The 112,597-nt window shown below is 65.2% G+C and carries 110 protein-coding genes, 2 tRNA genes and 2 pseudogenes (1 of these 114 running past the window's edge); 64 read left to right on the plus strand and 50 right to left on the minus strand.

What is annotated here, in order from left to right:
* The 3 genes from C446_RS05185 to C446_RS05195 form a co-directional block, all read right to left on the minus strand.
* Nucleotides 1-216, minus strand: partial view of a hypothetical protein gene (locus tag C446_RS05185; protein WP_152419372.1) — the 5' portion only. The gene continues 1,887 nt to the left of window position 1, outside the view; the window shows 216 of its 2,103 coding nt (coding positions 1-216); the start codon lies at nt 214-216; its stop codon lies off the left edge, out of view.
* Nucleotides 217-319: 103 nt separating this feature from the next.
* Entirely contained in the window at nt 320-901 is a 582-nt protein-coding gene (locus C446_RS05190) for a DUF2150 family protein (RefSeq protein WP_006672020.1), read from the minus strand.
* A gap of 126 nt (nt 902-1,027) precedes the next feature.
* A complete protein-coding gene (locus tag C446_RS05195) occupies nt 1,028-1,870 on the minus strand; it encodes a TatD family hydrolase (protein ID WP_006672021.1) in 843 nt (280 codons plus the stop codon).
* 170 nt (nt 1,871-2,040) lie between these two features.
* Here C446_RS05195 and C446_RS05200 point away from each other — a divergent pair, with 170 nt between their 5' ends.
* Complete coding sequence (locus tag C446_RS05200) at nt 2,041-2,289, plus strand: DUF7127 family protein (RefSeq protein WP_006672022.1); 249 nt, start codon at nt 2,041-2,043, stop codon at nt 2,287-2,289.
* Nucleotides 2,286-4,553 carry a CDC48 family AAA ATPase gene (locus tag C446_RS05205; RefSeq protein ID WP_006672023.1) on the plus strand — a complete coding sequence of 756 codons (2,268 nt, stop codon included), beginning with the start codon at nt 2,286-2,288 and terminating at the stop codon, nt 4,551-4,553. The genes C446_RS05200 and C446_RS05205 overlap by 4 nt, the downstream gene beginning before the upstream one ends.
* A gap of 19 nt (nt 4,554-4,572) precedes the next feature.
* Here the strand turns inward: C446_RS05205 and C446_RS05210 are convergent, their stop codons facing one another.
* The 3 genes from C446_RS05210 to priS form a co-directional block, all read right to left on the minus strand.
* Nucleotides 4,573-5,097, minus strand: coding sequence for a peroxiredoxin (locus C446_RS05210; protein WP_275039904.1), 525 nt, complete (start codon nt 5,095-5,097; stop codon nt 4,573-4,575).
* A 95-nt stretch (nt 5,098-5,192) separates the two neighbouring features.
* The gene (locus C446_RS05215; protein WP_006672025.1) at nt 5,193-6,326 is read right to left on the minus strand and encodes a DNA replication complex subunit Gins51; all 1,134 of its coding nucleotides are present in this window, start codon (nt 6,324-6,326) and stop codon (nt 5,193-5,195) included.
* Nucleotides 6,323-7,498, minus strand: a complete 1,176-nt coding sequence (priS, locus tag C446_RS05220) for a DNA primase small subunit PriS (protein WP_006672026.1) — start codon at nt 7,496-7,498, stop codon at nt 6,323-6,325. Before priS ends, C446_RS05215 begins: the two co-directional genes overlap by 4 nt.
* A gap of 163 nt (nt 7,499-7,661) precedes the next feature.
* On the opposite strand from priS, the gene C446_RS05225 reads away from it, so the two are divergent.
* From C446_RS05225 to C446_RS20220, 5 genes are all read left to right on the plus strand, one after another.
* Nucleotides 7,662-8,897 (plus strand): carboxylate--amine ligase, encoded by a 1,236-nt coding sequence (locus C446_RS05225; RefSeq protein WP_006672027.1) that lies wholly within the window; start codon nt 7,662-7,664, stop codon nt 8,895-8,897.
* Between the two features lie 239 nt (nt 8,898-9,136).
* The gene (locus tag C446_RS05230; RefSeq protein WP_049920055.1) at nt 9,137-10,489 is read left to right on the plus strand and encodes an LLM class flavin-dependent oxidoreductase; all 1,353 of its coding nucleotides are present in this window, start codon (nt 9,137-9,139) and stop codon (nt 10,487-10,489) included.
* A 238-nt stretch (nt 10,490-10,727) separates the two neighbouring features.
* Nucleotides 10,728-11,099 (plus strand): DUF7501 family protein, encoded by a 372-nt coding sequence (locus C446_RS20440; protein WP_152419373.1) that lies wholly within the window; start codon nt 10,728-10,730, stop codon nt 11,097-11,099.
* Between the two features lie 28 nt (nt 11,100-11,127).
* Nucleotides 11,128-11,310, plus strand: coding sequence for a DUF7836 family putative zinc-binding protein (locus C446_RS05240; protein WP_006672030.1), 183 nt, complete (start codon nt 11,128-11,130; stop codon nt 11,308-11,310).
* Nucleotides 11,311-11,788: 478 nt separating this feature from the next.
* Nucleotides 11,789-11,917 (plus strand): hypothetical protein, encoded by a 129-nt coding sequence (locus tag C446_RS20220; protein ID WP_275039902.1) that lies wholly within the window; start codon nt 11,789-11,791, stop codon nt 11,915-11,917.
* Between the two features lie 108 nt (nt 11,918-12,025).
* On the opposite strand, the gene C446_RS05245 is transcribed toward C446_RS20220, so the two are convergent.
* The gene (locus tag C446_RS05245; RefSeq protein WP_006672031.1) at nt 12,026-13,972 is read right to left on the minus strand and encodes a heavy metal translocating P-type ATPase; all 1,947 of its coding nucleotides are present in this window, start codon (nt 13,970-13,972) and stop codon (nt 12,026-12,028) included.
* A 6-nt stretch (nt 13,973-13,978) separates the two neighbouring features.
* The gene (locus tag C446_RS05250; RefSeq protein WP_006672032.1) at nt 13,979-14,194 is read right to left on the minus strand and encodes a heavy-metal-associated domain-containing protein; all 216 of its coding nucleotides are present in this window, start codon (nt 14,192-14,194) and stop codon (nt 13,979-13,981) included.
* 155 nt (nt 14,195-14,349) lie between these two features.
* On the opposite strand from C446_RS05250, the gene C446_RS05255 reads away from it, so the two are divergent.
* Nucleotides 14,350-14,907 carry an ArsR/SmtB family transcription factor gene (locus C446_RS05255; RefSeq protein ID WP_006672033.1) on the plus strand — a complete coding sequence of 186 codons (558 nt, stop codon included), beginning with the start codon at nt 14,350-14,352 and terminating at the stop codon, nt 14,905-14,907.
* Between the two features lie 60 nt (nt 14,908-14,967).
* Here the strand turns inward: C446_RS05255 and C446_RS05260 are convergent, their stop codons facing one another.
* Nucleotides 14,968-15,444, minus strand: coding sequence for a GNAT family N-acetyltransferase (locus tag C446_RS05260; RefSeq protein ID WP_006672034.1), 477 nt, complete (start codon nt 15,442-15,444; stop codon nt 14,968-14,970).
* Nucleotides 15,445-15,681: 237 nt separating this feature from the next.
* On the opposite strand from C446_RS05260, the gene C446_RS05270 reads away from it, so the two are divergent.
* Entirely contained in the window at nt 15,682-16,113 is a 432-nt protein-coding gene (locus C446_RS05270; protein WP_006672036.1) for an archease, read from the plus strand.
* A gap of 42 nt (nt 16,114-16,155) precedes the next feature.
* Here the strand turns inward: C446_RS05270 and C446_RS19855 are convergent, their stop codons facing one another.
* Nucleotides 16,156-16,371 (minus strand): hypothetical protein, encoded by a 216-nt coding sequence (locus tag C446_RS19855; RefSeq protein ID WP_239639460.1) that lies wholly within the window; start codon nt 16,369-16,371, stop codon nt 16,156-16,158.
* 425 nt (nt 16,372-16,796) lie between these two features.
* Here C446_RS19855 and C446_RS05280 point away from each other — a divergent pair, with 425 nt between their 5' ends.
* On the plus strand, nt 16,797-18,308 hold the full coding sequence (locus C446_RS05280) for an RtcB family protein (RefSeq protein ID WP_006672039.1): 1,512 nt from the start codon (nt 16,797-16,799) through the stop codon (nt 18,306-18,308).
* A 54-nt stretch (nt 18,309-18,362) separates the two neighbouring features.
* Here the strand turns inward: C446_RS05280 and C446_RS05285 are convergent, their stop codons facing one another.
* Nucleotides 18,363-19,712: a Cdc6/Cdc18 family protein gene (locus tag C446_RS05285; RefSeq protein WP_006672040.1), complete on the minus strand. Its 1,350-nt coding sequence runs from the start codon at nt 19,710-19,712 to the stop codon at nt 18,363-18,365.
* Between the two features lie 663 nt (nt 19,713-20,375).
* Nucleotides 20,376-20,600: a hypothetical protein gene (locus C446_RS05290; protein ID WP_006672041.1), complete on the minus strand. Its 225-nt coding sequence runs from the start codon at nt 20,598-20,600 to the stop codon at nt 20,376-20,378.
* A 133-nt stretch (nt 20,601-20,733) separates the two neighbouring features.
* Here C446_RS05290 and moaA point away from each other — a divergent pair, with 133 nt between their 5' ends.
* Nucleotides 20,734-21,723 carry a GTP 3',8-cyclase MoaA gene (gene moaA, locus C446_RS05295; RefSeq protein ID WP_006672042.1) on the plus strand — a complete coding sequence of 330 codons (990 nt, stop codon included), beginning with the start codon at nt 20,734-20,736 and terminating at the stop codon, nt 21,721-21,723.
* Nucleotides 21,724-21,726: 3 nt separating this feature from the next.
* On the opposite strand, the gene C446_RS05300 is transcribed toward moaA, so the two are convergent.
* Genes C446_RS05300 through C446_RS05310 form a run of 3 tightly spaced genes read right to left on the minus strand, consistent with a single transcriptional unit; the run spans nt 21,727 to nt 25,495 of the window.
* On the minus strand, nt 21,727-22,479 hold the full coding sequence (locus C446_RS05300; RefSeq protein ID WP_006672043.1) for a DUF7519 family protein: 753 nt from the start codon (nt 22,477-22,479) through the stop codon (nt 21,727-21,729).
* Complete coding sequence (locus C446_RS05305) at nt 22,476-24,509, minus strand: DUF58 domain-containing protein (protein WP_006672044.1); 2,034 nt, start codon at nt 24,507-24,509, stop codon at nt 22,476-22,478. Before C446_RS05305 ends, C446_RS05300 begins: the two co-directional genes overlap by 4 nt.
* Nucleotides 24,506-25,495: a DUF4129 domain-containing protein gene (locus C446_RS05310; protein WP_006672045.1), complete on the minus strand. Its 990-nt coding sequence runs from the start codon at nt 25,493-25,495 to the stop codon at nt 24,506-24,508. Before C446_RS05310 ends, C446_RS05305 begins: the two co-directional genes overlap by 4 nt.
* Before the next feature lie 207 nt (nt 25,496-25,702).
* Between C446_RS05310 and C446_RS05315 the strand changes: the two genes are divergently transcribed.
* The 14 genes from C446_RS05315 to C446_RS20225 all read left to right on the plus strand — a co-directional run bounded on the left by C446_RS05315 (nt 25,703) and on the right by C446_RS20225 (nt 32,548).
* Nucleotides 25,703-25,785 (plus strand) — tRNA-Ser (locus C446_RS05315).
* 72 nt (nt 25,786-25,857) lie between these two features.
* Nucleotides 25,858-26,373: a 30S ribosomal protein S13 gene (locus C446_RS05320; RefSeq protein WP_006672046.1), complete on the plus strand. Its 516-nt coding sequence runs from the start codon at nt 25,858-25,860 to the stop codon at nt 26,371-26,373.
* A 2-nt stretch (nt 26,374-26,375) separates the two neighbouring features.
* Complete coding sequence (locus C446_RS05325; protein ID WP_006672047.1) at nt 26,376-26,897, plus strand: 30S ribosomal protein S4; 522 nt, start codon at nt 26,376-26,378, stop codon at nt 26,895-26,897.
* Between the two features lie 3 nt (nt 26,898-26,900).
* On the plus strand, nt 26,901-27,290 hold the full coding sequence (locus C446_RS05330) for a 30S ribosomal protein S11 (protein WP_005579703.1): 390 nt from the start codon (nt 26,901-26,903) through the stop codon (nt 27,288-27,290).
* A 3-nt stretch (nt 27,291-27,293) separates the two neighbouring features.
* Nucleotides 27,294-28,043, plus strand: a complete 750-nt coding sequence (locus tag C446_RS05335; RefSeq protein WP_006672048.1) for a DNA-directed RNA polymerase subunit D — start codon at nt 27,294-27,296, stop codon at nt 28,041-28,043.
* A gap of 203 nt (nt 28,044-28,246) precedes the next feature.
* A tRNA-Leu gene (locus C446_RS05340) sits at nt 28,247-28,331 on the plus strand.
* A 203-nt stretch (nt 28,332-28,534) separates the two neighbouring features.
* Nucleotides 28,535-28,888, plus strand: coding sequence for a 50S ribosomal protein L18e (locus C446_RS05345; protein ID WP_006672049.1), 354 nt, complete (start codon nt 28,535-28,537; stop codon nt 28,886-28,888).
* A complete protein-coding gene (locus C446_RS05350) occupies nt 28,885-29,334 on the plus strand; it encodes a 50S ribosomal protein L13 (protein WP_006672050.1) in 450 nt (149 codons plus the stop codon). The genes C446_RS05345 and C446_RS05350 overlap by 4 nt, the downstream gene beginning before the upstream one ends.
* Complete coding sequence (locus tag C446_RS05355; RefSeq protein ID WP_006672051.1) at nt 29,328-29,726, plus strand: 30S ribosomal protein S9; 399 nt, start codon at nt 29,328-29,330, stop codon at nt 29,724-29,726. The genes C446_RS05350 and C446_RS05355 overlap by 7 nt, the downstream gene beginning before the upstream one ends.
* A gap of 12 nt (nt 29,727-29,738) precedes the next feature.
* A complete protein-coding gene (locus C446_RS05360) occupies nt 29,739-29,933 on the plus strand; it encodes a DNA-directed RNA polymerase subunit N (protein ID WP_006672052.1) in 195 nt (64 codons plus the stop codon).
* Between the two features lies 1 nt (nt 29,934).
* Nucleotides 29,935-30,111 (plus strand): DNA-directed RNA polymerase subunit K, encoded by a 177-nt coding sequence (locus tag C446_RS05365; protein WP_006672053.1) that lies wholly within the window; start codon nt 29,935-29,937, stop codon nt 30,109-30,111.
* 3 nt (nt 30,112-30,114) lie between these two features.
* Nucleotides 30,115-31,320 (plus strand): phosphopyruvate hydratase, encoded by a 1,206-nt coding sequence (eno, locus tag C446_RS05370; RefSeq protein ID WP_006672054.1) that lies wholly within the window; start codon nt 30,115-30,117, stop codon nt 31,318-31,320.
* Nucleotides 31,317-32,183 (plus strand): 30S ribosomal protein S2, encoded by an 867-nt coding sequence (rpsB, locus tag C446_RS05375; RefSeq protein ID WP_006672055.1) that lies wholly within the window; start codon nt 31,317-31,319, stop codon nt 32,181-32,183. Before eno ends, rpsB begins: the two co-directional genes overlap by 4 nt.
* Nucleotides 32,184-32,422: 239 nt before the next feature.
* Entirely contained in the window at nt 32,423-32,548 is a 126-nt protein-coding gene (locus tag C446_RS20225; protein ID WP_006672056.1) for a hypothetical protein, read from the plus strand.
* 70 nt (nt 32,549-32,618) lie between these two features.
* Here the strand turns inward: C446_RS20225 and C446_RS05380 are convergent, their stop codons facing one another.
* The gene (locus tag C446_RS05380) at nt 32,619-33,554 is read right to left on the minus strand and encodes a thiamine-phosphate synthase family protein (RefSeq protein ID WP_006672057.1); all 936 of its coding nucleotides are present in this window, start codon (nt 33,552-33,554) and stop codon (nt 32,619-32,621) included.
* Nucleotides 33,555-33,699: 145 nt separating this feature from the next.
* On the opposite strand from C446_RS05380, the gene mvk reads away from it, so the two are divergent.
* Nucleotides 33,700-34,686 carry a mevalonate kinase gene (gene mvk / locus C446_RS05385; RefSeq protein ID WP_006672058.1) on the plus strand — a complete coding sequence of 329 codons (987 nt, stop codon included), beginning with the start codon at nt 33,700-33,702 and terminating at the stop codon, nt 34,684-34,686.
* Nucleotides 34,683-35,444: an isopentenyl phosphate kinase gene (locus C446_RS05390; protein WP_006672059.1), complete on the plus strand. Its 762-nt coding sequence runs from the start codon at nt 34,683-34,685 to the stop codon at nt 35,442-35,444. The genes mvk and C446_RS05390 overlap by 4 nt, the downstream gene beginning before the upstream one ends.
* 19 nt (nt 35,445-35,463) lie before the next feature.
* On the opposite strand, the gene C446_RS05395 is transcribed toward C446_RS05390, so the two are convergent.
* Nucleotides 35,464-36,144: a hypothetical protein gene (locus tag C446_RS05395; RefSeq protein WP_049920045.1), complete on the minus strand. Its 681-nt coding sequence runs from the start codon at nt 36,142-36,144 to the stop codon at nt 35,464-35,466.
* Nucleotides 36,145-36,255: 111 nt separating this feature from the next.
* Entirely contained in the window at nt 36,256-38,556 is a 2,301-nt protein-coding gene (locus tag C446_RS05400; RefSeq protein ID WP_006672061.1) for a universal stress protein, read from the minus strand.
* Nucleotides 38,557-38,962: 406 nt separating this feature from the next.
* On the opposite strand from C446_RS05400, the gene C446_RS05405 reads away from it, so the two are divergent.
* Both C446_RS05405 and idsA3 read left to right on the plus strand, forming a co-directional pair.
* The gene (locus tag C446_RS05405; protein WP_006672062.1) at nt 38,963-40,312 is read left to right on the plus strand and encodes a ribonuclease J; all 1,350 of its coding nucleotides are present in this window, start codon (nt 38,963-38,965) and stop codon (nt 40,310-40,312) included.
* Nucleotide 40,313: 1 nt separating this feature from the next.
* On the plus strand, nt 40,314-41,369 hold the full coding sequence (gene idsA3 / locus C446_RS05410) for a geranylfarnesyl diphosphate synthase (RefSeq protein ID WP_006672063.1): 1,056 nt from the start codon (nt 40,314-40,316) through the stop codon (nt 41,367-41,369).
* A 640-nt stretch (nt 41,370-42,009) separates the two neighbouring features.
* Here idsA3 and C446_RS05415 read toward each other — a convergent pair.
* Complete coding sequence (locus C446_RS05415; protein ID WP_006672064.1) at nt 42,010-42,537, minus strand: hypothetical protein; 528 nt, start codon at nt 42,535-42,537, stop codon at nt 42,010-42,012.
* Between the two features lie 223 nt (nt 42,538-42,760).
* Between C446_RS05415 and C446_RS05420 the strand changes: the two genes are divergently transcribed.
* On the plus strand, nt 42,761-44,476 hold the full coding sequence (locus C446_RS05420; RefSeq protein WP_006672065.1) for a glutamate--tRNA ligase: 1,716 nt from the start codon (nt 42,761-42,763) through the stop codon (nt 44,474-44,476).
* A gap of 43 nt (nt 44,477-44,519) precedes the next feature.
* On the opposite strand, the gene C446_RS19860 is transcribed toward C446_RS05420, so the two are convergent.
* From C446_RS19860 to C446_RS05430, 3 genes are all read right to left on the minus strand, one after another.
* On the minus strand, nt 44,520-44,678 hold the full coding sequence (locus tag C446_RS19860) for a plastocyanin/azurin family copper-binding protein (RefSeq protein ID WP_006672066.1): 159 nt from the start codon (nt 44,676-44,678) through the stop codon (nt 44,520-44,522).
* 222 nt (nt 44,679-44,900) lie between these two features.
* Entirely contained in the window at nt 44,901-45,386 is a 486-nt protein-coding gene (locus C446_RS05425; RefSeq protein ID WP_006672067.1) for a DUF456 domain-containing protein, read from the minus strand.
* Between the two features lie 80 nt (nt 45,387-45,466).
* Nucleotides 45,467-46,138: a hypothetical protein gene (locus tag C446_RS05430; RefSeq protein ID WP_006672068.1), complete on the minus strand. Its 672-nt coding sequence runs from the start codon at nt 46,136-46,138 to the stop codon at nt 45,467-45,469.
* 128 nt (nt 46,139-46,266) lie between these two features.
* Here C446_RS05430 and C446_RS05435 point away from each other — a divergent pair, with 128 nt between their 5' ends.
* Nucleotides 46,267-47,004 (plus strand): SDR family NAD(P)-dependent oxidoreductase, encoded by a 738-nt coding sequence (locus tag C446_RS05435; RefSeq protein ID WP_006672069.1) that lies wholly within the window; start codon nt 46,267-46,269, stop codon nt 47,002-47,004.
* 9 nt (nt 47,005-47,013) lie between these two features.
* Here C446_RS05435 and tmcA read toward each other — a convergent pair whose 3' ends face one another.
* Nucleotides 47,014-49,374: a tRNA(Met) cytidine acetyltransferase TmcA gene (tmcA, locus tag C446_RS05440; RefSeq protein ID WP_006672070.1), complete on the minus strand. Its 2,361-nt coding sequence runs from the start codon at nt 49,372-49,374 to the stop codon at nt 47,014-47,016.
* Nucleotides 49,375-49,718: 344 nt separating this feature from the next.
* Here tmcA and rpl7ae point away from each other — a divergent pair, with 344 nt between their 5' ends.
* The 6 genes and pseudogenes from rpl7ae to C446_RS05465 all read left to right on the plus strand — a co-directional run bounded on the left by rpl7ae (nt 49,719) and on the right by C446_RS05465 (nt 53,425).
* The gene (gene rpl7ae / locus C446_RS05445; RefSeq protein ID WP_006672071.1) at nt 49,719-50,081 is read left to right on the plus strand and encodes a 50S ribosomal protein L7Ae; all 363 of its coding nucleotides are present in this window, start codon (nt 49,719-49,721) and stop codon (nt 50,079-50,081) included.
* A gap of 10 nt (nt 50,082-50,091) precedes the next feature.
* Nucleotides 50,092-50,316, plus strand: coding sequence for a 30S ribosomal protein S28e (locus C446_RS05450; protein WP_006672072.1), 225 nt, complete (start codon nt 50,092-50,094; stop codon nt 50,314-50,316).
* A 3-nt stretch (nt 50,317-50,319) separates the two neighbouring features.
* On the plus strand, nt 50,320-50,652 hold the full coding sequence (locus tag C446_RS05455; RefSeq protein WP_006672073.1) for a 50S ribosomal protein L24e: 333 nt from the start codon (nt 50,320-50,322) through the stop codon (nt 50,650-50,652).
* The gene (gene ndk, locus C446_RS05460) at nt 50,649-51,116 is read left to right on the plus strand and encodes a nucleoside-diphosphate kinase (protein ID WP_006672074.1); all 468 of its coding nucleotides are present in this window, start codon (nt 50,649-50,651) and stop codon (nt 51,114-51,116) included. Before C446_RS05455 ends, ndk begins: the two co-directional genes overlap by 4 nt.
* Before the next feature lie 282 nt (nt 51,117-51,398).
* Nucleotides 51,399-52,125 (plus strand): annotated as a pseudogene (locus C446_RS17840) (IS6 family transposase).
* A 244-nt stretch (nt 52,126-52,369) separates the two neighbouring features.
* Nucleotides 52,370-53,425 (plus strand): M48 family metalloprotease, encoded by a 1,056-nt coding sequence (locus tag C446_RS05465; RefSeq protein ID WP_006672076.1) that lies wholly within the window; start codon nt 52,370-52,372, stop codon nt 53,423-53,425.
* Nucleotides 53,426-53,485: 60 nt separating this feature from the next.
* On the opposite strand, the gene C446_RS05470 is transcribed toward C446_RS05465, so the two are convergent.
* On the minus strand, nt 53,486-54,487 hold the full coding sequence (locus tag C446_RS05470) for an ABC transporter permease (RefSeq protein WP_006672077.1): 1,002 nt from the start codon (nt 54,485-54,487) through the stop codon (nt 53,486-53,488).
* 436 nt (nt 54,488-54,923) lie between these two features.
* On the opposite strand from C446_RS05470, the gene C446_RS05475 reads away from it, so the two are divergent.
* The 3 genes from C446_RS05475 to mfnA all read left to right on the plus strand — a co-directional run bounded on the left by C446_RS05475 (nt 54,924) and on the right by mfnA (nt 59,107).
* Nucleotides 54,924-55,118, plus strand: a complete 195-nt coding sequence (locus C446_RS05475) for a cold-shock protein (protein ID WP_006672078.1) — start codon at nt 54,924-54,926, stop codon at nt 55,116-55,118.
* A gap of 234 nt (nt 55,119-55,352) precedes the next feature.
* Nucleotides 55,353-57,698, plus strand: a complete 2,346-nt coding sequence (gene ppsA, locus C446_RS05480; RefSeq protein ID WP_006672079.1) for a phosphoenolpyruvate synthase — start codon at nt 55,353-55,355, stop codon at nt 57,696-57,698.
* Between the two features lie 248 nt (nt 57,699-57,946).
* Nucleotides 57,947-59,107, plus strand: coding sequence for a tyrosine decarboxylase MfnA (mfnA, locus tag C446_RS05485; protein WP_006672080.1), 1,161 nt, complete (start codon nt 57,947-57,949; stop codon nt 59,105-59,107).
* Nucleotides 59,108-59,140: 33 nt separating this feature from the next.
* Here the strand turns inward: mfnA and C446_RS05490 are convergent, their stop codons facing one another.
* Nucleotides 59,141-60,586 (minus strand): MATE family efflux transporter, encoded by a 1,446-nt coding sequence (locus C446_RS05490; RefSeq protein WP_049920057.1) that lies wholly within the window; start codon nt 60,584-60,586, stop codon nt 59,141-59,143.
* Between the two features lie 219 nt (nt 60,587-60,805).
* Here C446_RS05490 and C446_RS05495 point away from each other — a divergent pair, with 219 nt between their 5' ends.
* Nucleotides 60,806-61,126, plus strand: a complete 321-nt coding sequence (locus C446_RS05495) for a hypothetical protein (protein ID WP_006672082.1) — start codon at nt 60,806-60,808, stop codon at nt 61,124-61,126.
* A 109-nt stretch (nt 61,127-61,235) separates the two neighbouring features.
* Here the strand turns inward: C446_RS05495 and C446_RS05500 are convergent, their stop codons facing one another.
* Nucleotides 61,236-62,363 (minus strand): sodium-dependent transporter, encoded by a 1,128-nt coding sequence (locus C446_RS05500; RefSeq protein ID WP_049920046.1) that lies wholly within the window; start codon nt 62,361-62,363, stop codon nt 61,236-61,238.
* 70 nt (nt 62,364-62,433) lie between these two features.
* A pseudogene (locus C446_RS17845) lies at nt 62,434-62,808 on the minus strand (sodium-dependent transporter); the annotation flags it as partial.
* A 417-nt stretch (nt 62,809-63,225) separates the two neighbouring features.
* Between C446_RS17845 and metG the strand changes: the two are divergent.
* Nucleotides 63,226-65,358: a methionine--tRNA ligase gene (gene metG / locus C446_RS05505; protein WP_006672085.1), complete on the plus strand. Its 2,133-nt coding sequence runs from the start codon at nt 63,226-63,228 to the stop codon at nt 65,356-65,358.
* Nucleotides 65,359-65,387: 29 nt separating this feature from the next.
* Here metG and C446_RS05510 read toward each other — a convergent pair whose 3' ends face one another.
* Nucleotides 65,388-67,598 carry a serine hydrolase domain-containing protein gene (locus C446_RS05510; protein WP_006672086.1) on the minus strand — a complete coding sequence of 737 codons (2,211 nt, stop codon included), beginning with the start codon at nt 67,596-67,598 and terminating at the stop codon, nt 65,388-65,390.
* 73 nt (nt 67,599-67,671) lie between these two features.
* On the opposite strand from C446_RS05510, the gene C446_RS05515 reads away from it, so the two are divergent.
* On the plus strand, nt 67,672-68,589 hold the full coding sequence (locus C446_RS05515) for a winged helix-turn-helix domain-containing protein (protein ID WP_006672087.1): 918 nt from the start codon (nt 67,672-67,674) through the stop codon (nt 68,587-68,589).
* Between the two features lie 13 nt (nt 68,590-68,602).
* Here the strand turns inward: C446_RS05515 and C446_RS05520 are convergent, their stop codons facing one another.
* The gene (locus tag C446_RS05520; protein WP_006672088.1) at nt 68,603-70,327 is read right to left on the minus strand and encodes a formate--tetrahydrofolate ligase; all 1,725 of its coding nucleotides are present in this window, start codon (nt 70,325-70,327) and stop codon (nt 68,603-68,605) included.
* Nucleotides 70,328-70,542: 215 nt separating this feature from the next.
* On the opposite strand from C446_RS05520, the gene fdhF reads away from it, so the two are divergent.
* Complete coding sequence (gene fdhF, locus C446_RS05525) at nt 70,543-72,711, plus strand: formate dehydrogenase subunit alpha (RefSeq protein WP_006672089.1); 2,169 nt, start codon at nt 70,543-70,545, stop codon at nt 72,709-72,711.
* A gap of 106 nt (nt 72,712-72,817) precedes the next feature.
* On the opposite strand, the gene C446_RS05530 is transcribed toward fdhF, so the two are convergent.
* Nucleotides 72,818-73,105: a GYD domain-containing protein gene (locus C446_RS05530; protein WP_006672090.1), complete on the minus strand. Its 288-nt coding sequence runs from the start codon at nt 73,103-73,105 to the stop codon at nt 72,818-72,820.
* A 126-nt stretch (nt 73,106-73,231) separates the two neighbouring features.
* Between C446_RS05530 and pyk the strand changes: the two genes are divergently transcribed.
* The 3 genes from pyk to C446_RS05545 all read left to right on the plus strand — a co-directional run bounded on the left by pyk (nt 73,232) and on the right by C446_RS05545 (nt 76,409).
* Nucleotides 73,232-75,013: a pyruvate kinase gene (gene pyk / locus C446_RS05535; protein WP_006672091.1), complete on the plus strand. Its 1,782-nt coding sequence runs from the start codon at nt 73,232-73,234 to the stop codon at nt 75,011-75,013.
* A gap of 65 nt (nt 75,014-75,078) precedes the next feature.
* Nucleotides 75,079-75,504 carry a DUF7312 domain-containing protein gene (locus tag C446_RS05540; protein ID WP_006672092.1) on the plus strand — a complete coding sequence of 142 codons (426 nt, stop codon included), beginning with the start codon at nt 75,079-75,081 and terminating at the stop codon, nt 75,502-75,504.
* Nucleotides 75,505-75,602: 98 nt separating this feature from the next.
* Nucleotides 75,603-76,409, plus strand: coding sequence for a hypothetical protein (locus C446_RS05545; RefSeq protein WP_006672093.1), 807 nt, complete (start codon nt 75,603-75,605; stop codon nt 76,407-76,409).
* Between the two features lie 30 nt (nt 76,410-76,439).
* Here the strand turns inward: C446_RS05545 and C446_RS05550 are convergent, their stop codons facing one another.
* The 7 genes from C446_RS05550 to C446_RS05580 form a co-directional block, all read right to left on the minus strand.
* Entirely contained in the window at nt 76,440-76,910 is a 471-nt protein-coding gene (locus C446_RS05550) for a DUF892 family protein (protein WP_049920058.1), read from the minus strand.
* Between the two features lie 71 nt (nt 76,911-76,981).
* On the minus strand, nt 76,982-77,749 hold the full coding sequence (locus C446_RS05555) for a diphthine--ammonia ligase (RefSeq protein WP_006672095.1): 768 nt from the start codon (nt 77,747-77,749) through the stop codon (nt 76,982-76,984).
* A gap of 48 nt (nt 77,750-77,797) precedes the next feature.
* Nucleotides 77,798-79,249 carry a DUF373 family protein gene (locus tag C446_RS05560; protein ID WP_006672096.1) on the minus strand — a complete coding sequence of 484 codons (1,452 nt, stop codon included), beginning with the start codon at nt 79,247-79,249 and terminating at the stop codon, nt 77,798-77,800.
* Nucleotides 79,250-79,356: 107 nt separating this feature from the next.
* Nucleotides 79,357-80,352, minus strand: coding sequence for a signal peptide peptidase SppA (sppA, locus tag C446_RS05565; protein ID WP_006672097.1), 996 nt, complete (start codon nt 80,350-80,352; stop codon nt 79,357-79,359).
* A 398-nt stretch (nt 80,353-80,750) separates the two neighbouring features.
* Nucleotides 80,751-81,632: a coiled-coil protein gene (locus C446_RS05570; protein WP_006672098.1), complete on the minus strand. Its 882-nt coding sequence runs from the start codon at nt 81,630-81,632 to the stop codon at nt 80,751-80,753.
* 347 nt (nt 81,633-81,979) lie between these two features.
* Nucleotides 81,980-83,938 (minus strand): glycoside hydrolase family 2 protein, encoded by a 1,959-nt coding sequence (locus tag C446_RS05575; RefSeq protein ID WP_006672099.1) that lies wholly within the window; start codon nt 83,936-83,938, stop codon nt 81,980-81,982.
* A gap of 78 nt (nt 83,939-84,016) precedes the next feature.
* Nucleotides 84,017-85,099, minus strand: coding sequence for a tubulin/FtsZ family protein (locus C446_RS05580; protein ID WP_006672100.1), 1,083 nt, complete (start codon nt 85,097-85,099; stop codon nt 84,017-84,019).
* A 129-nt stretch (nt 85,100-85,228) separates the two neighbouring features.
* Here C446_RS05580 and C446_RS05585 point away from each other — a divergent pair, with 129 nt between their 5' ends.
* The gene (locus C446_RS05585) at nt 85,229-85,654 is read left to right on the plus strand and encodes a DUF5791 family protein (RefSeq protein ID WP_006672101.1); all 426 of its coding nucleotides are present in this window, start codon (nt 85,229-85,231) and stop codon (nt 85,652-85,654) included.
* A gap of 37 nt (nt 85,655-85,691) precedes the next feature.
* On the opposite strand, the gene C446_RS19275 is transcribed toward C446_RS05585, so the two are convergent.
* Nucleotides 85,692-85,841 carry a hypothetical protein gene (locus C446_RS19275; RefSeq protein WP_006672102.1) on the minus strand — a complete coding sequence of 50 codons (150 nt, stop codon included), beginning with the start codon at nt 85,839-85,841 and terminating at the stop codon, nt 85,692-85,694.
* Between the two features lie 130 nt (nt 85,842-85,971).
* On the opposite strand from C446_RS19275, the gene C446_RS05590 reads away from it, so the two are divergent.
* Nucleotides 85,972-86,868 (plus strand): SDR family oxidoreductase, encoded by an 897-nt coding sequence (locus tag C446_RS05590; protein WP_006672103.1) that lies wholly within the window; start codon nt 85,972-85,974, stop codon nt 86,866-86,868.
* An 80-nt stretch (nt 86,869-86,948) separates the two neighbouring features.
* The gene (locus tag C446_RS05595; RefSeq protein WP_006672104.1) at nt 86,949-88,133 is read left to right on the plus strand and encodes a DHH family phosphoesterase; all 1,185 of its coding nucleotides are present in this window, start codon (nt 86,949-86,951) and stop codon (nt 88,131-88,133) included.
* A 424-nt stretch (nt 88,134-88,557) separates the two neighbouring features.
* Here the strand turns inward: C446_RS05595 and C446_RS19280 are convergent, their stop codons facing one another.
* Together C446_RS19280 and folP are read right to left on the minus strand one after the other, a co-directional pair.
* Nucleotides 88,558-88,728, minus strand: coding sequence for an HVO_0758 family zinc finger protein (locus tag C446_RS19280; protein ID WP_006672105.1), 171 nt, complete (start codon nt 88,726-88,728; stop codon nt 88,558-88,560).
* Nucleotides 88,729-88,814: 86 nt separating this feature from the next.
* Complete coding sequence (gene folP / locus C446_RS05600; protein ID WP_006672106.1) at nt 88,815-89,981, minus strand: dihydropteroate synthase; 1,167 nt, start codon at nt 89,979-89,981, stop codon at nt 88,815-88,817.
* 133 nt (nt 89,982-90,114) lie between these two features.
* Between folP and C446_RS05605 the strand changes: the two genes are divergently transcribed.
* The 6 genes from C446_RS05605 to C446_RS05630 all read left to right on the plus strand — a co-directional run bounded on the left by C446_RS05605 (nt 90,115) and on the right by C446_RS05630 (nt 96,062).
* Nucleotides 90,115-91,752: an alpha,alpha-trehalose-phosphate synthase (UDP-forming) gene (locus tag C446_RS05605; RefSeq protein WP_006672107.1), complete on the plus strand. Its 1,638-nt coding sequence runs from the start codon at nt 90,115-90,117 to the stop codon at nt 91,750-91,752.
* A 30-nt stretch (nt 91,753-91,782) separates the two neighbouring features.
* The gene (locus tag C446_RS05610) at nt 91,783-92,310 is read left to right on the plus strand and encodes a DUF7109 family protein (RefSeq protein ID WP_006672108.1); all 528 of its coding nucleotides are present in this window, start codon (nt 91,783-91,785) and stop codon (nt 92,308-92,310) included.
* A gap of 3 nt (nt 92,311-92,313) precedes the next feature.
* Nucleotides 92,314-92,934, plus strand: a complete 621-nt coding sequence (locus C446_RS05615; protein WP_006672109.1) for an NUDIX hydrolase — start codon at nt 92,314-92,316, stop codon at nt 92,932-92,934.
* A 237-nt stretch (nt 92,935-93,171) separates the two neighbouring features.
* Entirely contained in the window at nt 93,172-93,969 is a 798-nt protein-coding gene (locus C446_RS05620) for a DUF7388 family protein (protein WP_006672110.1), read from the plus strand.
* 75 nt (nt 93,970-94,044) lie between these two features.
* The gene (locus C446_RS05625; RefSeq protein WP_006672111.1) at nt 94,045-94,830 is read left to right on the plus strand and encodes a creatininase family protein; all 786 of its coding nucleotides are present in this window, start codon (nt 94,045-94,047) and stop codon (nt 94,828-94,830) included.
* Nucleotides 94,827-96,062, plus strand: coding sequence for an NAD(P)/FAD-dependent oxidoreductase (locus C446_RS05630; RefSeq protein WP_006672112.1), 1,236 nt, complete (start codon nt 94,827-94,829; stop codon nt 96,060-96,062). The genes C446_RS05625 and C446_RS05630 overlap by 4 nt, the downstream gene beginning before the upstream one ends.
* 76 nt (nt 96,063-96,138) lie before the next feature.
* Here C446_RS05630 and C446_RS05635 read toward each other — a convergent pair whose 3' ends face one another.
* Both C446_RS05635 and C446_RS19285 read right to left on the minus strand, forming a co-directional pair.
* A complete protein-coding gene (locus C446_RS05635) occupies nt 96,139-96,678 on the minus strand; it encodes an Hsp20/alpha crystallin family protein (RefSeq protein WP_006672113.1) in 540 nt (179 codons plus the stop codon).
* A 401-nt stretch (nt 96,679-97,079) separates the two neighbouring features.
* On the minus strand, nt 97,080-97,238 hold the full coding sequence (locus C446_RS19285; RefSeq protein ID WP_006672114.1) for a DUF7559 family protein: 159 nt from the start codon (nt 97,236-97,238) through the stop codon (nt 97,080-97,082).
* A gap of 133 nt (nt 97,239-97,371) precedes the next feature.
* Between C446_RS19285 and C446_RS05640 the strand changes: the two genes are divergently transcribed.
* Complete coding sequence (locus C446_RS05640; RefSeq protein WP_006672115.1) at nt 97,372-97,719, plus strand: HalOD1 output domain-containing protein; 348 nt, start codon at nt 97,372-97,374, stop codon at nt 97,717-97,719.
* Nucleotides 97,720-97,846: 127 nt separating this feature from the next.
* Here C446_RS05640 and C446_RS05645 read toward each other — a convergent pair whose 3' ends face one another.
* Complete coding sequence (locus C446_RS05645) at nt 97,847-99,010, minus strand: winged helix-turn-helix transcriptional regulator (RefSeq protein ID WP_152419374.1); 1,164 nt, start codon at nt 99,008-99,010, stop codon at nt 97,847-97,849.
* 259 nt (nt 99,011-99,269) lie between these two features.
* Here C446_RS05645 and C446_RS05650 point away from each other — a divergent pair, with 259 nt between their 5' ends.
* Nucleotides 99,270-101,027, plus strand: coding sequence for a radical SAM protein (locus C446_RS05650; RefSeq protein WP_049920059.1), 1,758 nt, complete (start codon nt 99,270-99,272; stop codon nt 101,025-101,027).
* A 159-nt stretch (nt 101,028-101,186) separates the two neighbouring features.
* Nucleotides 101,187-101,597, plus strand: a complete 411-nt coding sequence (locus C446_RS05655) for a TRAM domain-containing protein (RefSeq protein ID WP_006672118.1) — start codon at nt 101,187-101,189, stop codon at nt 101,595-101,597.
* A 167-nt stretch (nt 101,598-101,764) separates the two neighbouring features.
* Here C446_RS05655 and C446_RS05660 read toward each other — a convergent pair whose 3' ends face one another.
* The 4 genes from C446_RS05660 to C446_RS05675 all read right to left on the minus strand — a co-directional run bounded on the left by C446_RS05660 (nt 101,765) and on the right by C446_RS05675 (nt 104,814).
* Complete coding sequence (locus tag C446_RS05660) at nt 101,765-102,532, minus strand: geranylgeranylglyceryl/heptaprenylglyceryl phosphate synthase (protein WP_006672119.1); 768 nt, start codon at nt 102,530-102,532, stop codon at nt 101,765-101,767.
* 70 nt (nt 102,533-102,602) lie between these two features.
* Nucleotides 102,603-103,367, minus strand: coding sequence for a YkgJ family cysteine cluster protein (locus C446_RS05665; RefSeq protein ID WP_006672120.1), 765 nt, complete (start codon nt 103,365-103,367; stop codon nt 102,603-102,605).
* Nucleotides 103,368-103,507: 140 nt separating this feature from the next.
* On the minus strand, nt 103,508-104,305 hold the full coding sequence (locus C446_RS05670) for an MBL fold metallo-hydrolase (RefSeq protein ID WP_006672121.1): 798 nt from the start codon (nt 104,303-104,305) through the stop codon (nt 103,508-103,510).
* Nucleotides 104,306-104,532: 227 nt separating this feature from the next.
* Nucleotides 104,533-104,814, minus strand: coding sequence for a MarR family transcriptional regulator (locus C446_RS05675; RefSeq protein WP_006672122.1), 282 nt, complete (start codon nt 104,812-104,814; stop codon nt 104,533-104,535).
* Between the two features lie 301 nt (nt 104,815-105,115).
* On the opposite strand from C446_RS05675, the gene C446_RS05680 reads away from it, so the two are divergent.
* The 3 genes from C446_RS05680 to C446_RS19290 all read left to right on the plus strand — a co-directional run bounded on the left by C446_RS05680 (nt 105,116) and on the right by C446_RS19290 (nt 107,148).
* Nucleotides 105,116-105,823 (plus strand): class I SAM-dependent methyltransferase, encoded by a 708-nt coding sequence (locus tag C446_RS05680; protein ID WP_006672123.1) that lies wholly within the window; start codon nt 105,116-105,118, stop codon nt 105,821-105,823.
* A 156-nt stretch (nt 105,824-105,979) separates the two neighbouring features.
* On the plus strand, nt 105,980-106,885 hold the full coding sequence (locus C446_RS05685) for a glycosyltransferase family 2 protein (protein WP_006672124.1): 906 nt from the start codon (nt 105,980-105,982) through the stop codon (nt 106,883-106,885).
* An 89-nt stretch (nt 106,886-106,974) separates the two neighbouring features.
* Nucleotides 106,975-107,148 (plus strand): hypothetical protein, encoded by a 174-nt coding sequence (locus C446_RS19290; RefSeq protein WP_169331358.1) that lies wholly within the window; start codon nt 106,975-106,977, stop codon nt 107,146-107,148.
* Nucleotides 107,149-107,280: 132 nt separating this feature from the next.
* Here the strand turns inward: C446_RS19290 and C446_RS05695 are convergent, their stop codons facing one another.
* Both C446_RS05695 and C446_RS05700 read right to left on the minus strand, forming a co-directional pair.
* Nucleotides 107,281-108,243, minus strand: a complete 963-nt coding sequence (locus tag C446_RS05695; protein ID WP_006672125.1) for a DUF368 domain-containing protein — start codon at nt 108,241-108,243, stop codon at nt 107,281-107,283.
* Nucleotides 108,244-108,457: 214 nt separating this feature from the next.
* The gene (locus tag C446_RS05700; protein WP_006672126.1) at nt 108,458-109,297 is read right to left on the minus strand and encodes an amidohydrolase family protein; all 840 of its coding nucleotides are present in this window, start codon (nt 109,295-109,297) and stop codon (nt 108,458-108,460) included.
* Nucleotides 109,298-109,520: 223 nt separating this feature from the next.
* Between C446_RS05700 and thsA the strand changes: the two genes are divergently transcribed.
* Together thsA and C446_RS05710 are read left to right on the plus strand one after the other, a co-directional pair.
* Nucleotides 109,521-111,065 carry a thermosome subunit alpha gene (thsA, locus tag C446_RS05705; protein ID WP_006672127.1) on the plus strand — a complete coding sequence of 515 codons (1,545 nt, stop codon included), beginning with the start codon at nt 109,521-109,523 and terminating at the stop codon, nt 111,063-111,065.
* Between the two features lie 105 nt (nt 111,066-111,170).
* Complete coding sequence (locus C446_RS05710; RefSeq protein WP_006672128.1) at nt 111,171-111,530, plus strand: HalOD1 output domain-containing protein; 360 nt, start codon at nt 111,171-111,173, stop codon at nt 111,528-111,530.
* Nucleotides 111,531-111,539: 9 nt separating this feature from the next.
* Here the strand turns inward: C446_RS05710 and C446_RS05715 are convergent, their stop codons facing one another.
* Entirely contained in the window at nt 111,540-112,421 is an 882-nt protein-coding gene (locus C446_RS05715) for an SAM hydrolase/SAM-dependent halogenase family protein (protein ID WP_006672129.1), read from the minus strand.
* Nucleotides 112,422-112,597 lie beyond the last annotated feature (176 nt).

Raw genomic sequence — 112,597 nt, forward strand, 5'->3', positions numbered from 1 at the left:
GACAGGACGTGGCGTGTTCGTCTCCCCACTCGTTGCGATCGCGGACCGGAGATCGATCAGGTCTCCGGTGACCCGTTCGTTGTGATTGTACTCGATCTGCTGGTTCTCCGCCGGGACGACGTTTAGCTGGTACATTACCAGCGCCGTCATGAGGATCGCGAGTAATAATACCGCTCCCACCTGGACGGTAACTCCCCGCTCGTCCCCCCAACGCATCATATAAGAAGGTAGTCGTAACTACGTAAACGCTTGTTGGCTCGAGTTCGACGGAACGGAGAATCGACCTCGACCGAAACCGCCGAATCCGCTGGAAAATCCGTTATTCGTCCTCTTCTTCGACGACTTCCGGATCGCTCATCGCACTCTGGAGCGAGTCCAGTCCGTTGATCCACTCAGTGACGAGCCCGTACTCGAGGTCTTCGGCGACTTCCATATCGAGGGCCTCGCCGTCGACGATCAGCGTCCCGGCCTGGGCCGCGAAGCCGAGCGCAGCGTCGAGGTCTTCTTCGGCCTCCGCATCCGCGGCGGCGCTCAGGTACTCGCCGACCGTGCCCTCCTCGGCGGGACCGTTCGCGACGTACTCTTCGGCCGCGAAGAACACGCAAACGAGACTCGTCTGGACGCCGTCGACGAGGATCAGCTTCTCTTCGTCTTCGACGTCGACTTCGTCGAGGACGATCTCGCGAACGTCGTCGATCTCCTCGAGCGCGTCCTCCTGGTCGAGTTCCCCGTCGTCGTAGGCGGCGACGATCTTCGCGATCGCGATCGCCGTGTCGTCCTGCAGGTTCAACAGCAGGCGGGCCGAGTCCTCGTCTTCGGGATCGATGTCTTCGTCTTTGATGCGGTCGATCCAGTTCTGCCAGCGTTCCTCCGAGTAGAACTCGGTCGGGGGATTGCTCATACAGACACCTACACCGGCCGCTTGAAATGCCTTTCTCTACAGGGGGGACGATCGCTCACGCCGCCATACATCTGTCTCCCAGTGCCGTTGTCCGGGATTTTCGCCGATCGATCGGCAGCAACACAACTACTCGAGCGTCGCTTCTGTGTCGATGCCGTAGACGTACTCGGGCGTCTCGACGTGAGCGTTCCGAACCGCCGCGTCGTACCCCTCCTCGAGCAGCCAGCGGACTCGGCGAGGGACCGTCTTCGGACCAAGTACCGCGCCCGGACGGTCGGGGTCGTCCACGTAGTCGGTCTCCATCAGGAACGGCTCGCCGCGTTCGGCCGCACGCTCGAGTCGCTCTTTGTCGCTCATCACGCTCGGCGTCGGGCCCTCGAGTCGGCCAGCGGCGTAGTGTTTGACTACCTGGTGGCGCTCCATCCCGGCCGTGTCGGCCCACTCGGCTACCTCGGTGAGGTCTTCGCTTGCCTCCGTGTGGAGCTGTACCGCACAGTCCAGGTCGGCACCCCGTTCGAACGCGTGGCGCATGACGGCGTTCGAAGCGTCCCAGACCGCGTCGTCGACGTCGTAGTGCGGGCGACCGGATTTCAGCGCCAACGCCTCGCCGTCGGCGACGTACTCCGCCGCGACGTCGATCCCGCCCTGCATGATCTCGCGGGCCTGCTCGGGACTGTAGCCGCGGTCGTCGACCAGCCGCGAGATCAGTCCCGGATGGACGCCCAGGACGGGCCAGGCACGCCCCTCGAGGACCTCGGAGGCGTCCTCGACGACCTCGATGGTACGTTCGAAGACCGGCCGGAAATCCTCGCCCTCCTCGGCCTCGACGCCCAGGTGCCAGGAAGGTTTGTTGACCACGAGCAGGTGTGTCCCGCCGACTCGAGCGAAGTCCTCGACGGCGTCGATCCCGCGGTGGTTGTCCGGGTCGAGGTGGAGATGGTCGTCCAACACCGGCGTCTCGTCGATCATACCCGTCAGTGGGTGATCGTGGCGTGAAAAGTCTCCGTTTCGCTGCCGTCGTTTCTCGAACCCGTGTGTGAACTACGAACAGCGGACTATTTCGATACCCCTTCGCCTTCTTTCGTTTCGTCGGAGAAAGATTTATATACTAGAGGTGCTTACGTAGAGTTAGTACCAACATGACTCTCGAGCAATTCACCGATAGCCAGGAACGGCCGGCCCGTCGGTACGAATACGACGACGGTGCGATCCTGGCCGTCGACTTCGGCCACGAGGTCGGAGACGCCGCGGTCGACCTCGTCGATGGAACCGTCATCGTCGTGATCGGAGACGAGCAGTACGAGCTCGAGCTCCCCGACGGTGCAGACGACGCGCATACGTTTATCAAAAACGGCGTTCTCACTGTCGAACTGGAGGGCGATCTATGAAACTTACCGTCAAACCGCTCAAACAGAAGGACGCGGGCCGTGGACTGGCCGCGATCGACCGCGTTTCCATGCGCGAGCTCGATCTCGAGAACGGCGACTACGTCGTCATCGACGGCGGCGGAGAGGGCCAAGCCGTGGCCCGCGTCTGGCCCGGATATCCCGAAGACGAGGGACGGGGGATCGTCCGCATCGACGGCCGCCTGCGACAGGAGGCCGGCGTCGGCATCGACGACAGCGTGACGATCGAGCCGGCAGACGTCAAGCCCGCCAAGTCGGTGACGGTCGCGCTTCCACAGAACCTCCGCATTCGCGGTGACATCGGCCCGCTCGTCCGCGACAAGCTTTCCGGACAGGCGGTCACGGAAGGGCAGACGGTACCGTTCTCGCTGTCGTTTGGCCCGATGGCCAGCTCCGGCCAGTCGGTGCCGCTGAAGATCGCGAGCACGTCGCCGTCCGGGACGGTCGTCATCACGGACTCGACGAGTATCGAAATCTCCGAGACGCCCGCCGAACAGGTGAGTTCGGGCGGCGCTGGTGCCTCCCCTGAAGGCGTTCCCGAGGTCACCTACGAGGACATCGGTGGCCTGGACGACGAGCTCGATCAGGTCCGTGAGATGATCGAACTACCGATGCGGCATCCCGAACTGTTTCAACAGTTGGGGATCGAGCCGCCGAAGGGCGTTCTGCTGCACGGCCCCCCGGGAACCGGCAAGACGCTGATGGCCAAGGCCGTCGCAAACGAGATCGACGCCCACTTCGAGACGATCTCCGGCCCGGAGATCATGTCGAAGTACTACGGCGAGAGCGAGGAGCAACTCCGCGAGGTCTTCGAGGAAGCCGAGGAGAACGCCCCCGCGATCATCTTCATCGACGAACTCGACTCCATCGCGGCCAAGCGCGAAGAGGCCGGCGGCGACGTCGAGCGTCGCGTGGTCGCACAGCTGCTCTCGCTGATGGACGGCCTCGAGGAGCGCGGTCGGGTCACCGTCATCGCGGCGACCAACCGCCTCGACGACATCGACCCGGCGCTCCGTCGTGGCGGTCGGTTCGACCGCGAGATCGAGATCGGCGTCCCGGACAAGGAGGGTCGCAAGGAAATCCTGCAGGTTCACACCCGAGGGATGCCCCTCGAAGAGGCCGTCGACCTCGAGCACTACGCCGCCAACACCCACGGGTTCGTCGGTGCTGACCTCGAGAGTCTCGCCCGCGAGGGTGCGATGAACGCACTTCGCCGGATTCGGCCGGACCTCGACCTCGAAACCGAGGAGATCGACGCCGACGTGCTCGAGTCGCTGCAGGTCACCGAGGATGATTTCAAGGACGCGCTTAAGGGTATCCAACCCTCCGCGATGCGGGAGGTCTTCGTCGAAGTGCCCGACACGACCTGGGAGGACGTCGGCGGCCTCGGGGACACTAAAGAGCGGCTGCGCGAGACGATCCAGTGGCCGCTGGACTACCCCGAAGTCTTCGAGCAGATGGACATGGAGGCCGCGAAGGGTGTGCTCATGTACGGTCCACCGGGGACCGGGAAGACGCTGCTCGCGAAGGCCGTCGCCAACGAGGCCGAGTCGAACTTCATCTCGATCAAGGGCCCCGAGCTCCTGAACAAGTACGTCGGCGAGTCCGAGAAAGGCGTTCGCGAGGTCTTCGAGAAGGCCCGCTCGAACGCCCCGACCGTGATCTTCTTCGACGAGATCGACTCGATCGCGGGCGAACGCGGCCAGCGCCAGGCCGACTCCGGCGTCGGCGAGCGAGTCGTTTCCCAACTGCTGACCGAACTCGACGGCCTCGAGGAGCTCGAGGACGTGGTCGTCATCGCTACGACCAACCGTCCCGACCTGATCGACAACGCTCTCCTCCGGCCTGGACGGCTGGATCGCCACGTCCACGTCCCCGTCCCCGACGAGGACGCACGCAAGAAGATATTCGAGGTTCACACCCGTGACAAGCCGCTGGCCGACGCAGTCGATCTCGACTGGCTGGCCGCGGAGACGGAAGGGTACGTCGGTGCCGACATCGAGGCGGTCTGTCGCGAAGCGTCGATGGCTGCCAGCCGCGAGTTCATCAATTCGGTCGATCCCGAGGAGATGGGCGACACCATCGAGAACGTCCGTATCAGCAAGGACCACTTCGAGCACGCACTCGAGGAGGTCAACCCGAGCGTCACGCCCGAGACGCGCGAGCGCTACGAGGAGATCGAAGAGGAGTTCGACTCGGCCGAACCGGCCGGGGAAGAGGACCAGCTCGGGCGGACGTTCCAGTAGCGAGACGACGGGTCCGGGCTCAGTCGGCGCTTGCAACGTCGGCCGACTCGAGGGCTGCGAGCACGTCCGCCGCGTGGCCGTCAGGCGAGACGTTTTCGTAGACCGCCTCGATTCGACCGTCCGGCCCGACGACGTACGTGTTCCGGAAGACGCCGTCGAACGTGTTCCCGAACAGCTGCTTCTCGCCGTAGGACTCGTACAGCGTCGCGACCTCGCCGTGCTCGTCCGAGAGGAGGTCGAACGTCAGCCCGTGGTCGGTGGCGAACGTCTCGAGGTCCGAAACCGGGTCGTCGCTGATCCCGACCACGGCAGTGTCTCGTTGTGCGAACGTCGACAGCGCGTCTTCGAACCCCTTCGCTTCGGTCGTACAGCCGTCGGTGTTCGCGCGGGGGAAAAAGTAGACGACGAGCCGTTGCCCGTCGAAATCCGACCGTCGTACCGTCTCGCCGTGCTGATTGTGCAGTTCGAACTCGGGGGCCGGGTCGCCGATGTCGATCATAGGAACGGGTTCGCGACGCCCGTTGTATGTATTGTGTTCTGGGATTGCGCAGCGACTGAACGGAATGGGAGCGCGGAAAACGGGACGGAGCGATACCGATAGCGAGAGACCGGAAACGTACACTGGGCGACGACGAACGACTACTCGAGTGGTTCTGCGGCTTCCCGATCGACCAGCGGCGTCGCGTTCTGCTCCGGGAGGGTGACCACGTCGTCGCTCGAGAGCGTGTACTCGCGGTCGTCGACGCCGAGGATGGAGCCGACATCTCGCGTGATCCGGACCGTCACTCGCTCGAGGTCGTCGGTGTCGTCGGAACCGGAGTCGGGTGTGGTGTGTGTCCTGTCTGTGGTTGACGCCGCGTCCGTCGCGTCCCCGCTGGCTCGATCGGACCGTTCCGCAGCCGTGGCAGATGGCACGGCCGACGGGTCTTCATCGCCGCCGTTGGCCCGGGAGGCCGGCTCGGAGTCGGCGTCGGGACCGAACTCGGAACCGTGTTCCTGGCCGTCGCCGATCGGGGGGCCGTCACCCATGACGTCCGCGGCCGGGACGCCGCTCGAGACGTCGCTCGAGTCGCCGTCGGGACTGGCAGACGTGTCCGATGGCGGCTCGTGTGGCGGGGCCGGCGGTGCGTCGTCGGCGTCTCGAGTCGACGAGTCCTGATCTGGGTTCGGCCCAGCCTCGGTACCCGGGCCGGACTCGAGACCCGGCTCGGGAGCCGAATCGGGTGGCACCTCGCTCGAGGGAGTTGGTTCTCGGCCCGAATCTGTGGCCAGTTCCGGGTCAGCGTCCGGCTCTCTGTCCGGGGTCCCCGGGGCCGCCACGCTCGAGGGCGCGTCCGTCCCCGTTCCTGTCTCCGGGCCCGCGTTCGTCTCGGGTGGTTCTTCGCCTTCACCCTCGAGTACGTCGAGGACGCGCCCCTTGTTCGACTCGATACGGTCGACGAGGTCCGCAAAGAGGTCGGCTTCCTCGGCAGTGAGGCCTTCGTCGTCGGCTGCCATCCCTGCGGCGGCGAGGCTAGCCTGCTTGACGAGTTTCCCCATGCGGCGCTCGTAGATCGCCTCGACGACATCTTTGGCGGTCTCGATCTCGTCGGTGAGGCGGCTGACCTCCGGCGAGGAGAACGGATCGTCGGCACGCTCGGCCGCGCGGTCCCGCTCGTCCTCTAGCTCGGAGATGTACTCGCCGACCTCCTGGTAGAACGAGGGGCGCAGGTTCTGGAGGCTATCTTTCTGGCGCTCCTTGCTCTGGACCGAGCGTAGTTCGTCGAGATTCATTCTTTTTCCTTCTCTGCTCTGCCGCGGCACATCAGAAAGACCGCAACGTACTCCGGAAGTGACTGGTCACCCTCCGAGACCGTAAAGCTATCTCCTCCGAGTTCGACCTCGCCGCCATCGGTGACATCGACCGCGATTTCCTGTCCCTCGAACGTCTCCGGGACAGCATCGACGAGCGGATCGAACTCCTCGAGTTCGTCACGCTCCAGGCGAACCGTCTCGAGGCCGCTGCCGCCGTGGAGCGTGCCGGGGAGTCGGATGAGCCGGTTCGTGTCGGTGGTGACGGGTTCGTCGATCGGCGCGTTATCCCGCTCGACGGCTTTCGATGCGAACCGTTCGGCGAGCTGTGCGACCGCGGTGTGGACGGTGACGTTGCCCGACTCGAGACCCTCGCGGTTGTTCCGGGCGGCGTTGAGGGTGGCCTGTGCCTTCCCCTCGCCGATGCCGTCGAACTCCTGGAGGCGCTCGAGGGCGGCGTCTTCCTCCATCTCGAGGAGGTCGTCTACGAACGCCATGAAGTGGCTGTGAACCCGCCGGCCCCAGCCTCCTTCGATCCGGAGCGTGCGGCGTTCGGTCGGCGTCTTCCGGCCGAGTCCCGCGACGGTCTCGGTCTCGATCAGTTCCTCGAAGTCCAGTCCGATGCCACGGACGTAATCGACGATCTCGCGTCGGTGTTCCCGCTCGAGGTGGCGGACGTTGTCGTCGCGGACGTGGACGTGATAGCCACGACCGCCCGAGAAGACGATCTCCAACTCCTCGAAGGCAAAGTCGTCTTCCAGAAAGTCAAGGAGGCGAAAGAGGGCATCCTTACACGTCGCGAGCATCTCGGCGTAGGAGTCCTCGCCCAGCGTCACGTTCGGCAGGTGGTCGGCGTCGAGGTCGAAGACCAGGTCGGCCGACTGCCAGTCTTTCTCGTTCATCGACCCCGCGCCGGGGTCACGAAAGCGGCCGGCCGAGAAGTAGACGTGGCGCGGCCGCTTGCGGACGAGAAACTCGGAGAGGTTCCCTAACTCGAGCAGCGAACGATGGCGGACCATGGTCGTATCGGGTCCCTCGGTCCAGGGGATGTAGCCCCACTCGCGTTCGTTGGCCGCGGGCGGCGGAGATATCTCCGTCCGTCGGTAGTGGTCCCGAAATCGCCCGCGAAGATAGGCCCTCGTTCGCTCCTCCATGCGCCTCGGGTAGTCGTGGGTGGGAGAGTATAATCCTGCCGAAAGTGACGGTCGTCGTGGGTGGGTAGCGTGCGAACGGGTCGCGGACGTCGTCACCGTCAGTGACGGCGGCCAGGGCCGCCGGAACCGCAGGCTTTAGTCGGCAAGATGCGCTGGATCGACCATGAGCCACCCACAGTTCACGTCGCTCGCGGACCTCCGCGAGACCCTCGCGGAGCAGTCGTTCGATCGGCCGCCAGCGATCGTCGCCAACGCCCACATCACGGGGGTGAGTGTCGCCCGCGCGCTCGCCGCTCACGACGTGCCGGTCGTCGCTCTGGATCGGGTCGGCGACGGGGCAGCACCGCCTTCCGAGGCCGTCGTCGCCGCCGGCGAAGTGACCTTCCCGCTCGACGATCCCGACGGGTTCCGCAAGGACGTGGCGTCGGTCGCCGACGTGCTGGATCACGAGCCTGTCGCGTTCCCCTGTATGGACGAGTGGGTCCACGCGTTCGCCGAGACCGAACCCGACGGCGTCCGGCTTCCCTTCGCGAAACAGGACGTGATTGCCGACGTCCTCGACAAGGAGTCGCTGTACGCGACCGCCGAGGAACTCGAGGTGCCCTACCCAGAGACCTACCGCCTCTCCGAGGTCGACCTCGAGGTGGCGGCCGAACGACTCGGGTTCCCGCTGGTCGTCAAACCCGCACGCAAGCGGGAGTTCGAGGAACTGCTCGGGACGAACGTCGTGGAGGTCGCCGACCGCGAGGAGTTCCACGAGGTCGTCGCCGAGGCCCGGGACGCCGGCGTCCGGGTGATGGCCCAGGAGAAGGTCCCGGTCGCGACGGGCGAGGACCGATCGCTCGCCTCCTACCGCTCGCCCGACGGCGACGTCCTGAGCGTCGTCGGCAACGCCCGCGTTCGCTACCCGCAAGGGTACGGCACCTCCTGCGTCGTCGACACGGTCGAGGACCCCGAACTCGAGGCCCGTGCCCGATCCGTACTCGAGGACAGCGGCTACTACGGCATCAGCGAGGCCGAGTTCGTCTACGATAGCGACCGCGAGGAGTACGTCCTCCTCGATGTCAACACACGACCCTGGAAGTGGATATCGATGCCCGTCGAGGCAGGCGCAAACCTGCCGTACGCGGCCTACGCCGACGCCGTCGGACTCGAGTACGAGCCCTCGGAACCGCGGGACGCCCGCTGGCTCTCTCTCCCCGACTATCTCTCCCTGCTCGCGAGTTCGCCGTCGTTCCCGGACGTGCTCTCGACCGACGAGTGGACTGCCCTGCTGTCCGGCGAGTTCGAGTCGTCCCGCGGGCTGACGACGGGTGTCTATCGTCCGTCCGATCCCGGACCGGCGCTGCAGATACTCGAGACGGAGTTCGGCGGCCCGGACTACTACTGTTCTTGCTGATCGATCAGGGCCTCGGGTCGCGTACTCGAGTGTGACTCCGGGTCCAGTCCCGGTTTTGATCTCGGTCTCGGTCTCGGTCCCGGTCTCGGTCCCGGTCCCGGTCTCGGTCTCGGTCCCGGTCTCGGTCTCGGTCCCGGCTCCTCACCCCTGCGTACTCGAGGGACCCGACGCGTCGTCGATCCCACCCGAATTTCTCCGGAGCCGGTTTCCTTTTTCCCGGACAGGAGAACCTGCAGATGATGAGCGACCGCCTACACTTCAACCTCTTCACGATGAACTCGGTGGAACACGTCTCGCCGGGGACCTGGACGATTCCCGGGGACCAATCCCACCGATACACCGACCGCGAGTACTGGACGGACGTCGCACGAACCGCCGAGAGCGCCGGTTTCGACGCTATCTTCTTCGCCGACGTACGTGGAATCTACGATGTCTACGACGACGACCGCGATCCCGCGATCCAGCGTGGGATTCAGACCCCGTCGAACGCCCCACAGGCACTGGTCCCCGCGATGGCCGAGGTAACCGACGATATCGGGTTCGCGATTACGCGTTCGACGAGCTACGTCCATCCCTACCAGCTCGCTCGCGAACTCTCGACGCTCGATCACGTCTCCGACGGTCGTATCGCGTTCAACGTCGTCACCTCCTACCTCGAGAGCGCCGCCGAGAACCTCGGACTGGGCGATCGGATGGAACACGACGAACGGTACGACCGCGCCGACGAGTTCATGGATGTCTGCTACCGCCTCTGGGAGGACTCCTGGGACGACGATGCCGTCGTTCGCGACGCGGAAGCCGGCACCTACACCGATCCCGACAAGGTCCGTGCGATCGATTACGAGGGCGAGTACTTCTCGATTCCCGGTCCCCACGGCTGTGAACCCTCGCCCCAGCGAACGCCGGTCATCTACCAGGCCGGCTCCTCGGATCGCGGCCGCGAGTTCGCGGCGAAAAACGCCGAAGGCGTGTTCGTCTCCCAGCCGACGAAGGAGGCGACTCACGACTACATCGAGGACATGCGCGACCGCGTCAGCGAACACGGCCGTGACCCCGATTCGCTGAAGTTCTTCCCCGGCATCGTCGTCGTCACAGCCGAGACCGACGAGATTGCCCAGGAGAAGTACGAGACCTACACGGACCACATCAGCGTCGAAGGCACCCTCTCGCTACTGTCGGGCTTCATCGATATGGACCTCTCCGAACTCGAGCCCGACCAAGCGGTCGAACACATCGAAACCGACGCCATCCGCGGGACGATCAACGCCTTCACGAAGAACGACCCCGACCGCGAGTGGACCGTCGAGGAAGTCGCACAGTTCGCCGGCCTCGGCACTACCTCGCCCGTGATCGTCGGCGGTCCCGAGACGGTCGTCGACGAACTCGAGGCCTGGCGTGACGAGGTCGGCGTCGACGGCTTCAACCTCAAAGAAGTCACGCGCCCCGGGACGCTGCGTGACTTCGCTGAGTACGTCGTTCCGGTGCTTCGCGAGCGCGGGCTGATCCGGGAGGGGTACGAGGGCGACACCCTCCGGGAGAACATGTTCGGACGCACCGGGCTCCCGGCGGGACATCCCGGCGTGGACTCCTGACGGGATCGACGGTTCCGGCCGTTTCTCGACGACCGACGACACGATCGCAGCCGGACGAAAACTCAGCGTCGTGGTCGTTCCACGAGCACTCGCGCGTCTTCGGTCCAGTCACAACGAACGGTCGCCGTCCTACTACGGCTCTTTTTCCGTCCACCATCGCCTCGAAATCGCACGACGGAAGCAGGCACGCCGAAACTTTCTCCAGGGATCACGCCGTACGTCCGAACGGTGGTCGCCGATGACCCGAGCACGAACGGGAGCCGAAACGGGAACCGATGCGGCCCCGGTCGAAGACGCTGTTCTGGCGATGAAACAGACCAACCCGGAGCTGTCTCCGGCGGAGCTGGCGTCGCGCGTCGACTGTTCGATCGACCGCGTCGAGACGATTCTCGAACAGCGGGGCCGTCTCGAGGTTGACCCCGACGACTCCCTCGAGGCGGCCGATCGAGAGTGGGACGACCCCCGTCGGTGTCCGTTCTGCGGTGACCCGATCGCCGACGGCGGTCCCGGGTTCGTCGACCACGTCGACGAGACCGACGAGTGCGCCGTCGCGTTCTCGCGGTGGCGCGAAGGGATCGCCGGCGACGTCGCCGAGGAGTGGGTCGCCTGAGAGGGATGCGGCGTCCATCGTCCACCCTATGAGAGAGCCCTGGATCGACCTCGAGTGTCCGTCCTGTCACGAGCAGTGGGAGAGCGACCCGGCCGACCTGCCGGAGCCGGGCAAGGAGTTCGGCTGCGAGCACTGTGACGATCGGCGTCCGGTCTCGGAGTTCGTCAAGACGTCGGAAGGACTCGAGATTCACGAGAGCTTCCACGTCTAGCTCCGTCGGTTTCTTTTTCGGCCACCGCTCCGGAGCCTTCGAACCGGACTGCAGGGTGTCGCTTGCACCCGTCAGTTTCGACCCTCGTCTTCCGGTGCTCCGTCTCCACTACACGATCTGGCGGATCGGGACTCCGCTCTGTCCTCCCCGACTACCCGTTCTTCTCGGTTTCGAGGAACCACCGTTATCGCATATCGGATAGTCCACCCAAACAGTACCATGACCCCATTGTCCCGATCGATCCGGCCGGCCCTTCAGATCGGCGTCGCGGGCATCGGCGCGTTCGTGATACTTGGGAGTCTGGTCGGGTTCGGAGCAGTGTTCGTCGAGATGGCTGGGAGCGAGAGCGGGTTCGTCCACGGGCTGTCGATCGTCGTCTTCGGGCTGTACGTGATGGCGGGATTCGTGGTCCTGGCAGTCGGCTTGTTTCCCTCAGCGCGACGACCACGGGATTCAGTTTTCCCGGGGACAGCGAACCATGCTCGCGTACGGGGCGGTAGCGCCGGTCGTCGGCGTACTCTGTGTTCCGGTCGGGACACTGCTGGCTCCGCCGCTCCCTGGCCCGATCGTCTCGGCCCTCGTCGTCGGGTTGGTCGTGTTCTCCTGACCGGTCCTTTCGCGACCGTGCTCGCGATGGGACTGAACTTCCGAGAGCGGCTGTCGTAGTCGATCGTCCGTGCTCCAGTTCGTGCTGACGTGATCGTTGCTCGTGGCGTTAGTACCGCAGCAGCCGCATGCCGTTGAGGATGACCAGCAACACGCTACCGATGTGGACGAGCATACCGCTTGCCATGTGGACGTAGCCCGCGAAGACGCCCGCGAGCAGCAGGACGACCGTCGCCACGGCGATGGTAACGTTCTCGGCGATGTTCCAGCGGGTCGCCTTGCTAAGTCCGACAGCGTAGGGAATCCGTCTCAAGTCGTCGGCCATCAGCGCCATATCCGCAGTCTCGATAGCAGTGTCGGTCCCGGCAGCGCCCATCGCGATTCCGACGTCGGCGGTCGCAAGCGAGGGAGCGTCGTTGATCCCGTCGCCGACCATCGCGACGACGTGGCCCGACTCCCGGAACGCCTCGATCGCATCCTGTTTCTCCTCGGGCAACAGGGCAGCCCGGTAGTCGTCGATTCCGACGGCTTCCGCGACCGCACGCGCGGTGCGTTCGTTGTCGCCGGTCAGCATCACCGTGCGGACACCAGCGTCCTGTAGCGCGGCGACGACGGCTGCCGCGTCGTCACGAAGGCCGTCCCGCATCGAGACGACACCGACTATTTCGTCCTCGAGAGCGACGTAGACGGCTGTTTCACCCTCTTTCTCTCGGTCGTGGGCGTATGCTGTGGCCGTCTCGGCAGGTTCGATTTCGCGGTCCGCGAGCAGTGTTCGGTTACCGACGACGAGACGATGTCCGTCGTAGTGTGCCACCACGCCTTTCCCAGGGACGACCTCGAACGTGTCCGGGTTCGGAATCCCCGAGGCCACGTGGTCGTCGCCGTTCGACGGTGACTCGAGTCCCGAAGCGACACCGCCGTCGGTCACGTACGCTCGACTCGACCCGCCGCCGCGGTCTCGAGCGGCCTCGACGATCGCGTCCGCGAGGTGGTGTTCGCTCCGTTTCTCGGCGATCGCAGCGTACCGAATCACGTCGTCTTCGGTGACGCCGAACCCCTCGACGTCCGCGACGGTCGTCTCGCCTTTCGTCAGCGTCCCGGTCTTGTCGAACGCGACGAGGTCGATCTTGCCCGCGGTTTCGAGGTGCTCGCCACCTTTCATCAGGACGCCCGAGCGAGCGGCGTTCCCGATGGCGCTCACGATACTAACCGGGGGCCCGATGACCAGCGCACCGGGACAACCGATGACCAACAGCGTCAGCGCGAGGATCGCGTTTCCGGTGACGGCGTATGCAAGGACCGCCAACACGACGATCGCGGGCGTGTAGTACGTCGCGAACCGCTCGATGATCGTCTCCGTCGGTGCCTGGGCCTCCTGGGCCTCTTCGACGCGACGGATGATCCGCTCGAGGGTCGTATCCCGACCCGTGTCGGTGGCGACGACCTCGAGTGCACCCTCCTGGTTGATCGTGCCGGCGTAGACCGCGTCGCCTGTCGCCTTGTGGACGGGTGCGCTTTCACCGGTGACGGGTGACTGATCGATCGCGCTCTCGCCGTCGTCGACCTCGCCGTCGACGGGCACCTTCGCGCCGGGCTCGACGACGACCGTCTCGCCTTCCTCCACCTCACGTGCAGGGATTTTCGTCTCTTCCCCACCGCGGCGAACGATCGCCGTGTCGGGGCTCATCTCGAGCAACTCCTCGAGCGCCGATCGAGTTTTCCCCATCGTCCTGGCTTCGAGGTAGTTGCCGAGCGCGAACAGGAAGACGACGGCCGCGGCCTCCCAGTATTCGCCGATGACGATCGCGCCGATGGCGGCCAGGGTGACGAGCGTATTGATCCCGACTGTCCGGACCCGCAACGTATAGTAGGCCTTCTTCACGACGTCGTAGCCGCCGACGACGGCCGCAAGGACCAGCAGGGTCGCGCTGGCTCGCTCGAGGCCGAGCCCGTAGCCGAGCCCCCAGCCGACAACGAACAGCAGGCCGCTGGCGACGACGATCGCTGGCTTCCGGCGGGCCCGGACCCAGCCCCCGAGGGCACTGATGCGACTCACGATCGGTCACCGGGGCCGAGGCGTGTATCCCTGGTTCGAAATCGTTCGCTCGAACGACTCGCGGTCGGCGGTCCCGGCGTCGTACTCGAGTTCGACTCGGCCGGTAGTGTAGTGAACGTCGGCCCGTTCGACGCCGTCGGTCCGTTCTAATGCCCGCTCGAGGTTGTTCGCACAGGTCGGACACTCGAAGTCAGTGACGCGGTATTCGACGAGTTGGGTCATACTCGAGTCGTGCTACGGCGCGCTCGCCCAAATATATCACTCAAATTATCTGTTTTGGCGTAGGGACGACGACGCCAGCCGGTGAAACGAGTCGTCTAGCCGGTCGGCCGGACGACTACGACTTATACGGCCCGACGGACAACCTTCGGCAACGAATGACCGAATTCACGTCGGACGTGACACTCGAGGACGTGGTCGTCCGCGATACGAACGTCTCGAACGCCGTCGACGAACCCGTGCGAGCGATGCTCCTCGATATGCTCGCCGACCGCGAGCGTACTGTCTCGGAGCTCGACAGCGCCCTCGAACGGCGGGGATACGATCGCACCGAGAACACGATCCGCCACCACGTCAACCAGTTGCGCGACGCCGGCCTCGTCGAAGTCGCCCGTCTCGAGGAGCGGGGTGGCGCGACGATCAAGTACTACCGGGCGAACACGATCGTGCTCTCGTACGGGGTTCCGGACGACCGGCGCGAGGACGTGGCGGCGATGGCCGCCGATATCGCGCCCGAGATCACAGGGATCGTCGCGGATCTCGAGGACGAGTACGGCGACCACATCGAGCGGATCGCCGACGAGATGGCACCGTGCGAACACTGTCGGGGCCAGAAGTACGAGACGTATCTGCTGTTGACGATCCTCCGACGTGGATTCGTCGAGGGAGTCGTCCGGGAGCAGAACGGAGCAGCCGACGCTGGAGAGAAAAAATAACAGCGACCCGGAGCCGGAGCGTTTCGGTTGGGCGAGCGACGACGCGTGAGCGATGCGGGCTCAGCGCCGCATCAACTCGGATATTTTGTCGGTGATTCCGACATCGCTACCGAGTTTCAGGTAGTAGGCGTCGCCACCGTCCTCGTAGTAGTCGTCGATTCGCCGTTTGATCTCGAACCCGAGGTGTTCGTAGAACTGGAGGGCGTTTTCGTTGCTCGTCCGAGCGTGGCAGGTGATCGAATCGTGGTCGTCGGCGACGCGGGCGACCAGTCGTTTGCCGATCCCTTCGCCTCGACACTTGGGTGCGACCGCGAGAAAGAGAATGTAGCCGTCGCGACGGACGGCCGCGAACCCGATGAGTTCGTCGTTCCGAACGTAGCAGTGGACCTTCGAGCGGCGATAAGCGTCGGTGAAGAAATCGTGGCGCTGCTTGAGCACGCCCTCCCGGCGGCTGATCTCCTCTTTGAGCTGCCAGGCTTCGTCGACGTAGTCGTCGCTCCCCGGGGCGACGACCCGACTGTCGATGTTGACGCTCACTACCACACCCTAACATCGTGGCCAATATAATTCCTCCGGCACCAGTCCCACGCCACGTCGGTCCAGTACCGACGCATTCGACCGATCTCTGCCGGTCTCTGACGCCCGGTCCGACCCTCGGTTTCCCCCATCTCGAGCCCAGCGGCGAGTCGATCTCGAGCCGAAAAACGGAGACGGCACGTGGTCCCCTTCTGGAAAACGACGGGCATACCACCCGGGCCGTCGTACCACCGATGAATGTCGTTCGAACTGCGCGATCACACGGCAGACATCGCCGTCGCCGCCACCGGCGAGACCCTCGAGGGAGTTTTCGCTGCCGTCGCCGACGGACTCGCGGCCGCGTCGGTCGACGACGCGCCCGACGACGGAGCGCGGTTCTCGGTCTCCGTCTCGGCCGAGAGCCGCGAGGCGTTGCTGTTCGACTACCTCGACGAGTTGATCTATCTCCGGGACGTGCGCGCCGAACTCCCGGTCGACCACGAGGTAGCTGCGATCGAAGGGCCCGGTCGATCCGACGACAAGGGAGATACCTGGTCGCTCGAGGCCAGCGCCCGCGGCGTCCCTCTGGCCGAGATCGACGCCAGGGAGGTCAAGGCCGTGACCTACTCGGAGATGCGTCTCGAGCGGATCGACGACGGCTGGGAGGCGTACGTCGTCTTCGACGTGTGAGCGGCCCGGAGAGTACGGATCGCTGTAATGGGGCCGATTGAGCTACCCCAGCCCGTCTACCGTCGTCGCGTACGTCTCGCCGAAGACGTGGTGTTCGGTCACTGCGACGCGACGGAACCCGCCGCTAACGGTCGCTTCGAGGCGATACCCCGACCCGACGAGATCGTCAGAACAGGCCATCCGGAGCCCCGAATCGTCGGCCGCGACGACGAGCAGGTCCAGCCGCTCCTGGGACAGTTCGTACTCGGCGTGAGCCAACTCGACGGTCCCACACTCGCTCGAGCCGAACTTCGCTCGAGCCGAACTCGACCGTGCCGCGGACGGTGACGGTCGTGCCGTCCTCGTCGACGGTCACGTCCGGTGGATCGTGGACGGCGAGGTCCGTCGCCGTGCGCTCGAAGTCGGTACTGACCCTCGAGCCGACGATGGGCAGTCCCGACAGACAGCCAACGGTCGCGACGGTTCCGAGAGTGGCGGTCCCAGCGAGGAGGTGTCTGCGGCTCACACGCTCTCCAGCGGTCATACTCGAGGAGACACGAGCCCCACCCTACCCTCTCCCGGTAGCTCAAACGGCGATTTCACCTCTCCGTCGACTGCTCGGTCGACCAATCGTTCGCCCGGACTGTCCGTGCTCACGACCGAAGAGACGAACATCTTTCATCGTTGCGAACGGAGTGTCGCGTATGAGCAACCCCACGTTCGACGCCGACGGCATCACGCTCGAGCAGGTGCGTGAGTACGTCTGGGAGGTCCCACAAGAAGGAGACATGCGTACCCCCGCGCGGGTACTGGCAAGCGAAGCCTTACTCGAGGAGATCGCCGACGACAAGACCTTAGAGCAGATCACGAACACGACCCATCTGCCGGGGATCACCAACTACGCGATCTGTATGCCCGACGGCCACCAGGGGTATGGCTTCCCCGTCGGGGGAGTCGGCGCACTCGACGCCGAAAACGGCTGTATTTCGCCCGGTGCGGTCGGCTACGACATCAACTGCGGTGTCCGGATGATGCGGACGAACCTGACCTACGACGACCTGCGGGGCCGCGAGGAGGAACTCGTCGACTCCCTGTTCGCGAACGTCCCGTCGGGGCTGGGTGGGGGCGGCATCGTCGAAGCCGGCGTCGACACCGTCGACGAGATCCTCGAGCGTGGCGTCGAGTGGGCCGTCGAGAACGGCCACGGCGTCGAGGAAGACCTGCTGCACTGCGAGGATGAAGGCATCCGGACGGAGGCCGACGCCTCGAAGATCAGCCAGAAAGCGAAAGACCGCGGCAAGAACCAGATCGGGTCGCTGGGCTCGGGCAACCACTTCCTCGAGGTCCAGCGTGTCACCGACGTCTTCGACGACGAGGTCGGCGACGCCTACGGACTCGAGGAAGACCAGATCGTCGTCCTCATTCACTGTGGCTCCCGCGGGCTGGGTCACCAGACCTGCAACGACTACCTGCGCAAGATCGAACAGCAACATCAGGGCCTGCTGGACCAGTTGCCGGACAAGGAACTCGCGGCCGCGCCGGCGGGCTCACAGCTCGCGGAAGACTACTACAAGGCGATGAACGCGGCGATCAACTTCGCGTGGGTCAACCGCCAGCTGATCATGCACCGCACGCGACAGGTCTTCGAGCGGGTGTTCGATCGCACCTGGGAGGAGATGGAGATGGAATTGCTGTACGACGTGGCCCACAATATCGCGAAGAAGGAGACCCACGAAGTCGGGGTCGGGCCGGAGGGTCGACCGGTGCGAGACGGCGAAGCCGTCGAGCGAGAAGAGCGGGAACTGTTCGTTCACCGGAAGGGTGCAACTCGAGCCTTCCCCGCCGGCCACCCCGAGGTGCCCGACGCCTACCGCGACGTCGGGCAGCCGGTCATCATCCCAGGCAGCATGGGTGCCGGCAACTACGTCCTTCGGGGCGGCGAGAACTCGATGGACCTCACGTTCGGCTCGACGGCCCACGGCGCGGGCCGGCTGATGAGTCGCACCCAGGCGAAAAACGAGTACTGGGGCGGTGACGTCCAGCAGGAACTCGAAGAGCAAGACCAGATATACGTCAAGGCACAGTCCGGCGCGACGGTCGCCGAGGAGGCACCCGGCGTCTACAAGGACGTCGACGAGGTCGTCCGTGTTTCGGACGCGCTGGGCATCGGCGACAAGGTCGCACGGACGTTCCCGGTCTGTAACATCAAGGGCTGACGAACGCTCGAGGCAGTCTCGGCTTGGCCGACGGGAGCATCACGGGACACGGGCTCACGAGTCGCGAAGCGACTGCCGTGCGATCGTCCGGGCTGTCGAGACGTCGAGTTCGTCGAAGGTGTCGTCCTCCTCGAGCGTCTCGAGGACCGCTTCGACCGGTTCGGTGAACGTGAACGTGAGGTGGACGCCGCTTTTGAAGCCGCCGCTTGTCCGTTCGCTCTCGAGGACGCCGTAGGTACCGGCCTTGTTGATGTGGCTGTTGACGGTCTCCTGGGTGTAGACGTCTCGATCGGTTCGCTGGCATATCTCGCGGTACAGTGCGTAGACCGCCGGACTCGGTGCCGCGCCGTCGTTGACGTCCGCGACGACTGCGGCGGCGTACAGCGAGAGTTTCTTCTGGAGGGTCATTCCACCGACCATCTCGAGTACGCGGTTCTTGACGACCGAATCGTTGGCCGCGTGGACGTGTTGTTCCGTGACGACTGTCTCCCCGTTTCGGTTCGCGATCTCGCCGGCGTCTCGCAGCAGGTCGATCGCTCGCCGCGCGTCGCCTTCGTTTTTCGCGCCGTAGGCGGCAACCAGTTCGATGACGCCGGCCTCGAGTGCGCCCTCCTTGAACGCGTCGCGCCGACGGTTGAGAATCTCGATGAGTTCGTTGGCGTCGTAATCCGAGAAGTGGATGCCGGTCGGGTTGTACGAGCTGTCGGTGCGACTATCGAGGTTCTCGCGGAACTTGGGGTGGTTGGTGATTACGACCGTCGAGACGAGGGTGTCGACGTGCTGTTCGGCCATCACTCGGCTCAGGCTGTAGAGCAGCCTGGAGTAGGCGGGCTCGTCCTCGCCGACGCGGCCGGTCAGCGCGTCGATCTCGTCGAGGATGAACACGAGCGCGTCGAAGTGTCGATCGACGATCTCGTAGAGCCGAACGTACTTCGCGTCGGTTGAGACGCCTTTCCGCGGGATGTCCCACGCGACGCCGGCTTTCTTCGCCGTCTGGTGGCCGAGCTTCCAGACGGCACGATCCAGCGAGTGAGACTCCATCGTCTTGAAGTTGACCGCGACGAAGTCGAAGTCGATGTCGTTCTGTGTGGCCCGTTCCGCGACCTTCTCGGCGACTGCCTTTACGGTGAGACTCTTTCCGGTGCCGCTTGGACCATAGAGGAGGAGGTCCGGCGGCCGTTCGCCGTCGAGGGTGTCACGAAACGCCCGCGCTTCGGCGGCCAGTTGTTCGTCCCGACCGTAGATCCGGTTGTGATCGACGATCGTGTTGGAATCGACGAGTTGCTTGTTCTCGAAGACCGTCTTCCGTTCGCCATCGAGGATGCTGTCGACGATCGATCCGTCGGGGGAGTCCGCCGTCCCGTCGTCGTCCCCTCCTCGAGCGTTAGAGGACTCCCGTTTCATTGTCGGCACTGGCCGCCGGGCCACAATACCTCTTTCGAAATGAAGGAACCGCGGTCGAAATGAAGGCTCCGTGCTCGAAATGAACCGAGACGGCCGCCGACCCGCCGACGACGAATCGAGAGACCGTTGTCGAAATGAAACCCGGATGGACCGCCGTCGGGGGAAGCGGGTTCCCGTCTCGGACGCGACGCTCGAGATCGAGCGGGACCGCCGTCGAAATGAGGGCACCGTTAGCGAAATGAAATCGCCGGTGTCGAAACAGCGGGTGCGGTGGAGCCGACGAGTGTCTGGTAGCAACGAGAACAGGAGTCCCACACCGTTGTCGAAATGAAACGGGAAAATGGAGGCCCGGCAACCATGGAGGGGACCGTTATCGAAATGAAACTCGCTCTTGTCGAGTCAGATCGATATTATTCGGGCCTTACCGCTCATATACCTGCCTATGCCGGAAACAGCGCACAGATTTCATTTCGACAACGGTGTGAGAGGGTACTCACTCTAGTTCGTCTTTCGAGGGATTTCATTTCGAATGCAGTGTGAGCGACCTCGGTAGAAGACCTAGAAAAGCAACCCGAGATCGTACAGCCACGTCCCGTCTCGGCTGGGCTCGACTGGACTCGGCCAACTCGACTGATCGGGCCCAAACCGTCGCACGATATCCACTCACTTCAGTCGAAACGGGTTCTCGTCGTCTCCCTCTCCGTTACTCTCGTCTCCCTCGTCAGTCTCGTACGGCTTCCGGGCCGTTATCGTCACCGTCGCCTCCGGATCGTCCTCGTCGGCCCACGGGCTATCGTAGGCCGATATCTCGAGGTCGGTAACATCCCAGCCTTCGTCTTCGATGAGTTCGACCAACTGCCGCTGGTCCGCGAGCATTTCCTCGTCCATATCCGGCGTTGGCCGTCCGGCGGGGTAGCTGTTGTGCCTCACTCACGGCTCGCGAGAACTAGAAACCAAAAGCGGTTAACGCTCGCCGGAAATTGCCGGCGAATTTAAGCGGATCCACCTGCAAGCAGATCGTATGCTCACCGACGAGTTCGGGCGCGAGGTTACAGGGGTCCGCGTCTCTCTTACGGACCGGTGTAACTTCGACTGTATCTACTGTCACAACGAGGGGCTCGGGGACACGCGGGGGCCGATGGACCCACAGGACGACGAGATGGGGACCGACGGCGTCGTCCGCTTTCTCGAGGTCGCAGCCGAGTTCGGCGTCGACGCCGTCAAGTTCACCGGCGGAGAACCGATGCTGCGCCAGGACCTAGAGGAGATCATCAGGCGTACGCCGGACGACCTCGAGACCTCGCTGACGACCAACGGAACCTTTCTCCCTGGCCGCGCCGACGCCCTGGTCGACGCCGGCCTCGAGCGGGTCAACGTCTCGCAGGATGCGCTCGATCCCGACGACTTCGCGGCGGTCACGAAAAGCGGTGCCTACGAGAAGGTCCTCGAGGGTGTCGACGCTGCACTCGCGGCCGGCCTGGACCCGGTCAAACTCAATATGGTCGTCTTCGAGCACACCGCGGGGTACGTCCCCGAGATGGTCGATCACGTCGCAGAAAACGAGGGACTTCAGCTCCAGTTGATCCAGTACATGCCCGAGCTCACCGGCCGCCCGGAGTGGAATATCGACATCCAGCGCGTCCACGACTGGCTCGCCGACCAGGCCGCGGAGATCGAACACCGCGAGATGCACGACCGGAAGCGCTACTGGGTCGAGAGCGACGACGGCGAAGGTCGGGGGATGGTGGAGATCGTCGACCCGGTCGAGAACCCTACCTTCTGTGCGAACTGCCACCGCGTGCGCGTCACGCACGAGGGGCATCTGAAAGGCTGTCTCAACCGCAACGACGATCTCCGATCGATGGGCGAGATGACCAAACCCGAAATCCGCGAGGCGTTCCGCGAGACCGTCGAGAACCGGGTTCCGTACTACGGCGAGTACATGATCGAAAACGGCGACGGCGAGTGGGAACTCAACGAGAAATACATCGAGGATTCGATCCGCGCGTGAGCCTCAGCGCCGACGCGAACCCCACCGTCCCCCCGACTGCTTCTCCCTTCCGAGCCCGACTGTAATCAGAAACGCCGCGAGCAACAGCAAGACCAGCGCCGACACCGGCTGTCCGCCCCCGGCCACGACGTAGATCGTGTAGCCCACGGTCGCCGCGATCAGTCCCACCACCAGACTCGAGGCGAGGCCGACGGCCTCGAGTCGCAGCGTCTCGGACTCCCGGCCGAGCTGTTCGCCGATATCGATCGCGGCGTGGGCCCGGTCCCAGGCGAGGACAGTCGTGACCGTGGCGATCAGTGTCGGCTCGACTGCGGCGATCCCACCCTCGAAGCCGGCCAGGAGGACGCCGCCGAAGACGAGCACGGCACCCGCATCGGCTGCGCTGCGGTGTCCGACGGCGAGAGCGACCGACAGGAGCACGACACCGGCGGCACCGACCGTGACGGCGGTCGCGGTGAAGAGTCCGGAGAGGACGACGGCAACGACTGCGGCGGCGACGGCGACCAGACTCGAGGCGATGGCGGGCTTGCGCGTGAGCTCGACGCCTGCCCCTGCCTCGAGGTCGGTACCGTCGCGCTCGACGGCAGCGTCGGTGTCGGATGCAGGGTCGGTTCCGGTTTGCGAGTCCGACCCGGGCTCCGAGTTCGAGGCGGGCGTATCGGAATCGGGTTCCAGGTCCGCGGGCTCACGGCCGCCGGTCTCGTCGGCCGCCGGCTCGGTCGCGTCGGCGGACCGCGTCTCGACGCGTTCGCTCATCGGGAGCCACCTCCGCTCGCGTCGACGGCGGTTCCCGTTCCGGCTCCGGCCTGCCGAGCGAACACCTCGTCGATCGACGTCCCATCCGGCCAGTCGATCACTCGTATCCCGGCCCGTTCGAGGTCGAACCGGCGGACTCGGCGTGCGACCTGTGCCAGCCGTCCGCCCGCGGTCGCGTCGACCGTCGGATCGGGACTGACGACCGTCACTGGGTGGCCCCGCGCTTCGAGGCGACGGGCGATATCGGCCGATCCGGCGTCACAGAGCGGCGTCAACAGAACGATCTGGGTCTCGGCGGAGAGACGCCGGCGGAGGGTCCGAAGCTGGGTCAACCACGGCGTCTCCTGCTCGGGAGCGACGGCGTCGAACTGCGGGTGAGTCGCGAGCAACTCCCGGAACTCGAGTTCGTGGTGCCGACCGGAAGCGGGCGCGAGCCAGCAGGGGTCGGTCCCACGCTGCGGATCGCCGTCGCGTCCGACGGGCCCGATGCCGGCGAGCCCGACCGAGTGGCCGGCCTCGAGGAGGCTTGCACCGATCCGACCGGCCGCGGCGATCGAGCGGTCGACCGCGTGGGTCGCGTCCGGGGCGGGAGCGAGGTACGCCCCTTTTCGCGCGTCGACGAGGACGACCGCGCGGGCCGAGCGCTCCGCGTGGAACTCGAGGGTCGCGAGTTCGCCAGTCTTGGCCCGGCGGTTCCAGTCGATCCGCGAGAGGGGATCGTTCGGCCGATACTCCCGGACCGAGTGGAACGTCGTCCCAGCGCCGCCCTCGGTCGTGGTCAGCCGGCCGGCAAAGGACGTCGCCGTCGTCCGAAGCGGGACCGGCGCGGCGACCGGGCGCATCTCGGGTTCGCAGACGACGGCCGTCTCACTCTCGATGCGGAACTCTCGCTCGGTCGACCGCGAGAGATCACGGGTGATCGCGAGCGCGGGGTCGAACTCGTGGCTGCCGCGTTTGACCGCCGCGGTATACTCGAGCGAGACGGATTCGCCGGGTCGAAGCGCGGTGCCCAGCCGACTCGAACCCTCGGTGACGACGAGGCCGGGCGGGACGCCGTCGACGAACCGCAAGTCAGGGACGAAACCGCCGCTCTCGTTCGTGATCGCGACGGTGACGTCGATCTCGTCGCCCGGCTCGGGTGTCTCGTCGCTGACGGTTCGGTCGATCGAGAGCTCGAGGACTGGCGGCTCGAACGCTCGGGCGAAGCCGGCGTAGCCGATGCCGACGACGCCGGCGAGAAGGACCGCCGGGGACTCGACGGCGGCCCCGATGCCGACGGCAAACAGTGCGACGACGCCGATGCCGGACCAGTACTCCGTCGCGGCGCTGCGGACCGTTTCGATGCCGTCTACCGACTCCGTCGTCGTCCGTCGTCCGTCGATCTCTCGCTGTGGAGTCCGGTCGTAGTCGTACGCGGGAAGCACCCGTTCGGTCTCGTCGGAATCGTCACTGTCGGCCTCCGGACCGCGTTCGTACCCGATCGAAGCGATCGCAGCGACGACGTGGCGGACGCCACGTTGAAACTCCGTCTCGTATCCTCGGTCGAAGACGCGGCCGACCCGCGAGCGAAGCGACCGTTCGGGCGGTTCGAGCTGCTCGGAGAGGAAAGCAGCGGCGACCGGGTCGTCCGTCCAGTCTCCGTCCTCGAGTCGCTTCGTTGCGGTTTCGGGGTCGTCGCCCTCGAATCGGGTGAGAACCGCGACGACAGCGTCCTGGAGCCCGTCGCCGAGTCGTCTGCCTCGCGTTCTGTACCCGCTGTCGACCCGGCGAAACGACGAAACCGTCTCCGAGAGGCTCTCGCCAGGGACCGGGACCTCGATCGTTCGTTCGGTCTCCGGCGTGTCGAACTGTGAGCGAACGCCCCGCCGTCGAGAGAGGGTCCGGACGCCGACGATGGAAACGAGAAACGCGAGGAGAACGACGGTGGCGTCGGTCAGGCTGAGCGTCAACGCCCCCGCGCTGACCGCGAGCGCGGCGACGAACGCGGTGATGCCTGCAGCCAGGGCGGCGGTACGGCGGTCCGGAGTCATCGTCCTAGCCTCCACCAGCCCCCACCGGCTTCCTCGTCGGCGTCGGCTTCCGCTTCAGTGGGGTCCGCGCTCGCGTTCGCGTCCCGCTCACGTTCGGCGTAGGCGTCCTCGATACGACGGAGCACGGTCGTCGCCCGCTTTTCACGTTCCGGCGTCGCGTCGGCGTCGCCGTACCGGACGTCCTCGAACAGCCCGGTAAGCTCCTCGACGTGATCGCGGTCGATTCCGGCGTCGACCGCGGCCCGGGCGAACTCCCGCGGCGTACTCGAGTCCGGTCGATTCACCTCGAGTGGACGGGTCATCTCCCGCCAGGCGCGATAGATTTCGTTGTCCACGTCGGTCGCCGACTCGAGACGATCGGCCGCTCGCCCTGCCGCGTTGCCGACGGCGGCCGCGTGCCCGCTAGGGCTGTCGCGGTCGTCGGGGAGTTCCTCGGAGTCCGCGGCCGAACTGCGATCGTCGTCTCCGCCGCGAGCGAGGAGTAACCCGCCCACGACGATGGCGAGAAGCAAAGCGAGCAGTCCCAACAGCGGTTCGACTGTGGGGCCGCCGGAGTCTCCCTCGCCGAAACCGTCGCTGCCGCCCTCGCGCATCCCTTCGGTGGCCTCCTCCCCCGGGAGAGCCACCGGATCGGTGAACTGGATGATGACGTAAACGACGAGCAAGAAGCCAAGGAAGAGCGCGAGTGCAAACAGCGCGTCCCGTCGGTGTGTCAGGAGGTACCAGACGATGATGACGGCGGCCACGAGCAACAGTGCATAGAGGAGGTACTCGAGAAACGGCGGAAACCCGACGGGTTCGACCGGCTGTTGCTCGGGAGGGCTCGTGATGATCCCGCTGGGCTCGCCTTCCCCTTCGCCAGTGCTGACACCGTCGCCACCCATCTCGACTGGGGAGTCGACGGTAGCAGCCGCGAGGGCGATAGCGACGATTCCGGCGAAGGCAGCAACCAATCGAATCAGGAGGGGGCGGCGATTTCGTGTCACCAGTTGGTCGCTCGTAGCAGCCCCTTCGTAATAAAGTCAACCGGAGTGTGACCACACCTCGAGTGTGTCGGGGTGACACGTGACTGGCAGTCGATCGTCCGAGACATTCGTTGCGCTTAAGTACCAGACGGGGGTACGTTCTGGTGCGATACGTGTAGGGGAGCGATCCCCGAGTCCGCGAGGGCGACGATACCAGAAAGACTCGGTGTCGTGGTAGCCAAGCGGCCCAAGGCGCATGGTTGCTAACCATGTGGCGTCAAGCCTCCGGGGTTCGAATCCCCGCCACGACGTCGGATTTACCGGACTGGCCTTCTGCCAGTCACATTTGCAACGCTCGCAGACCAGACACACATACACGATACATGAGCGCGGAAGAACCCCAAGAACAAGAGGAGGACGAAGACCTTCAGTACTTCGTCCGTATCGGTCAAACCGACCTCGACGGGACGAAGTCTGTCGAGCGCTCGCTCTCGGAGATGAACGGGATCGGTCGACGAACCGCCCGGATCATCGCCGAGGAAGCGGGCGTCGACCGAACAGCGACGTTCGGTCGACTCGACGACGACGTCATCGACGAGGTCGTCGAACTCGTAGAGAACTACGCGGCGGAAGTCCCTGACTGGCTCAACAACCGTCAGTCAGACTTCTACACCGGCGAAACGACCCACGAGATCGGCAACGATCTCGAGCTGACCCGCCAGCACGACATCAACCGGATGAAGATGATCGACTCCTACAAGGGAGTCCGTCACAAGCGCGGGCAGAAGGTTCGCGGCCAGCGAACCAAGTCCACCGGTCGTACGGAGGGCACCATCGGGGTCAACGTCGAAGAGATCCGCGAAGAAGAAGCCGAAGGCGGCGACGAGGAGGGTGAATAACGATGCCACTCGGAACCGACACCAAACAGTACGAGACGCCGAATCACCCCTACCAGGGTGAACGCATCGCTACCGAACACTCCCTCATCGACCGCTACGGCCTCAAGAACAAGGAAGAACTCTGGCGAGCCCAGTCCCAGCTTCGCTCCTACCGGCGCGAGGCCCGCGACCTGCTCGGCCAGGCCCAGGGCGACGAAGCCGTTCTCGAGCGCTCCGATGAGTTCGTCGGCCGCCTCAAGCGCGTCGGCATCCTCGACGAGGGCGACGAACTCGGTGACGTCCTCGGTCTCGAGATCGAGGACGTCCTCGAGCGTCGTCTCCAGACGGTCGTTTACCGGAAGGGACTCGCCAACACGACGGAGCAGGCCCGACAGTTCATTACGCACGGGCACGTGACGGTCGACGGTCAGCGTCATCGCGTTCCGTCGTACGTCGTCGACATCGACGAGGAGAACCTCGTCGAGTTCGACGAGAACAGTCCGCTCGCGGACGAACTCCACCCCGAACGCGCGGAGGGTCAGTAAACCATGAGTCAGGACGACGAAAAGTGGGGCATCGCCCACGTGCACGCATCGTTCAACAACACCATCATGACCGTGACCGACCTCACGGGCGCGGAGACGATCGCCAAGTCCAGCGGTGGGACGGCGGTCAAGCAGAACCGCGACGAGGCGTCGCCGTACGCGGCCATGCAGATGGCCGAATCGGTCGCCGAGGAGGTCAAGGCTGCCGGCATCACCGGACTGCACGTCCGCGTCCGTGGCCCAGGCGGGAACCTCCAGAAGTCCCCCGGGCCGGGCGCGCAGGCGACGATCCGAGCGCTCGCCCGATCGGGCATCGAGATCGGTCGCATCGAAGACGTCACGCCGATCCCACACGACGGATCGCGCGCACCCAAAGGCAAGGGCGGCTACTAGACCATGAGTGAAGAGTACGACGTCGAGTTCGTCGAACGCGAGGAACGCGAAGCTCGCATCCTCGTCCGCGGGATCTCGCCCGGCTTCGCCAACGGCATTCGTCGCGCGATGATCGCCGACGTGCCGACGATGGCGATCGACACCGTTCGGTTCATCGAGAACTCGTCGGTCATGTTCGACGAACAGCTCGCCCTGCGGCTGGGGCTCGTCCCGCTGACGACCCCGCCCGAGGACGAGTTCGTCGAGGACGACACCGTCACGCTCTCGATCGACGTCGAAGGGCCGGCCACCGCATACTCGGGCGATCTCGTCTCCGAGGAGGACCTCGTCCAGCCGGCGGACGAGAACGTCCCCATCATCGAACTCAAAGACGACCAGCGCCTCGAGGCCGAGGCCGACGCCGTACTCGACTACGGCAAGGACCACGCCAAACATCAGGGCGGGGTCGCGGTCGGCTACCGACACCTCCAGCGCGTGGAGGTCGTCGACGACCTGCCCGAGTTCGAGGACGAGGAGAGCCAGATCATCCGCGGCGTCATCGAAGACGACGGCGAACTCGTTCCGACAAGCGAGTTCGACCACGACCTCTCGAACCGGTACCCGGGGAAACAGGTCGAGGTCGAGGACGTACCGAACGCCTTCGTCTTCCACGTGGAGACGGACGGCTCGCTCTCCGTCGAAGAGTTGGTCACGCGGGCCGCGGACTCGATCGAGGCACGCGCGACCGAACTCGAAGAAGCCGTACAGCTGTGACGGACCGAACCGCCAAACGAACGACTCCGACTACCCGATAAATATGATCCGACGCCCCACACCCGAACTGGACGACGCCCGCGAAGCCGCGATCAGCGGTGCCAGCGCCGCGAGCTACGAGACTGGCATCCCCGCGGCTTCGACCGCGTCGTCCGCTGGAATCGAAAGGGGTTTGAAGGGGCGACGGCTACACGGAAGTGCGAGCAGGGATAGCCAAGTCAGGCCAACGGCGCAGCGTTCAGGGCGCTGTCTCGTAGGAGTCCGCAGGTTCAAATCCTGCTCCCTGCATCACTTCTCTCGACTCGATACTCGGTCGCCGAATATCGAGTCTCGAGTATCGGTATCGGTATCGATTCCACAGTCGATCCGGTCGTCGCGACCGGCTCGACCGCGACTACGACCGCGATTTCGATCGACGGCCGGGCCTGTTTCCGGCCGTCGCTCGCAACTGCAGAACTGCAGCAATTGCAGATCCGATTTGGAGGTAACCAATGAGTAGCAAGACCAATCCGAGGCTTACCGATCTCATCGCCGAGCTGAAGTCGACGTCCCGCGAAGCGGACGCCGATGTCTGGCGAGACGTTGCGGATCGTCTCGAAAAGCCCCGGCGCACCCACGCTGAGGTGAACCTGGGGCAGATCGAGCGTTACGCACGCGAAGAAGAGACCGTCGTCGTTCCCGGCAAGGTGCTGGGTTCGGGCGCACTACAGAAGTCGGTCACCGTCGCCGCAGTCGATTTCTCCTCGTCTGCGGAGACGAAGATCGACCAGGTCGGCGAACCAGTACCGCTCGAGCAGGCGCTCGAAGAGAACCCAGAAGGATCCAACGTGCGGGTGATTCGATGAGTGTAAACACCGCAGAGTTCGACGCGGATGTCGTCGTCGACGCCCGGGACTGCATTCTCGGCCGCGTCGCGAGCCAGGTCGCCCAGCGAGCGCTCGACGGTGAGCGCGTCGCCGTCGTCAACGCCGAAGACGCCGTCATCACGGGCGACAAGGAAGACGTCTTCCAGACGTACCGGAAGCGTCTCCAGCTTGGCTCCGACAGCGGACCGTACTACCCGAAGCGACCGGACACGATCTTCAAGCGCTCGATCCGCGGCATGCTTCCGTACAAGAAGCCCCGCGGTCGCGAGGCGTTCGAGAACGTCCGTGTCTACGTCGGCAACCCCTACGAGGGCGAGCAGGACGCGGCGGTCCTCGAGGATACGTCGCTGGATCGACTTTCGAACATCCGCTTCGTCCAGTTGGGCGAAGTGTCCGACCAACTCGGTGCTAACGTCACATGGTAACGAACACGAGCGGAAAGAAAAAGACGGCCGTCGCTCGCGCCACCGTACGCGACGGCGAGGGTCGCGTGCGAATCAACTCCCAGCCCGTCGAACTGGTCGAGCCCGAGATGTCCCGGCTCAAGATGCTCGAGCCGTTCCGCATTGCGGGCGAGGAACTGCGCAGCGACATCGACATCGACGTCGACGTCGAAGGTGGCGGGATCAGCGGACAGGCAGACGCCGTCCGTACCGCCATCGCTCGCGGCATCGTCCAGCACACGAACGACGCCGAACTCCGCGACGCGTTCATGGAGTTCGACCGCTCGCTGCTGGTCAACGACGTTCGCCAGTCCGAACCGAAGAAGTGGGGCGGCCCGGGCGCTCGGGCTCGCTACCAGAAGTCCTACCGCTAAGGTGATCGACTCATGATGGTACCGGTTCGGTGTTTCACCTGTGGCAGCGTCGTCGGCGAGCACTGGGAGGAGTTCGACGAGCGAGCGAACGAAGGCGACGAAGACCCCAAAGAAGTGCTCGACGACCTCGGCGTCGACCGTTACTGCTGTCGACGCATGCTCGTGAGTCACACCGACCTCGTCGATGTCGTCTCTCCGTACCAGTAACATGCAACAACAACACAATCGCTACGAGAAGGCGCGCATCCTCGGTGCTCGAGCGCTGCAGGTGTCCTACGGGGCACCTGTGCTGATCGAGACGGACCAGGCCGAGCCGATCCTGATCGCTGCCGAGGAGTACGACGCCGGCGTGTTACCCTTTACAGTCAAGCGAGGAGAGGAGTAACCTATGACGCTTATTACCGACGTTCGACTCCGCCGAACGCTCGATTCCCGTGGCAACCCGACCGTCGAAGCCGACGTCCTCACCGAAAGCGGCGGCTTCGGCCGTGCAGCAGCGCCAAGCGGTGCAAGCACCGGCGAGTACGAGGCCGTCGAACGACCGCCGAGCGAGGCGATCGCTGCGGCCCGTGAACACGCCGTTCCCCGACTCGTCGGGGAGGCTTACGCCGGCAACCAGCGGGAGGTCGACGCCGTCTTGCGTGGAGCCGACGGCACCGACGACTTCTCGGAAATCGGCGCGAACAGTGCGGTCGCGATATCGATGGCCGCTGCAAAGGCCGGTGCCGACGTGCTCGGTGCGCCGCTGTTCCAGCATCTCGGCGGTACCTTCCGCGGAGAGAACTTCCCCATTCCACTGGGGAACGTCGTCGGCGGTGGCGAACACGCTGCCGACGCGACGGACATTCAGGAGTTCCTTGCCGCGCCAGTTGGTGCGCCAAGCGTCGAAGACGCTGTCTTCGCCAACGCCGCCGTCCACGAGACTGTCGCCGACCTGCTCGAGGAACGCGACATTCCCTGTGGGAAAGGCGACGAAGGTGCGTGGGCCCCGTCGATCGACGACGCGGAGGCGTTCGAGATCGTCGACGAGGCGGTCTCGCTGGTCGCCGAGGAGGTCGGCTTCGACATCGAGTTCGGCCTCGACGTCGCTGCGGCGGAGATGTACGACGCCGAGTCGGGTACCTACGAGTACAGCGATGGCTCGCGTGACACCGACGAACAGATCGAGTACATCGCGGACCTCGTCGACGAGTACGATCTGGTCTACGTCGAGGACCCGCTCGACGAAAACGACTACGACGCGTTCGCCGAGCTGACCAACCGGGTCGGCGACGAGACGCTGGTCTGTGGTGACGACCTGTTCGTCACCAACACCGATCGGCTTCGCGAGGGAATCGATCGGGGCGCGGCAAACAGTATCCTGATCAAACCGAACCAGATCGGGACGCTGACCGACGCCTTCGACGCGATCGAACTCGCGATCGAGAACGGCTACGACCCGGTCGTCTCCCACCGCTCGGGCGAAACCGAGGATACGACGATCGCACACCTCGCCGTCGCGACCGACGCACCCTTCATCAAGACGGGTGCCGTCGGCGGCGAGCGAACTGCCAAGCTCAACGAGCTCATCAGAATCGCAGACGACGCGACATGACAGACGACAACGACGCATCCCAGGAAGGGCTCGACGTCGCCGAAGAAGAGATCGACGAGGAGCCGGCCGAAGGGACCGGCCCCGCCGCCGATCAAGACGACGTCGAGCCAGCGGAACAGACCGCCGACGCCGAGGCCGCCCAGGCCGACGCCGAGGCCGAAGCAGCCGACGCCGACTCGGAGATTGACGCCGAGGACGCAGATGCCGATGCCGACGCTGAAGCTGAAGCTGAAGCAGAAGACGCAGGCCCGGCCCTCGACGACGACGTAATGTCCGACGAAGAGGCCGACCTCCTGATCCCCGTCGAGGACTACCTCGGCGCTGGCGTCCACATTGGCACCCAGCAAAAGACCAAGGACATGGAGCGGTTCATCCACCGCGTCCGGACCGACGGTCTCTACGTGCTGGACGTCTCGAAGACCGACGGCCGCATCCGTACGGCCGCGGACTTCCTCGCCAACTACGACCCCGAACAAATCCTCGTCACCTCGAGTCGCCAGTACGGTCGCTTCCCAGCCGAGAAGTTCGCGGAAGCGGTCGGTGCTCGAGCGCGAACGGGTCGATTCATCCCGGGAACGCTGACGAACCCGAAGTACGACGGCTACATCGAACCCGACGTAGTCGTCGTCACGGACCCGATCGGCGACGCCCAGGCCGTCAAGGAGGCCATCACGGTCGGCATCCCGGTCATCGCGATGTGTGACTCGAACAACCAGGTCAGCAACGTCGACCTGGTCGTCCCGACCAACAACAAGGGTCGCAAGGCCCTCTCGGTCGTCTACTGGCTGCTCGCAAACGAGGTCCTCGACCGTCGCGGCGCAGAGCCGACCTACTCGCTCGAGGACTTCGAGAGCGGCGTCTGATCCGCCGGTTCGACGCGTCTCCCGCGTATCGGATTTGGTATTCACGTTCTCACGTTCTCACGTTCTCCGTCTTCGCCACGTCGCCCAGTTCCGTTCGTCTCGGTCTCGATACCGGTGTCAGCGGCCGCTACGGCCCGCTCGAGTCCCACTCGATCACAGGTGACAGCCGGTGAGTCCGTCGAACGGGAGAATCGGGCGAACGACGAAGGAGTTACCTACCGTCCGGCGCAAGGTCGCGTATGATCGACAAAGTGTTCGAATTCGAGGAAGAAAAGATCCCGCCGGCCGTCCTGCTCGCGACGGCGGCACTGATCGCTATCTTCGCGATCGGGATTCCGTTCCGCGTACTCGTGGGCCTCGTCTGACCGGGCTGGTCGACTTTCACAGCCGGGGTGGTGCGATTTCTCGGCCACCGCTTCCCGGGCTTCTCGGTCGCTATACAGTGTCCACCCTCGTCTCGTCGTCGAGCAGCGACTCGATCAACTCCGCTGCTTCGATCGCAGTGCCGCCGAAGACGTAGGTTGCGGGTTCGATCCCGAACGCGCCGCGGTGGTAGGCGACGAGTGGTACGTCCCCGCGATCATCGAACCGTTCTCGGAGGTGCTTGCCACGGTCCTCGTAGTCGGCGTCGAACTCGAGTGGATCGATCCCCGCGGCTTCGGCTCGCTCGAGGAGGACGTCGTCGGTGGCGACGTTGATCGCGCCCCGAACCGCTGGCTCGACGGCGTTGGCGGCGAGGACGGCGGTCGCGACGTGTTTCGACGCGCCGAACTCGGGATTCGCGGGAATTTCGATCCGGCCACCCATCGCGTAAATACGGCCGGGAACGGCGGCGACGTCGGTCTCGTCACGGGCGTCGGGCAGTGCCATGCCGACGTTCGTACCGACGTTCGGGATGTACGCGGCCAGTCCCGGAATCGAAGCGAGAGTCCGGGCAGCAGTGCGGACGTTCGCGAGTACGTCGCGTTCAGCCCGCACATCGGGATCGAGCCCACGAACACAGAGATCACAGCCCAGTCCCCGAAGCTCCGGCATCTCCTCCTCGTGAATCTCACAGATCGGGCCGCGATCCTCGAGCGTTCGCACGAGCGCGAGTAGTTCCGCCAGTGCGTCGTAGCCGTCCATCTCGCCACCCGCGATCCCGTCGGCGATTCGCTCGACCGTCGCGACGGTTTCGGGGTGGTCGCGAAAGCGGTCGTCGCCGCCGCTCTCGCCGCTGACGTACTTGCTGACGGCAGCCTGGGTGACGCCCAGTTCCGCGGCGATCTCCTGTTGGGTCAGTCCGCGGTCGGCGAGGCGGGTCGCCAGCATCGCACGTACTGTCGGCAGGAACCGATCGACGACGAGCTCGCTCGGCAGAACAAGCGACATTGGTTGGCGGCGAGTTCGGACGGCTGGCGCTTAAGTCCAGCTACCGCGACACGTCGGGGCGGCTTCGACTGTCGGCCGTTGTCTCGTCGTCAAACGCTCGCCTCGAGAAGATAGCTATTAACCCTCCTCGTGCGAACGCCCGTCTATGGCAGTCTCGAGCGCCCCCGGCAAGGTCTATCTCTTCGGGGAGCATGCAGTCGTCTACGGCGAGCCGGCCGTCCCGTGTGCCATCGAGTTACGGGCACGGGTCGGCGTCGAACAGCGATCCGATGCCAAGCTCCGGGTCCACGCAGAGGACCTGAGCCTCGACGGGTTCACCGTCGAGTACGGCGGCACGACGGACGAACGCCCCGACGTCGACGTCTCCGAGTCGCTGGTTTCGGCGGCGATGGGGTACGTCGACGGCGCGATCGAACAGGTCCGGGACGTGACCGGCGAGCACGAGGTCGGGTTCGACGTGACGATCGAGAGTGACATCCCGCTGGGAGCCGGCCTGGGATCGTCCGCCGCGGTCGTCGTCGCCGCGATCGACGCCGCCGCCCGCGAACTCGGCACCACCCTCGAGACCGACGAACTCGCGGAGCGAGCCTACCGGACGGAACACGAAGTCCAGGACGGGCAGGCCTCGCGGGCGGACACGTTCTGTTCGGCAACCGGCGGTGCGGTCAGAGTCGAAGGCGACGACTGCCGATCGATCGAGGCCCCGGAGCTGCCGATCGTCGTCGGGTTCGACGGTGGGGCAGGCGATACCGGCCAACTCGTCGCGGGTGTCCGGAACCTGCGCGAGGAGTACGGGTTCGCAGCGGATACCGTCGCGTCGATCGGAGACGTCGTGCGCCGGGGCGAGCAGGCGCTGGCCGATGGCGATCTCGAGGAACTCGGCCGGCTGATGGACTTCAACCACGGGCTGCTCTCGGCGCTTGGCGTCTCCTCGCGGACGCTCGACTCGATGGTCTGGGCCGCTCGAGACGCCGATGCGTACGGCGCGAAGCTGACGGGCGCTGGCGGCGGTGGCTGTGTCGTCGCGCTCGACCCGACCGACGAGACCGAGACCGCACTGTCGTTTACGCCCGGCTGCGAGCAAGCGTTTCGGGCGGAACTCGCCGACGAGGGGGTGACGCGACTCGAATGATCGTCCTGAAACTCGGCGGGAGCGTCGTCACCGAGAAGGACCGACCGGAGACGCTCGACGGCGACGCGCTCGAGCGGGCCGCGGACGCGATCGCTGCGGCACTCGAGACGGGAGAGGGAAGCGGTGGCGACACTGCGTCGGACCTCGTGATCGTCCACGGCGGCGGCAGCTTCGGCCACCACAACGCCAGCGAGCACGGCGTGTCGACGACCGACGGCACGCACGACGCCAGTGCAGTCGCCGACATTCACGGTGCGATGAAGACCCTGAACCAGTTCGTGCTCGGCCGCCTCCACGCCCGGGACGTGAACGCGGTACCGGTCCATCCCTTTTCGACTGCGTCTCGCGACGAAGCCGGACAGCTCGAGTTTCCGACGACTCAGCTCGAGGCAATGCTCGAGGAAGGGTTCGTCCCCGTCCTCCACGGCGACCTAATCGCCCACACCGGAACGGGGGCGACCGTCGTCAGCGGTGACGAACTCGTCGCGACACTCGCCGACGAACTCGAGGCCGATCGGATCGGCCTCTGTTCGACGGTGCCGGGCGTCCTCGACGAGACCGACACGGTCATCGACGAGATCGCGGCGTTCGAAGACGTGGCTGATGTCCTCGGCGAGAGCGACACGACCGACGTCACGGGTGGGATGGCAGCGAAGGTACGGGCCTTGCTCGAACTCGAGCCCGAGGCATCCATCTTCGGTCTGGACGACCTCGAGCGGTTTCTCGCGGGCGAGCGGACGGGAACGACGATTACGTAGTCGTGTAGCGCGTCGTCGTCTACTCGAGTCGCGTTTTTCGATACTCGGCGAAGACCGCACGCGTGGTCTCGTAGGTCCGTTCGTCCAGTTTGTAGGTGACGTCGACGGACTCCGGCGTCACCGCCGCGAGTTCGTCGATATCGATCGGCTCGCCGTCGATGATATTCCCGTCCCCGTCGACCACGGTCTCGACGCGAACAACCGTCCGCCGATTCGCGGGCTCCCTGCCGACGGCGATCGGACGACTGACGCTATCGACATCCAACGCTTCGGTCACGACCTCGACCGCGGCTTTCCCCGCGACATCGTTCGCCCTGATGTGTTTCCAGCGATCCCAGGGCGTCGTCGTGAACTCCAGATCGCGGTCCGGCGGCTCCTGGTCGTACTCGTCGGGGTCGACGTCGCTCGAGGGCCCTTTCGAGGCGACGTACCGGACTGCGTCGTCGTCCGGTTGGTACTCGACCCATCTGTCCCACTCCGATTTCGTCGCGCTGATCGTCTCGGCCCGTCCGCGTTCTCGTTCATCCTCGAGGGTCCGGTAGGAGGGTTCCGAGACGTCGTTCGGTGAGTCGTCGGCGTCGTCGGTGTCGTCCGTCGATTCGGACCCCGTGCCCGCCTCCGGTTCGTCGTCGCGCAAACAGCCCGCAAGCGCGACGGTACAACAGCCGGCAACGACCGTCCGTCTGGTAGGGGAGGGCATACTACCGACGACTTCGGCCGAAAGTAAATGCTTTCTGAACGGTAGCCTCGACAGAAATCCTCGAGAAGCGGGACGGCGACCGGATCGCGTTGGAAACCTCCGGCGAAACCGTCAGTCGAACAGCACCCGCTCGAGGATCGGCCGCAGGAACGATCCGCGACGGGTCTCCTTCGAATGGACCAGCATCGTGGGCTGTTCGATGGCCGCGGCGATCCGATCGGAGCGCTGTTCGATCAGCAGGTCCGGCAGTCGGCGGTGGGTCACCGTGCTCAGCATGACGACATCGGACGACTCCAGTGCCTCCGAGAGGCCGGCGACCGCATCGTTCGACCGGACGATCGTCGACTCGACGGGAACCGTACAGAGCTCGTCGAGCTCCGTGTGGTAGTCCTCGATGGTCTCGACTAGCTCGTCGGGGGCGTCTTCCCCGACCGCGAAGAGGAACCGGACGCGGGCCCCGAGCACGTCGGCCATCGCATCCGCGAGCTCGACCTTGAGCGGGTCGTTGAACGGGCTCCGGTCGGTAACGACCGCGATCTCGTCGATGCCGACACGCGCTTCGTGCTGGACGAAGGCCACGTCACAGGGGGCGTGTTCCATGATCCAGTCGGTGTCGCGGCCGAACAGGGTCCCGAGCCTGCTGGTCGCCTGGCGACGGGCGAGAACGAGGTCGGCCCCGCTGCGCTCGGCGAAGTTGACGACTGCGTGGCGGGTATCGTGGCTGACGATCTCGCCGACCTCGACGGGTACCTCGAGGTAGCGTACGAGGTCGTCGGTTCGTTCCTCGAACTCGAGGTCCTCCTCCGAGAGCTCCTCTGCAGGGATGTCGAGGGGAACCTGATCGGGGACTTCGTCGAAGCGAACGACTCGAATGCGTCCACCACGACGGCGAACGATCGGCGCGGCCATCTGGAGTAGTGCGTCCTCCTGTTCGCGGCTGACGTCCTGGCGAAGCGGGATGAGGATCTCGTAGGTGTCGTCTCGCTGGAGCTGGTGTTCGGTGTCTTCGACGAACTGCTTGCCCGCCTGGCGGCGTGCGAGTCCCTTGGCGACGCCCTCGCGGTCGATCCTGTCCTCGGCGTACCACTTGTACCAGACGAAGCCAAAGACCACGATCAGGACCGAACCGACGATCTCCGCGGTATCCATTTGAGTGATGATGAAGATTCCCGAAAGGATTCCGAACAGTTGGACCCAGGGATAGCCCGGCGTCTTGAAATCCGGATCGTACCACTCGAGATCGCGCTCGCGAAAGGCGATCAGCGCGCCACAGACCAGGATGTAGACGAGAATCTGGAACGCGCCGGCCATTTTGGCGATCTCGTCGACGTCCTGGGTCGCGACGATGAAGACGATGATCGCGCCGGTGGTCAGGATAGCGACGGTCGGCGTGTTGAACCGCGGGTGGATGTACTCGAACTTCTTCAGGAAGAGGTCATCACGGCTGAGCGCGAGCGGATAGCGCGAGGCAGTCAGGATGCCGGCGTTTGCGGTACTGACGAGCGCGAGAACGGCCGCGAGAATGATGCCGGCAACCGCGAGTGTGCCGACGGGAACGCCGGCGACGACCGAATCGGCAAACAGCAGTTCGGTCGCACGCGCCATCGGCTCGTTGTGGTCCGCCAGCTCGTCGCCGTCCATCACGCCGACGAGGACGAACACGAGCAGTGCATAGAGGAACGCGGTAACTCCAAGCGAGATAGCAAGTCCGAGTGGCAAGTTGCGACCGGGATTCTCGATCTCCTCGGCGACGGCGGCGACCTTCGTCACACCGGCATAGGAGACGAGGACGAGCGCGGTCGCCCCGAGAATTCCGTCGATCCCCTCGTCGAAGAAGCCGTCGTAGTTCGCCCCGTCGACCTGAATGATCGTCGCAGCGACGAAGATACCGAGGATCACCAGCATAATGACGACCATTATCGACTGGATTCCACCGGTCTGTTTGACGCCGATCAGGTTGACCGCGATGAAGATAATTGCGAACGTGATCCCGAGCGCGCGGACGCCGGGGATCGCAAGCGTCGACTCGAGGAAGGGGATGCCCAGTTCCCAGGTCGGTAAGGTGTAGATGAAGTTGATGTAGAACATCCCGCCATACAGCGCGAGCGAGCCTTTCAGCATCAGCATTAGCCAGGTCCCGAGTCCGGCGATGGTTCCGAACGATGGTCCCAGCCCTCGTTCGATGAAAATGTAGTCACCGCCGGCTTCGGGCATCGCTGTCCCGAGTTCGGCGATCGAGAACGCCGCCGGGACGACGAGGATCGCGGCGATGACGAACGCCAAAATCACGGCCGGTCCGGCCTCCGCCATCGCGACGCCCGGTAAGATGAAGATGCCGCTCCCGATCATCGCTCCCATGCTGATCGCGATCACGGCGAACAACCCAAGGTCGCGCTCGAGATCCTTCGTCATCGGTGGGGACTTCCGGACAGAAGTTTAGATAGTTTTGGATTTCGAATCCGAGTGTGATTATAGACTACACCAAATAGAAAATAGAACGGGAACGGGAAGTCATACACAACACTTGTACAATTCTGCATCTGGTGGGAGGAGAGACAGCGGGACGAGACGATATACTGACGGTACAGGAACGATGGACGGTCCCGTGGCGTCCGTTCTGGACGGGACGGCCAACCCACTGCGTTTTTAACACCCGGGCGTGTAGGGACGGATACCGAAACCCGCGGGCAAGTGCGTTCGGCGCGGCCGAGCGCATAGCGGGAGGCCGACGCGCTGTAAGACGCCGGGGCCGTAAATCAGCAGTCCGCGGACCGTTTCGAGACACTGGAGTCGCTCGCGGCTTTCAGTACAACGAACCATGGAAATCGAAATCGCAACCATTGGCGGCTACGAAGAAGTCGGACGGCAGATGACTGCCGTCCGCGCCGGCGACGACGTCGTCATCTTCGACATGGGTCTGAACCTCTCGCAGGTGCTGATCCACGACAACGTCGAAACCGAGCGGATGCACAGTCTCGATCTGATCGACATGGGCGCAATCCCCGACGATCGGATCATGAGCGACCTCGAGGGCGACGTGCAGGCGATCGTGCCCACGCACGGCCACCTCGACCACATCGGCGCGATCAGCAAGCTCGCCCACCGATACAACGCACCCATCGTCGCGACGCCGTTTACGATCGAACTCGTCAAACAGCAGATCGAGGGCGAACAGAAGTTCGGCGTCGAAAACGACCTCATCAAGATGGACGCCGGCGAGACGATGACGATCGGCGACGAGGGCGTCGAACTCGAGTTCGTCAACGTCACCCACTCGATTATCGACGCGATCAACCCAGTCTTGCACACGCCCGAGGGTGCGATCGTCTACGGGCTGGACAAGCGCATGGACCACACGCCGGTTATCGGCGACCCGATCGACATGGATCGGTTCCGCCAGATCGGCCGCGAAGACGAGGGCGTTCTCTGTTACATCGAGGACTGTACCAACGCGGGCAAGAAGGGACGGACCCCGAGCGAGAAAGTCGCTCGCGAGCACCTCCGTGACGTCCTCTACAGCATCGAGGACTACGATGGCGGCATCGTCGCGACGACGTTCTCGAGTCACATCGCTCGCGTCAAGAGCCTCGTCGAGTTCGCCGACGACATCGGCCGTCAGCCAGTCCTGCTGGGTCGTTCGATGGAGAAGTACTCCGGAACGGCCGAGCGGCTCGACTTCGTCGACTTCCCGACCGATCTCGGGATGTTCGGCCACCGCAAGTCCGTCGACCGTACGTTCAAGCGGATCATGAACGAGGGCAAAGAGAACTTCCTGCCTATCGTCACGGGCCACCAGGGCGAACCCCGTGCGATGCTTACGCGGATGGCCCGCGGCGAGACGCCGTATGAACTCGAGAACGGCGACAAGGTAGTCTTCTCGGCACGTGTCATTCCGGAGCCGACCAACGAGGGCCAGCGCTACCAGGCCGAGAAGCTGCTTGGCATGCAAGGTGCCCGTATCTACGACGACATCCACGTCTCGGGCCACCTCAACCAGGAGGGCCACTACGAGATGCTCGATGCCCTCCAGCCCCAGAACATCATCCCGGCCCACCAGAGCCTCAAGGGGCTGTCGGACTACGTCAACCTCTGTGAGGACGAAGGCTACCAGGTCGGACGAGACCTCCACGTCTCGCGCAACGGGAACCTCATCCAGCTTGTCGAGTGATATGACGAGTTCCGAGGCACGAGAGGAGGCAGTACTCGAGGCCGTCCGCGAGCGACGCGAACTGGTCAACGATGCGATTCCGGAGGAGTTGCCCGTTCAGCGTCCGGAGCGACTCTACGAAGCGTCGCGATACCTGCTGGACGCCGGCGGGAAGCGGCTTCGACCGACCGTCCTGTTGACGACCGCCGAGGCGCTCGCCGACGTCGAGCCGCTGTCGGCCGACTACCACGAGTTCCCGACGCTTCACGAGACGACCGACGCGGTCGACGTGATGGACGCCGCGGTCAGCGTCGAGGTTATCCAGTCGTTCACGCTGATCCACGACGACATCATGGACGACGACGACCTCCGTCGCGGTGTCCCTGCCGTCCACCGGGAGTACGATCTGGAGACGGCGATTCTGGCCGGCGACACGCTGTACTCGAAGGCGTTCGAGATTATGCTCGAGACGGGGGCAAACCCCGATCGTACCGTCGAGGCCCTCGACGTACTCGCGACGACGTGTACGAAAATCTGCGAGGGACAGTCGCTCGATGTCACCTTCGAAAATCGTGACGACGTGATGCCCGAGGAGTACCTCGAGATGGTCGAGCAAAAGACCGCGGTGCTGTACGCCGCATCGGCGTGTCTGCCCGCCATTTTGCTCGGAGCCGACGACGAGACCGTCGACGCCCTCTACGGCTACGGCCTCGACATCGGCCGGGCGTTCCAGATTCACGACGACGTGCTCGACCTGACTGTTCCAAGCGAGAAACTCGGCAAGCAACGCGGCAGCGACCTCGTGGAGAACAAGCAGACGCTGATCAACGTCCACGCCCGCGAGCAAGGTATCGACGTGGCGGATCTCGTCGACACCGACGATGTCGATGCCGTCACCGAGGCCGAGATCGACGACGCCGTCGCCGAACTCGAGGAGGCGGGCTCGATCGAGTACGCCAACGAGATGGCTCGCGATCTGGTCGACCAGGGGAAAGCGCGACTCGAGGTGCTGCCCGAGAACGAGCCGCGTCGGCTGCTCGAGGATCTGGCGGATTACCTGATCGAGCGCGGCTACTGAGACGACTGGGCAACAGTCGGTACACACCCGATCGCGTCTCGACGCCCGTCGTGGAAGGCGACGGCGTCTCCAGTGTGAGCGGTGTGTGCAGTGTGTCCTCCGACAGTACGAGCCGACTCGGTAGGTTCATTTTACACGTCCTTGGACATCGTCGGTACCGACGGGCCTCGTGACTGGGCCCACTCCCGAGACACGCGAGCTGTTTCACCTGCCGGTCGGGTAGTTCACACGGCAACGACGGACTCCAGAATAGCCGACAGTCTGGAGCGACAGCTCGAGTCGGGTACGTAACAGCAGTTGCGGTCATCGGCGCTTCGGTGGTCGTCCGAAACACCGTCAGGTTCGTCTCCTACCTGATACGGATTGCTGTAATTATTTCCCGCCGATCGCCGACCCCGGTCTGGCGATCGGCGGTAACTGACTACAGTAAACCGTATGAGTCCGTGGTTCGCCGACAGCCGGTGGGGAACTCAATTTGAAACAGCGAGAGAATCCCGCCGTTCACGGCGTTCGCAAGACCACAGGTCTTGCGCGTAGACCGGCACTCGTCGAGTTCCGGGGACGTTGACGAGAGCGAAGCTCTCGTTCGCACACCAGAACGCGAAGCGTTCTGGGGACGGGCGTCAATCCCGTCACTCGACTACATCCCACCCATAAACCCGATCGACCAATCGCCATCGTCGCGGTAGTACTCCCACTCGGCGAGCGTCTCACCCCAGGCAACCGGCGGGATTTCGTCGTCGCCGTCGTCGAGTTCCTCGAGTCGGTCCCGAAGGGCTGCCGGGCCGAAGTCCGGTTCGCGTGTCAGCCGTTCTGCCTGACGCGGGCGGACGGCGACGCGGCGCTGTTCGCCCTCCCAGTCCCACAGCGATGTCTCGCCGTAGGCGAAGACGACGTCGTAGTGTCGGACGTGTTCGTCGCGAAAGACGGGGTGGACAGTACGGACGATTTCAGCGACGATTCGGTAGACGGTATCCAGATCGGGATCGTCGGTCGTCTCGTGATCGATTTCGACCAGCGGCACGTAGATGGGGTTCCCGTCCCGGCTGGTGTTGACCTGGTAGACTCCCTCGAGTGCCGGTGGGGCTGCCAGTACGTCCTCGTCGCGACCGAACGAACACCGCTCGAGTGCGTCGTCGACTTCGGCGGGCAGGGTGGACTGGCTCATACGGTAATTGACAGAACGCGAGTACAAAAAACTGGGTCGGGTTTCGGCGACGGAGTGAGACGGTTTGCTGTACGTCGGTTCCGGTATACCCGCGACTGTGCACGGTTGCACTGGGACATCGGTGCAGCAATCCGTATGAGGGGGGTGGTTGGTGAGGTACCTGGACCGAGACGGTGACCCGACACCGCGGGGGTTTTGGTCGGGGCACGAATAGCGCTCGATAATGGACGACGAACTACGCGAACGCGTCGAGCGCGAGGCCGAAAAACACGCGCTGTTGAACGCCGTCAAACACGAAAGCGACGCCGACGTCGGTGCGATCATGGGGCCGCTGATGGGTGACAACCCCGACTTTCGCCCACACGGCGACGAGATACCCGGCGTCATCGGCGGCGTCGTAAGTCGGGTCAACGGCCTCTCCTACGAGGAGAAACGCGAGCGCCTCGAGGAACTCGCACCCGAGGAACTCGCGGAGATCGAGGCCGAAGAGGAAGAAGACGAACACCCTCTACCGGACCTTCCCAATGCCGAGGAGTACGACGAGGTCCGGATGCGGTGTGCACCCAACCCCAACGGCCCGTGGCACGTCGGCCACGCCCGGATGCCCGCCGTTATCGGCACCTACCGCGACCGCTACGACGGCTGGTTCTGCGTCCGCTTCGACGACACCGACCCCGAGACCAAACGTCCCGACCTCGAGGCCTACGACTCGATTCTGGACGATCTCGAGTATCTGGGCTTCGAGCCTGATGCCGTTTACAAGGCCAGCAACCGACTCGAGACATACTACGACCACGCTCGGGAACTGATCGACCTCGGCGGAGCCTACACCTGCTCGTGTTCAGGCGAGGAGTTCTCCGAGCTGAAGAACTCGGGCGAGGCCTGTCCGCACCGCGACAAGGACAAAGCGACGGTCCTCGAGGAGTTCGAGGCGATGGTCGACGGCGAGTACGACAGCGGCGAGATGGTCCTGCGGGTGAAGACGGACATCGAGCACAAAAACCCCGCCTTGCGGGACTGGGTCGGGTTCCGGATGATCGACACTCCACACCCACGCGAGGAGGCCAGCGAGTATCGTTGCTGGCCGATGCTGGATTTCCAGTCGGGGATCGACGACCAGCTGACCGGCGTCACGCACATCATCCGCGGGATCGACCTCCAGGACTCCGCGAAACGCCAGCAGTTCGTCTACGACTACTTCGACTGGGAGTATCCCGAGGTCGTCCACTGGGGCCACGTCCAGCTGGATGCCTACGACGTGAAGATGAGCACCTCTACCATCTCGGAACTGATCGAGGAAGACGACCTCGACGACTGGGACGACCCACGCGCGCCGACGCTCAAGAGCCTCCGTCGCCGGGGCATCCGGGGGGACGCTATCGTCGACGCCATGGTCGAACTCGGCACCTCGACCAGCGACGTCGATCTGGCGATGAGTTCGATCTACGCCAACAACCGCGAGTTGATCGACGACGAGACCGACCGCCGGTTCCTCGTCCGCGACGGGACCGAGCTTCCCCTCGGCGGCAGTCCGCCGGAGGAGGCCAACCCGCCGCTGCATCCGGACCACGCCGAGCGCGGCGTCCGCGAGATTCCGGTCGGCGACGCCGTCCTCCTCGAGGCCGAAGACCTCCCCAACCGCGAGGAACGTCTCTGGCTCAAGGGGCTGGGCTGTTTCCAGTACACCCGCGATACGCTCCAGTACACCGGCGAAGACATCGAGGTCGTCCGCGAGGGCGATGTCGACGTGGTCCACTGGGCTCCTGCGGAGGAGAGTGTCCCCGTCCGAATGCGGACGATGGACGGCGACGTGTCCGGCCGTGCCGAACCCGGCGTCGGCGACCTCGAGAGCGACGAACTGGTCCAGTTCGAGCGCGTCGGGTTCGCCCGGATCGACCGCCACGACGACGAGACCGTCGTCTACTACACGCATCCCTGATCCGTTCGACGAACGCGCCGAGTAGCTGCGCACCCGATCGCACTCACCCGTTCTCCGTCGACCGAGCTTCGATTTCGCCCCGCATCTGTCCCTCGTGTGGCCGGCAGCGATACTCCGCCATCTCGTCGGTCAGCTCGTCGACCTCGAGGGTCTGTGTCTCACCCGCTTCGCCCATCCGCTCGGTTTCGTAGCTGTCGACCACGTCGTCGCTCCCGTCGACGACCTCGACGTTGTGTCCGGCCCCGTCGAGGTTCTCTCAGATCAGGTCGTACGGCTCGCCCTCGAAGAGGACGAGCGTGGGTTGGCCTCGTCGGCGATCGGGTCGGGTTCGACGCCGCTCCAGGCGTCCATCTCTCCCGGAGTCTGATGGTCTCGGCGTCGGTCCACTCGTCGTCTTCGGGTTCGGTTTCGTCGCCGGTTCGCGTCACAGAACGAACACCGCCAGGAGAAAGCCAAACAGGATCGACGCGGTCAACAAGACCTGGACTGCCGTCGACGCGAGCACGCCGAGGGTCGCGTAGACCGCCGACCGAGCGCTTCCGTCGAGATCACCGCCGCGGACGTACTCGAGGGCGAAAACGGTGCCGAAAAGCCCTCCCAGCAGGCCGATCGGTCCGGACACGACCATCAGTGCGAGCCCGACGACTGCGGCGGCACCGGTCGTCTCCCAGGACGCGCCGCCGGCGCGTGCGGCGATCGAGCCGCCGAAGAACTCGATCGACAGGGTGACCACTGCGAGTGACGCGAGAGCAACGAACGTGCCGGTTCCGGGCTCAGTAAACCCGGAGTGCCACCAGTAGAGGACGAGCCCGGACAGCGAGAAGAGACCGCCGGGAACGAGCGGTACGACCGTCCCGACGACGCCGGCGACGAGAAGCGCGACTGCAACGACCGCAGTCACTTCGACCATACTCGACCGAACGACGGATCGAGCCAAAGCCCTGTCGCTCCTCCCGGTCCGAGGCGCTGGACGAGCCGGTCCGGTCTCGATCAATCCGCTTGCCGCCGTCGGCGAAGCCAACATCCACCGACTGTGAGAGCGGCGATGGCGACGACCAGTGCTCCGGCGGAGAACAGCACCACCCCTCCGGACAGTGGGTTCGATCCGTGTTTCGGCGGCCCGAGCGTCACTGCGTAGTACGTCCCGTCGTCCACGACGATCGGTGTCAATCCGTCACTGCCGGGGTACTCGACGGGGTCGCCGGTCTCGATCGCCTCTCGTGTGGGTTCGGCAGCGTTCTCGAGGCTGACCGCGAGTTCGTCCGCGAGGGATTCTGGTGTCCGTTCCTCGGCTTCGATGACGACCGACTCCCCGTCGACGTCGGCCTCGAACTCGTAGAACGCCCCGTCGACGAGCACGAACTCGTAGCGGTCGTCCCTGATGAACGAGTAGGTCCCTGACGCGTTGTCGATCGTGCCCTCGTAGTATCCGTCGGTGGCCGCGACCTCGAACGCGTCCCGGATTTCGTCCGCGGGTGGACTACCGTTGTCCGCATCGTGAACGCTCGGAGCGGTCGCGAGTTCCCCGTGATCGGTCCCGGGGTCGAACTCCGTCGCGGACAGCGACGGCGTGCCGGCGATGCCGACGACGGTGAACGTGAGCAACGCCAGTACCAGGACGACGAGACCGAGGGTGGCTCGGTGGCTGGAGGGCAGGGACATGTCAGAACGCTCTCGAGGAGGCCACATAAATATTTGTTAGAGAACCTGTTCGGCAGCGAGACGGAAGCCGACCCACCACGTCCGTCGCCGACCAGCACTGTTATGTTCTCGTCGAAAAAGGTGAATCTATGGCAAAGGGAGCGATCGTCGTCGGTGGGTCGTCGGGCATCGGCGAGGCCCTGGCTCGAGAACTCGCAGAGGACGGCTACGCGGTTGGGTTGGCGGCCCGACGAACTGACCGGATGAGACGGATCGGCTCGGAACTCCCGACCAGCGCCTACGTCGCGACGATGGATCTCTCCGACCCCGAAGACGCCCGCGAAGGCTTTTTCCAACTCGCGGAGGCGATGCCCTCGGTCGACGTGGTCGTTCTCAGTGCCGGCGTCGCCGATCTCAACTACGACCTCGAGTGGGCCTCGGAGCGGCAAACGATCGACGTCAACGTTCGCGGGTTCGCGGCGATCGCGACCGCGGCGCTCTCGTATTTCGAGACGCGACCCGATCACGCGAGTGCCAGCGACGGCCATCTCGTCGGGATCGGCTCGGTCGCGGGCCGGTTCGGCAACGGCGGGACCCAGGCGTACAACGCCTCGAAGGCGTTCGTCTCGACCTATCTCGAGGGGCTGCGGACTCGGCAGGCAGGCAGCGACGCCGACGTGACGATCACGACGATCGAACCTGGGTTCGTCGACACCGAGATGTCCTACGGCTCGTTCTGGCAGTGTTCGCCGGAGACCGCGGCCGCACAGATCGCGCGAGCGATCCGCAAGAAAAAGACCCACGCGTACGTCACACGACGGTGGCGACTCGTCGCGTGGGCACTGTCGTTGCTCCCGAACGCCGTTCTTCGGCGCGTGCTGTCCTGATCTCCGCTCTCAGTCGGCGAACCGGTCTCGTACCTCGAGTGCCACGTCGACGCCGCGGTCGATTCCGTACCGATCGACCAGGGGCTCGAACGCCTCGCCCAGCGCTCGCATACACTGTCCAGCAGAGGGGTACTCGAGCCGATCGGCGACCGAGGGCCAGTCCCACCCCTGGAGAACGCGCAGGACGAGCAGCCGTTCCTCCCGCGGGGTGAGAGGTGCGTTCGACGAGTGGCCCTCTCGGCCGCCGTCACGGTCGAGGAAGTACCGGAGGGCCAACCGCCGGAACGGTCCCGGATCGACGTCGAACAGTCCCGGACCGTAAGCCGCGCCGGCGACGATTTGCCACTCGCGATCGGTCAACGCGAGTTCGGGTGCAGCGTCGGCGTCGACGCTACGCAGGGCCGCCCGGGCCACGTCGGGCTCGAGGTCGTCGAGCGCGTCGGTGCTCAACGCCGGGAACCGGCGGGCGAAGTCCGCGGCGTGACGGTCGTGAAGCCGCCTACCAGCCTCTGTGACGGGTGCAAGCATGAGCGCGGAGTACTCCCCGCTTGCGTCGTTTCGCGTAGTCGAGAGGTGAACCGTCCGGTAGCCGTTTTCGGCCCAGAACTCGAGCAATCCGGGGGTGGCACCGAAGCCAGTACCGAGCCAGTCGACGGGCTCGACGGCGTCCCCGCCCGGACGGCCGCCTGGGCCTGCTCCCGCGAACTCCTCGCGAACGCGCTCGAGCAGTTCCGAGCCGAGGCCACGCGATCGGACCGCGTGGTGAGTCGCGATGCGGACGACTCGCAGGCCGGCCGGTTCGCCCGCCGATTCGTCCCGCAACTGGCTCGTGAGCACGTCCGGTAACATGTTCCCGCGCACGCGGCCGCCCTCGTACATGTCACATCGCGTCTCCGGCGAGAGCCTCCCCTCGCGGGCGAGCAGGGCAACGCTGACGACGTGCCCGTCCTGGAGGAGCACACGAGCCTCGAGGTTTGGCGCGTCGAGCAGTCGCGCGAGGTCGTTGGGCTCGGTTCGGTAGTGGGCGAGCACCAGGAGGCCGAACGCTTCCCGTAAGCGGTGCTCGTCCGCGAGGAGGTCGTCCGGCTCGAGCCGTCGGTACGCGACCGTTTCGGGGTCGGCGTCCGCGACCAGTTGCGCGGCCGGTGGCCGGGCGTCGAGCAACAGCGCGCGGAAGGCCCACACCTCGAGCGGGTCCCCTGGTGCGTACCGGATCGGCTCGACGAGCGTCCGGTCGATCACCTCGTGGTCGCCGTCTGCGAGCCTGTCTCGGAACCGCACCGAGAAGCCCCGTCCCGCACCCTCGTAGCCGTGGATCGTCGTCGCGAACGCGACGGCGTCGGCCGCGAGACAGGCCTCGAGTCGCGAGACGGGCAACGCGGCGGCTTCGTCGACGATTACGACGTCTGCCTCCTCGACGACCTCGACGGCGGCAGCGGGCTCGAGATAGCGAACGCATCCGCCAGCGGTCGTTTCGACGCGTCGCTGTGCGATCGTCGTGGCGGCGTCGAGTCGGTCACAGAGATCGCCGGCCCGGTCGAAGACTTCGGCGGCGTTTCGAGCGTCGGGCGCGGTGACGAGTACGTCCGCCCCCTCGGCGGCGAACGCGCCGGCCGCGATACCCGCAGCGCTGGATTTCCCCCGCCCGCGGTCGGCCTCGAGGACGACCGCGCGGGCGTCCGCACCACCGGCTTCGTCTCCGCTATTTACCTCGCGCAGCGCTTCGAACGCCTCGACCGCCTCGAGTTGGTCGGCCGTGAGGCAGGCGTCGTAGGCGGCAGTCGGAAACCGTACGTCAGACGGAGTCTCCCCCTCGAAGTCGGCGTTCTGCACCGTTCTCGGTGCTGGCTCGATCAGTCCGTCGTCCTCGATACGGTCGTCGTCGAGGCCGACGATCGCGATGCCCCGATGTTCCCGAAGGGTCCTGACGAGTCGTCGTCGGAACCGGCCTGTCACGTCCGACAACGTAGACGGCGGGACGGCAAGCGACTCGTCGAACGCGCCGTGTCGGTCGGGCCAGTCCTCGAGAGGTGGCGTCAGCACAACCAGGAGTCCGCCGCCGTCGACCGCCCCGACGACCGTTCCGAGCGCGTTCGGCTGCAGTCCGTCGTGGGCGTCGAGTGCGACGACGTCTCGAGTCGTCCCGAGCAGTTCACCGGCGTGGACCTGTTCGACCTGCTCGCAGCGAAGGCGGTCTTCGGGACCGACGAGCGTCGTACGCGTGATTGGCGCGGGCACCACGTCGAGGACCGACTCGAGAGCGTCGTACCCCCGTTCCCTATCGCCCGCGAGAACCAGTAGTCGCCGCTCGTCGGTCTCGGCCGCCTCGTCGGCAAGCGCCGTCGCGAGCGCCGCGACGTCCGTCTCCATAACTCGGCGTTGCGGTCTCGAGAGTAATAGGCATCGGAACGGCACGCCTCGAGCGACAGCGTAGCGGTTCCGGTGGTCGAGCCGGCGAACCCGGTTCCGTTCGACCTCGCCGGGGACACGTCGGAGTGTCGACCGTGCGTACGTATCTCACCCCCTCGCGCGTTTGAACACGCTTTTAAGGGGGGCAACGTTACTCCGTAGTACACCCTACGCGGGGTTGATGATGCTCCTAGCCTCACAGGACCTCCGCCGGGTCGATCCCGGCCAGGGCGGGACGTACCGTATACGGACCGGCCCGAACGGCAGGGGAGCGCGAGCCCACGCGTAGGAGAGGTGAACAACCAATGTCAGTCTACGTCACAACCGACATCCCAGCCGACCTCGCAGACGACGCCCTCGAGGCGCTCGAGGTCGCACGAGACACCGGACGAGTAAAGAAAGGAACCAACGAAACGACGAAAGCGATCGAGCGCGGCAACGCCGAGCTCGTCTACGTCGCCGAAGACGTCTCCCCCGAAGAGATCGTCATGCACATCCCGGACCTCGCCGAGGAGAAGGGAATCCCCGTCGTCTTCATCGAGACCCAGGACGACGTCGGCCACGCTGCCGGTCTCGAAGTCGGCTCGGCCGCCGCGGCGATCGTCGACGCCGGAGAGGCCTCCGGCGACGTCGAAGACATCGCCGAGAAGGTCGAGGACCTCGAGTAGGTGATCAGAGATGAGTGCTGAAGAGGAAGAAAACGGTTCCACGCCCGCCGAGGTTATCGAGATCGTCGGCAAGACCGGCATGCACGGTGAAGCCATGCAGGTCAAGTGCCGAATCAAGGAGGGCGAGAACCAGGGACGTATCATCACCCGAAACTGCCTCGGGCCGGTCCGCGAAGGAGACGTGCTCCAGCTTCGTGAGACCGCCCGCGAGGCGGACGCCATCGGAGGTCAGTAACCAATGGTCGAGAAACGAACCTGCGACTACACCGGCGAAGAGATCGAGCCCGGCACGGGCATCATGTACGTCAAAAACGACGGTACCGTGCTCCACTTCGTCGACTCCAAAGCCGAGAAGAACTACAAGCTCGGCCGCGAACCCCGCGACCTCGAGTGGACCGAAGAGGGTCGCGCCGGAAAAGGTCCCGCGGACGACGAGACGGCTGCCGACGAGGAAATCGAGCAGGACGAAGACCTCGAAGAGGAGACCGAAGTCGCCGAAGACGAAACGGTCGACGAGGATGAGACAGAAGAGGCTGAAGAAGCCGAAGAAGCCGAAGGTGAGGCTCAATGAGCGACGACCACGAACGCACCTTCGTGATGGTCAAGCCCGATGCCTTCGCACGTGGTCTCGTGGGCGAGGTCGTCTCTCGACTCGAGGACCGCGGGCTCAAACTCGTCGGTATCAAGGTCGAGAACATGCCCCGTGAACGGGCCGAAGAGCACTACAGCGAACACGAGGACAAACCGTTCTACGACGACCTCGTCGACTTTATCACCTCGGGCCCGGTCGTCCCGATGGTCTGGGAGGGCCAGGACGCGACCCGCCAGGTCCGCCAGATGATCGGCGAGACCGATCCGCTCGAGGCCGACCCCGGAACGATTCGGGGCGACTACGCGCTCGATCTCGGTCGGAACGTCGTCCACGCGGCCGACCACGAGGACGAGGGCGCGAACGAACGCGAAATCGCGATCCACTTCGACGAAGACGAACTGATCGACTACGATCAGCACGACGCCGAGTGGCTCTACGAGTAACGCCGGTTTCGCCTTTCGCCGTTCGCCGTTCGGTTGCCGTTTTCGGGTTTCGGAATTGACTTCTAACAGGTCTGAGGCCGAGTTATAATTTCGATTTCTTCTCTCTCATTTAATACGGGTATCGATTTCGGTGGTCGTGTTTAGTTAAGGCTGAAGGATGAGGCGGGGTGATTTTCAGCTGGTTCATGGCGAAAATCGCCCGCCTCAGTGGTTGTAGCGACTGGATCGNGGTCGTGTTTAGTTAAGGCTGAAGGATGAGGCGGGGTGATTTTCAGCTGGTTCATGGCGAAAATCGCCCGCCTCAGTGGTTGTAGCGACTGGATCGAATTAGGGTTTGTGGAGCGAGAGCGGACACCGCGTCGTCTGATGGAACTGGGTATTCGACTCCATCTTGCGGGGTTATCGCTTTCGAATACCATCTCTGAACTTGAGAAGTTCGGTGTCGAACGGTCGCTGAAAGCTGTCCACGACTGGGTGCAGAAAGCCGATCTACAGCCCGCCAGCGACGCGAGTCCGGATCACGTTGCGGTCGATGAGACAGTGATCCGAATCAACGGTCAACAGTTCTGGCTGTACGCTGCTGTCGATCCCGAGACGAACGATTTCTTGCATATGCAGCTCTTTACAACGACTACAACGGCATTGACTCAACGGTTTCTGCGAGAGCTTCGTGAGAAACATGACATCGCTGACGCCGTGTTTCTCGTCGATCAAGCACACCATCTAGCGGCTGCATTGCAACGAGCCGGGCTCCGATTTCAAACCGAACGTCACGGAAATCGGAACGCNGTTTCTCGTCGATCAAGCACACCATCTAGCGGCTGCATTGCAACGAGCCGGGCTCCGATTTCAAACCGAACGTCACGGAAATCGGAACGCCGTCGAACGTGTCTTTAGGGAGATAAAACGACGCACATCCTCATTCAGCAATAGCTTTAGTCACGTCGATCCAGCCACCGCTGAAACATGGCTGCAAGCCTTCGCAGTCTGGTGGAATTCGCTTAACTAAACACGATGGGTTCGAGAGACGCCGCCGGCGTGACCGTCGACGAAACGAGGCCATCGATTGCCGGNTAGCTTTAGTCACGTCGATCCAGCCACCGCTGAAACATGGCTGCAAGCCTTCGCAGTCTGGTGGAATTCGCTTAACTAAACACGATGGATCGACAGGAGTCAGGTTTTTTGACGATGGGGTCGGATGGGGACACTACGCCATGCCCTTGCCCTCCCGACCGTTTGGTTTACAGCTCCGTATGCTCGCGGCCGTCGGCGGTCTCCTCGCGGTCGCCGCCGTCTTCCTCGCGGGCGTCTGGGGCGTGTTCTATCTGCTGTTTGCCATCGTCACCAGTCCCGGCACGTCGGCTGCCTGGCTCGCCACCGTCGTCGCAGCCGCGACGCTGGGCTCGATCGGCTACCTCGAGTACGGCCAGCCACGTCGGATCGAGCGGCTGGCCGACGCCCATCGGGTCGACCGCGAGACGGCACCGGAACTGTACGAGACGACTACCCGAATTGCCGCCCAGCTCGACGTACCCGTCCCGACGATCGCCGTTTCCGACCGCGACGCACCCGAGGCGATGGCCGTCGGCTTCCGGCCGAGCGACGTCCGGCTGGTGTTGTCGCTGGGGACGATCGACGCCCTCACCGACGACGAACTCGAGGCGGTGATCGCTCACGAACTGGCCCACGTCAAGAACCGCGACGCGATGGTGATGACGCTCGTGTCGGTTCCGGTCGTCCTCGCCGGGGGGCTGAGAGCCAGGTTCGATCGGCTGGCGACGCCTGATCGAGCCCGTCGACAGAAAGCGGGCCGGGCAAACAGGAACGGAGAGGAAACCGACAACGGCGCTGCAATCGCGTTCGTCGCCGTCCCCTTTATCATCCTGTCGACCGCCGTCTGGGTGGTCGGCCGAGCCGTTTCGGCACGGCTCTCCCGGGCCAGAGAGCGAGCCGCGGATCGTGCGGCCGCCGAGGCCACCGGCTCGCCGGCCGCGCTCGCAAGCGCGTTACGTCGTCTGGACCACGACATCGCGGAGACTCCGACTCGCGACCTCCGTGAAGCTGCCGGGGTCTCGTCGCTGTCGATCCTCCCCCTCGAGCCACGCGAACTCGAGAAGGTCATGCTTGGACCCGACGGCGAGACCGAGCCGTCGTACTGGTGGTTCCGGACGCGGCTGCACCGACTCGAGCGGTGGCTGTTCGGAACACATCCCCCGACCGAGGAGCGGATCGAGGCACTGTCGGCTCGAGCACGGGAGCGAGACCAGGACCGGGAAACGAGCGGGCGACGGCCGGACCCATCGGCGTAGCTCGGTTGGGGGGTGTGGCTGTCCGAACGGAGGAGAAGAATCCGAAAGCGAGCCACCGACTCAGCGCCGTCCCGTGTCGACCCGCGGATCGAGGCTGCCGTACGCCAGGTCCTGAACGACGTTCCCCGCGATGCCGACCGCGATGATGACCAGAATGCATCCGAGGACGACCGGCAGGTCACGCAGGTGAACCGCCTCGAACAGCAGCATACCGAAGCCGGGAATCCCGAACAGCGTTTCGATGACGAACACCGCGAGCACGAGCAACGCGAGGGCCTCGGTAAACAGCATCGAGACGAACGGGATCGCCGAGTTACGCAGGATGTGCCGTGCGACGCGAACGTTGCTCGCTCCTTTCGCCTCGACGAGTTTCACGAACTCCGCGGCGGCGTACTCGAGTGAGTGGGCCCGCGCGTAGCTCACGTAGCCGCCAAGCAGCGTCGTCGCCGTCAACAGGATCGGAAGCGCGTGATCGAAAAGCAGCGGCGAGTCGGCGATGACACCGCCAGCGGCCAGCGAAACGAGTATTCCGCCGACCCAGAAGTTCGGAAGAGCAAAGAGGAGGTACGCCGAACCCAGGCTCGCATTGCCGAGTCGGCTCCCGGGGTTGATAGCGACGTAAAGCCCGACGAGCAGCCCCGCCGTGACCGCGAGAGCGATCGCCGGGAGGACGTACGCCGCCGTCCGAGCGGTTGCTTCCATCACCATCGGGAACACCGGCTCGCCCGACTCGTAGAGGTTCGGCGCTGTCTCGCCCGTCAGCATCTCCGACTCGACGAAGAGGGACTCACCCCAGTCGAGCGTGAGCATGTTCCCCATCCAGTCTACGTACTGGGCCCACAGCGACCGATCGAGATCGTGGGCCTGCAGATAGCTGTCGATCGCAACCTCGATCTCGGCTTCGCCCGCGCCCCCGAACCGCATCGTCCCTTCGATAGTCTGCTCCATCCAGTCTTGAGATAGCGTAAACGCGGCGAACACGGCCGTCAGAACCGCCCACGCCGCCGCGAACCCGAGTGCGATCCGTTTGAGGATGGCATGTAGGAACGTCACGTCGATCACCTGGCCGTCGAACCGCGCTCGAGACCCCCTCCGTTCAGTGGGAGTGGTCGCTCGCGGCGGCGACCGTCGGCGGCGGCTCGATCGCGACTATGAGCAGCCGTCGGTCGACGGAACCGGTAGACCGGACGGGAGCGGTGCCTCCGGGGTGAGCTCGGCGCGGGGAACATCGGCCAACGGTACAGAGCGCTGCACAAAAAATCTACTCCGACGAGGGCCGAGCCTGCGGGAGCCCAAACCGGGAACCAGCACCGAAACTTTCGAAACAGCGGTTCCTTCGGTTCGAACCGACGAAAAGGAAGTGGTCGGCCGAATACCTGACCACAGGTGGGGTCTTTATCTCTAGAACACAAAATAGAAAACATCTGTTCACCAACTCCGGGAATCACGATACGATTGCAAAACACTTAACCGTGTATCGTGATTTCGTTTAGTCGCAATGGCAAACGGTACGGTTGACTTCTTCAACGACACTGGCGGTTACGGTTTCATCGAGACTGAGGACTCCGACGACGACGTATTCTTCCACATGGAGGACGTTGGCGGCGAGGATCTGACCGAAGGAACCGAGATCGAATTCGACATCGAACAGGCCCCCAAGGGCCCCCGCGCGACGAACGTCGTTCGGCAGTAATCAGTCCCGGCCGTATCGCCGCTAGGCGATACTGTGGGACGTTTTTTCGACGCCCGTAATCGATCACGAGTGACGACGCTCGCGATCGTACTTCGGACCTCGAAATACCTCCGTGAGTCGACACGCGAGCGCGAATATCGCCACGCTGCCGAGAAACTCATTCATAGCCGAGTTACGACTCGTGACGACCGTTCGCAACCTTCTTTATCCGGTCTACTGACCTCCCACATAGCAATGGCTGTACTCTGGCTGGACGAGATCAGCGCCGACGACCTCGAGAAGGTCGGCGGCAAAGGCGCTTCCCTCGGGGAGCTTACCGGTGCGGGACTGCCCGTTCCGCCCGGATTCGTGGTCACGGCCGGGACCTATCGATCGTTCATCGAAGAAGCCCAGATCGACGAAGAACTGTTCGAGGCCGTCGACATCGACGTCGAGGACTCCACAGCCCTGTCGGCGGCGGCCGACCGCGCACAGGAACTGATCCTCGAGACACCGTTCCCGGACGAACTCCGTGAGGAGATTCTCGCCACCTATCGCGAGGTCGGGGACGGCGAGGCGTTCGTCGCCGTCCGCTCGTCGGCGACCGCGGAGGACCTACCCGACGCGTCCTTCGCCGGCCAGCAGGAAACCTTCTTGAACGTGACCGAGGAGGACCTGCTCGACCGCGTCCGGGAGTGTTGGGCCTCGCTGTTCACCCAGCGGGCGATCTACTACCGCCAGGAGCAGGGGTTCGACCACTCCGCGGTGAACATCGCGGTCGTCGTCCAGCGGATGGTCGACGCCGATAAATCGGGCGTCATGTTCACCAGCCATCCGTCGACCGGCGATCCGACGATGATCATCGAGGCCGCCTGGGGACTGGGAGAAGCGGTCGTCTCCGGGGCTGTCTCCCCGGACAACTACGTCGTCCCCCGCGACGACGACGATCTCGAGGTGACCGTCGCCGAGAAGAAGGTGATGCACGTCAAAGACGACGAGACCGGTGAAACCGTCGAGCGTGAGGTGCCCGAGGACAAGCGGACGGCTCGCGTCATCGGCGACGACGAGATCGACGAACTCGTCGAACTCGGCGAGCGCGTCGAGGACCACTACGGCGATCCCCAGGACGTCGAGTGGGCGATCGCCGACGGCAAGGTTTACATGCTCCAGTCGCGCCCGATCACGACCATCAGCGAAAGCGACGGCGAGGGAGCCGCCGATCCCACCGAGGGGGGTGTCGATCCAACGAAAGGGGTCACCGACGGCAGCGGCTCGACGGCCACACAGAGCACGGCCACGGACTCGAAAGCGAGTGCGGCCGACTCCGGCGACGTCATCGTCGACGGGCTGGGTTCGAGCCCCGGCACGGTAAGCGGGGCCGCCCGGATCGTCGAGAAACTCGACGATCTCGACAAAGTCGGTGAGGGCGACGTGATCGTCACCGAGATGACGATGCCGGACATGGTGCCGGCGATGAAACGTGCCTCTGGGATCATCACCGACGAGGGCGGCATGACCAGCCACGCCGCGATCGTCTCCCGGGAACTCGGGGTTCCCGCGATCGTCGGCACGACCAACGCGACGACCGTCCTCGAGGACGGCCAGGTCGTCACCCTCGACGGCGACAAGGGCCAGGTCCTCGAAGGCGAGGAAGTCGAGCCCGAAGAGGAAACCGAGCCGGTCGAGGAGGTCCGCCCGCAGTCGCCGGTCAAACCGATGACCGCGACGGAGGTCAAGGTCAACGTCTCCATTCCTGAAGCTGCAGAGCGTGCCGCCGCGACCGGAGCCGACGGCGTCGGGCTGCTCCGGATGGAGCACATGATCCTCTCGCTGAACCGGACGCCCGCGAAGTTCATCGAAGAGGAAGGCGAAGACGCCTACATCAACCAGCTCGTCGATGGTATCCGCGGTGTCGCCGACGAGTTCTATCCCCGTCCCGTCCGGACGCGAACGCTCGACGCGCCGACCGACGAGTTCCGCCAGCTCGAGGGTGGCGAGGACGAGCCCGACGAGCACAACCCGATGCTTGGCTACCGGGGCATCCGACGCTCGCTGGATCGGCCCGACGTCTTCGCCCACGAACTCGAGGCGTTCCGCCGGCTCTACGAGATGGGCTACGACAACGTCGAGCTCATGTTCCCGCTGGTCAACGACGCGGAGGATGTCTACCGTGCGAAGTCGCTCATGCGCGAGGCGGGTATCGATCCCGAGAAGCGCAAGTGGGGTGTGATGATCGAGACGCCGGCCTCCGCGCTGGCCGTCGAGGAAATGGCCGGAGCTGGCATCGATTTCGCCTCGTTCGGGACGAACGACCTGACCCAGTACACGCTCGCGGTCGATCGAAACAACGAGAACGTCGCCGACCGTTTCGACGAGCTTCATCCCTCCGTCTTGCGGCTGATCGGGGACGTCATCGAGACCTGCCGCGAGCACGACGTCGATACGAGCATCTGTGGCCAGGCCGGCTCCAAGCCGGAGATGGTCCAGTTCCTCGTCAACGAGGGGATCAGCTCGATTTCGGCGAACATCGACGCGGTACGCGACGTCCAGCACGAGGTCAAGCGCGTCGAGCAGAAGCTGTTGCTCGATTCGGTACGCTGACTCCGGCTCGACGCTGCCGAATTGACCGTCGGCGGTTTCTCACTCTTCGCTTCCGTCGTTTTTCGTGACTATTGGTCGGTTAATCAACGCAGCGATCGGGACGACCGCGATCTCTCCACGGGAGCACCGAGACGTGAAGCCGACCCGTCAGTGAACTCTTGGAGGGACGCGACGGCGACCGCAGTTTGCCATTCCTTTCGCCGCAGGCAAACGCAACGAATATCCGACGGATTCACGTTTACCGTAACATGCGCGCCGAGCCACAGTCGTTCGACCGGGTGCTCTCTTCGATGTGTACCGAGCCACACCCGGCAGCCCGCGAGGCCGCCGAACGGTTCCTCGCGACCAATCCCGGCGACCCCGGCACGTACCGCACCGTCGCCGACCTCGAGGACGACGCGATCGCGACACTGGGCGAGATCGCTGGCCTCGAGATCGATGCCGGCAGGGACGGAAACGGAGACGGCGAGCACGGCGAGGGACCGTCGGGATACGTCACGAGCGGCGGCACGGAGGCCAACGTACAGGCACTCCGGATCGCACGGGGGCGGGCCGACGACGGCTCCGGTCGAGCCCGCCCGACCGTGGTCGTCCCCGAATCCGCTCACTTCAGCTTTCACAAGGCTGCCGACCTCCTTCGGATCGACCTTGAGGTCGTGCCCACGACCGCGGCCCGCCGGGTCGATCTCGATGCCGTCCGGGCCTGTGTCGACGAGAACACGGCTGCGGTAGTCGGCGTCGCGGGCTCGACCGAGTACGGACGGGTCGACCCGATCCCGGAACTCGGGGCGATCGCCGACTCGGTCGACGCGCTGTTGCACGTCGACGCTGCCTGGGGCGGGTTCGTGCTCCCGTTTACCGACCACGAGTGGCACTTCGGCCACGCCGCGGTCGATACGATGGCGATCGACCCACACAAGATGGGCCAGGCAGCCGTTCCCGCCGGCGGGCTGCTCGTCCGTTCCGCCGCGTTGCTGGACGAACTCGCGGTCGACACGCCGTACCTCGAGTCGACCTCGCAGGCGACGCTGACCGGAACCCGGTCGGGGGCTGGGGTCGCAAGCGCCGTCGCGGCGATGGAAGAGCTGTGGCCCGACGGCTACCGGGACCAGTACGTTCGTTCCCAGAACAACGCCGAGTGGCTCGCCAGCGAACTCGAGGATCGCGGCTACGAGGTCGTCGACCCCGTCCTCCCGCTGGTCGCGGCGTCGCTTCCCACGTCGCTGTTCGAGGCGCTTCGCGAGGAAGGGTGGCGTCTCTCCCGCACGGGAGACGACGAGCGGGTTCGGTTCGTCTGTATGCCCCACGTCACCCGCGAGCGACTCGAGGTGTTCCTGGCCGACCTGGACCGGCTCACGGCTGAATCGAGCGCTGCAGCCGGCGTTCGCGCCGGTAGCCGAGGAGACTGAACCCGACAACGCCCCGGCCGCGACCGGCGACCGTCAGTCGTCGGCGACCGCGGCGTCTGGCCGGTAGGACTCGCTTATCGTCTTCCACTTGTCGGTGCGGAATCGCCAGTAGTTGATCGCGGCCGGAACGGTTGTTTCGGCCACGAACGCCAGGTACAGCCCCCAGTAGCCGAGCGCGGTCGTCGCGCCGAGGTACGCAAGCGGGATCGAACAGCAGAACATCCCGAGGAACTGACTCGCGAACGGGACTCGCGTGTCGCCACTCGCGTCGAGCGGTCCCGCCGCGGCACCGGCGACTCCCTGGAAGATGACCGCGACGCAGGCGGCGTACACCAGGTCGATCGCGATCGGAATCTCGCCGCTGGTCGGGTCGTCGGCGAACAGGACCACGATCTGCTCGGCGAAGACGGCGACGAGGACCGCCGAGATGAGATACGTCGCCACGGCAAACCGGATGATGTCCCGACCGTACGCCTCGGCCGTCCGCTCGTCGTTTTGCCCGAGGGCCTGCCCGACCAGACTCGAGGAGGCGAGCCCGAAGCCCCAGCCGGGCGTGTTCATCAGGCCCCAGATGCGACGCGCGATGACGAACGCGGCGACCGTGTTCTCCCCGAACAGATCGAGGATGCCCAGCATCGGGAACTCTGCGACGACCCAGACGAGATTGCGGCCGCCGACCGGAAGCCCGATGGTGACCAGGTCTCGCACGGTCTCGGTGTCGACGTAGGGTCCGGTGGGATCGACACGAACCGGGAACGCACCGATACCGGGGAACCGACCGAGACAGAGTCCGACGGCGAACGCAGCCGTCACGGCGACGTTCGAGAGGACGGTACCGAGCGCCGCGCCGACGACGCCTTGCCCGAGACCAAAGATGAGGACGGCGTTCAGTCCGATGTTCGCGACCGCGCCCCCGGCTCGTACCTGCATCGCCGTGTAGGAGTCGTCGGCCCCGACGAGAACGCGGCTGCCGACGAGGTTCAGGCCGGCAAACGGGATACCAAGCGAGACGACTCGCAGGTACTGTGCGCCGTAGTCGATCGCCCGCTCGTTGCTGCTCAAAAGCGAGATCAGTTCCGCCGGAAACAGCCAGAAGACGGCTACGACCGGCGTGCTGATCACGACGACGAGGAGCGTGCTCGAGCGGACCGCGAGTCCGAGTTCGTCGTAGGCCTCAGCGCCGTAGCGCTGGGAGACCAGCGCGATGGTCCCGCCGGCGACGCCGCCGCCGATCGCGAACGCTAGCCCCCAGAACGGGCCGGCGAACCCGACGCCGGCGACCGCCGAGGTTCCAACCGCGACGCCGACCATCGCGACGTCGACGGCGCTTTTGGACATGCGCGCGATGCCGGTGACGATCCGTGGCCACGCCAGTACCGTCGTCTGGACGGCACGTTCCCGGTCGATCAACCCTGCCCGTGCCAGTCCGAGACCGACAGCGAGAATCAACAGCCGCAACGGGTTCGGGACGCGGCTCACGGATACCGACGCCCGCTGTCCCGCCCGAACCGGAGAGCCAGCCGCTCTCCGGCGATACGAACGCTCGATCGCGATGCAGTTCCCCGCCCCATCGGTTCCGTTATCCGGAGTTGCAGCCGTGCCGATATAAACTGACCGATCGGTCAGCGGCGACGGTCGGCCACCGGGAATCGACAGGCGTTTTTCCGATCCCTCGAGAGTTCGAGCCGAGAGCAATCGATGGACCGGTTCGACGTGATCGCCGTCGTCGGCTGTCTGGGGCTCGTCGCGACAGCGGTCGCGCTCTCGCTCGAGAGCGTCGTCGTCGCGGCGTCTCTCGGCGGGTTTCTCCTTTCGCTGTCGCTGTGGCGGCTGTACGACGGCCGGCCCTGGGAGGCGCTTGGCTGGTTCGTCTGGGTGTGGACCGCCGTGACGGTCGTCCTCGAGTTGCCGACGGCGACGTTCGTCGTGGCGTTCGTCGGGACGGGTGTGATCGGTGCGATGCTACTGCTTGGCGGTCGATACGGCGTGTTGCTCGATGTCTGGACGGTCGAAGAGTGAACGCGAACGCGAACGTGAACCTGAACCTGAACGGGGCCCTGAACCGACAACTGACCCTGAACCTGAACGTAAGCGTGATCCCAGAGGAACTCAGAGTTCGCGATCGGGGTTAGTCGGCCACCCAATCCGCGAACGGCCCGGTCAGGAAGTCGTAGTAATCGAGCACGCCCAGCACGAGCGCGACGAACAGGACGACGACGACCGGGACCCGGACGGCCCATATCCAGGCTGAACCCAGCGAGCCGAGGTCGCCGATCCCCCGTGATAGTTCGTCGACCGCGAGGTCCGCGAGCGCCCAGCCCACGAAGACCATCAACAACAGTCCGCCAAGCACCAGCAGGATCTGATCGGCAAAGAGATCGAACAGATCCAGCAACACGAGATCGTAGGCGGACGGAATCCCGAGCAGGAACAACGCGAGGCCGATCGCAACCGTTGCGACCCGGCGATCGACGCCACGCTCGTCGATCAGGTAGGCGACGACGACCTCCATCAGGCTGATCGCACTCGAGAGCGCCGCGATCGCGACGGTGCCGAAAAAGACCGCACCGATCAGCCAGCCGAGCGCGAGGTCGCCAAACGCCGCGGCCAGCGAGACGAAGATCGCGCCGGCCCCCGGATCGGCAGGGTCGATGCCGGCAGTAAAGAGAATGGGGAAGACGATCAGTCCGGTGATGAACGCGATCGCAGTGTCGAAACCGATGATGATCGCACCGTCCTCGGCGAGGTTGCGGTCCTCCCCGAGGTAGGACGCGTAGGTGATCATGATCCCCATCCCGAGCGAGAGCGTGAAGAACGCCTGCCCGGCCGCCGCGGGGAGGATGCTCGTCCACTCGGTGGCGATCACTCCCCACTCCGGCGAGAGGTAGTACTCGTAGGCGTCGCCGGCTCCCTCGAGTGTGAACGCGTAGGCAGCCATTCCAATCGTGATGACGATGATCGCGGGCACCATCACCTTCACTGCGAGTTCGATCCCGCGCTGGATGCCGTAGGCGACGATGACGACCACGATCGCCATGAACAGCGCGTGGAAGGCGATGGCCTCGAGGCCAGTGGCGAGCTCGACGAACTGCCCCTCGGCATCGGCGGCATCCGCGAGGTAGCCGTCCTGCAGTCCGAGGATGGTGTATCTGATCGTCCAGCCGGCAACGACGCTGTAGTACGAGAGGATGACGAACGTAGTAGCGATGAAAATCCACCCGACGTACCGCCAGACACCGCTCCCGATCTCTCGCAGGGCTCCGACCGGATTCCGTTCGGTGTGTCGGCCGACGACGAACTNTCAGAGATGTGTATAAGAGACAGAGGTAGCCGTCCTGCAGTCCGAGGATGGTGTATCTGATCGTCCAGCCGGCAACGACGCTGTAGTACGAGAGGATGACGAACGTAGTAGCGATGAAAATCCCCCCGACGTACCGCCAGACACCGCTCCCGATCTCTCGCAGGGCTCCGACCGGATTCCGTTCGGTGTGTCGGCCGACGACGAACTCGACCAACATCGCCGGGAACCCGATCAGGACGATAAACAGCAGGTAGATCAACAGGAAGGCCGCCCCTCCCTCCTGGCCGACCTGGAACGGGAACCGCCAGATGTTCCCCAGTCCGACCGCGCTGCCGACCGCCGCGAGGATGAACCCGAATCGGGTCGCCCACGTCTCGCGGGGAATGTCAATCCCACCCATGCGAGAGGGGAGGACACTCGCCGTCAAAACTGCCAGTGACTGTCCATCGAAGTAATAGTCGTTTTCGTCGTCGTATCCGTCGATATACCGGTCGAATTACGATCGTACTGAAGCACAATTCGACACTACCCGACCTGTCAACGACCGTGGGGACACGTAGGACAACAGTTATGCCGGTGTGACGACAAGTGGCATCCGAGAATGACCGGTTCCGGGCTGCCGGCTACGGTCGATCCGTTTTCGCCGATGGGGATGTAGCAGCGGCTTTGCCTCGGGAGGAGCGCCGCCATCGTCCCCGGTCATACGGGTTCTGGTGTCGTCGAAACCCGACGCGTTCGGTCCGGTTCCCAGCGGCATCGCTCGCGAAATCGACCGAAAACCGGCGGGTTTTACGCCCGCAACCGAGAGACTACGCACATGAGCAACGACGAGTTTCCGACGGACCGTCCCGCGGTGGTGACCTGCGGCCTCCCGTACGCCAACGGGGACCTGCACATCGGTCACCTCCGTGGGTACATCGGTGCAGACGCCTTCAACCGCGCCCTGGGGACGCTGGGCCAACAGTCAGCCTACGTCTGTGGCTCGGACATGCACGGCACGCCGGTCGCGGTCAACGCCGAACAGGAGGGCGTCGATCCCGAATCGTTCGCCTTGGAGTGGCACGAACAGTACGAGGAGACGTTCCCGAAGTTCAACGTCGAGTTCGACAACTACGGTCACACCCACGACGAGACGAACACCGAACTCACACAGGAGATCGTCCACACCCTAGACGAGGAAGGGTACGTCTACGAAAAAGAGATTCAGGTCGCCTACGATCCCGACGCCGACCAGTACCTCCCCGACCGCTACGTTGAAGGGACCTGTCCCTACTGTGGTGAGAAGGCCCGCGGCGACGAGTGTGACGAAGGCTGTCAACGTCACCTAGAGCCGGGCGAGGTCGAAGAGCCGACGAGCACGATCACGGGCAACCCGGCCGAGTACCGCGAACGCACACACAAGTTCTTCGAGGTCTCCGAGTTTTCGGCGTTTCTCACCGAGTTCCTCGACGACCTCGAGGGGACCTCGAACGCCCGGAACCAGCCCCGGCAGTGGATCGAAGAGGGGCTCCAGGACTGGTGTCTCACGCGCGATATGGAGTGGGGGATCGACTACCCCGGCGAGGAACAGCGGGATATCGTCCTCTACGTCTGGGTCGACGCACCCATCGAGTACATCTCGAGTACGAAACAGTACAGCGAGCGCGTCGGAACCGACGAGTACGACTGGGAGCAGGTCTGGAAAGACGAGGGTGAGATCGTCCACGTCATCGGCCGCGACATCATCCAGCACCACACGATCTTCTGGCCCGCGATGCTCGAGGGAGCAGACTACAACAAGCCCCGCGGCGTCGCCGCGACCGGCTTCATCACGATCAACGGCAAGGGGCTCTCGACCAGCAGGAATCGTGCGATCTGGGCGAAAGAGTACCTCGAGGAAGGGTTCCACCCCGACCTGCTGCGGTACTACCTGACGACGACCGGCGGCCTCCAGCAGGACGTCGACTTCTCCTGGGACGCCTTCCAGGAGAAGGTCAACGGCGAGTTGGTCGGCACCGTGGGCAACTTCTGGTACCGATCGCTGCTGTTTGCCTACCGCAACTACGAGGGCACCCCGGAGGCCGACGTTTCGGCGGACGTCGAGAACCGGATCAACGGCGCGATCGAGGACGTTCGCGAGGCCGTCAACGACTATTCGCTGCGGGGCGTCGGCCAGGCTGCCACCCAGCTCGCGCAGTTCGGTAACGAGTACATCCAGCGCCACGAACCCTGGAAGCTCACAGACGAGGAGCCCGAGAAAGCGGCACAGGTCATCCGCGACTGCGTCCAGATCGCCAAGGCCGTCGCCGTCCTGCTCGAGCCCATCGCCCCCGACAAGGCACAGGGGCTGTGGGAGCAACTCGGCGAGGACGGCCGGATCGACGACGCATACCTCGAGGACGCACTCGAGGCACCACCACGGAACTTCGCGGAACCCGGCGAACTCTTCGAGAAGATCGAGGACGACCGCGTGGCGGAACTCAACGAGAAACTCGAGGAACGAGTGGCCACAGCAGCCGACGGTGATGACGATGACGAAGGGGAAGACGAAAACGAAAACGAAAACGAAGACGAGGAAACCGAAAGCGACGACACCGACGCCGGTGAATCCGGAGACATGACGGACACAGACGATCTCGAGCCGCTGGCCGAGGACCGAATCGGGTTCGAACAGTTCCAGGACGTCGACATGCGCGTCGGGCGCATCGAGACCGCCGAGGGAATCGAGGGAGCCGACGACCTCGCACGTCTCGAGGTCGACATCGGCTTCGAGACCCGCCAGGTCGTCGCGGGCATCAAGCAACTGCACGACCTCGCGGAGCTCCCGGGTGAGAAGTGCATCCTGCTGGCGAACATGGAACCCACCGAGCTGTTCGGCGTCGAGTCCAACGGGATGGTCCTCGCCGCGGGCGAGGAGGCGGATCTGTTGACGACCCACGGAAACGCCGAGGTCGGCGAGAAGGTCCAGTAGTGTAGTGTAGCGTCGCCCTTTTTCGACCGTCAGACGGGCAGTCCGAGGAAATTCCAGTAGGCAAGCAGCCAGCAGAACCCGGCCATCGCGAGGACGACGAGCGTGTAGTGAAGCCGGGACGGGAGCGTCCACCAGCGGTCGCGCCAGGCCAGTACCGCACAGATCGCTGCCAGCGCCGTTCCGACGAGGCCGACGATCGGCAGCAGCGAGACTACCCGGAAGCTCGAGGGTGGGCTACTGAACAGCGTGTAGGGGTTGAACAGGAAGACGGCGACGGCCCCGAGGAGAAAGCCAAACAGCGACGCGATCGTCCCGCCGGCGAGCCAGCGTGCGCGAGTCGGCGAGAGCAGGGACCTGAGCGACGCCGCCGAGCTCGAGTTCGAGCCCGAGTTCGAGTCGGAGTCAGCGGACGGTTCGGCACTCGTCTCCACGACGGGGTCGTCCTCGGCGTCCGCCGGGGGTTCGCTGGCCGTCGCTTTCGTGTTAGAGCTCGAGTCCGGTTCTTCGTCCCCGTCTCTGTCTCCGTCCTCATTGCTGTCTCCGTCCGACCCAGACGCCGACCCGTCGGCACCGTCGTCACGAATCCATCGCCAGCCACGGGCAAGCGGCCAACCGACGACACCCGAGAGCATCCCGACGGCCGTCGCGCCCGCGAGGCCGGCGTGAACCGACAGCGACTCGTGGCTCGAGACGCGCTCGAAGGCCTGGGAGCCGACGAAGAGCCGCGTGATCTTGCCGTCGGTCGTGCCGAACGCGAGGGTTCCGCTCCCGTCCCGTTCCTCGAACACCAGCGGCTCGCGTTCGACCCATCGGTCCGGACCGCCGCCGAAGTCGGTGACGAGGTAGCCGTCGTCGACGGTGACGTCGACGCTTCCCGCCTGCAGGGTCGAGGGAAGCCTCGCCATCGTCGATTCGGCGATCCGCGTTCCACGATACGTTCCCACGAGTTCGTCGGCTCGTTCGAGTCGTCCCTCCGGTTCCGGGGTGTCGTCCCCGGGGTCAGTGGGGAGGAACTCCTCGAGAAACGCCTGCCGAAACGCGGGTGCGGCCTGCTGCCCGCCGTCCGTGTTGTACGCGAGGACGAGTCCGAGGTCGGCCGCGGGCACGAGCAGGAGGTCCGCGTAGAACGAGCCCGGAACGTGGCCGTTGTGCCAGAGCGTCCGTCCGTCGCCGTGACTGTCCTCGAAGAGCCCGAACGCGACCCCGTCGAGCGCCTCGTGGTGGGTGAACCACTGATCGTGGAGTCCGTCGATCGACGCCGCCTCGAGCACCCGTTCGTCGTCGACGACACCGTCGCCGAGGTGAGCGCGTGCCAGCCGTGCCACGTCGGTCACGGTCGCGGACAGCGAGCCCGCCGGTGCCAACTCGAGGGCGAGACCGGGTGCCTCCATCGTCGTTCCCGTGAGGCTGCTGTAGCCGGTCGCAGCATCGGCGGCGAGGTCGTCGGGTAGTGGCTGTGCGAACGTCGATCGGTCCATCCCCAGCGGGTCGAGCAGTTCCCGTTCGACGTACTCCTCGAACGGCGTTCCCGTCACGTCGGCGACGACCTGTGCGGCGAGTGCCGTCCCGTAGTTCGAGTACGAGACGACCTCGCCGGGTGGGCGAACGCGCTCGGGTCGCGCTTCGGACAGGACGGTCGGGAGCGGCCGGATGTCGTCGGGAGCGTCGACCCAGGTCCCCCGAAACCGTTCTTCGAAACCTGCTGTATGGGTCGCCAGGTGGGCCATCGTGATCGGCTCGTCGTCGGTCTCGGGGATCGAAACGGACTCGAGGTAGCGGTTTACGTCCTCGTGAGGGTCGATCCGTCCGTCCTCGATCAGTTGCATCGCGGCGGTCCAGACGAACGGCTTCGAGACCGACCCGAACCGAAACAGCGTCTCGTCGGCCTCGACGGCCGTTCCGGACCCGACGTCGGTCTCGCCGTACCCGTTCGCGAACACGACCTCGTCGCCGTGGGCGACGGCGACCGCGGCACCGACGATGTCGTGGTCCGCGAGGTGGGTTTCCATCAGGTCGTCGACGAACGGTTCCAGGTCGTCGACCTCGAGGTCGATCTCGAGGTCGTCTGCCGAGAGTTCGTTGGTCCGTTCGGGGCCTCGCGTGCCGACCGTCTCGGACGGCCGGACGCGGTTCGGGTCGTCACCGTCGGCTGCACCGCTACCGCGATCGGTGAGAGCACCGAGCGCGAGGAGAGAACTGCCACCGGCGAGCAGTCGTCTGCGAGGAAGTCGTCGCGTCATGGCCCTCGGTTGTCGTGACACCGCAATATGCATTTGGAGTAATATTTTACTCCAGGGGGTGTGACTCGAGACGATGGGCGACGAACAACGCGGGCACCGGCCGCGACTCGCCGAGCGGCCGGCGGACCCGTTCAAAGCGCTCGGCAACGAGACGCGCCTCGAGATTCTCCGGGTGCTGTACGACCGAGGGCAAGCGAGTAGCGAAGTGACGGGTTCTGTCGTTCCGTACTCGGAGCTTCGAGACGCCGTCGGCATCGCGGACAAAGGGAACTTCAACTATCACCTTCGCCAACTCGACGATCGGTTTCTCGAGCGTGACGACGGTGGCTACCGACTCACGTTCGCCGGGTTCGAGATCGCGAAGGTGATCGACCTCGACGCCTGGCGGTCCCACGAGCCGTGTGGCCCGACGACGATCGAAGACGGCGCAGGCGAGACCGAGCCGCTGACGGCGGTCTACGAGGACAGCGTTGTGAAGATTCGGCGCGGCGACGAGACGCTGTACGCCCACGCGGTCAGGCCCGCTGGTGCGGCCGATCGGGGGCTGGAACTGCCACGGCTCCTCGAGGTCGCAGCGACGCTGTGGCGACACACCAGCGAGCAGTTGCTCGCGGGGATCTGCCCGTACTGTCAGGCAACCGTCGAGCGATCACTGCACACGGACGACGAGGAAACCACAGGAGGGAACGCCAGCCCGTGGTCGTACACGTTCGACGCGACCTGTACGGAATGTGGCCCGCTCGGCGGCTCTCACGTCGGCGTGGTCCCTATCACTCATCCGGGCGTGATCTCGTTTTGCTGGGAACGCGGCCTGGACCTCACCGAGCGACCGGCGTGGAGTCTGCCGTTCGTCGACGATGCAGCGGTCACTCCGGTCGCCGACGACCCGGTCGAACTCCGCGTCGACATTGAACTCGAGGGGGATCGGCTCGCTGTGTTCGTCGACGACGACGCGACCGTCGTCGACCTGCAACGGGAGGTCGGCGAGTGACGCCCGCACCCGATCAGAACAGCCCCGTCACCGTCCCGTCGTCCTCGAGGTCCATCTCGAGTGCCGCCGGCTCGGACGGCAGACCGGGCATCGTGAGTACGTCGCCGGTTAGCGCGACGACGAACCCTGCACCCGCGGACGGGCGCAGTTCACGGACCGTCAGCTCCCACCCCTCCGGCGCGCCGTTTTTCGACGAGTCGTCGCTAAACGAGTACGGCGTCTTCGAGAGACAGACTGGAGCCGTCTCGAGATCGACGCGCTCGAGACGCTCGAGGTCGGCTCGAGCGTCGGCGGTGAACGTGACGCCGTCAGCACCGTAAACCTCCGTCGCGACGGTACGGATCTTCTCCTCGACGGGCGCGTCCTGTTCGTACAGTGGGCTGAACTCGTCGTCGTGGGCGTCTATCGCGGCGTCGATGGCCTCCGCGAGGTCGATGCCGCCCTCGCCGCCGTCACGGTAGACGGTCGATTCGGCCGCCCGTACGTCGAGGTCGTTGCGGCAGTGTTCGAGAATGGCGTCGACCTCGGCGTCGGTGTCGTCGGGGAACCGGTTGACTGCGACGACGACGGGGACGCCGTACTTTTGCAGGACGGAGACGTGTCGATCGAGGTTCGCGAAGCCGGCACGGACTGCCTCGACGTCTTTCCCCTCGAGGGCGTCGAACTCGACGGGCCACATGTCTTTCCCGTGGTACTTCAGCGCGCGGACGGAGACGACGATCGTCGCGGCCGACGGCTGGATGTCGGCGGCAGGAGCGACGATGTCGAAGAACTTCTCGGCTCCGAGATCCGCGCCGAAGCCGGCCTCGGTGACGACGTAGTCGGCCAGCGCGCCGCCGACCTTGTCGGCGACGATCGAGTTCGTCCCGTGGGCGATGTTCGCGAACGGGCCGCCGTGGACGAACGCCGGCGTCCCCTCGATGGTGCCGACGACGTTTGGCTGGAAGGCGTCCTTCAGCAAGACTGCGACTGCGCCGGTGACGCCGAGGTCGTCGACGGTCACCGGCTCGTCGTCGACGTCGTAGGCGACGACGATACGGCTGATCCGTTCTTTGAGGTCGGCGACGCTATCGGCGAGACAGAGGACGGCCATCAGCTCCGACGCCGCGGTGAGGACGAACCCGCCCTCGCGTGGCTTCCCGTTGGTCGAGCCACCGAGGCCGACGACGAGCTCCCGCAGCGCGCGGTCGTTGGCGTCGATCGCTCGCGGCCAGACGACCTCGGTGACATCGATCCCCTCATCGTTACCCTGGTGGACGTGGTTGTCCAGCGTCGCCGAAATGAGGTTGTGTGCCGACGTGATGGCGTGTAAGTCGCCCGTGAAGTGGAGGTTGATGTCCTCCATCGGGAGCACCTGTGAGTAGCCGCCACCGGCCGCGCCGCCCTTGATTCCGAAGACGGGGCCGAGCGACGGCTCCCGTACTGCGGCGACGGCCGACTTTCCGAGCCGATCGAACGCCTGGGCGAGCCCGACGTTCGTCACTGTCTTCCCCTCGCCACGTGGCGTCGGCGTCATTCCGGTCACGAGGACGTACCGGGCGTCCGTCGACTCCCGATTCGTCAGCTCGTGGGTCGTCTCGGGTGCCAGCTTGGCGACGTGATCGCCGTGCTTCTCGAGGTCTGTGGGCTCGAGTCCAAGCGGCGCGACGACGTCCTCGATCGGCATTTTCTCCGCGTTCCGGGCGATTTCCGCGTCGGACGGGATCGATTGCTCTGCCGGTGGCGATGGCGTAGACATGCGCGTGGCTACGCCGCATCCGAGGTCAAAAGCCACACCTGATTACCACGGTCTGGGAACACGTGTGGCGTGTTGCGTGTTGACGCCCGGGTTTGTGCATCGATGAGCGATCCCGGTCAGGTGTGTTTCGGTCCTCGCGACGAGGTAATCTAGGTATTGCCGGCGACTCGGAATCGGAGCCATCCTTAACGTCGGCGGGGGTGCAACCCCCGCGCATGGGAACCGCAGACGAGCCGCCGAGTCCGTTTCTGGGAGCTTCCGAGACGGGGTCGGCGTCAGACTCGAGTGATGAAGCCGAAGCCGAGTCCGGGTCCGGGTCCGGGTCCGGGTCCGAGTCGGCGTTCGAATTCGACTCCCGAAAGAGCATCTGCCCGTTCTGTGGTGTCGGCTGTGGCGTCCGACACGGCAACGGTGACAAGGCGACCGGCTGGGAGGGGTCGGTCAACCGCCGTGGCGAAGTGTGTCCGAAAGGCGTCGCCGCGTTCGAGCACGTCCGTAGCGAGGATCGGCTCGTCCGGCCGCTCGTCTACGAGTCCGGCACGCACGTGACCGCGCCGTGGGACGAGGCTCTCGACCGTCTCGAGTCGGGTCTCCGCGAAATCGTCGACGAACACGGCCCGGAGGCCGTCGCCTTCTTCGCTTCCTCGAGTTGTACCAACGAGGAGAACTACCTCGTTCAGAAGATCGCCCGCGCGCTGGGGACGAACAACGTCGACAACTGCGCGCGGCTCTGTCACTCCTCGACGGTCGCGGCGATGGTCGAACGGTTCGGAGCCGGCGCGATGACCAACACGCTCGAGGACGTCGGCGACGCCGACGTGTTCCTCGTTTGTGGGGCAAACCCAGCCGAACAGCACCCGATCGCGTTCCAGTCGTATCTCGCCCCTGCAGTCGACGACGGGACGACGCTGATCCACGTCGATCCCCGCGACAACGAGACGACGGGCGAGGCGGCCGTCCACCTGCCGGTCACGCCCGGCTACGACATTCCGCTGTTGAACGCGATGGCGAAGGTCATCGTGGAGGAGGAACTCGTCGACGAGACGTTCCTCGAGGAACGCGTCGCCGGTCGTGAGGCGTTCGAGGCCCATCTCGAGGATGTCGATGTCGAGGCGAACGCGCGGGAAGCGGGCGTCGATCCCGCCGACCTCCGGGAGGCAGCGCGAGCCTACGGCGACGCCGACCGCGCGGCCGCGTTCACCGGGATGGGGATGAGCCAGCACCACTGCGGGACGGACAACGTCCACGCGCTGATCAACCTCGCCGTCCTGACCGGCAACGTCGGTGAGCCAGGCACTGGGATCAATCCGCTGCGCGGTCAGAACAACGTCCAGGGTGCGAACGATGTCGGCGCGCGGCCGGGCGACCTGCCGGGGTACGAGCCGGTTACCGACGCCGACGCCCGTGACCGCTGTGGCGAGGTCTGGGGGTTCGAGCCACCCGCCGGCCCTGGGCGCACGCAGGTCGAGTGGACGCGCTCGGTCGGCGACGACGACGGAGTCCGTGGGGCCGTCGTCTTCGGCGAGAACCCCGCCGTCACCGAACCGAACGCAAGCGAGGTCGCCGACGCCCTCGCGGACCTCGAGTTCCTGGCAGTTATCGACCTCTACAAAACCGAGACCGCGACACTCGCCGATGTCGTCCTTCCCGGTAGCTCCTGGGCCGAGAAGGCCGGCACGGTCACGAACACCGATCGTCGGGTCCAGCGGATGCGTCCAGCCGCCGAACCGCCGGGCGAGGCGCGTCGCGATCTCGAGATTCTGCAGTCGGTGGGCCGGCGACTCACGGACCGCGATCTCGAGTCCGAGTTCGAGTACGACGGCCCCGCGGCCGTCTTCGACGAACTAACCGAGGTGACGCCGATCTACGGCGGGCTGTCCTACGAGGAGATCGACGACGGCTACCAGCGGTGGCCGTTCCCGGAAGGTGCCGACGAGGGGACTGCCGTGCTTCACACCGAGGAGTTCGCGAACGGCGATCGCCGGACGGAGCTTGCCCCCGTCGATCACGTCCCGCCGGCCGACGACCTCGAGAACGACCAGCTCGTGCTCACGACGGGCCGGGTCCTCGAGCATTTCAACAGCGGCGCGCTCACCCGCCGATCGGGGACCCTGATGCGTCTTCGCGGCGAGGATGTCGTCCAGCTCCATCCGGACGATGCCGACGCGCGTGGGATCGAGGACGGCGACGAGGTACGACTCTCGAACGCCCGCGGGAGCGTGACCGTCTCGGCGGACGTGACCCCGACCATCACCCGCGGGACGGTCTTTACCACGTTCCACTACGCGGAGCCGCTTATCAACGTCCTAACGGGCGACGCGCTCGATCCGGTCGCGAAGATTCCGGAGTACAAACACAGTGCGGTGACAGTCGAGCGGGCCTGATACGATCTACTGTAAGTCGTTTCCGGTCCACTTGGGTTGCGGTTGCGTCAGGAACTGGTTACAGCAATCCGTATGAGTGGCCTGCAGGCAGTCTTCGTCCCCGTCGTCATATCTCGTCGACCAGATGCGCGAAGTCGTCCGTGTCGACGATCTCCATCGTCTCCCCCTCGAGTCCGTGGCGGCGAAGCGTCAGCGCCGACTTGAACGCGGATTCGTGGTCGCCGGCCTCGAAGATGATCAGGAAATCGTACTTGCCGAGCACGGCGTACGAGTCCACGAGATCGGCCTCGTGCTCTTCGAACTCCGTCCTGATCTCGCCCCAGATCGACGCGAGGTCCTGGGTGTTTTGTACTTCTCGATCGGTGACGTCGATGAGAGAGACGTACGTGGGCACAGACGCTTCACCACCGGCGTACGGAAAACGGTTCGCGTGGCACAGGACGGGGAATCGGCCCAGAATCAAAACTCGAGAGCGAGTAAATCAGGAGGATTTTTGCCCGTGCTCGCGCTATCTCGGGCTATGAGAAACGCGAAAATCGTCTGTACCCTGGGACCGGCGTCGAGCGATCGGCGGACGATCCGGGGACTCGCGGACGCCGGGATGTCCGTTGCCCGGCTGAACGCGAGCCACGGCAGCCGCGAGGATCGAGCCGAACTCGTCGACCGCGTCCGCAGCGTCGACGAGGAACGCGACGAGCCGGTCGCAGTCATGCTGGACATGCAGGGCCCGGAGATCAGGACCGCGCCGTTACCGGAGGGCGAAACCGTCTCCCTCGAGACCGGATCGGAAATCCGCTTCGTCGAGGGAACGGAAGTCTCGCCGGAGACGGTCGGCCTCTCCTTGCCGATCGACGAGGTCGAGCCCGGTGACCGTATCCTCCTCGACGACGGGCTGATCGAGACGACCGTGATCGACCCCGCGGACGGCGACACGGAGGTCGCGGACGACGACGCCGTTCTCGCTCGCGTCGACACCGGCGGCGAACTCGGCGGCCGTAAGGGCGTCAACGTCCCCGGCGTGGACCTCGATCTCGAGGTCGTCACGGAAAGCGACCGGAAAGACCTCGAACTCGCCGCCGAGAAGGAAGTCGACTTCGTCGCCGCGAGCTTCGTTCGCGACGCCGAGGACGTCTACGCGGTCAGCGAGGTCCTAGAGGAGTTCGGGGCGGACATTCCCATCGTCGCGAAGATCGAACGTGCCGGCGCAGTCGACAACCTCGAGGAGATCGTCGACGCCGCCTACGGCGTGATGGTCGCGCGAGGGGACCTCGGCGTCGAGTGTCCGATGGAAGACGTGCCGATGATCCAGAAACGGATCATTCGTACCTGTCGCGAGAACGGCTCGCCGGTCATCACCGCGACGGAGATGCTCGACTCGATGGTGACGGCTCGTCGCCCGACCCGCGCGGAGGCGTCGGACGTTGCAAACGCCGTCCTCGACGGCACCGACGCCGTGATGCTCTCGGCCGAGACCGCCGTCGGTGACCACCCCGTCGACGTCGTCGACGCGATGGACAGCATCGTCCGCCAGGTCGAGAACTCCGACGAGTACGAGGAACTGCTCGAGCAGCGCGTCCCGACTGCGGGAGAGGCACGAACCGACGCTCTCGCTCGCTCGGCCCGCTACCTCGCCCGTGACGTGGGTGCTGACGCGGTCGTCGCGGCCACCGAGTCCGGCTACACGGCTCTCAAGACCGCCAAGTACCGGCCCGGCGTCCCCGTCGTGGCCTCGACACAGAGTCACGAGGTACGGCGGCGACTCGCGCTCTCGTGGGGCGTTACCCCGCTGTACGCCCGCGTTTCGGATCAGGGGGCCGACGCAGTCGTCGAGAAAGCCGTCCAGGCTGCGCTCGATGCCGGCATTGCCGAGAGCGGGGACACGGTCGTCGTTCTCTGTGGCATGATGACCGATCTCGAGGGTGCGAACACGACCAACATGATGAAAGTCCACGTCGCAGCGGAGGCGCTGACGACGGGTCGGGTCGTCGTCGACGGCAGGGCAACGGGGCCCGTCGCCCGCGCGCCGGACGGCGACCTCTCGGATGTCCCCGAAGGTGCGATCCTCGCGCTCCCCGCGGATTTCGACGGTGAGTTCGACGGCGACGTGAGCAAGATCGGCGGCATTCTCAACGCCGAACGCGGGATGACGGGATACCCGGCGCTCGTCGCCCGCGAGATGGATCTCCCGATGATCAGCGACGCGGCCGTCGCCGAAACCGACGTGGGGACGACGGTTACCCTCGACGCCGAGCGCGGAGTCGTCTACCGCGGCGAGATCGCGGATCGAACGCAACGGGTCTAACGCGCTTTCGCTCGGCAGCGGTCGCGGACCACGGGTTTTTGACGGCGGACCCATTACGGAAGCGCATGCCAGACGACGGGACCGGATCGGACCGCGAGGACAGCGACGGTCGCGACACGCCGGGATCGGCCGGCGGGGAGTTGGACGTTTCGGCGTCCGACACCACGGGGGTCGGCGCTGACGGTGACGAAGACGCGACGAATCACTCGAGTCCGCTCACTCCCGAGGGACCCGAACCCGACGAGAGAGTCAGTGAGACCGATCGGGAGCGAATTCCGATCGATCTCTCGAGGGGAAGCGACGAGTCGGACGTGACGGACGATATCGAGGAAGACGAGTCCGAACAGCAGGAGGACGACCCGTACGCTCCCGAACCCGGCTCCGCACCGATTGAGGCCGGCGATCCCGACCTCGAGCACGCGCTGTTCGTCGTCCTGGGTGCGGTCGCGATGATCCTCGTGATCGCTCGAGTCGTGATCCTGCCGTTCTAACTCGTCTCGCGACGGACGCAGCCGGCTCCGCCCCACACGGGACGGTCCGTCTCGGCACAACAGCTATGTGGCCACCGTGAGTGCGTCCGACCGAACCGATGTCTCCGGTGTCTTCGGTCCAGGCGGTCCTCGACCGACGCGCCGCCGCCGTCCCTCAGGAGCGGCTTGCTCGGGCGTTTTTGGAGCGGAATCGCTGGACTGGCGACGAGCCGTGCCTGCTGCTCGCGGAGGCTGCGGCCGCGACGACGGGCCAGCGGTTCCGTGCCGGGATCAAACCGGCGGTCGAACGCTTTCGCGAGTCGTTCGTCGAGAGCGGCCGGATCGACTCCGTCGCCGACCTCGCCGAACTCGACCTCGAGGACGACGACCTCGTCGCGGCCTTCGGTGCGCAGCGAAAACGACACGTGTTACTCGAGGCTGCAACCGTCCTCGCGGACCGGCCGGAAGACGACGATATCACCGCGCTCGAGGGATGGGCGGCCGAGGCCGACCACTACCGGTACGACGAGGACCCCATCGGCGACATCTCGGGCGTCGGCCCCGCGACCTTCCAGTATCTCCGACAGCTCGCCGGCGTCGACGTGGTGCGGCCGGACCCGAACGTAGTCGCCTTCCTCGAGGACGTCGACGAGGCGCTTGACTCCTCGCCGATCGAGACTACCGAGCCACGTCGAACGATCGCGTCCTGTGAGTGGCTGTCGCTGGTCTCGACGTACCGGATGCTCGAGATCGATCGCATCGCGTGGTGGCAAGGGACCGACGGGGACGAGCGTGGGGCGATCCTGGCAGCCCAGGGATCGACGGTGGAGGGGGACGAGAGCAGGAACGGGAACGAGAACGGGACCCAGGTAAACGGCAGCAATTCTCCCGCGGACACGGGCATCGGAACGGATCTCGAGGACTGACGGCAGTCACGTTCCGACCGCACCGACCGGTTAACTCGTCAAATCCTGCAACCGCTCGAGCCCGTTCTCCGCCTCCTGTTTCGTCGTCTCGAGTGGGCCAACGACTTCGTCGGGGAGGTCGGTTCGTCGGGCCACCGTCAACAGCGTCTCGAGTTTGCTGATCTCGAGGCGCTCGATCGTTCGGCCCAGTTCCGCCTCGACGAGGTCGCCGAGGGTCGGGTCCTGCAGGTCGCCGACGAGCGCCTCGCGCTCGCTTCGAAGCCCGTCGAGCGCGGGGCTCTCGACCGGACCCGGTTCGACCTCACCTTCGAGGGCGTCGAAGATCCGCTCTAACCGTCCGACCTGCTCGGTCGTCCGCTCGCCGTGGGCCATGAAAAACTCCTCTAGGTCCTCGTCGGTCGCGGCGTCGGCCAGTTCCGGCTGGAGTTCCTCGAGTTCTCGTTCCAGGTGGTACAGTTCCTCGAGCGTCCGGACAAAGAGGTCGCGTTCGTTGTCGATCATCCGGTCGGTGGCTCCACGCAGAGCCGCATAGAGGTTCGCCCGTCGACTGAAACGCCGTCGGGTCCCGTCGATCACTCGAGGGTGGCGTCCGTAATCCGCAACCGACCACGGGTGCCGTCCCACTCGGTCTCGTACTCGAGGTCGAGACGTCGCTCCATGTGCGGGCCATCGACTACCAGCGTCTCGAACTCGCCGCCCTCACCTAGCACGTGGACGCCGTACTCCTCGTTGAGCGCCTCGAGTTCGGCCAGCGCCTCGCGGTCGATGGTGCGTCCGAGCCACGACTCGTCCAGGCCGTGGGCCGCGACCTGGATAATCACGATCTCGAAGCCGGCATCGAGCATCGCATCGGCCAGCTCGCGGGGCTGTTCCTGCCACAACGGGGCAAACAGGTCACAGCCAAGCCGGTCGCACATCCCCTCGATCCGGCTGGTCTGGTACTCGCTTTCGACTGCGCCCGCCGTGACGCCTGCGATGCCGCCCGTCCCATCTGCCCCGTCCGCCCCGTCCGCCTCGTCCCCCTCGGCCGTGAGTTCGGCGTCGAGTTCGGTCAGGGCCGCCTCGAGCGGCTCGAGTTCGTCGTCTCCCTGCACGCTCGAGTCGATCGCGGCGTCGGCCTCGAAGTCCTCGGGCTCGACCTCGAGTAGTTCGATCCCGATACTTTCGGCCGCCAGCGCGGCCAGTTCGGTCGCCGGAACGTGGTACATGTAGGAGTCGCCTACGGGATGGACGGTGACGAGTCGTTGCACGTCGAGTCCCTCCTCGAGTGCCCGGTACAGGGCCCACGAAGAGTCCTTGCCGCCCGAAAAGAGGCTCACCCACGCGCCGTCGTCGGTCATGGTCGACAGTTGGGGTACGGGGGTAAATGGGTGACGTAACGAGTCGGGTTACGTGGTGTTGCGGTCGCCACCGTCACGGTCGGTGTCGTCGTCCCGTTCGTCACCGGGATCGGGGTCCGTGCTCGACGCCGCAGTCGCATCGCCGTCCTCGTCTTCGGTTACGTCGTCGTTCACGTGCGGTTTTGTTTCCCGGTCCGCTTCCGGCTCCCCTTGTGGTTCCGTTTCGGACTCGCGCTCCCGTCGCTCCCCCGCTCCCGGCCCACGAACCGTCTCCACGTCGCTTGCTCCGGTCGCGTTCGGCTCTACCGGTCCGGGCCCGCCGTCGGTCAGCTCGGTCCCCGATCCCGACTCCGCGTTCGGTTCCTCCTCGACCAACTCGAGATCGTCCGTCCCACTCAGTGAAACGGCCGCTCGGGCACCGACGAGACTCACCGCGATCGCTGTCGCGACGAACAGCGCCAGTCGCTCGCCCGCCGCCAGGGTGAACCCCTCGATCGAGAGACGACCGAACTCACTCGTTGGCACCGCAAGCGGCGAGATAACGCCCTGTTGCTCGAGGAAGTACGCGGAGAACCCACGAAGTACCAGGGCGACTGCAAGCAGGATAAACGGCAGGTTGAGGTAGGACTGCCGGACCGGGTCCTCGCTGATGGCCTCGTCCAGCAGCCGGCCGGCGCTGGCCGTGATCCCGGCCATCGCGAACCACGGCACGCTGTCGAAGACGAACTGCATCGTCGGCACGAGCACCGTTTGCGTGTCTTCGAGACTCGAGACGCCGAGCGCGCCCGCGAATACCCCCACGAGCGTCAGTCCGGCGGCGACGACGTAGGTGACGACGGACACCTGACCGGAGTACAGTGCCTCGCGGGCCTGGTGGGTGACGCCGGACATCATTTCGTCGACGTTCAGCCCCTTGTACAACAAGAAGAGGCCGATCACCGTCGTGATCGCCGCCGCACCCTCCGCGGCACCGAGTTGCATCGCGAGGATCGGGAAGACCAGCAGTGTCAGTCCGAGCGGGACCAGCACCGTCTGTCGCAGCTCCTCGTCGGCGAGGAACTGCTTGAGCAGGTAGTACGTCGACTCGATGTCCCGCGCCTGGCGGACGACGACCCGGTCGACCGAGTCGACCTGGACGCGGCTCTCGACGATCGGCACCAGCCGTTCGTCCTCCGCGCTGTCGATGACGACGACCGCCGAGTCGGGGTCGTGGTCGGCAATGAGGTCGTCGAGCTGGCGGGCGACCGCCCGATCCGCAGACACCATCGACTCACGGTCCCCGGAGACGACCGCGACGACGGTGTCTTCGCCGTCGTCGCGCAGGTCCTGGGCGACCCGCAGCGTCTCGAGCAGGGAGTTGACTCCCGAATCCTCCGGATCCGCGAGCCCGATGTCGGTCACGAGCGCGCGAACTGCCTCCCAGCCGACGATCGGCGACCGTAGACCGGTCTTCCGGCCCACGTCGTCGGTCCGGTCGAGGCAGACGACCAGCGTTGTCACGGTAGTCGTTCCTCGCTGTGTGACGATAAAACCACTCACTTATCGGACCGATTCCGGGACCAGACACGAACCAAGAACGCGACCGGTGTTCGGTCGAGACGGTGCCGCTAGCTCCGCAGTCGGAACCCGCGACCGTCGGCGAGCCCGCTGATACCGGCTCCGAACGCGTACGCGACACGCTGGGCACCCGCGCCGACGCGAGCCATCAGCGGCCGCTCCGGCTCGAACTCCTCGACTGCGACCTCGTCGGTCTCGAGTCGGTCCTCGAGTTCGTCCTCGATCTCACGGCGAGTTCCCAACTCGTCGACCAGGTCGAGTTCGTGAGCGTGCTCGCCGAGGTAGATCCGGGCCTCGGTGTCGCGGACGAACTCCGGTTCGAGGTCCCGGCCCTCGCTGACACGCTCGACGAACGTCTCGTAGTAGTCGTCGATCAATCCCTGCAGGTACTCGCGTTCGTCGTCCTCGAGTTCCTTCAGCGGCGTACCGGCGTCCTTGTACTCGCCGGCGGCGAACCGCTCGTAGGAGAGGCCGACTTTCTCGGCGAGTTCGCTCGCGTTTACTCTCGAGCCGATGACGCCGATCGAGCCGACGATCGAGCCCTCGCGCGCCCACAGTTCGTCGCAGCCGCTGGCGATCCAGTAGCCGCCGCTGGCACAGACGTCCTGGGCGTAGGCGATCGTTGGACCGTCGAACCGTTCGGCGGCGAGCCGGATGTCGTCGCTCGGGACGACCTCGCCGCCGGGCGTGTTCAGTTTCAACAGGAGGGCGTCGACGTTGTCGTCTTCCGCTGCCCGATCGATCTGCTCGACGATGTCGTCGGCCGGCGTCGCCCGCGGACTCTGGGGGAGCGGTCCGCCGCTCCCGTCGCGGGTGATCGGTCCCTCGACGGCTACCTCGGCGACGTTGTACTTGGCGAACAGGGACCCGGCGACGTTGCCCGTCACCTTCAGCCCGGCGAGAACGACGACGACCGCGAACACGATTCCGAACAGGTCCGCGAGCGTATCGGGATAGGCGACGAACAGGCCGAACCCGACGATAGCGAAGAGCAACACACCCAGCACGACGACCGCGAGCTGTCCGATATCGTCCGTACTAACCACGGGAATCACCGTTGTTCATGGTGTCAGGTCCGTGTGCTGACCTGTTAACCGTTGCCGTCGCGACTCGTCGTCGCGGAGATTCCTCTGTGGGGGTATCTGTCCGTGAGAACGACCTTCGGTCCGTTCGCTCGAGTCGTGATCCCGAGTCGAGACGGGTGTCGACGTCGGCTGCGCGGTACGCGTGACACCGATCCAGCGCGGGTATAGACTGTGGAGACGACCGACCACGACCACGACCACAGTCACGGCGACCGAACGTCACGCGCGACCGGACTCTCGCCTCGTTCCCCTGCTGGGGAAGGATGGACGGTCGAGGGTCCGGGAAGACGGACCGCCGACCGCGGGCCAACTGGGAGACGAGTCGGGCGCGAACGGAGACCGTGAAGCTGACGGACGACCTAGAGCAGGCCCGTCTTCTGGAGCTTCATCAGGTCCTCGGTGTCGAGGGTCTCGCCTTCCTTGAACTTCTGATAGATCTCCTCGGCCTCTTCTTTGGCCTCTTCTTTCTTCTTGTCGCGCTCGGACTTGCGCTCTTGTTCTTCCTGCTTGTCCAGTTCGCGCAGGCGCTTCTGGACGCGGACGAAGTCCTCGTGGTGTCGGTCGGCCGCTTCCTGAGCCTGGACGAACTTCTCGTGCATCTCGTCGGCCTCGTCACGGATGTCGTCGGCCTCGCGGTAGGCCTCGATCATCTCGTTGTGATGTTCCTGGGCCTTGTCCGCAAGCTCCGTCACCTTCTGGTGGTGCTGGGACGCTTCCGAGCGGACCTCTTCAGCTTCCTCGACGAGTTCTTCGAGGTCCTCGTTCTGTTCGAGCTTTTCCTTGCGCTCTTCGTACTCTTCGCGCTTGGACTCGATCTTCTCGATCAGTTCCTGCTCTTCTTCGCTCGAGAGGACCTCGGTCTGCTGTTTGAACTCGAGTTCTTCGATCTCTTCCTCGAGCTCCTCGAGGTCCTTGCCCTCGTCGAGCTCCATGTCGGACTTGAGCTTCTCGACCTTGTCGAAAAGCTCGTTGGCCTCGGCGTTGAGCTCGTTGCGTTTTTCTTTGTGTTCCTGGACCTGCTCGTTGAGCTCGTCGCGTTTCTCGCGGTGCTCCTGGGCCTCGTCGACCTTCTCGCGGGTCTTCGCGTTGAGATCGTCCCGCTTGGAGGCCCGTTCGGAGGCCATCTGGTTGAGCTCGTTTCGCCGGTCTCGGAGCTGTCCGGCCTTCTTGATGAGCTCGCCTTTCGATTTGTTCTCTAGGTCGTCCTCTGTCAGTTCGATGTTTTTCGATTCTTCTACCATAGTTATTCAAGCCTCTGTGCCATACCCGCGCCGGAAAGGCAGCCCAACGAGGACGGCGGTCGACCGACGGTACCGTTCTCGAGCGTCGGAAATCGACGTCGAGGACGAATCCGCGGTCCGTTTCCCCCGTCCCGTTTGGCTGCACGGAGCGATCGCTGACGATCTGCGAAACCTCGGTGAATAAGATTCCCTGTCATCGATCGTCGAGCGATACGCGCCCCGGCGGCGTTCTGGTACCGATAGCTACTGTCGCCTCCAATTTAAATGTACCGGTAAGAAGGGGTGCGAAAACCGCTAGCAGGGACCTCGTTACGCCGCTCTTGGGTATGCTACCCAGTCACAAGCAACTATAAATCGTACTCGTTGGTCGCCGATCTGTTCCCTGCCTGAACGGCGAGTTCGACGGTTTCTGCTCCGTCGGGAATTCGCACCGTATCGACGGCGACTGTCTCGAACGCCTCCACCGAAACCGTCGTCTCGTCGCCGTCCTCGCCGGCACGCCAGGCTACCGTCCCCTCGAGTGTCTTGTTCGTATCGTTACAGAGGGAGATTCCGACCGATCTACCGGGGGCTGGCGGTTCGTCGAGGACGGCCTGGACCGGTTCCAGCGAGTCCGCAACGGTCTCGTAGGCGGGTTTGGTCTCACCGTCGACGGTCGTTACCCCCATTCCGCCGCCGGTCGCGACGTCTCTGAGCGTCTCGAGAGCGAAGACGCCACATTCGCGGCGGCGCAGCGTCTCGACGATCGTCTTCAGCGTTCGCGCCTGGTACGTTCGCGATGCCTCCGGGTCTGCCGCCCGGCGAGCGTACAGTTCGGCATCGATTCCGTCGATTCCATCCGGCTCGACGCCATCGGCGAGCGCGCCCGCACCGATCGCACCGACGACCTCTCCGAGCGAGGGGTAGGTCTCGAGCAGCCACGGGAGATCGGTCGCCTCGAGGTACTGCCAGCCGGGAAAGAGGTGGGACGCGTCGGGGTCGGTACCGGGCTGGCCGGCGACGGGAACGACGGGGACCGAAACGTCCTCACGGAAGCCGTCGGCGATGGCGTCGGCAGGACTACGGTCGATCGACGCGCGCCACGCACGATACCTGACTGTGAGCTTGCCGGTGAGTCCGCCGCCGATCGGCTCGTCGAACGGCGTCGCCGGCTCGTCTTGCACGCCGTAGCAGGCCACGCTCGGGTGGTGGCCGTACTCGCGGACGAGCGTCGTCGCCAGTTCCCGCCCCCGTTGGACGAGATCGGGTTCGTCGTCACCGTCGTTCGCCAGTCGGGTCGCGATCCCGGCACCGCTGACGGGGAGGTCCTGCCAGACGAGCAGGCCAGCAGCGTCGCAGGCAGCGTGGAACGCGGGGTCAGGAACGTGTCCGCGCGCGCGAACGAGTGTCGCGTTCGCCTCGAGGGCGCGTCGAACGTCCGCCTCGGGAGCCACCCCGGGAAGGCGAGTAAACCCCCGTGCGCGGACCCGTTCGCCGTTGACGAGGAACCCCTCGGCGTCGCGTTCGACGTGCCGAAAGCCGATCGTACGCTCACGTTCGTCGCCACCGAGTTTCGCTCGGACGGCGTATCGGTGCTGGGGGCCGTGTCCGCGGGGCCACCACAGGGACGGATCCCGAATCTCGACGCTGCGGGAAACCGTCGTCCGCTCCCCCGCGTCGGCTTCGACCGGAATCCGTTCCATCGTCGCGCCGCCGCCGCGTTCGACCGGACGGACGGAGAGCGTGACCGCGTCGTCGATGGCAGCACCCGCGTCGACCTCGAGGTCGACATCGATCGTCCCACGAAGACGGTCGTCGTCCCCTCGCTCCAGACGCGGCCGTGTCTCGAGTCGCCGCAGGACGGTTTCGGGACGTGCCTCGATGTCGACACCCCACCTGATGCCCGGTGTCGCGAACGACGACGGGACAGCATCGGTGTCGTGGATGCCGGCGAACACCTCCGGGGCCCGGCAGGCCACGATCAGTTCGTTGGTCGCTTCCGGTTCGAAGGTGAACCGGCCGGGAACGAAGTACGGTCCCGTCTCACCCAGTTTCGTTCCGTTGAGCCAGACCGTCGTTCGGCCGTAGCCGCCACGCAGTTCCAGGATGGCGCGTTCTCTCCCCCCGTCCCTGGCTCCGTCGTGTGTACGCGGGTCGTCGAAAACCGTCCGGTACGCGACGCCCTCGCGGTTACCGTCGTTCGTTCCCTCGTCGATGTCCGCATCCGGTCGCCGCGTCGGAACGGTGACCGGTCGCCACTCCGCGACGGTCGGCGGTCCCTCACCCCCAGGGTCCTCGATCCGACCGGCGGTCCACTCGTCGGTCATTACCCAGGGGACGTGGCCAGAAATTAAAAGTAGTTCCGACGGTTCACGATCGTTGGTTCGACCGCGAAACCGGTCACGTCAAAAGAGGTTCTCGAGTCGCTCGTCGGCGAACTCCTCCGCGTGATCCGTCTGTTCGCTCTCAGCAGCCCGTTTCGCCTCCCGGGCGCGTTGCATGAACTCCTCGATCCGTTCGGAGCGTTCGGCCCCGCCCAGCAACACGAGCGCGCCGAGTCGGTCGCTCTCGAGCGGGAAGTCTCCGCCCCGGACCTGCATGCTCTCGGTTTCGTCCTCGAGCCAGCGGCGGGCTTTCTCGACACCCTTGCGGGGAACCGTCTCCGGTTCACCGGCGATGACGAGCAAAGCGGAGTCGGCAGTCGTCGCGTCCGGCAGGCTCGTCCCCGTCAACAGGGCCTGTCTGGCCACGGTCATAACGGTACGGATGTTCTCGCCGCTGTCGTCGCTCGCGACTTCGCTCGCGTACCCCAGCGATGCGATACCGCCCGAGCGAAGCGTGTTGATGACCTCGCTCGAGTCGACGACGCTCTCACCGACGCCCTCGACGGCTTCGCCGGAAGCGAACAACAACCCAACCCGCTGGGCGATCTTGCCGTTGATCGTCTCGAAGGCACCCTCGACGCTCTCGCCCTGTTCGTGCCAGGCGTCGTTGTCGATCAACAGGGTCGCGTCGGCCTCGCGGGCCAGCGTCTTCAGCGACCGTCCCGCGTTGGCCTGGTAGAGTGCGCCCTCGTTGCGCCCGGGGAGGATACCGAGCGCGTAGACGGGAACGTCGTACACCTGCTGGAGTTCGTGGACGAGCACCGGCGCGCCGCCACTACCGGTTCCGCCGCCGAGGCCGGCGACGACGAAGATGGCCTCCGACTTGGAGGTGACGCGCCCGTCGAGTCCGCTCAACACCTGCTGGGCGTCCGATTGCATGATCTCTGCGCCGAGTTCGTTGTCGCCGCCGACACCGTGGCCGTTGACGCGGTCGGCACCGATCAGTTGCGTGTCGACGAACTCGAGGGACTGGAGGTCGGGTTTCGCGGAGTTGACGGCCAGGGCTCCCTGTACGGCGTCGAACCCCATGTCTGCGTCGAACTGGGCGAGCCGTTCGGTTACTTTCCCACCGGCCTGACCGACTCCGATCAGGGCAACTTTCATACAGCGGACATGAGGCCGAATCGTGTTTAACGTTCCGATGGGTTTCCAGATCGACAAATCCGCCAGTTCGGTCGCCTCGTGGGTGTGCGAATGGGAATACACTTTACGCTGTCCCCGTTGATACCGGGTATGTTCCACGAGCAGCGCACGACCGTTCCCGACACCCCTGCCCAGCTCCGCGCCGAGTATCGTGACGAGCTCGCCGACATCGTCGACGAGCACGGTCTCGAAACTGCTACCGCCGAGACGAGCCTCGAACCCGTCGACCTCGAGGCGCTCGGGAACGGTGACCTGCCGGACCTCTCGCTCGAGCAGGCGGCCGAGATCCGCTCGCTCGAGGAGGGAGTCCGTGACCCGGAGACGGTCGTGACGATGGCCTGTGAACACCTGCTGATGGGAATGTCGACAGCCGTCATGGACGTCGAGGCCGTCGAGAGCGACCTCGAGCTCGAGATGGACGCCAAGGAGGTCCAACAGAAGATCGAACGCCGGGCGGAGATGTCCTTCGAGGAGTACGTACACCTGCAACACGTGATCGTCGGGAATATGCCCTGACGGGAGGGCGATTCTCGCTCGGGGTTCCCCGTCTCGGTTAGACGACCGCGTCGACCCAGTCCGCAGTGACGAACTTGTACCGACACCCTTCACAAAGCGAAATCTCGACGACCTCGGCCGTCGACAGGTGGACGTGATACTGCCGGGAAGGGGCTCTGGCCCGGCAGTTCGTACACGTTTCGGGCATCGGGGACGCCTCGTTCTCCCCGATAGTATGTGCTGTGCTATCATAGATTTTTGGTATCGACTCGAGCGGTGTTCGGCCCGTGCCGAGCGACGAGCAGTGCACCTATGTCGCTCGCACCACGACTACGGGTATGCACGTCGCTATTCTGGGTTGTGGCTACATCGGCCTCGAGCTGGGCCGACAGCTCGCCGACCGCGACCACGACGCCGTCGGGGTCCGTCGCTCCGAGTCGGGTATCGACGCGATCGAATCGGCCGGCTTCGAGGCCGTTCGTGCCGACATCACTGATCCCGAGAGTCTCGCGTCCGTACCCGACGTCGACGCGATCGTCTTCGCCGCCAGCAGCGGCGGCCGTGGTGCCGACGCCGCCCGCGAAATCTACGTCGACGGTCTCGAGACCGCGATCGAACACTTCGGTCAGCGCGAGCACTCACCCGACCGGCTGGTCTACACCTCCTCGACGGGCGTGCTCGGCGATCACGACGGCGACTGGGTCGACGAGGGGACGCCCATCGAACCGACCACCGCGAAGACGGAGGTGCTCGCCGAGGCGGAGCGGATCGCTCGCGACCGACCGTCCGACTACGGGTTCGATGGCACCGTCGCGCGTTACGCCGGCCTCTACGGTCCCGATCGATACCGTCTCGAGCGCTACCTCGACGGACCGGTTACCGAGGGCTATCTGAACATGATCCACCGCGACGACGCCGCCGGCTCCGTCCGGTACCTGCTCGAGGACGACGCTGCCCGCGGCGAGGTCGTCCAGGTGGTCGACGACGAACCCGTCGAGAAGTGGGTGTTCGCGGACTGGCTCGCCGACGAGTGTGGGGTCCCGGAGCCGCCCAAGCGGACGAAAGACCAGCGACTCGAGGACGGAGGCGACGACCTGTCGGCCGCCGCGCGCCGGCGGATTCTGACGAGCAAGCGCTGTGCCAACGACAAGCTGCGCGCGCTGGGCTACGAGCTGGAGTTTCCCACCTACAGAGAGGGGTATCGGGCGGCGATCGACCAGTATCACACGGGGTAACGGCCCGGGCCACTCCCTGCTCTGGCCCCGAACGTGTGAATCGTCGGAAAATTCTTTGTGGTTCGATTTGAGTGTCCGGTATGAGCTACCGCGACGCCTCGGCGCTGCTCGTCGACGCCGAGGCGGACGTGCTGGTCGTCGATGCCGTCGCCGACTCGCTGCAGGCACTCGATCCGCTCGTGCTCTCGCTGCTGGTGTTGCTAGCGGCCGGCTTCGTCCTCGGAAGCTGGTGGGCCGTCCGGTGGTTCCGTCGGCCGCCTGGTGTACGCCTCCGCCGGCTTCTCGAGGAGTACGACGAGGTGGCGGTGCTGATGCATCCCAACCCGGACCCCGACGCGATGGGCTGTGCGATGGCCGTGGCGGCGATCGCTGACTCGGTGTCGACCGAGTCGACGCTACAGTTCTCCGGGGAGATCCGCCACCAGGAAAACCGCGCGTTCCGGACCGTCCTCGACCTGGATCTCGAGAGTATCGACTCGAGCTCGGAGCTGGCTGCGGATGCGGTCGTTTTAGTCGATCACAACACGCCGCGTGGGTTCACCGGCGCACAGAACGTCGAACCCGTCGGGGTCGTCGACCATCACCCCGGCAACGGCACCGGGACGCGGTTTACGGACGTCCGAACGGAGTACGGGGCGGCCTCGACGATCCTCGTCGAGTACATCAGGGGGATCGGCACGGCCGACGACGGCGAGGACGGGGTCGACCTGACGTCGGAGCTCGCGACCGGTCTGCTCTATGGCATCCAGTCCGACACCAACCACCTGACGAACGGCTGCTCGAGGGCCGAGTTCGACGCCTGTGCGTTTCTCTTCGACGAAATCGACGAAGACCTACTCGAGCGGATCGCCAACCCGCAGGTCAGCGACGACGTGTTGCAGGTCAAGGCGACGGCGATCACGGAAAAACGGGTCGAAGGCTCGTTCGCGGTCTGTGATGTCGGGACGGCCTCGAACGTCGACGCGATTCCCCAGGCCGCCGACGAGTTGATGCATCTCGAGGGCGTTACCGCGGTGGTCGTCTACGGGGAAAACGACGGGACGATCCACCTCTCCGGCCGGTCCCGGGACGACCGTGTCCACATGGGGGAGTCGCTTCGACACGCCGTCAGCGACATTCCGATGGCGAACGCCGGCGGCCACGCCCGGATGGGTGGTGGGCAGGTCTCGGTCGATCACATGAACGGGATCGGCCCCTCGGACGGGATCAGCCGCGAGGAGTTCGAAAAGCGACTCTTTTCGGCGCTTGCTGGCGAACGATCGTGATTAGTTGTGGCGTTCGTTGGTGATTGTTGCCGTTCGTTGGTGCCCTTTGTCGTTCGTTGCCGTTCGTTGCCGTTCGTGTCGTTTCACTCGCTGCTGTCACAGTCGTTTCTCACTGACGAATCGACAGGCAGAGCAATGCCGCGATGCCGGGCCGGTCACCTCGTCTCTCGCGATCCCCCGGAGATCATCCCCTACCGGTCGCACTGTCCAGCTACAGTAACAACTGAAACGACTCACACACCGATCGCATAGCTGTCGTGCAATCGAGTGTGCAATGGCTTGCAGTGGCTGCCAGAGGGGCGTCGACCTCGAGCGTGCCCTCGATTTGGGTCTGGTTCGAGAGAGCGTGAATCGCAAATGAACGGCTCGAGCGGCGTGTGATCCACAGAAAATATACGGAGTGCCCTCGCCCCTGCCAGGTTTGTTACCGGATTTCTTTCCACTCCTCGTCGCAGTCCGGACAGATTCGCACCGTCTTGATCTGGTCCGGGTCGTTTTCGGTCTTCAGCGGCTTCTCGCACTCGCCACAGACGAGCCGGTCGTAGGTGTCCTTGTCGAGTTCCCCGTCGCGGAGTGCCTTCCGGACTGATTTCATGTGCCTTCGTTACGAAGGTAGGGAAGAAAAAGACCGGGGCTTCGTCTGACCCAATGGGTTTACGAACACCCTACGCAGAACCGAATTCAGTTACCCGGATCGGCATCGTGTCGCTCGAGTGCCGACCGAACCGTCCCGAGGATCGGCGCGAGCGTCTCGCGGGCCTCGCCGTCGACATCCGCGACGGCGTCGCGCAGTCGGCCCGCCGTGCCGGAGAGAAACGCGTCGGCACCCGGATCGACCGCGAGGGGCAAGTCGTGGCGGTCCGCCCACTGCCGGAGGGCAGCCTCGGTCGTCTCGTCGAGGTCACCGATCTGGAAAAAGAGGCTCGCGGACGCGTTCCGCCCGGTCGTGTTCTCTCGCAGGGAGACGGTGCGCTCGAGTTCGCGCCCGGTGACGTTCCGGAGTTCGACGACGCTCGGCTCCTCGCGAAGTTCGCGGTTGTCGCCGAGTGCGTGGGCCACCTGGACGACGTCTTTCGTCTCGGCGATGTCGTGGGTACGAACGATGTGTGCGCCGCGTTCGACCTCCATCGTCGCGGCCGCCAGGCTGACCGGCAACTGATCTTCGGTCTCGGGGCGGCCGGCCAGGTCGCCGAGGAAGTCCTCACGGTTGGTGGCGGTGAGGATGGGTCGACCGAACGCACGGAACTCCCGCAGACGGCGGAACAGTTCCCAGTTGTCCTCGAAGGTGCGTTCGTCGTACCACCCACCGAAGGCGGGGTCGAGGATCGTCTTGTCGGTGAACCCGCCACGCCGGAGGGCCTCGAAGATATCGTCGATGGTCTTCAGATGTCCCGGTTTCTTGATGTCCGGCGGGCTCGCCATCTTCACGACCGGGATGTCGTACTCCTCACAGACCTCGGGCATCTCCGGATCGGCGAATCCACAGACATCGTTGACCAGGTCGAAACCGCCCTTGATCGCTTCTTCGGCGACCGACGCGTAGCGGGTTTCGATCGAGAACGCGACATCGGCGTCGACCTCGTCGACGACGGCCAGCGCCTTCGCGAGTCGATCCCGTTCGACCTCCGCGGGGAGCCAGTCGTTTTTCGGGTTCGCGGACTGGAGGCCGATATCGATGATGTCGGCTCCCTCGGGAACCATCTCCTCTTCGACGTGGCGAACGGCTTCGGAGACGCCGCCGTGGACGCTGGGATCGTAGTTCGACTCGACGCTCATGTTCAAGACGCCCATCACTCGCGGTGGATGGCCGTCTCCAACGGGCATGTCCCCGATCTCGACGGTTCGCATAGGGCGGGGTTAGGATGTGTCTCGAAAAACGTTGCCGGTTCAGTACGGGTCTGCCGCCTTTCGATACTGCCGCCCGCTCGGCAAAGCCGGCAGGGCGAAAGGATGATTACTCGCCGCTCCTCAGCCGTAGCCAGTGTCGGACTCTCGTTCCTCGACACCGGATCGTCCGCTCCCCGAGTCGTCGCCGCTCCGCGAGCGCGAACTCGTCGTCGTGTCGAACCGCGAGCCGTACGTACACTCGTACTCGACGCAGTCGCAGTCGGACTCGAGTGCTACCTCTGCCCCCTCGGGCGACGACCCCGAAATCTCGGTCGAACGCTCGACTGGCGGCCTCACCACCGCCCTCGATCCCGTCTTACAGCGACTCGGGGGCACCTGGGTCGCCTGGGGCAGCGGCGACGCCGACGCCGCCGTCGCCGACGACGGGACCGTCGGCGTCCCGCCCGACGAGCCCGCCTACGACCTCGAGCGGGTCTTCCTCGAGGAGTCGACGGTCGAGGACTACTACTACGGCTACAGCAACTCGACGCTGTGGCCGCTGTGTCACGGCGATCTTGGCCGAATCCGATCGGAGCCGTCCCACTGGCCGGCCTACGTGCGGGCGAACGAGCGGTTCGCGGACGCGGTTCTCGAGAGCGTCGGCTCCGGCCTAGGCCCAGGCACGGAAGCACCGTCGCAAGACCCGATCGTCTGGATTCAGGATTATCATTTCGCCCTGCTCGGCGACCGGCTCCGCGGTCGACTCCCGGATTCGGCCGTCGTCGCACAGTTCTGGCACGTTCCCTGGCCGTCGCCGGACGACCTCCGCGTCTCGCCGAACGCGACCGCACTGCTCGAGGGACTGCTCGCCACCGACCTCCTCGGGTTCCACCTCGAGGAGTACCGGCGGAACTTCCTCGAATCGGTCGACCGTCTGCTACCGTCGGCGTCGGTCGATCGGGAGGCAGGTACCGTCCGGTACGTCGCGGACGACGGGCAGCAACCCCCGTCGCTCACTCGGGTGTACGCACAACCCATCGGGATCGACGCCTCGGGCGTGCGCGACGAAGCGATGTCACCGGCAGTATCCCCCGAATCCGTCCGCGCTGACTACAACCTCGCTCCGAGCGACGACCTGTTGCTGGGCGTCGAACGACTGGATTACGCCAAGGGAATCCGCAAGCGGCTCCGGGCGTTCGAACACCTCCTCGAGACGCGTCCGGAGTGGCGTGGAGCCGTCACGCACCTGATGGTGTCGACCCCCTCGCGGGAGGGGATTCCTGAGTACGAAATTTACAGCCAGCAGGTCAGAGAGCGCGTTGCAGCCGTCAACGATCGGTTCGGGACCGACGACTGGACGCCGGTCCGGCACGTCGCCGAGCCGGTCGACTGGGAGCGACTGCTCGCGTTGTACCGGGCCGCCGACGCGCTCGTCGTTTCCTCGCGCCGTGACGGACTGAACCTGGTCGCGATGGAGTACGTCGCCGCGAACGCGAGCGAGAGCGGGGCCGTCGTGGGAAGCGAGTTCGCGGGCGTCAACGACCTGTTCGAGGGATCGATCGAGATCAACCCCTACGATGTCTGCGGGACGGCGACGGAAATCGATCGGGCCCTGCAACTCGACCCCGACGACCAGCACGACCGGCTTCGGTCCATGTGGCACGCCGTACAGCGAAACGATGTCGGCGAGTGGGTCCGAAGGCTCGATCGTGAACTCGCCGCCCACCCCTCCCTCGCGGTCACAACGTGCGAACCCGACGCCGACGGCGGGAGAAGCGGCGATTCCGGTTGATTAATCTTTCAGGCGAGCGTTGTTCTTCTCATGGACGCGACCGCCGACGAACTGGCCGGCGTCGTCGACCTCTTTGGCGGACTGACCCGCGCGGAACTCGAGCGTGCGCTCTCAGAGGCCGCTTTCCGCGCGGACGGGCGATCGGTCGACGGAGCGGCGGTCGACGACGCGATCGAGGAGGCCGTCGAGTCGTTCGCGCTGGTCCGCTACGAGAACGAGAACGGGGGCGACGGCGGGGGCGACGGAAACGAGGCCCGGAACGCGGACGGCGATCGCGAGCCCCTGTACGTCGCGGGCCCTACCGCGTTCCCCACCGTTCCGGAGTACGCCGAAGACGTCCCACACATCCTCGATGTCGACCGACGGGACATCGACCGTGAGGCACTCGGCGACGCCGTCCGGGACCGGTTCGTCGCCGCCCTCGAGTCGGCGGTCGACGACTCCGGCGAGAATCCCGATCGCATCCGAGAACTGCTCGACGTCAGCTACGACGTCGAGGCCTGGGCACCCGTCGACCTCTCGGCGGAACGGACGCGACTCGAGGAGGCACTCGACTAACGTATGTCCCGATCGCCACGACGCCACACGCTCGACCTCGATCCCGTCGCCGACCACGACCCCCTCGAGATCGACGACCAGGAACACGACGCTGCCGTCCTGGCTCCGATCGTCGAGCGCGACGGTGAGGACTACCTGTTGTTTACTCGCCGTGCCGACCACCTCGGGGAACACCCCGGACAGATGAGTTTCCCCGGCGGCGGTGCCGAGCCCGAAGACGACTCGATCCTCGAGACGGCACTGCGGGAAGCAAACGAGGAGATCGGGCTGAATCCTTCGGAGGCAGAAATCGTCGGCCGGCTCGACGACATCCGCACCGTCACGGAGTACGCGGTTACGCCGTTCGTCGGCCGCGTTCCCGACCGGGAGTACGAGCGCGACGACGACGAGGTCGCCGAGATCGTCCTGCTGTCGCTTTCGGCACTTCTCGATCACGAGAACTACGAGTACGAACGTCGGGACCACCCCTACTACGGTGACGTCGTCATCCACTACTTCCACGTCGACGGCTACACCGTCTGGGGTGCGACGGGCCGCATTCTGGTTCAGTTGCTCGAACTCGCGACGGAGTTCGACGCTCCCGAACGGATCGAGCGGGAAGAGCGAGATCACACACGGTCGTGAGACCACGATTCGCGACCGCCAGTGGGAGGCAAAAACTCGGCGGGGCGTCACGCTTTTGCATACCGGGGCCCCACAGCGGGTATGGTCGCACAGACGATGGATCGAGTTCCGCACGGGCGATAACTACTGTCTCGACGTTTTCGTTACCGCGAACGCTGCATCGTTCGCGTCGCTTCTGGCATCGTTCCCAGTCCCGACAGCGACGATCTCGACGCTTCCGGTCGGAGGTGATCGCCGATGTTGAGAGCTGATGCCACGAGCGTCGTCGACCGCACGGGCCTGGACGCGATCGCGCTCAAACCGACCGAATGTGATGTCGCCGACGCGGCGTCGATCCCGGCCGACGCGTTCGCGATCGACTACGAGGGTCGCGAACACGTGCCCGATTCGGACGTACTCGAGACCCTCGCGGCTAACGCCGACGTGCGGGTCACGACACCGGTTCGGGCCGACGGCTACGACCCCCTCGGCGACGACTCGCTCGTCGCCGACCTGCCGGCGTCGGTCGGTCGAGTTGCCGTCGCGGGCCACCCGGCCTACCTGACCGACGACGAGCGAAGTCGGGCCGTCGCCCCCCGGCTGGGCGAACTCCTCGAGACCGCGCCCGACGCCTGGGTCGGCACCGAGAGCGTCGAGCGAATCGCGATGGCGACGGGCGCGACCCAGTACGACCTGCTGTCGCGCTCGACCGAACGCGAACTCCGGGCACTGCGTGCGGCGGGCTTCGACGGCGAGATCGCCGTCTACGCGCCGACGGTGTTGTCCGACGACGAGGACACGATCCTCGAGGCCGTCGGGGACTACGTCGCACGTCGTCGACCCGTCGCCTCGGCGCTGCCCGACGAGGACACCGACCACGACTACGACGCGGGCGCGACGGGTCGTACCCGCGAGGTACTACTCGCGGCAGCCGACGATTACACGCTCGTCGGCACCGAAGACGACGTGCACGCCCAGACCGAGACGCTCCGGGAGGTCGGCGCGACGACCGTCGTCGGCTACCCTGCACGGGGTCTCGGGCGGTTCCGCAAATAGCGTCCAGCCGACGATACGGTTTCTTCAACCGCCCCTTCCCGAGAGTATAAGCACTTCCGGGAACCACGGGCAGGTATGACGCAGCTCGCCGAGCAAACGACGACCGCGGCCGCCGACACGCTCGAGGCGGCCGATGTCGCGGTACTCCCGACCGGCAGCACCGAACAGCACGGGCCGGCCCTCCCGCTTGGGATGGACCACATGGCTGCCCAGGCGTTCGCCCGGACGGCCGCCGAGGAGAAGAACGCGGCCGACGACGACGTCAGCGCCGTCGTTCTTCCGACGATTCCCGTCGGCGTCAGCGTCCACCACCGCCAGTTCGACGGAACGTTGTACGTCTCCGAGGAGACCTTCGAGCAGTACGTGACGGAGACGCTCTCGAGTCTGGCCGAGCACGGCCTGCGGAAGGCCGTCGTGGTCAACGGCCACGGCGGCAACGGCGGGGCCTTGCGACGGACTGCACGACGGCTTCGAGACGAGGAAACCGCGTTCGCTCCGCCGTGGAACTGGTGGGACGCGGTCGACGACCTCGCCGACGACCTGTTCGACGAGGTGGGGGGCCACGCCGACGCGATGGAGTCGAGCCTGCTGTGGCACGTTCGCGAGGAACTGGTCGTCCCCGACGAACTCGAGGCCGCCGAGGCCGGTGCCAGCGAGGGCTGGGGCGAAACTGTCCACGGTGCGCCGATCGGGTTCGACACCATCGACTTTACCGAGACCGGTGCAGTCGGGCGGCCGTCCCAGGCCGCTCCCGAGAAAGGGGAGAAACTGTTCGAAACCGGCTGTGACCGGCTTTGCGCGCTGATCGACTGGCTCGCCGAACGATCCCTCGAGGACTGCTGGTCGCGTGAGCACCGATGACCGGGCACGATTCCGCTTCCGAGTCGACGGTAGACGGTCTCGATCCCGACGAAGAGCCCGAACTCGCCGTCGGCGCTGACGCCTTCGTCGACGACGGAGCCGGCCTCGAGGTCGCGGTCGTCGGCGCAGGAGCCGTCGGCGCGACCGCGGCCTACGACCTCGCCCGGACCGGGGCCGACGTCACTCTCTACGACCGCGACGGGATCGCAAGCGGCGCGAGCGGCCGTGCAGCGGGCGTCTGTTACGACGCGTACGCCGACGAGTTGGACGCGGAGATCGCCGGCGACTCGATCGAGCGATTCCGGCGGCTCTCCGGCGACGACACCTTCCCGTTCGTCGAGTGTCCCTACGTCTGGTTCGCCCAGGAGGGCGACGAGAAACGCGCCGAGAGGATTCGAACACAGGTGAATCGAATGCAAGAAGCCGGCGTCGTCGCCCTCGAGATGGGGCCCGACGAGCTGGCCGAGCGGTTCCCGTCGCTGCGGACGGACGACATCGCAGTCGCCGGTATCGCGGGCGCAGCAGGGCACACCGATCCTGCCCGCTACACGGCCTGTCTCGCCGCGGCTGCCGACGGTGCCGGGGCGACACTCGAGCCCGAGACGGCAGTCGAGGTACGGATCGATCCCACACGCGTGATCGAACCCGACGGCAGCGAGCGGGCGTTCGACGCCGTCCTCGTCGCCGCTGGCGCACAGACCAACGCCGTCCTCGCCGACGCGGGAATCGACATCGCGATGAAACCCTACCGCGTCCAGGCGCTGGTCGCGGACTGCGACCTCACGGAGCCGATCTGCTACGACGGGACGGAGGGGTTCTACGTTCGCCCCCATCCCGAGGGTCTGCTTGCCGGCGACGGCACGGAAGAGTGGGAAGCCGATCCGGACGCGTACGACCGGGACGCAAACGACGGGTTCGCCCAAGAGTTACTCGAGCGAGTCGACGACCGGCTCCCGGACGTAGCGGTATCGCCGGAGACGGACCTCGAGCGAGCGTGGGCCGGTCTCTGTACGGCGACGCCCGACGGCGATCCCCTGGTCGGGGAACTCCGTGACGGACTGTACGTCGCGACCGGGTTCCAGGGTCACGGGTTCATGCGCGCGCCGGGGATCGGCGAGCGGATCGCGGGTGAGATCGTCGGTGGGGACGGGATCGACCGCTTCGATCCGGCGCGGTTCGATGGCGACGAGGAGTTCGAAATCCAAGAAGGAATGCGGATCGACGAGGACTGAGAACGGGTGTTGAGGATCGAGAGTGGAGAACAGATACGGGCACGGGCACTGCCACTACCACTACCACTGATACCCGTCAGTCACCGACCGACGCGTCGGCGGTATCGGCCTCGGCGGCTGGCTCGTCGGCCGACTCGAGTTCCGGGTCCGGCTCGGATTTGGGTTCGGGTTCGGGCTCGGATTCGAACTTGGACTCGCCGGCCGCCAGTTCGTCCTCGCGGTCACCTCCGTCGGGAACGGACGTGTCTTTTGGAATTTCGACGCTTAGCGTCCCGGTTTCGGTGAGGGTCGCGGTTCCGGAATCGGGGTCGACGATCGCGTCGGCGGGTAACTCGGCCTCGCCACCGAGCTCCATCCCACGGCCGGGAAACCGCATGTCGAACCGATCACGAAACTGTCGAAACCGCTCGATTCGAATCTTGACGTTGCCCTCGAGGTACCGGACTTCGACGTCGTCGGGCTCAGCACCGGGCGCGTCGAAGACGACGAGATACGAGGTCTCGTCCTCGAGGATATCGACGGGAAGCGAGCGGTGGTTCTGGGTACGACCGTTCGCGCGACCGATCTGTCGGTAGAGGAACCGACCGACGGAATCGACGAGAGTACGAGGGCTCACGGACGGTCACCTCCGGCGGCGCTGGTGGCGCTCACCGGGACCGTCGGAGCGGCGACCTGGGACGAGATCGGGGCGGGGACGGGAGACGGGACAGTAGTCGGTTCCGGTTCGGAGTCGGCCCTCCCTCCAGAGGCGACGGGGGGCGACCGAACCTGACAGTTCGAGGCAGACATTGCCGGATGAGTTCCTACGACGACCTCGCTATTATTGATTGTGATACTGGGTGTCAGACTGGAATCCGAACCCGAAGTCAAAGTCGAACTCGAACTCGAACTCGAACTCGAGATCGGACCGATCGGCTCGAACACTCGCCGCTCACTGGAGACACCGTGCCGATCCGACATCGACGCCGGAGTAGACACGTCGGACCGAACGGTTGAACGGTGATCGACCGACACGGCTCAGAGTTCGACCGGCTCGAGACAGTCGGTCCCACCACAGACCGGGCACGACAGTTCCGAAACCTCGTGCTCGTCGGGAACCTCGTACGTATAGTGGTTCTCGAACAGGTCGAGAAAGCAGTCCTCCGCGGTACAAACGATCTCCTCGGTCGGTGGCATGCTCGATTGGTACTCAGTGTGCCGAACTAATCAACATTCGGCCCGCGGCCGGGCGGCCGGCGGGTCGGGTGCAACCCTTTTGGACACGTTTGCCAATTCCCCTACAATCCCGACGACAGACCGTACGATCACGATGACGGACGACAGCCCGTTCGATCCGACGATCCACCGAGATACCGACACCGGAACGCTCCGCGTCCACCACGATTGGGCAGGCCCGAAACCGTTGTCGGGCCATCTCGTCGCCGTCGTGAGGAGAGCCCCTGAACTCGAGTTCGCCGACGGAGAACGGCTGTTCGACGCGGTCGATCCGGAGGCTCTCGACTCGCTGTTCGAGCCGATTTCGAACAGTCCCCGTCGGTCGGGCGATGTTCGAATCGAGTTTCGCCAGTTCACGGTAACTGTGTCTGCCGACGGGGAGGTCGTTTTCGATCCGGACGCCGATAGCTGGTGGAACGAGAGCCAGGGAAACGAGGAGTGACCGTCGTGGTTTCGTGTCGACTGACGACGACTCGACTCCGAAGACACGGCGTTGGATCGACGGTCAGGCGGTTCGTCGTCCCGAACCCCAGACAGGGCACCGTCGCACAACTGCGTCCGCCGCCCCGTTAGCTCGTCAAGTCGGCCCGTTCGACCGCGAGTTCGACCTCGGGCGCGAGCCGGTTGCAGACCGCAGGCCCATCGCGTTCTCGGACGACGAGCCCGTCCTCCTCGAGCGACGAGAGGTGGTAAGACACCGTACTCGGGTCCAGATTCAGCACGTCAGCGAGCTCGCTCGTCTGCATCCTCTCACGTGTTGCAAGCGTCTCGAGGAGCCGTCTCGTCGACTCCTCGGACAGAGCCGTCCGTAGCTCGATGTCGATGTCCGCGGTCGTATCGATGCAGTAGTACCGGCGCTTCCCGCGAATCTTTTCGGAAGTCACCAGGCGCTCTTCCTCGAGAATGCGGAGGTGATGACGGATCGTCGACAGCGACACCTCGGTCACGGACTCGAGTTCCGACAGGTGGACGCCTGGTGCGTTCGTGATCGCCTGGTACAGCTCTCGTCTCGTGTCGTGTTCGAGCGGATCGGAGTCGTCGAACCGGCTGCACCGAAACAGAGCGAGCGGCAGTTCCCAGGGCCGGTCTCCCTCGAGATCGATCCCCTGGGCGTAGACCGTTCCGGTCCGCGCGGCCGACCGGCGAAGGACTGGGTTCTGTACGGTCAACACTGCGGCGTTTCCGGACGCCGACGCACCGCCGATCGCGGTGAGGATGGTTGCAGCGGTAAGCCCGATCGTTTCCCCGACCGTGCTGGCGTCGGCGTCGGTCGACCCTGACTGGTCGTCCCCGCTACTGGCCGCGACGCTTCCGTTCTCCTGCCCACTGGGCCGATCCTCGTCGTTCGAAGACGGCTGGTCGCTCGAGGTACTCGAGGGTGACGATCCGTTCGGGGTGCTTTCCTCGTCTTCGTCGGCTTCGCCATCTTCGTCGTCCTCGTCGTCAGGGTCGTCTGGATCGTCTGGATCGTCAGGGTCGTCTGGGTCGTCTGGGTCGTCCTCGTCGTCCGGGTCGTCTGGGTCGTCTGGGTCGTCCTCGTCGTCAGGGTCGTCCTCGTCGTCAGGGTCGTCCTCGTCGTCAGGGTCGTCCTCGTCGTCAGGGTCGTCCTCGTCGTCAGGGTCGTCTGGGTCGTCCTCGTCGTCCTCACTTTGTGCCTCGAGGACTGAAGCGAACTCAGCCGGCGACTCCGCGAGGCCCCCATCAGCGGTGCTGCCCGCAGAGCCAAAATCCACGGCAGCTACCCCACCGAAGGCTGTACTCAGGAATACGATCGAGACGAACGCACAAACGAGCAGACGCCGGCCAGCACGTTCGCTCATAGTAGGTGGGTGAGATGAGGTCGTCACTCGATTGCTGCCGTTCCGGACGAAGACGTACAGTGACTTTGACCAGTCACTTCCTTAAATCTACTCGAGCACGTACCGGATGGGACACGCTCTCGAGACGGCCTGTGTAGTCACCGTTTTACCACTCGAGGCGCTACCGGGCCGTATGACCGACCCCGAGACGTTGTCCGTGACGATCGTCGACGGCTACGTCGACGAGCCCGCACACTTCGGGGTGCCGCCGTACATCTCGACGTATCCGCGCTACGCGGCGGGCGCGCTCGTCGACGCGGGTGTTCCCCGCGAGCGGATCACGTACCACACGATCGACGGCCTCCGCGACGAGCCCGACCGCTGGCGCGATGTCGACGAGGCGGACCTGCTGCTCTACCTGGGCGGGATGACCGTCCCCGGGAAGTACGTCGGGGGGACGCCGGCCGAACCGGACGAGGTGCGCAAACTCGCCTGGACTGCAAGCGGCACGAGCTTGATGGGGGGGCCCGTCAAGTTCGGCGTCGGCGACGAGAACGCCGGTGCGACCGAAACGGAGCGCCAGGACCTCGATTTCGATTTCGTCGCCAAGGGCGACGTCGAGGCCGCCGTCTACGACCTCGTCGAGAGCGGCCTCGAGGGCTTTAACAACCGGATGCGCGACGTCGACGAGGTCTCGCGGTGGGCCCAGGACGGTGCCTTCATCGTCGAGCAACATCCCAACCACCCCGACTACCTGATCGCCGAACTCGAGACCTCACGGGGCTGTGCGTATCGGTGTTCGTTCTGTACGGAGCCGCTGTACGGCAACCCCGACTTCCGGCCTGCACCCACCGTGGTCGGCGAGGTCGACGCACTCTCCGATTACGGCGTCAGGCACTTCCGGCTCGGTCGCCAGGCCGACATCCTCGCTTACGGCGGCGACGGCGAAGCGCCCAACCCGGACGCTCTCCGGCAGCTTTACAGCGGTATTCGCGAGGTCGCGCCCGACCTCGAGACGCTGCACCTGGACAATATGAACCCCATCACGATCGTCGAGTGGCCCGAGAAGTCACGGGAGGGGATTCGGATCATCGCCGAGCACAACACCCCCGGCGACACCGCCGCGTTCGGCCTCGAGTCCGCGGACCCGATCGTCCAGGAGGAGAACAACTTGAACGTCACCGCCGAGGAGTGTTTCGAGGCCGTCCGGATCGTCAACGAAGAGGCGGGGTGGCGACCTGGCGAATCGCCCACAGATGGCCCCAGCGTCGGCGACGACACCCCCGGGCGACTCCCGAAGCTGCTTCCGGGGATCAACCTCCTGCACGGGCTCAAAGGCGAACGGGAGGAGACCTACGAGCGCAACATGGCGTTCCTCCAGCGGGTCTACGACGAGGGGTACATGCTCCGGCGAGTCAACATCCGGCAGGTGATGTCCTTCGACGGCACCGACATGTCCGACACGGGAGCCGAAATCGCCAGAGAACACAAGAAGCTGTTCAAACGTTACAAGCAACGGGTCCGCGAGGAGATCGACAACCCGATGTTAGCGCGCGTCGCGCCGCCCGGCACCGTGTTGCCGGACGTCCATCTCGAGTACCACCAGGACGGGAAGACGTTCGGGCGACAACTCGGTACGTACCCGCTTCTCGTCGGGATTCCCGGCGAGCGTGAACTCGGCCGGACGATCGACGTCGCGATCGTCGATCACGGCTACCGCTCCGTGACCGGCGTCCCGTACCCGCTCGATCTCAACGGCGCGTCGATGGACGAACTCACGGCGATTCCGGGCGTCGGGGACCGAACTGCGGGCGACATCGTCGTCAATCGGCCGCACGAGTCCGTCGCCGACGCGAGCCCGGGTCTGGGTCTCGAGACGGAAACGGAGACGGGGATCGACCTCTCACGGTTCGTCACGGCCGAAACCGGGCCGGAGACGGGAGCCGATTGACTCGTGGGGAACTCGAGTCGGGGAAGAGCAAACGGCTGAAGAAAACAGAAATCCCGGCCGTCGAAACGGGGTCGATCCGGCTCCGATCCCCCGTTCCGGCGGACTCGGTCGGTAGTTCTATTATGCAGGGGGAGTAGAGAAGACGATGAGGGTCTACCTGTGGAAATATCTGAAAAACTCCTGTGTCTGTTCAGTACCGAAGTTTCGACAGAGGAGGACCGGTACGTCATCGAAGTACCACGACAAGAGGTGGAGACCGGCGACATCGATCCCGAGGAAGTGTACCGCGTCGCACTCATTTCTCGAGACGAGGCGGACGCTGGCGGGGAGAGCACGTCCTCGACGCAGCCGGAGACTGCGCCGTCCGAGCCACAGCCACCGGTCGACACCGGGGAAACCCGCTACGTCGAGATCGAAGACATCGGGAAGCAGGGCGACGGGATCGCCCGGGTCGAGCGTGGCTACGTCATCATTGTCCCCGGTGCGGACGTCGGCGAGCGCGTCAAGATCGAGGTCACCGAAGTAAAATCGAACTTCGCGGTCGGCGAGATCATCGAAGAAACGTTTTAACACCGCTGTTTCCTCGGATCGGCGTTGCCGATCCGATCGTCACCGACCGCTATCGAGAACCGGACGGGAGTACTCCGGAGTACGTCGCGGTGCACGCTCGGAACACTGTGAAGGGAGAACTGGAACCGGCCCGAGTACCGGCGTAGCGTTTCCCCTTGGAGTTTCGTCTATCGGTCCGGAATCGTTTCCCGGAACCGGTCCGGATCGTCGTGGAAGCAGTCGCCGACGACGATCGCGTCAGCGCCGGCCTCGAGAATTTCGGTCGCCTTCTCTCGGCTGTCGATCCCGCCGCCGTACAGCAACGTCGTCTCCTCGAGATAGGGTGTTGCGGCCTCGACGTCCTCGGGACCGCCGTAGGTACCCGAGTACTCGATGTAGAAGATCGGAAAGCCGTAGAACGACTCGGTGGCAAGCGCCGCGCCCGCGACCTGCTCGGGGGTGTAGGCCGTCTCGACGCTGGCCCGCTTGGCCGCAGCCGACTCGAGGTGCTGGACGACGTACCCCTCGCCGAGTAGTTTGTCGGTAAGCGCCGAGACGGCATCTCGCCCCTTCGAGGCGATGAGATCGCCGACCAGCGGCACGCTCGTCCCGAGTGTCTCCTCGGGCTTTCGGCCGACCTCGGTGAACAGGTCGACGTGTTTCCCGACGAAGTGGGTGCGATCCCCATTGTAGACGGCTGGAACGGACATGGCGTCTACGGCCTCGAGCGTGTCGGTCGAGACGTGCGCCGCGTTGTACGGCTCCTGCCAGACGGGGATGTCGGGAAAGGAGCGCTCGAGCGATCGAATCGTCTCGAGGGCGTTGTCGGCGGTGACGCCGTCGGAGCCGCCGACGATCAACAGATCGGTCCCCTCGAGAATGCCGAGGTCGTCGGGGAGGGGCTTCGCGGGATCGACTTTCGTGACGTGGGAGATACGACTCCAGTCGACGTGCATGCCCGGCCGTTCGCAAACCGTGGTGATTTTTGTATCGGTTTCGGCCGCATCTGTCCGCTGAGAACGAGCGTCACGCTCCGTCTGCCGTCCCGTTTCCGTGTCCATCCTCGAGCGGCCGTCCATCGATACGTTTCGCACCCTCGGAGTCGTGGACGACGACCTCGCCCGGGTCGGGGTCGGCGGGGGCGTAGGTGTCACGGACGGCGATTGCCTCCTCGAGTTCCCTGACGGCGCGTTCTTTCAACGCGCTGGCGAGGTCCTCGGCGTCTTCACGGGAGATGTCGCGGCCGAGTCCCTCGCACTCGTGGGCGCGAACGACACCGGGTTCACCGCCGGTTTCATCGGTTTCCCGCTGTGGTTCCAGCGGAACGCTGTCGACGGGGTCGCCCATCGGCTGACTGGTGCCGGCGAGAGCAACGCTGAACGGATAGGTCCGACAGATCAGCGGCCGGTCCTCGTGGGCGACGCAGGCCCCCGTCCCGTCCTCGCTCTCTTCGTAGAAGGCGCAATCGCCACAGCCGTCGGTCTGGAGCGCCCACTCGAACGTCTCCCCCGAGAGTCCGTCGTCGGTCTCCTCGAGGCCGTATGGCATCGGACGGGCGACATCACGCCAGCCCCGGTCCGCGGCCGGGGGAACCGCGTCGCTTTCCCCGTCGGTCGACTCGAGGTCGCGCACTTCGTCGGGGAACACCGTCGCGGTGTGTTCGTCCTCGCCGTGGCCCGTACAGCAGGCACCACAGCGTGTACACTCGAAGCCGATCGACTCGATCGCGTCCGCGAGGGCGGCGACCGAGAGGTCGCGGGCCCGCTCGAGTTCCTCCTCGAGGGATTGCACGACTCATCCTTCGTGGGAACGGGGAAAAGTCAGTCGCTCGCGGGCAGCACCGCGTCGACTCATACTGCCGGCCAAACCGATACGGACACCGATCGCACTCGAGACGCGATCGGGTGTGTTCTGACCGTTGGCCAGTAGTATCAGCGGCTCGCCGGACGCACACGTTCGCCGTCCCACACGACCCGTCCTTCGACGGTCAACTTCCCGAGGTGTGCACGGACGGTCGCCCGTGCGAGGTCTCGGACCCCCGACAGGTCCTTCTCGTAGGCCGACTCGAGGACCTCCTCGAGCGTTCGCGCCCCGTCCGCGACGGCCTCGCGGATGCGGCGTTCTCGTCTGTAGCGGTGCTCGAGCAGCCGCTCGAGCGTCTCGCGGGGTGTGTCGATCGTCGGCCCGTGGCCGGGGTACAGCGCCGGCGGATCGATCGCCCACAGCCGACGGAGCGTCGTCACGTACGCGCGCATGTCTCCTTCGGGCGCGCCGACGACGACGCTGCCTTCCTGGACTGCACAGTCGCCACAGAGTATCGGTCCGTCCCGGCCCGCCTCGAGCGCGACGTGGTCGGGAGCGTGGCCAGGCGCGTCGAGAACACGAACGCGGTCGTCGCCGAGGGGAATAGTCCGTCCGGGATAGAACACACGGTCGGGCTCCAGACCGGTTGCCTCGCGGAACCGGTCGGCCCGGCCGGCCCGTGCCCAGACGGTCGCGTCGGTCTCGGCGGCGCAGTGGTCGACGGCACCCACGTGGTCGGGGTGTACGTGCGTGACGAGAACGTGATCGACATCGACGGACCGAGTCTCCAGGAGGTCGTCTAGGGCGTCGGTTCGGGCCGCCGGGTCGACGAGCACGGCGCTGGAACCCGCCGCCAGCAGGTAGCCGTTCGTCTCACCGCCAGGGGCGCGCGTCTCGGTCGGCAAACTGCGACGGACGACATCCATACCTCGTGATACGGGCCCGCGACAAAGTGGATACGGGTATCGGCGCGTTGCTCGGTGGATCGAACCCCGTGGTCGGAGTCAGAAGGGAGAGCCGTATCGAGTCGAACTCGGGCTGGGGGTCGTGAAACCGGCTCGACTTCGGGAGACTCGTACGGTTTGCTGGACGCCAGTTCCGGTATAACCCGACTCGAGGCGGTTGTACCGGTACGTCGGTACGGCAACCCGTTTCAGTGTTTCAGGAAGTAGACCTGCTTGCGTGCGTCACGGAAACTGTACCGGGAGCCGACCAGACCGACGTCCTCGAGACGATTCAGCGCGTAGCGGACGGTGCGATCGGGGAGCAGTGATTCCTCGGCGAGTTGCCCCTGTGAGAGCGGGGAGTCGGTCTCGAGGACTTTGGCGACGAGCTTCGCGCTCGGGGGGAGATCGCGCAGGCGCTCGCGGTATTCCTCTTCGGAGAGCGTCGCTTCGGCTGCACCGCCACCGTCCTCAGTGGTACTCATGCTCATATCACACCGAGCGGAGTCGTCGCTGGTAAACCTTCCCTATATGTGGATACGAACAATGTAGTTTGTATAAGGACTATTATTGACCTATTAACACAGTCGCTATCCCCGTTCCGTCCGATAGGTGCATCGGTCGATAAGGCACACTATAGCGCGTTTTATCGACGATCTTCGAACTCGAGACCCGTCCTCGAGTCGATGTGGACCCGACGGGAAACGAGTCCGAACGGGCGTTCGCGTCGGCGACGGCGCTCGACGGACTCCAGTATCGTTTTATCCCACGGCGACTGTAGTTGCGCCCAGTGTGAAAGGACAGGAGTGGTACCAGGCCGACGACGTCGCCGAGGAGTACGACGACAAGCGCTTCTCCAAGGGCGGCCAGCTGATCGACCGCCGGGAGAAGGAAGCGGTCCTCGAGGCGATCATGCCCGTCGAGGACCGGAGCGTCCTCGAGATCGCCTGTGGTACCGGGCGATTCACGGTGATGCTCGCCGAGCAGGGAGCCGACGTGGTCGGACTCGATATTTCGGCGGCGATGCTACAGCAGGGCCGATCGAAAGCACAGCACGCGGAGCCGGAAGGAACCCTCGAGTTCCTGCGGGGCGACGCTGGACGACTGCCGTTCCCGGACGATCACTTCGACACCGTCATCGCGATGCGGTTTTTCCACCTCGCGGACGATCCGGAGGCGTTCTTACGGGAGATGCGGCGGGTCTCCCGTGACCAGATCGTCTTCGATACGTTCAACCGCTTCAGCGCCCGCAGCGTCTACAACTGGGCACTACCGATGGGCTCGCGCCTTTACTCGAAGAGCGAGGTCAGCGAGTTACTCGCCAAGACGAACCTGACGCTGGTCGACGTGGAGGACGACTTCATCGCGCCGTACGGCCTCTACCGGTCGATCCCCAATGCCCTCGCCTCACCGATCCGGACGCTCGACGAGGCGGTAGGCGGCCATCCAGTCACCGATCACTTCGCGTCGGTTTCCTACTGGAACACGAAACTTCGATGACGACGCCTGCCCGGGGGGTACCCACCCCGGAGTCTCGGTTCCTCGCCCCGATCGGCGTCGACGCTCGGGGGCGATCAGCCACTCGAGTCGGCGGACGTGGTTGCTGCGGCCGATAATCCCGTCCCCTTTTTAGTTCCCGGGTGTGTACCCTGGGGTATGGAGCTCTCGGTAGTCGTCTCGACGCTCAACGACCGAGAGCAACTGCTGGCGTCTCTCGACGCCCTCCACGACGGAACGCCGTCGTCTACCGAGGTCATCGTCGTCAACGGCCCGTCCTCGGACGGGACGACGGGAATGGTTCGCGACAGGGAAGACGTCGACGTTCTGGTCGAAATCTCCGAGCGAAACCCCAACGTCTCCCGCAACGCCGGCTTGCGCGTCGCGACGGGCGATGTCGTCGCGTTTCTGGACGGCGAGTACGCCGTCGAACCCGGATGGCACAGCGCCGTCGAACGGTCGATCGACGACGGCGCGGACGTCGTCACCGGGCCGGTCACCGGTGAGAACCGGTTCGATACGGCCGATCCACGAACCCCGAAGACGATCGCCAGACGGGACGTAACGCTCTTCGACGGCGACAACGTCGCCTTCGATCGGACCGTTCTCGAGGCGCTGGACGGGTTCGACGAGTACCTGGACGTCGACGGCGCACGGGATTGTGCCCACCGCGTCGCCGGCATGGGGTTCGACGTGGACTGGACGATGGAGATGGCCGTGCGGCGGGAAGTCGGGACCGACGGCGGCCGTGCGGAGCCGGACTGGGGAGTTACGTATCGGGCACTCGGGTACCGGCTGGCGAAGAACTACGGGCCCAGACCGACGGTGGTCGCACGGACCGTCGGTAGCGCGATCCGTGACGGCGCAATGACGGTTCGTGGGATCGTCTCCGGGGACGCGACGCCGACCGGCTGGCTGTCGAACGGAACGGACGTGGTCGCCAACGCCGCTGCAGGGCTCCGCGACGGTATCCGTGCGCGATACTCCGACCGGTCCGCACGCCGGAACCCGAACGGACTCTCCATGCGCCACGACCGTGCGGTGCGTGTGTACGATCGGCGGTGAGCGTGCTGCTCGAGAGTCGATGCTCGGCGATAGTGTTCGTGTATAAACGAATGAGAACGATGATGGTAGTCGGATATGACTAACGGAGTATGGAATCGACGAGGATACTCGTTGGCATCCTCGGCTTGCAGATCACCATCGCAGCCGGACTACTCGAACTCATCGAGCACGTTGCTGTTTCAGCCGAGGGGTTCTGGGTGATGGTCATGTTCGTCGGCATCGGCCTGACCGGCTTCGCGGTAGCTACTGATCTTCTGAACTGAGATCACGGACACAGCAGCCCCGGGAAGAAACCAGCACTCACTCGTTGTGCGGTATAGCAGATTCTTCCCCTCCTACCGAGGTCGTGTACTCGAGTGGCGCTACTGGCGTATGCACACTCTCGAGCCGCTTTATCACTCGGGATCGAACCCACCGGCGAGTCGGTCGAGTCCGAAGAGGGCAACCGCGCCGACGACCGCCCACGCGATCGTCAGCCCGATCACATCGCCGGTCCAGACGTATTCTTCGCCGATGTTGTGCAGCGGTGCCGGCACCGAGCCGGCGATCAACCCCACCAGGAAAAGCAGGGTCGGCTCCCGTTGCCACTCGAGTGCACGGCGCACGATCCTGGCGATCGTCACGAGTCCGAGAAAACCTCCGGCGACGAATACGACGACGGTGGTTCCCGGGCCGACGGCCGCCTCGAGACTTCCGTTGCCGGAAACGAGGGCTCCCAGAGAGGTGAGAAACGCGGTCAGTTCCGAAGAGAGGAACACGTACTGTCCCAGCAGGATCAAGATTAGCGCGCCGGAGATGCCCGGGAGGATCATCGCACTGATCGCCAGCGCGCCCGAGAGAAAGAGCAGGACCGGGCCGCTCCCGGGTAGTTCGACGACACCACTGGCGACGGCAAGCGCCAGTACGGTCCCCGTGCCGGCGGCGAGCCAGTGTCGGGACGATGTAAGCGGCAGGCTCCGGAAGAGGACGACGGCCGAGGCCGCGATCAGCCCCGTAAAGAAGCCAAAGAGGGCAACCGGGTGTGAGTCCGCAAGTGCGGAGACCGTGCCGGCGATCAACGCGACAGCCGTCACCATCCCGACGCCCAGCGGCAATAGGAACTGCAGATCCATCTCGAGCAGCGCCTCCCGTGCCCGGCCCCGTCGGTCGGACCGATAGCCCTGGAGAACGTGGACGGCTCGGCGGGGAGTCAGAGCAGTGATCGCCGCGATCAGCCGACCGTAAAAGCCCAGCAGCAGGGCCACGGTCCCGCCGGAGACTCCGGGGAGAGCGTCCGCGGTTCCCATACAGAGCCCGTAGGCGTAGATCCGAAGCAGCTCGAGCCGGTCGACGGCCCACTCCTCGACGTTATATCCCATCGTCGCCGTCGGGAGTGGTGCGGTGGTCGGTCGTCGGTCGCGGCGAGATTGCGGGGAACAAAGCGAGGGCCGGTCGGGAGGCGTCCATACCTACCGGATAACGGGGGAGTACCATAAATGAACAGACTCGCTTCAGCCGTCGAGCCTGCGGGCGAGCTACTCGCACGCGACGAGGGGATGGCGTAGCCCCTCGGAAACCGGTCACTGAACCGTTTCAACCCCAGGCACGGGCGTCCGGCGAAACTCCGTCGATCACGCGACAGGCGTTTTTCGAGAAGACACGGCGGAACATGTCCTCCGAGACATCGAGCGTCAGCGTCTCCATGACGGCGACGTTCGGGTGACAGGTCGGTGCGCCGCTCCCGAACAGGACGCGATCCGGGTGTTCCAGGATCGCGCGCTCGAGCGTGTCCCGGAGCCTGACGAAACTCGTCTCGAGATAGCAGTCGTCGTACTCCCCGAGGAGATCGATCATCTCGTGCATGAGCGACCGGTTTAGCGGGTGGCCCCCGAAGTGGGCGACGACGACGGGGAACGCCCGGCCAAGCAGCGCATCCGACAGCGCCGCCGGCGGGGCGTCGGTTCCGCCGCGAACGATGACGGGAAGCCCGACGTCTTCTAACGTCGCGAGGACGTCTTCGTCGGGGTAGTCGTCGACGGTCGGATCGAGGACGAAGCCGTGGAACCGATCGTCGTAGGCGTACATCTCCACGTCGTCCGGCGTCGTGTGGTGGTCCTCGCGGCGACTGACGGCGTTTCGCAGTCGTCCGCGAGCGGTGTGTTCAGGGTGGCGTGTCCCGTTGATCCGGGCGAAGGCGATGAACGGACGGTCGACGCTGCGGCGGGCGACGCCGTTGTTCGGAGCCACGTAACTCGTGTCGGGTTTCGCGGGCGGGAAAACCACCGAGCGCGTGATTCCGGCCTGGTGCATCTCCCGCTCGAGCCTGTCGGCAGTGATCGTCCGTCCCCAGGGTCCGGGTGTGCCGTCGCCCTCGTCCGGCGTGAGCCGGGCGTAGACGTCGACGACCCGAAACCCGTGTTCCAGCTCCAGCATCCCACGAGGACCATTCGCGTCAATCCATATTTTGGTACCGACTTCGCTCACCCCAGGGGAACGCCGTCCGTCGAGCCCGGAGGGTGGCCTGGTGTGTCGACAGTTCACACGACAATCGCAAGACGTAGCGGACCCGGTAGGGAAACATTTATATAGAAGTGCTGACGACATAGTTATTGAGGATTCAACCATGGCACAACAGGGACGCATGGGCGGTCAGCCTATGTTCATCATGAGCGAGGACAGCCAGCGAACCCAGGGCCGGGACGCCCAGTCGTCCAACATCATGGCCGGCAAAGCGGTTGCCGAGTCGGTACGGACGACGCTCGGGCCACGCGGTATGGACAAGATGCTCGTCGACTCCGGCGGGGAGGTCGTCATCACGAACGACGGTGCGACCATCCTCGAGGAGATGGACATCGAGCATCCCGCAGCCCAGATGATCGTCGAGGTCGCCGAGTCTCAGGAAGAGGAGGTCGGCGACGGGACGACGACGGCAGCCGTGATCGCTGGCAACCTGCTCGGTGAGGCCGAGGACCTGATCGAACAGGACGTCCATGCGACCACGATCGTCGAAGGATACCACGAGGCCGCGGAGATCGCCCTCGAGGCGATCGCAGAGCAGGTACAGGAGGCCGAGGTCGACGACGACGTGCTCACGGAGGTCGCCGAGTCCAGCATGACCGGCAAGGGCACCGGCGGTCTCACGGCCGAGTCGCTGGCCGAGACGGTCGTCGAGGCCGTTCGCCACGTCGAGACCGACGACGCCGTCGCCCGGGATAACGTCACCGTCCACACCCAGATCGGTGCCTCCTCGAACGCGACCGAACTCGTCCCCGGTATCGTCGTCGACGAGGAACCCGCCCACGACGGTATGCCCGCCGAGGTCGAGGACGCCTCGATCGCTATTCTCGACGTCGAACTCGACATCCGTACCGGCGAGGTCGACGCCGAATACGCCATCGACTCCATCGACCAGCTCAACGCCGCCATCGACGCAGAGGAGAGCGAGCTGCAGGGATACGCCGAGACCATCGCCGACAGCGGTGCCGATGTCGTCTTCACGACCGACGATGTCGCCGACCGGATCGCTTCGTCACTCGCCAAGGAGGGCGTCCTCCTGTTCGACGATATCGGTAGCAGCGACGCTGCAGACATCTCCTCCGCGACCGGAGCCCGCCGCGTCGGCGACCTCGACGACCTCGAGGCGGCCGACTTCGGCGAGGCCGACCGCGTCCGTTCGGAGAACTTCGGCGACGACGACCTCGCGTTCGTCGAGGGCGGCGCTGCCGCAGAGGCCGTCACCGTCTTCGTCCGCGGCGGTACCGAACACGTCGTCGACGAACTCGAGCGCGCCATCGGTGACGCGCTGGACGTCGCTGCGACCGCGCTCGAATCCGGGGAGGTCGTCCCCGGTGCCGGCGCGACCGAGATCGCGATCGCAGACAAGGTCCGCCAGGAAGCCGCTGGCATCGAGGGCCGCAAGCAGCTGGCCGTCGACGCCTTCGCAGACGCTATCGACATCGTTCCGCGCACGCTGGCTGCCAACACCGGCCGCGACCCGATCGACGCGCTCGTGGACCTTCGTGCCGCCCACGAGTCAGAGGGCCGTGCCGGTCTGGTCACGGACGGTGAGACCGTCACTATCGACGATCCCTTCGAGCATGGCGTCGTCGACCCAGCCGACGTCAAGCGCGAAGCCGTCGAGAGCGCGACCGAAGCCGCGACAATGATCGCCCGCATCGACGACGTCATCGCCGCCGAGTAACTCGTCTCACCGGGGTCGTCGTTTTCGTTTTTCCGTCGAATCCCGCCGCAGCCGGCCGTATCGGCCAGTAGCGTTAAGTATCGATACATTGTCCTCTCGAGTGATATGTCGGGCATTCCCTCGAGCGAGCGGGAGACGGCGGGTGGTGACGGGCCCGGGCAACCCGTCCGCTACGACGCCGACACGGGAACGTACCGTACCTGGTGTGAGATCGGGGAGTACGAACCCGTGAGTACTGCTCTCGTCACCGCGATTTCGGAGATTCGAGGCACTGAACCGGACGAACTCGATCCGCTTCCGTCGGCCGTCGATCCTGACGCCCTCAACTCGCTGGTCGGTCACTGGCAAGACAGCGAGACCGGCGCGGTCGGCGCGATTTCGTTTACCTTCGCGGAGTGTGAGGTGACGGTTCGGTCCAACGGCGAAATCGTGATCGACGCCGAGGGTGTCTCGTCGTCCGTTTGACTGGCGGTGCTACCCGTCGTCGACCCTCTCGAGGACGACCCGATCGCCGGCCGAGAGGCCGAACGCGTCGTCGCCCCGGCCCTGATTGACGTCGAGTTCGACGTAGCCGTGGCTGCCGACCGTCGCGAGTCGCTCTCCGACGCCGACGGCGGCGAACGTCTCACCGACGGGCACGACCTCGCCGTTTGCCTCGATCCGATCACGATCCGCGAGGAACGGGCCGGGGACGTTCGTGATCGCGTTCCCGAAGTCGTCGACGACTAGCACCTCCCCGACCGCACGATCCGCGTCGGCGGGGGAGTCGGCCGGCTCGAGGGTCGGTTCGGGGAGCGTGAGGTCGACGGACGCCTCGGCTGGCCGGAGAACCGACAGCTCGGCCAGTGTCTCGTGATCGGCGTCGTGAACGGCTGCGGCGGCGGGTGCAAACACGTCCCGGCCGTGGAAGGTGTTGCTCGCGGGCCCACGGTCACGGTCGCGTCCGCCATCGTCATCGTCGCTCCCGAGTGCTGCACGGGGCGTCGTTCCGGTTCCTGTCGGCTCGACGGACTCGAGGCGCGTCTCTTCGATTACGTAGCCCTCACGGTCGTCGGCAGGCGCGAGTCGGCGTGCGGCCGGGAGCAAGACGCCGTTGTCCGGTCCGACGAGGACGTGGTCGCCGGCCCGGACGACGATCGCATTCCGGTCGGTGCCGACGCCCGGATCGACGACGACGAGGTGGGTCGCCGGGGGGAAGTACGGAAGCACTTCGCGCAGCCAGAAGGCCGCCGCACGGACGTCCTGTCGCGGGAAGTCGTGGGCAACGTCGACCAGCCGGGCGTCGGTTCGCTGGCAGAGCACGCCCTTCATCGCCGCCGGATACGGACTCCCGAAATCGGTCGCGATCGTGATCATACGCGTCCATACGCGTCGGTCATCAAAAGTCGCCGCGGCTCACGATTGCCGTCGCTTGAGCTGTCAGTTCCGGCTGATCGGCTCCCACGACTGGAGTCGTGGGGCTCCGTCACGGACGGAAGTCCCACGAGCCGGAGGGCTCACGCCCGTTCGGTTCCTCGAACGACTTGCGTTCT

The organism is Halobiforma nitratireducens JCM 10879 (assembly GCF_000337895.1).
GTDB classification, from domain to species: Archaea; Halobacteriota; Halobacteria; order Halobacteriales; family Natrialbaceae; genus Natronobacterium; species Natronobacterium nitratireducens.

What these genes read in the sequence shown, in the direction of transcription:
- C446_RS05190 (WP_006672020.1), bottom strand. Translation starts at nt 901, where the DNA reads ATGAGCAATCCCCCGACCGAGTTCTACTCGGAGGAACGCTGGCAGAAC.
- C446_RS05195 (WP_006672021.1), bottom strand. Translation starts at nt 1,870, where the DNA reads ATGATCGACGAGACGCCGGTGTTGGACGACCATCTCCACCTCGACCCG.
- C446_RS05200 (WP_006672022.1), top strand. Translation starts at nt 2,041, where the DNA reads ATGACTCTCGAGCAATTCACCGATAGCCAGGAACGGCCGGCCCGTCGG.
- C446_RS05205 (WP_006672023.1), top strand. Translation starts at nt 2,286, where the DNA reads ATGAAACTTACCGTCAAACCGCTCAAACAGAAGGACGCGGGCCGTGGA.
- C446_RS05215 (WP_006672025.1), bottom strand. Translation starts at nt 6,326, where the DNA reads ATGAATCTCGACGAACTACGCTCGGTCCAGAGCAAGGAGCGCCAGAAA.
- priS (WP_006672026.1), bottom strand. Translation starts at nt 7,498, where the DNA reads ATGGAGGAGCGAACGAGGGCCTATCTTCGCGGGCGATTTCGGGACCAC.
- C446_RS05225 (WP_006672027.1), top strand. Translation starts at nt 7,662, where the DNA reads ATGAGCCACCCACAGTTCACGTCGCTCGCGGACCTCCGCGAGACCCTC.
- C446_RS05230 (WP_049920055.1), top strand. Translation starts at nt 9,137, where the DNA reads ATGAGCGACCGCCTACACTTCAACCTCTTCACGATGAACTCGGTGGAA.
- C446_RS20440 (WP_152419373.1), top strand. Translation starts at nt 10,728, where the DNA reads ATGACCCGAGCACGAACGGGAGCCGAAACGGGAACCGATGCGGCCCCG.
- C446_RS05240 (WP_006672030.1), top strand. Translation starts at nt 11,128, where the DNA reads ATGAGAGAGCCCTGGATCGACCTCGAGTGTCCGTCCTGTCACGAGCAG.
- C446_RS20220 (WP_275039902.1), top strand. Translation starts at nt 11,789, where the DNA reads ATGCTCGCGTACGGGGCGGTAGCGCCGGTCGTCGGCGTACTCTGTGTT.
- C446_RS05250 (WP_006672032.1), bottom strand. Translation starts at nt 14,194, where the DNA reads ATGACCCAACTCGTCGAATACCGCGTCACTGACTTCGAGTGTCCGACC.
- C446_RS05255 (WP_006672033.1), top strand. Translation starts at nt 14,350, where the DNA reads ATGACCGAATTCACGTCGGACGTGACACTCGAGGACGTGGTCGTCCGC.
- C446_RS05270 (WP_006672036.1), top strand. Translation starts at nt 15,682, where the DNA reads ATGTCGTTCGAACTGCGCGATCACACGGCAGACATCGCCGTCGCCGCC.
- C446_RS05280 (WP_006672039.1), top strand. Translation starts at nt 16,797, where the DNA reads ATGAGCAACCCCACGTTCGACGCCGACGGCATCACGCTCGAGCAGGTG.
- C446_RS05285 (WP_006672040.1), bottom strand. Translation starts at nt 19,712, where the DNA reads ATGAAACGGGAGTCCTCTAACGCTCGAGGAGGGGACGACGACGGGACG.
- C446_RS05290 (WP_006672041.1), bottom strand. Translation starts at nt 20,600, where the DNA reads ATGGACGAGGAAATGCTCGCGGACCAGCGGCAGTTGGTCGAACTCATC.
- moaA (WP_006672042.1), top strand. Translation starts at nt 20,734, where the DNA reads ATGCTCACCGACGAGTTCGGGCGCGAGGTTACAGGGGTCCGCGTCTCT.
- C446_RS05300 (WP_006672043.1), bottom strand. Translation starts at nt 22,479, where the DNA reads ATGAGCGAACGCGTCGAGACGCGGTCCGCCGACGCGACCGAGCCGGCG.
- C446_RS05305 (WP_006672044.1), bottom strand. Translation starts at nt 24,509, where the DNA reads ATGACTCCGGACCGCCGTACCGCCGCCCTGGCTGCAGGCATCACCGCG.
- C446_RS05320 (WP_006672046.1), top strand. Translation starts at nt 25,858, where the DNA reads ATGAGCGCGGAAGAACCCCAAGAACAAGAGGAGGACGAAGACCTTCAG.
- C446_RS05325 (WP_006672047.1), top strand. Translation starts at nt 26,376, where the DNA reads ATGCCACTCGGAACCGACACCAAACAGTACGAGACGCCGAATCACCCC.
- C446_RS05330 (WP_005579703.1), top strand. Translation starts at nt 26,901, where the DNA reads ATGAGTCAGGACGACGAAAAGTGGGGCATCGCCCACGTGCACGCATCG.
- C446_RS05335 (WP_006672048.1), top strand. Translation starts at nt 27,294, where the DNA reads ATGAGTGAAGAGTACGACGTCGAGTTCGTCGAACGCGAGGAACGCGAA.
- C446_RS05345 (WP_006672049.1), top strand. Translation starts at nt 28,535, where the DNA reads ATGAGTAGCAAGACCAATCCGAGGCTTACCGATCTCATCGCCGAGCTG.
- C446_RS05350 (WP_006672050.1), top strand. Translation starts at nt 28,885, where the DNA reads ATGAGTGTAAACACCGCAGAGTTCGACGCGGATGTCGTCGTCGACGCC.
- C446_RS05355 (WP_006672051.1), top strand. Translation starts at nt 29,328, where the DNA reads ATGGTAACGAACACGAGCGGAAAGAAAAAGACGGCCGTCGCTCGCGCC.
- C446_RS05360 (WP_006672052.1), top strand. Translation starts at nt 29,739, where the DNA reads ATGATGGTACCGGTTCGGTGTTTCACCTGTGGCAGCGTCGTCGGCGAG.
- C446_RS05365 (WP_006672053.1), top strand. Translation starts at nt 29,935, where the DNA reads ATGCAACAACAACACAATCGCTACGAGAAGGCGCGCATCCTCGGTGCT.
- eno (WP_006672054.1), top strand. Translation starts at nt 30,115, where the DNA reads ATGACGCTTATTACCGACGTTCGACTCCGCCGAACGCTCGATTCCCGT.
- rpsB (WP_006672055.1), top strand. Translation starts at nt 31,317, where the DNA reads ATGACAGACGACAACGACGCATCCCAGGAAGGGCTCGACGTCGCCGAA.
- C446_RS20225 (WP_006672056.1), top strand. Translation starts at nt 32,423, where the DNA reads ATGATCGACAAAGTGTTCGAATTCGAGGAAGAAAAGATCCCGCCGGCC.
- C446_RS05380 (WP_006672057.1), bottom strand. Translation starts at nt 33,554, where the DNA reads ATGTCGCTTGTTCTGCCGAGCGAGCTCGTCGTCGATCGGTTCCTGCCG.
- mvk (WP_006672058.1), top strand. Translation starts at nt 33,700, where the DNA reads ATGGCAGTCTCGAGCGCCCCCGGCAAGGTCTATCTCTTCGGGGAGCAT.
- C446_RS05390 (WP_006672059.1), top strand. Translation starts at nt 34,683, where the DNA reads ATGATCGTCCTGAAACTCGGCGGGAGCGTCGTCACCGAGAAGGACCGA.
- C446_RS05395 (WP_049920045.1), bottom strand. Translation starts at nt 36,144, where the DNA reads ATGCCCTCCCCTACCAGACGGACGGTCGTTGCCGGCTGTTGTACCGTC.
- C446_RS05400 (WP_006672061.1), bottom strand. Translation starts at nt 38,556, where the DNA reads ATGACGAAGGATCTCGAGCGCGACCTTGGGTTGTTCGCCGTGATCGCG.
- C446_RS05405 (WP_006672062.1), top strand. Translation starts at nt 38,963, where the DNA reads ATGGAAATCGAAATCGCAACCATTGGCGGCTACGAAGAAGTCGGACGG.
- idsA3 (WP_006672063.1), top strand. Translation starts at nt 40,314, where the DNA reads ATGACGAGTTCCGAGGCACGAGAGGAGGCAGTACTCGAGGCCGTCCGC.
- C446_RS05415 (WP_006672064.1), bottom strand. Translation starts at nt 42,537, where the DNA reads ATGAGCCAGTCCACCCTGCCCGCCGAAGTCGACGACGCACTCGAGCGG.
- C446_RS05420 (WP_006672065.1), top strand. Translation starts at nt 42,761, where the DNA reads ATGGACGACGAACTACGCGAACGCGTCGAGCGCGAGGCCGAAAAACAC.
- C446_RS05425 (WP_006672067.1), bottom strand. Translation starts at nt 45,386, where the DNA reads ATGGTCGAAGTGACTGCGGTCGTTGCAGTCGCGCTTCTCGTCGCCGGC.
- C446_RS05430 (WP_006672068.1), bottom strand. Translation starts at nt 46,138, where the DNA reads ATGTCCCTGCCCTCCAGCCACCGAGCCACCCTCGGTCTCGTCGTCCTG.
- C446_RS05435 (WP_006672069.1), top strand. Translation starts at nt 46,267, where the DNA reads ATGGCAAAGGGAGCGATCGTCGTCGGTGGGTCGTCGGGCATCGGCGAG.
- tmcA (WP_006672070.1), bottom strand. Translation starts at nt 49,374, where the DNA reads ATGGAGACGGACGTCGCGGCGCTCGCGACGGCGCTTGCCGACGAGGCG.
- rpl7ae (WP_006672071.1), top strand. Translation starts at nt 49,719, where the DNA reads ATGTCAGTCTACGTCACAACCGACATCCCAGCCGACCTCGCAGACGAC.
- C446_RS05450 (WP_006672072.1), top strand. Translation starts at nt 50,092, where the DNA reads ATGAGTGCTGAAGAGGAAGAAAACGGTTCCACGCCCGCCGAGGTTATC.
- C446_RS05455 (WP_006672073.1), top strand. Translation starts at nt 50,320, where the DNA reads ATGGTCGAGAAACGAACCTGCGACTACACCGGCGAAGAGATCGAGCCC.
- ndk (WP_006672074.1), top strand. Translation starts at nt 50,649, where the DNA reads ATGAGCGACGACCACGAACGCACCTTCGTGATGGTCAAGCCCGATGCC.
- C446_RS05465 (WP_006672076.1), top strand. Translation starts at nt 52,370, where the DNA reads ATGCTCGCGGCCGTCGGCGGTCTCCTCGCGGTCGCCGCCGTCTTCCTC.
- C446_RS05475 (WP_006672078.1), top strand. Translation starts at nt 54,924, where the DNA reads ATGGCAAACGGTACGGTTGACTTCTTCAACGACACTGGCGGTTACGGT.
- ppsA (WP_006672079.1), top strand. Translation starts at nt 55,353, where the DNA reads ATGGCTGTACTCTGGCTGGACGAGATCAGCGCCGACGACCTCGAGAAG.
- mfnA (WP_006672080.1), top strand. Translation starts at nt 57,947, where the DNA reads ATGCGCGCCGAGCCACAGTCGTTCGACCGGGTGCTCTCTTCGATGTGT.
- C446_RS05495 (WP_006672082.1), top strand. Translation starts at nt 60,806, where the DNA reads ATGGACCGGTTCGACGTGATCGCCGTCGTCGGCTGTCTGGGGCTCGTC.
- metG (WP_006672085.1), top strand. Translation starts at nt 63,226, where the DNA reads ATGAGCAACGACGAGTTTCCGACGGACCGTCCCGCGGTGGTGACCTGC.
- C446_RS05510 (WP_006672086.1), bottom strand. Translation starts at nt 67,598, where the DNA reads ATGACGCGACGACTTCCTCGCAGACGACTGCTCGCCGGTGGCAGTTCT.
- C446_RS05515 (WP_006672087.1), top strand. Translation starts at nt 67,672, where the DNA reads ATGGGCGACGAACAACGCGGGCACCGGCCGCGACTCGCCGAGCGGCCG.
- C446_RS05520 (WP_006672088.1), bottom strand. Translation starts at nt 70,327, where the DNA reads ATGTCTACGCCATCGCCACCGGCAGAGCAATCGATCCCGTCCGACGCG.
- fdhF (WP_006672089.1), top strand. Translation starts at nt 70,543, where the DNA reads ATGGGAACCGCAGACGAGCCGCCGAGTCCGTTTCTGGGAGCTTCCGAG.
- pyk (WP_006672091.1), top strand. Translation starts at nt 73,232, where the DNA reads ATGAGAAACGCGAAAATCGTCTGTACCCTGGGACCGGCGTCGAGCGAT.
- C446_RS05540 (WP_006672092.1), top strand. Translation starts at nt 75,079, where the DNA reads ATGCCAGACGACGGGACCGGATCGGACCGCGAGGACAGCGACGGTCGC.
- C446_RS05545 (WP_006672093.1), top strand. Translation starts at nt 75,603, where the DNA reads ATGTCTCCGGTGTCTTCGGTCCAGGCGGTCCTCGACCGACGCGCCGCC.
- C446_RS05550 (WP_049920058.1), bottom strand. Translation starts at nt 76,910, where the DNA reads ATGATCGACAACGAACGCGACCTCTTTGTCCGGACGCTCGAGGAACTG.
- C446_RS05555 (WP_006672095.1), bottom strand. Translation starts at nt 77,749, where the DNA reads ATGACCGACGACGGCGCGTGGGTGAGCCTCTTTTCGGGCGGCAAGGAC.
- C446_RS05570 (WP_006672098.1), bottom strand. Translation starts at nt 81,632, where the DNA reads ATGGTAGAAGAATCGAAAAACATCGAACTGACAGAGGACGACCTAGAG.
- C446_RS05575 (WP_006672099.1), bottom strand. Translation starts at nt 83,938, where the DNA reads ATGACCGACGAGTGGACCGCCGGTCGGATCGAGGACCCTGGGGGTGAG.
- C446_RS05580 (WP_006672100.1), bottom strand. Translation starts at nt 85,099, where the DNA reads ATGAAAGTTGCCCTGATCGGAGTCGGTCAGGCCGGTGGGAAAGTAACC.
- C446_RS05585 (WP_006672101.1), top strand. Translation starts at nt 85,229, where the DNA reads ATGTTCCACGAGCAGCGCACGACCGTTCCCGACACCCCTGCCCAGCTC.
- C446_RS19275 (WP_006672102.1), bottom strand. Translation starts at nt 85,841, where the DNA reads ATGCCCGAAACGTGTACGAACTGCCGGGCCAGAGCCCCTTCCCGGCAG.
- C446_RS05590 (WP_006672103.1), top strand. Translation starts at nt 85,972, where the DNA reads ATGCACGTCGCTATTCTGGGTTGTGGCTACATCGGCCTCGAGCTGGGC.
- C446_RS05595 (WP_006672104.1), top strand. Translation starts at nt 86,949, where the DNA reads ATGAGCTACCGCGACGCCTCGGCGCTGCTCGTCGACGCCGAGGCGGAC.
- C446_RS19280 (WP_006672105.1), bottom strand. Translation starts at nt 88,728, where the DNA reads ATGAAATCAGTCCGGAAGGCACTCCGCGACGGGGAACTCGACAAGGAC.
- folP (WP_006672106.1), bottom strand. Translation starts at nt 89,981, where the DNA reads ATGCGAACCGTCGAGATCGGGGACATGCCCGTTGGAGACGGCCATCCA.
- C446_RS05610 (WP_006672108.1), top strand. Translation starts at nt 91,783, where the DNA reads ATGGACGCGACCGCCGACGAACTGGCCGGCGTCGTCGACCTCTTTGGC.
- C446_RS05615 (WP_006672109.1), top strand. Translation starts at nt 92,314, where the DNA reads ATGTCCCGATCGCCACGACGCCACACGCTCGACCTCGATCCCGTCGCC.
- C446_RS05620 (WP_006672110.1), top strand. Translation starts at nt 93,172, where the DNA reads ATGTTGAGAGCTGATGCCACGAGCGTCGTCGACCGCACGGGCCTGGAC.
- C446_RS05625 (WP_006672111.1), top strand. Translation starts at nt 94,045, where the DNA reads ATGACGCAGCTCGCCGAGCAAACGACGACCGCGGCCGCCGACACGCTC.
- C446_RS05630 (WP_006672112.1), top strand. Translation starts at nt 94,827, where the DNA reads ATGACCGGGCACGATTCCGCTTCCGAGTCGACGGTAGACGGTCTCGAT.
- C446_RS19285 (WP_006672114.1), bottom strand. Translation starts at nt 97,238, where the DNA reads ATGCCACCGACCGAGGAGATCGTTTGTACCGCGGAGGACTGCTTTCTC.
- C446_RS05640 (WP_006672115.1), top strand. Translation starts at nt 97,372, where the DNA reads ATGACGGACGACAGCCCGTTCGATCCGACGATCCACCGAGATACCGAC.
- C446_RS05650 (WP_049920059.1), top strand. Translation starts at nt 99,270, where the DNA reads ATGACCGACCCCGAGACGTTGTCCGTGACGATCGTCGACGGCTACGTC.
- C446_RS05660 (WP_006672119.1), bottom strand. Translation starts at nt 102,532, where the DNA reads ATGCACGTCGACTGGAGTCGTATCTCCCACGTCACGAAAGTCGATCCC.
- C446_RS05670 (WP_006672121.1), bottom strand. Translation starts at nt 104,305, where the DNA reads ATGGATGTCGTCCGTCGCAGTTTGCCGACCGAGACGCGCGCCCCTGGC.
- C446_RS05675 (WP_006672122.1), bottom strand. Translation starts at nt 104,814, where the DNA reads ATGAGCATGAGTACCACTGAGGACGGTGGCGGTGCAGCCGAAGCGACG.
- C446_RS05685 (WP_006672124.1), top strand. Translation starts at nt 105,980, where the DNA reads ATGGAGCTCTCGGTAGTCGTCTCGACGCTCAACGACCGAGAGCAACTG.
- C446_RS19290 (WP_169331358.1), top strand. Translation starts at nt 106,975, where the DNA reads ATGGAATCGACGAGGATACTCGTTGGCATCCTCGGCTTGCAGATCACC.
- C446_RS05695 (WP_006672125.1), bottom strand. Translation starts at nt 108,243, where the DNA reads ATGGGATATAACGTCGAGGAGTGGGCCGTCGACCGGCTCGAGCTGCTT.
- C446_RS05700 (WP_006672126.1), bottom strand. Translation starts at nt 109,297, where the DNA reads ATGCTGGAGCTGGAACACGGGTTTCGGGTCGTCGACGTCTACGCCCGG.
- thsA (WP_006672127.1), top strand. Translation starts at nt 109,521, where the DNA reads ATGTTCATCATGAGCGAGGACAGCCAGCGAACCCAGGGCCGGGACGCC.
- C446_RS05710 (WP_006672128.1), top strand. Translation starts at nt 111,171, where the DNA reads ATGTCGGGCATTCCCTCGAGCGAGCGGGAGACGGCGGGTGGTGACGGG.
- C446_RS05715 (WP_006672129.1), bottom strand. Translation starts at nt 112,421, where the DNA reads ATGATCACGATCGCGACCGATTTCGGGAGTCCGTATCCGGCGGCGATG.